The organism is Campylobacter sp. IFREMER_LSEM_CL2194, from assembly GCF_025771685.1.
In the GTDB taxonomy this organism is placed as follows: Bacteria; Campylobacterota; Campylobacteria; order Campylobacterales; family Campylobacteraceae; genus Campylobacter_D.
This window is the reverse complement of sequence record NZ_JAKMQS010000009.1, coordinates 1-87,242: the sequence shown is the minus strand read 5'-3', so window position 1 is coordinate 87,242 and position 87,242 is coordinate 1. Positions and strand designations below refer to the sequence as shown.

Below are 87,242 nucleotides of genomic sequence, written 5' to 3'. Positions count from 1 at the left end.
GTAAAAAACTCCAAAATTTTAGTAAGGCTTTTAATTTTCCATTAAACATATTTAACTATAAAGTTAAAACGCTTGTTTTGCCAAAATAATATATGATTTTAACCAAATAATTCCATAGCGTCTTTGTATGCACTGACCAACGAAGCTAAAGTAACAAAACCACCGATAATTAAAAAAATCATTTCGATTTTTTTTTCTTTTATTCTCTTTTATTTTTTCCTTTTTATCTTCCTCTTGATTTTGTTCAATATGCAAAATATCAACAAGATTTTCTATCTGGATTTTAAGCTCTTGATGTTGTTCTAAAATATCGTAATATTGAAATATAATTTTCCATATTGCATGTTTTTGTTGGTAGTTATAGTGCACTGGATTGCTAAAAAAATACTTTAGATTAAAAACATAAAAATCTTTTTTAATATCAATAACATCATGATAATTTTCTTCATCTATAATACTTGAAGTTAAATTCAAATAATACTCCATTTTCTCACGATAAGCCAAAGAAAGCGCAAACATAGTCATTGTATCGTTAAATTTACTTTCACAATTATTAAATCTAGCCTGAAATAAAAAGCCTTTTTCTGAAAACACAACTTTAATATCTGGATTATCATAACAATTTGATTTATCTATTTTTAATGTAGAACTACCTCTTAATAGTTGCGATATTTTACCATCATTCATATTTTCATCGGTATATACAACTATATGATCTATCACACCTTTTTTAAATTGACAATACTCTTGACTTACCGAGACTCCATCTTTTATACATATAATACATATATCAAAAATTTTATATATTAATATTGTATCTTTGGCATACTTTTGGTCTTCTATATTGGTGTAAATTTCTAAATTTTGAGCCAAAAAGGTATGAAAAAAATCTTTTGTTCTTGTATCTTCTTTAAATTTATCCTTGCAAAAATTTTCGATAATTTTAACTTGATATGTATTTATCATGACATCTTCCTATTTTATAATATTATAAATTTAACTTATTGTTATAAATACGATTAAGATGAATTGTAAAACTTTAAATGCTTAAAAGAATTTTAAAATAGTGGTGCGGATGAAAGGACTTGAACCTTCACGCATTGCTGCACCAGATCCTAAGCCTAATGCGTTTTGTTATCATTTTTTATCAAAGTATTGAAAAATAGGCGTTTTATTATTTAAGTTTATCTTAAAAATAGTATTATTTTATACCATTTTGAGAAAAAAACCGCTACCAAAACCGCTACCACTAAAATCCATTTGAGATACCATTTTTAGTATATTTTTAATTTTATATTATGTAAAAAATAATAAAATTTTCTGCGTAAATTAAAAGCAAAAAAGGAATATCTTGAAAAATCTAGTAAAAATAAAAGAATACAAGGGTATATATTTTATAGACAAAGATAAGAAATTAGAGGATATAAAAGAAATTAGCTTAGTAGAATTACAAAGAAGATTAACTATACCATACGAATTAGCTATAAGATATTATGAAGGAAAAAAATCAAGTTATGAGATATTTCCTATTTTAAATAACACCCAGACCCTTAAAAAGAATTGTGAGTTAATTGCCTTGCAAAGAATTAATGGAAAATTTGCAAAGAAATTTAAAATTAAAGAACCTAAACTAAATGAAGTGTTTGAAGAATGGATTAGTATGCGAAAAAATACTATTTCTAAAAAACATTATGAGGTAACCATATTTTCATATAATGCACATATAAAAGATATTATAGGTAACATCAAAATAAAACAAGTCAAATTAAAAGATATGCAAAGTATTGTCAATAAAATGATTGATCAAGGTAAATCTCCAAGAACAACAAAAACAATAAAAGATATACTTTCTCCAGTATTTGAATTTGCTATTAAAAATGATTATATAGAAAAAAATATAGCAAGAGAAATAGAGATACAAAAATTTGATAACAAAAGATATTTTACTATTGATGATGAGGATAGAAATGCTCTTTATAAAGCTATTATAAATTATGAAAATTTAATGATAAGAGCTATGTTTATATTTCTTTTACATGGAAGAAGAAAAAGTGAAGTTCTTACATTAAAATGGGATAATATTGACTTTGCTAATAAAATTTATTTTTTACCTTCAAGCCAAAACAAATCAAGGAAAAACTTACAATTTCCGTTAAGTTCTTTACAAATAGAAGCTTTAAAAAGCATTGGAGTAAAAAATAAAGGGTATATTTTTATTAAAGAAGATGGAAACCCTTATAAAGATATAAGATGGCATTGGGATAAAATAAATCAAAAATTAAAAACTCCTATTAGATTGCATGACTTAAGACATTTAATAGGATATATAGGTATTAATATGGGTATATCTTTAGAAGCTATTGGAGAAACATTAGGACATTCAAGCATAGGGGTTACAAAAAGATATGCAAATATTAAAAATGAAACTATTAATAATACTCTAAATGCTATTTTTAGTAATTTTAAAACTGAAAAACACTAATTTACAATGGTTTTTTAGGTTTTTCGGTTTTTTGGTTAAGTGTGATTAAAATTTTAAACTATTTTTAGAGCTATTAAGTTTTAAATATTCATCAAGATCATCTTTTTTAAAAACAAGTTTTTTGCCAATTTTACAAAAAGGAACTTTTCCTAAATTACAATCCTTGTAAAGTTTTGAAGTGCTTATTTTTAAATAATTTGAAGCCTGTTGTACATTTAAATTTTCATCAGTTTTATTCTTGATTAATTCATTTTCTTTTAAAATCTTTTTAAAAATATCTTCAAGATCACTAGCTTTGCAAATTACTATATTATCCATATCCATTATTTTTCCTCATTTTTTAAGTAATAATAAATCGAATTGTTATCAAAACGATCTTTGAGCATGCACCATTTTCCTTTTTTTGCATATTCTTGCAAAAGTTTTCTTGCCTTTTCACGACCGACATATCTTTTGCAATTTCTTAAGACTAGGTTGATTAATTCATTTTGCTTAAAACGACCCATCTTTAAAATCTCTAAAACAGTTTTTATAAACTCTATCTCATAAGAACTCATCTCAACACTGTCAAATTCCATTCTTTCTAAATTGCTAAAATTTAAAACTTTGAATGCTATTTTTTCAAGTATAAATCTTCCAAGTTTTTCTGGTCTTAACAAAATAGAATTCATCTCTTCAGTGTATTCACATCTATAGCTAAAATCAGCATAATCAACAATTTGATGACTATCAGAAAAAACTCCGCTTTTATTTAAATGGTGAATAAAAAGCACAGTCCCGCCTTTTTTTCGAATTATTTTCTCTTTTGAAAATAAATAATTTGGATCAATAAATCTTCCTATTTTTCTAGTGACACAATTTAAAGAGTCAACAATTATAAATACATTAAATTTCTCTTGAATTTTTATTATTTCATCGCATATGTTTTCAAAATATATGAATTTTTTATCAGAGCATGTTAAATCTATTACAAAAAAACGGTTGGTAAAATTTTCAAGAAGATTTGCGAAACCATATTTTTTTAAACTCGAAAGTCCCATATCTGCATTTATATAAAACACTCTAATTTCATTATCTTTCTTTAAAATTTCCTTGCAAAAATACAAACAAACACTTGTCTTTCCGCTACCACTACTACCATAAAGCAAACCCAAAGATTCTTTCGGTATCAAATCTTTTAAGAGCCATGATTCTTGACAAGATTGAAAATTTTCCAATTTCAATGAAAATTTTTTTATGTTTTCCATATTATAATCCTTTTTTAGAATTATAAATTCTTTAATTTAAAATAATATAAATTTTTATTTTATTTTTAACAAAAATATTTTAATATTTTAATAATTTTATATAGGATAATTCTATTATGATAAAAGAAAATATTAAGTTTTTAAGAAAACAACGCAAATTAACACAACAAGAGTTGGGCAAAATTTTAAATGTAGGACAAAAAACAGTAAGTATGTGGGAAAAAGGAAATAACAATATTACACTTCCTACAATATTAAAAATATGTGAGCATTTTCAAATTAGTCCAAATGAGCTACTAGCAAATAATTTAGCGGATATGGAATTACATAGAAATCTTAGAAATTACAATAGACTTACACATGAATTACAGCTAAAAAATGGCTTAAATGATTTTTTAAAATCAAACATTGTAAATATGCAACTTCAAAAAATATCTAAACATATTCGTTCTCTCAAAGGTGTAGGATTTATAGAGAAATTAAGTGAAAGCTGGAGTGGAAACGGAGAGAAAATGCTTTTAATTCTTCTTTTGTTTATCAAACACTTAAACAAGATAGAATTAAGCCACACAACAATGAGTAAAAAAGATTTTATAAACATGTTAAAGAAATTCAAAATTTCTTTAAAAAATATCAAATTATACTCTTTAATTTTAAGTGAAAAAGACAAAATAAATACTATAGAGTGGGTAGAAAACAACTTAGACGAGATCGATGTAAATGCTTTATTTATTGATTTAAGAAAAGATGTTGAAAAAATAATTATAAATGAGCTTAATTCGTTTAATTATTTAATTTTTAAGGATTAAAACAGATAATATTTGCTGGTTGTTATTTACCAGCTAAAATTTTGCAACAGAATATGAAGTCATTCTGACAAAGATTTGTTAGTTTTTAAAATAACCGTTTTTGCTATTCTTTAATTCTTTATATTGTATTTTGATTGTTTTATTTATGTAATTTTACATAAATAAAAAGTTTTTCAAATTTACAACAAAATCCTTTATGCTATAATAAAAAAATAAAATTATATAAGAAAGGATATAAATGGCTATAAAAATTGAAATTAGCGGATTTGATAAGGATTTTTTGCCTGTTTTTGAGAGTTTGGCTAAAAGCTTAAGAGCTACTTATTGTTTGTTAGAATATGATATCCCAGATGAGAATAAACAAAGTTCTATGAAAAAATCTTTAGAAGAAATGAAAAATGGAGAATATGAAACTTTTAAAAACTTTGATGAGTATAAAAGGGCTATGCGTGAAATATGAAATTAGAGTTTTAAAAGAATACAAGAAAAATTACAAGAAGCTAACACTAAAAGAAAAAGATTTAGTAGATGAAATAGTTTATCGCTTATCTAACAATGAAACTCTTGAAAGAAAATACAAAGATCATAAACTAAAAGGTGAATTTAAAGATCTTAGAGAGTGTCATGTAAAACCTGATTTGCTCTTAATTTATCAAAAACAAGATGATAAGCTTATTTTAACCTGTATTAATATAGGTTCTCATAGTGAGTTGTTTTAAATAATTGAAGTTAAATTAATCAAGTTAATAAAAATCCATAACTATACATTAAGTCACTTATATCACTATAAAAATAAAAAAAAGGAAAACACTATGGAAAAACTATCCCAAGAAGAAATACAAAAAGCTATGAGAGAATGTGTAGTAAGTTCTTATACTTATGATCCAGCTAATCCTAACGGTTATTCTCAAGATTTATTTGATGTAGAAAATGAAGTTTTTGCTAAAGATTATGAGTTTATAGAAAAATGTGGTTTAGATGATATGGTAAAACACAAAGAAAGCGGTTGTGTTTTTAAAGTTTTTTACAAACAAGATCACAAAGTTAGACTTCTTAGAGTTAGCAATATGCAAGCAATGAATAGTTTTGAAAGCTATAGGGGCATAATGGCAAAAATAATAGGTTTTAAACCAGAAGATCAAGAGTGATAATAAAAGCAAACAGTTTCTAAGAAGTTTAGTGAATTTTTAGAAGAACATCATATTTTTCCTATAAATTCTAATATAAGAAAAGAGATATCTAAAAATTTTATCTCATCTAATGATAATATAATTAATAATATAGCAAATATAGCACTTATTACAAAAGAATCTAATAATAAAATTAATAATAAAAATCCAAGCACATATATAAAAGAGTTGCTAAATAAAAAAATACAAGATAATCAACAAGAACAATTTTTTAAAGATTTAGAAACACATTTTATAACAAAAGATATGGTTGAATATTTATTAAATGATGATTTTGAGAATTTTATTATTAATCGAACAGCTTTAATTTATGATTATATGAAAAACATTTACTTAAATTCATAGGATAACTATGTTATCCTAACTATAAAATATATATCAACAAGATATAGTAAAAACTTTAAATAATTTTTACTTTAAGTTTTCTAGCATAAAATTCATCATAGTCCAAACGCTTGAAAGTATAGTTACTGTAGTTGCTACTGCAGTACCTAAAAGCCAATAAAGTGCTTTTTGCTTAGCGCTAGAAATTTGTTCTGAGAATTCAGTTTTAACTTCAGCTATTTTGGTGTTAATAATTCCTTCTAGTCTTGCAACTTCAGAATAAATTAAACTTTCCAATCTTTTAATCTCTGATTGAAATAAATCTTTACTTACAAGCTCTTGTCTTATTTCTTCTATAGCTTGATTTTTAAGATTTTCAAAATTCAATCTTTGAGTAGTTGCTCTATCATTAACAACCTCTTCAAAAGCTTTAATTAATTTTTGTGATTGTTCAGGATTAGAAAAAATACTTTCTAATAAAGCTTTGAAACTTTCATTAAGTATATACTCTTTTTCCTGAGCCATAATATTTCCTTGCATATTTAATCCTTTGTCATTATAACACAATTTGTTATAGGTTATTTATTCTATATATCAAGCTTTTGTATTTAACTTAATTAAGCTGTTTTATATTTTATACTAGATTGTAGGCATTTCCAATGTTTTTTGCACATATTCACTATATGCAACTTCAACTATAAAAGGCTTATTTGTATCAGTTCTATAAACTTCACAAATTGCAACCAAATCTTGAGCGTATTGCTATTGATTATTCACTAATTTTGGATAGTTTTTAATCTCACTATAAGAACGAATACCACCAAATTTTCCGCTTTTGTGAGCAATAGCTAAAAAGCTCATCTCTACTCACTAAAGGTTCTATTTTTTCAACCCACACATCTTTACCATTTTTTGTAACTTTTGCTCTACGAGGAACAAAAAATACTTGGCGCAAGAAAGAATCTAGATCATATTTAGTTGCAACACCAAGATAATATTTTATTTCTGTTTTATTACTCCCAACTTATAGAGTGTGTTAAAAGCTAAAGACTAACTTTTTCTTTCATTAATGTATTTATCGTTAAATAATGAGCTACTAAAACCAATGTGCCAAAAATAAGAGTGATAGCGCCGATTAAAATAGCTATATTATAACCATCCATTCTCTCTTATTTTCTTTTAAAAAAAGATCAATCTTTAAGAAAGATCGATAATAGTGCAACTATCGCCCATTTGCAAACCATAAAGACTATTTACAAATAATCCTACGCCAATAGATTCCATGAATCTTAAGATTGTTTCGCAGGTATTTTTATAAATAATGCTTTTTAAAATTTTATTTTATATATTATCTAGCAATAAAAAATAAAAGCTAAAAGATATAAACATGCTTCTAATAATAAAATATCAAAATCAATTATTTTTTATTATTATCGGTTTTTTTATCTTTATCAAAGTCATAAAATGTCACAAATATGGCAACTGTTATTGCAAAGGCTAATACAATATATTGTCCCATTTTATTTCCTTTTTTTGTTATAAAAATTATTAAATTAATATATTATCTAATCAATTTTAAAAATACAATATTATTTTTTAATTATAATATTTCCAAAGATCTAGCTTTTATCAACTTTGTATTATATCCATAATTGCTTTGTTGATATTTTTGATATTTGCGAAATCTACAAATTTCTACTAAGAATAGTTTAAATAATATATTTACAAAAAAAATTATTTATAAGTTACAAAGTTAATTTTTGATATATTCTTTATATTATTAGCTTAGGAGTTTTAATGAGTGCAAACGAAACTACTTTTGAAATCATCTTAGAAAAATTAAAAAAAGCAAATTTAAACACTAGATCGAAGGGATCTATGTTTGAAAAACTTTCAAAACATCTTTTAAAAGAAAAAGATACAGCAAATATTTATAAAAATATTTATCTTTGGGATGAATGGGATAAAAAAGATGGGCAAGATTGTGGTATTGATCTAATCATTCAAACAAAAGATGATGATTATATTGCAGTTCAATGTAAATTTTATGAAAATTCAAAAGTAGATTTTAAAGATTTAAGTACTTATTTTAGCAAGTTGCAAAGTGGAATAGGGGAGATTAAATTTAGTAAAGGCATTATTATAAGTACTAGCAATCTTACTCAAAACGCTAAAAAAGAGATGGAGCAAATTTTAAAAAACACACCTATAGAATTGATCACTTTAGAAGATTTTTTAAATTCAAACATAAGTTGGGATAAATTTGATCCAAATAATTCTTTAGAGCTGCCAATTACTGCAAAGAAAAAACCAAGAGAACATCAAATACAAGCCATAAATAACACAAAAGAATATTTTGCAAACAAAAATAATACAAGAGGCAAGCTTATCATGGCTTGTGGTACTGGGAAAACTTTTACTTCTTTAAAAATTATAGAAGAAATTACTCCTAAAAATTCCATTGTTTTATTTTTAGCTCCTAGTATAGCTTTAGTAGGGCAAACATTTAGAGAATATTGCAAAGAGAAAACTGATGATTTTGTTGCTTCTATTGTATGCTCAGATAGTAAATCAGGTAAAAGCATTGAAGATGATATAGATATTTTAGAATTGCCCATTCCTGCTTCTACTGATACACAAAGCATTAAAAAAGCTTACGATATAGCTAAAAAAGACAACAAAAGATTTATCATCTTTTCTACTTATCAAAGTGTTGAAAAAATCATGCAAGCTCAAAAACAAAACGATCTAGATGAGATTGATCTAATCATTTGCGATGAAGCTCACAGAAGTGTAGGAAATTTATATTCAGGTAAGGAAAAAGATAAACTAAATACTTTTACTCTATGCCATAGTGATGAAAACATCAAAGCAAAAAAAAGAATTTACATGAGTGCTACTCCAAAGATTTATTCTAGTTCTCAAAAAAGCAAAGCTTTGGAAAGTGATAATGAAGTATTTTCTATGGATGATGAAGAAATTTTTGGAGATGAAATTTATAGTATTAATTTTAGAGAAGCAGTTGAAAAAGGCTTACTCACCGATTATAAAGTTATTATTTTAGCTATTAAACAAGAAGGTATTGCAAACATAGCAAATACAGCCATAGCAAAATTAAAAGATGAAAAAAATGTAGATGAAAAATATGTAGATATAGACTTTGTATCTAAAATCATAGGTACGCATAAAGGTTTAGCAAGAAATGATTTAGTTGCTCTTGATGAAAACAACCAAATAGATAATGACTTTTTAGAAGAAATGGATAGTAATATTTCAAGAAGAGTTATAAATTTTTGCAAAAGCATAAGAGATTCTAAAAATATAACCAATTCTTTTAAAATTATTATGCAATGCTATGATGAAGCATTAAAAAAAGATTCTTTTAAAAATCTTGATATAAACATAGATCATGTTGATGGAACTATGAACTCCAATATAAGATTAAATAAACTAAATAATCTTAACTCCCCAAAAGAAAATACTTGTAATATACTAAGCAATGCAAGATGTTTAAGTGAAGGTGTGGATGTACCTGCTTTAGATAGTGTAGTATTTTTTGATGGAAGAAATTCTATGGTAGATATAATCCAATCAGTAGGTAGAGTAATGAGAAAAGCTCCAAATAAAAAAACAGGTTATATCATACTGCCTTTAGCATTAAGCGAGAATGAGCTTTCAAATTTAGACGAGGCTATAAAAAATACCAATTTTTTAAATATATGGAATATCTTAAAAGCCTTAAGAAGTCACGATGATACCTTAGTAGATGAGGCTGTATTTAAAGAAAAGATCAAAATAGCTGTGGCTGATTATGTGGCAGATGAAAGCTCAAATAATACAGATAAAAACTATGAGCCAAGCTTGTTTGATAGCTTTACCTTAAGTGAGCTTGCAAACACGATGTATAATGCCATACCAACTAAGCTTGGCGATAAAGGTTATTGGCAAAGCTTTAGTGCAAAAACAGCTAAAATAGTAGAAAAATTAAATATAAGATTAAATGCTATCTTTAAAGATCATCCTGAAATTTTAGAAGAATTTTTAACTTCCTTAAAAGAAAATATTCACCCAAACATCAAAGAAGATGAAGCCATAGATATGATATGCTCTCACATTATAACTAAACCTATATTTGATGTTTTATTTGATAAAAATATGGATGATAATCCTATAGGAAAAGCTCTTGATGAAGTAAATCAAAAGTTAAATACCTTTGGTTTAGATGATGAAGAAACAAGATCTTTAAAAGCTTTATATAAAAACGTAGAAGAAAATGTAAAATTAGCAAAAAGTCAAAAAAGCAAACAAGAACTCATTAAAAACTTATACGATACTTTCTTTAGATCAGCTTTTAAAAAACAAGCTGAAAAATTAGGCATAGTTTATACTCCTATGCAAGTTGTTGATTTTATACTTCATTCTGTTAATGAGCTTTTAAAAAGACATTTTAATACAGATTTTAACGATGAAAATGTAAAAATCTTTGATCCATTCACTGGAACTGGAAGTTTTATCACAAGATTATTAAGCAAAGAAAATGACTTAATTAGCGATGAAAATTTCAAAAACAAATACGAAAAAGCAATTTTTGCTCAAGATATTATTTTACTTGCTTATTATATAGCGCTTATTAATATCACTCAAACGGGTAATGAAAGGATAAATACTTTAGATAAATTTAAAAATATAGCCTTAGCTGATAGTCTTGATTATCTAGATAAAAAAACACAAGATAATGGCTTATTTGCCTTAGAATTTAAAGATTTAGAAGAAAATAAAAAAATAAAAGACTTAATAGCCAATGAAAAAATCAAAGTCATCATAGGTAATCCTCCTTATTCAGCTGGAGCAAGTAGCGAAAATGATAATAATGCAAATATTTCTCATCCAAATTTAGAAAAACGCGTCAAAGACACTTATGGCAAAGAATCAAATGCAAAATTAGCTAAAAATACTAGAGATACACTAATCCAAGCTTTGCGTATGGCAAGCGATAAAATAAAAGATAATGGTATTATAGGTTTTGTGGTAAATGGAGGCTTTATAGATGCAACAAGTGCTGATGGCTTTAGAAAATGCGTAGCTAAAGAATTTAGTGATATTTATATTTTAAATTTAAGAGGAAATCAAAGAACTTCAGGTGAAACTTCAAGAAAAGAAGGTGGAAAAATATTTGATAGTGGCTCAAGAGCAAGTGTAGCCATAGTATTTTTTATAAAAGATACAAATGTTAAAACAAATAAAATTCACTATTATGATATAGGAGATTATCTAGATAGACAAACTAAGCTTGATAAATTAGAAAATTTTAAAAGTGTATTAAATGTGCCTTTTGTAAATATAATCCCAAATGAAAAAGGCGATTGGATCAATCAAAGAAGAGATGATTTTGATAATTTAATGCCTTTAAAATCAAGTAAAGAAGAATATGGAGTCTTTATTATAAATTCTTGTGGTGTAGTAACTGGGCGTGATAGCTGGGTTTATAATTTTTCTAAAGAAAAGCTTGGACATTCTATGCAAAAATGCATAGCTACTTATAATGAAGACTTAGCTAAATTTGATCACAAAGCATTTTTAGAAAAAAATAAAAATATTAAAAAATCAGAACTTTACAAGCAATTAAGCGATAAAGACATAAGCATAGATGAAACTAAAATTTCTTGGACTGGATCGCTTAAAGATAAAATCATCAATAATAAAATAATAGACAAATTTAATGAAGAAAATATAAGAGAAATTTCTCATCGTCCCTTTACTAAAGAATATCTTTACTGGAAAAAAACTTGGAATGAAAGGCAATATCAATTGCCAAAATTATTTCCTAAAAATACAGATGAGAATTTGTTGATTTTAACAAGCTTAATGGCGACTAAAGAATTTTCATCTTTTATAGTAAATTCCATAGCAGATTTCCAAACTTTAGCTAATACTCAAGCTTTTCCGCTTTATTTTTACCAAGAAGATGGAAGCAAAGAATATACTATAAGTGATTTTGCTTTAGATGAATTTAAAAAACAATTAAAAGATGAAACTATAAACAAAGAAGATATATTTTATTATATTTATGCGATTTTAAACCACAAAGGCTATTTAGAAAAATACAAATTTGAACTTTCAAAAGAAGCTCCAAGAGTGCCTATAAGTAAAGATTTTAAAAACTTAAGCATTTTGGGTAAAAAGCTAGCCACTTTACATTTAAACTATGAAAATAATGAAATGTTTAAAGAAGTAGAATTTAAAGATGGAGTTTTGGCTGATACAGACAATGATGAGTTTTATAAAGTCACTAAGATGAAAAAACTAGGAAATGATATTTTTTATAATCACAATGTCACTATAAAAAATATACCAAATATTGCTTATGAGTATAAAATCAATGGCAAAAGTGCGATTGATTGGATTATCGATCGCTATCAAATAAGCATAGATAAAAAAAGTTTGATAGAAAATAATCCAAATGATTATCAAGGCGGTAAATACATTTATGAACTTCTTTTAAAAATAATCAATTTATCTATAAAAAGTGTTGATTTGATAGATGAGATTAGCAAAATGGAGTGTGAGTGAAAATACAAATTAAATATCAAGGTTATTTATTATGATTTTAGAAAATGAAATTTTTTCACACATGAAGATTTTCTTTAAAATATATTTTGAAGAAAATAAAAAAGGAAATTATCTTCCTGATAAGTTTAAAAGTTTTGGCGAAATTGAAAATATCGATAAAAAAATTAAAGAATTAAAAAATAATAAAGACAGAAAAGTCAAAGAAGAAATAGGTGAATATTATAAAGAAAAAAGAAAAATTTTAAATAAATTATTTTGTGAAATACAAAATAAAATAGACAGTGAAAAACTAAATATCCACATAGATATTAAGAGTATAAAAGATAAAGATACTTATATTGTAGATACTAAAAATGAAGCTTTATTTTTTGCGTTGAAATTTGCACAAAAGGATATACAAAGATCTTTTAAGGTTAAACAATCTGATAGAAATGCAATAATTGAACAAATAAAATGTTTAATAGATGATGAAATTCCTAAATTTATTATAAGACTTGATATAAAAAATTTTTATGAAACTATACCTCATGATAAGTTAAAAAAAATAATTAAAGAAAATTATATTTTAGAGCCAACATCAAAAAAAATCATTTTTGCTATATTAAAAGAATATAGCAAATTATCCAACAATCAAAATATAGGAATCCCTAGAGGAATAGGGATTAGTGCTTATTTATCTGAACTTTATATGAGAGATTTTGATAAAAAAGTTGATAGTTTAGAAGAAGTTGTATATTATGCAAGATATGTAGATGATATTATAATAATTAGTACTTCGAACATAGAAAACAAAATTGAAAATTTATTAGAAAAAGAAACACAATTATCTTTTCATAATAGCACAAGCCAAAAAAGAAAAATCATTGATACTTCAAAAAATGGACAGTTACATTTTGATTTTCTCGGATATGCTTTTAAAAAAGAAAAAGAAAAATTATCAATTGGTTTAAGTAAAAATAAAATAAAAAAATATAAAAACAAAATAACCAAGACCATAGAATGTTACAACAAACAAAGCAAGCACAATGAGAAAAATGCTAGAAAAATGCTAGAAAAAAGACTAAAATACTTGACCGGAAACACAGCCTTAAAAGGTGTTAAAAAACATATATATACAGGTGTATTTTACTCAAATAGGTATGTTAACAATATTAGTTGTTTTCAAGGATTAGATGTTTTTTTAAAATACAAAATAAATAAAATAAATCCATATGAAAAATTAAATATTGATTTAGAAAAGTTAAAAAGCAAAATAATACAAAAATATTCTTTTGTAAAAAATTTCGAAAACAAAAAAATTTTTCATTTTAAAAATAATGATGACTTAAAAAATATATCTTTGGCATGGAAAAATTAATATGAAATACAAAAAATACAAAATAAGATACAAAAAAGAAAGAGTTGTTTTATCAGAAATTTTACCTTATGAAGTTCCTTTAATATTTTCAAATAAAAATTTTTATAATTTTTTATTAAAATATAAAATAGAAATAAATAATTATTTTGATAATTCTACAAATATTAAAAAAAGTTGCGAAAAAATACTAAACATACTTTTTATAGATAGAAAATTTGATGATTATACCATACCTTTTCACTTTAAAATTCCACACAAAACAAATGAATATAGAAAATTATCAATCATACATCCAGTACATCAAATCAAAGTTATGAATTTTTATGATACTTACAAACAAGCTATTTTGTATTTTTCAAGTAAAAGTGAATTTTCCATCAGAAAACCCTATAAAGTTGCTAATTTATTTTATAATAAAAATGATTTTACGAATACAAAAAACATAGATGACGAATTAAATAACAGTATAGAAATAAAACATCATAAAGAAAAATATTTTAAAAGTTTTTTTGCTTATAAAAAATATAGTCATATATATATGTTTTATGAATCATATGAGTATCAAAAAAATGAGAAATTATTTAAAAAATTATATAAATTTGACATTAGCAAGTGTTTTGATAGTATATATACACACTCTATCGCTTGGGCTATTTATGACAAAAAAACAATAAAGGATAATTTAAATAAAATTAATAATACATTTGCTGATGAATTTGATAAATTAATGCAAAATATGAATTATAAAGAAACAAATGGTGTCTTAATAGGGCCTGAATTTTCTCGTATCTTTGCAGAATTAATATTACAAAAAATAGATAAATTAGTTCTAAATAAATTAACTAAAAATGAAAATAATATATTACATAAAAAAGACTATGTAATTTTCAGATATGTAGATGATTATTTTCTTTTTTATAATGAAGATGATGTAAAAAATTTGATCATCCAAACTTTTAATAATGAGTTACAAAAATATAAGTTTTATCTAAATGAAACTAAAATGGAAGAATTTGCTAAGCCTTTTGTCACTAATATAACAATAGCTAAGAAAAAAATCAAAGATTCATTAAAAGAATTTGATTTCGATAACAACAATAAACACACAATAAGCTCGAAAGATATGATTGTCAATTTTAAAGCAATTTTAAAAGAAAATGAAATTAAATACAACGATATTTTAAATTACACTTTAGCAATCATTGATAAAAAAATAGATTTTATTAAGAAAGATATAAATAAAAATAAATATATAATTCTTGAAAATATTATGGATAATCCTAGCAAAATTAACACTGAATTAATTTTAGTAAAAATGAAAACAATTTTAAATAACATTAAGAAAAATAAAACAAAAGACATGCAAAAAGATATTAAAAATATAATACAAACTATTGATATTCGTATAAAAAATTTAAAAATGAAAAAAGATCTTGAGTATGATACACTTGAAAAAGACTTTATTGAAAGTATTAATAATTGTGAAAAAACTATCGAAGATTTAAAAGCTAGTGCTCATAAATACAAAGAAATCACTGAATATATCAATAGTAGCTTAGATGAACTTAGCATGTTAAAAGATTTTTATGAAACATATATAAATACAAAAGATAGTTTTAAAGAATCGATTAATGAATCTGATGAACTTTTTTCTTTTAATGGAGATGATGAATTTAATAATACAAAATCTTCAATTAAAAATGACTGCTTAAAAATAAAAGATAAACTTTTTACTCATTTGAAAGAAATGTTAAAATTTGTTTTTTTTATTTATTCAGAATCAGACAAAACTTCTGCTACGGTTAAATTATCTTTAATTCTTGCTAAATTAATTAGCTTTATGAATCATAATTATTTTGATAAATATTTAAAAAACAAACTTTATAAACTTGTTTTTGATGAAATTCATCATTTATTAAAAAGAAATAAAAGCAGAAAATATTCACACAATCAAAATTTATATTTATTAATTAACTTAAAAGAGATAAAAAGTTACAAAAAACTTGATTTTAATATTCTAAAAACAATTTTCTTAAGTGAAGAAATGAATTACTTTGATATTGTAATACTATTGTATTATATAGAGAATGATCCTGAATTTAAAGAGATAAAAGAACAAGTCAAAGAAAAAATTATTAATAAATATAAAGATTTTAATAACAAAAATACAGAATTAACATTATTGAGTATGGATATTCTTGCTTGTCCTTTTCTTGATAAAGATTTTAAAGTAAAAATTTTAGAAAATTACAAAATTGATGAAAGGGGTTTACAAAACTATATTATAAAATTTTCCATGAAACAAAAATTTTGGTTTATAAAATGGAAAAACATTGATATATTAAAGGAGCTTGAAGAAAAGAAATCTTACGAAGTTTACTAATCTTATAGTATAATTCAACATACGCATTCACAGATAAATTTTCAAACACACACATATGCGAAATAAACTAGTCTGTGGTTTATTTTATAAACCTAAGAGATTTACTTTTCTTAGGTTTATTTTGTGATCGATTTGATAAATTATTATTTTTTATAAATTATTGCTATAATGTACTATCGTCACGGCAAGTAATATCCGTTCAAGCTTGCCAAAATTACACAAATAATAACTAAACACCACTTCCTTAACATAACCCAACAAAACAAGCTCATAAATCGATTTTAATTATTTAATGCTAGGTTGGATATTGCTTTATAGTAGATTTTTGATTTTAGGCTTGTTTTTGTTTGTTTTTAGTGGTATTTAATTGCAATAAAATCTTTATAATATTTTCAAAGTCTTCAACATCTTCATTTAATAAAGCGCATTTATTGCTTAATATGGCATATTTATAAGCATTAATAATATCTAAATCAGGATATTTTTCTTGTAAGCTTTTTATTTTGCCTGATTGCTTTACTCTAGCAAGTTTTGATTTATAGAGATTTTTATATTTATCATAAAGTGAAGAGCTAATGCCAATTAAAGCACCTTCATTTTTAGTTTTGTTAAATACTTTTAAGACGAATTTGATACAGCCATTTTTTCTGTTAATGCGTCTTGTATCATAAGGATTTTTTAAAGAATATTTAGTGCAATTTACTACCCAAGTGTGAATTATTTTTTCTAATCTATCACTTTTGTTTTGTGTAGGAGTTTCATCTAGTTTTATCTCATCTTTAGGATTATCAGCAGATACAGTTTTTTTGAAAAATATATTTTTAAACACAGAATAACTTGCCTTTTTTAACAAAAATTTATAATATTTTATCATACAAAAATTACAAAATCATAACATTTTCATTTTTTAAAAAAACACAGCAAATCTCAAAAAAATACTAAAGGTAACGAAAACATATAATCTAATACTTACGAAGTAATGTATTGCAAAAACGATTATTTTTAACAAAAATGACAAATTTTATAAAAATCTATAAAAAATACACCAAAAATTTATCAAAATATACGAAATATATACTTTTTAGGCTAAAGGTAACGAAAACGACATATCTGCTTAGCATGGTGTAGTGATTATTTTAAAAATTAGAGTATTTTATACGAAATATATACTTTTTTACATTAAAGGTAATGAAAATGGTATATCTGCTTAGCATGGAGTAGTGATTGTTTTAAAATGGGCTATTTTTTATAAATTTTAACCTATAAAACTCCAAAAAGAAAGCTTTAAAATACAACTTAAAATTTCCATTTTACTAAACTTTTTATCAAAACAAAAAAAGGTAAGATTTTTTGAAAAAATTAACTTGTATTTTTTTGGATATTTTTTTATAACTTTAATAAAATGAAGATATATTTTAAGAAAAAATGAGAGTATTTTTAAGCTAGTGATCCAACTAAAATAAATTTCATTTTTATAAAAAATAAAAAAGATAAAATCAGATTAATTTTTATTTTAATATCAATCATGATCACCTCTTTATAATTTAATAAAATATAAAAAGGATCATAGCTTAAGCTAATCGCTAGCTTAAAAATACTAAGTGATATAATTTTATAATAATTTTAAATTAAAATAATTTTTTTATATTTTTGATAAAAAGATTAAGATGTATATAAAATAATATTTGCTTAATCCTAAAAGCAAAAAACCGAAAAAGCTGAGAAACCATTATTTTACCAATACTAATAATTATAAAATTTCATATGTTTTAATGGTTTAACTAATTTTTAAGTCTTATGAATAAAACAAATAAATTAATGTATTTAGTTTATACTATCTTCTTTTAATAAAAAAAGAAATAGAGAATGAATTAGCAAATTGAATATAAAAAAGTAAAATGTATTTTTTATTTTATTCTTTTTTTAAATATTTTTATAAAAATGAATTTCTTTTTTAGATTATAGGAGTATTAAAAATTAATTTTTGAGAAAAAAACCGCTACCAAAACCGCTCCCTGAGTTTTTTAAAAATTTTAGAAAGTAGCTTCAAAGCATGGTGGTGCGGATGAAAGGACTTGAACCTTCACGCATTGCTGCACCAGATCCTAAGTCTGGCGTGTCTGCCAATTTCACCACATCCGCAAAAGTGGTACGCTCAAGAGGATTCGAACCTCTGACCTACGGCTTAGAAGGCCGTTGCTCTATCCAGCTGAGCTATGAGCGCATAAAAATAAAAGTAACAATAGGCTTATGGTGCGCCCGATAGGAATCGAACCCATAACCTACAGATCCGAAGTCTGTCGCTCTATCCAGTTGAGCTACGAGCGCTGATGGGGTGAGTGATGGGAATCGAACCCACGACCCTCAGGACCACAATCTGATGCTCTAACCGACTGAGCTACACTCACCATTTATAAAAATGGTCGGGGTGAAAGGATTCGAACCTTCGGCCCCTTGGTCCCAAACCAAGTGCGCTAACCAGACTGCGCTACACCCCGATGTACAAAAATAAAGCGTTATTCTACATAAAAAAATATTAAAAGTCAAGATAAAAAAATATTTAGCATAAAAAATGCTAAATATTTTAAGAATTATTTGTTTGTTTTTTTTGCGAAATGATGTTTAAAATTTCTACTATCAAAGAAAAAGCCATAGCTGTATAAATATATGCTTTATCTATATGGATATCAAAACTTTCACATACTAAAACAAAGCCTATCATTACTAAAAATGCCAAAGCTAAGATTTTAATACTTGGATATTTTTCCACAAAATCTGCAATTGGTTTAGAAGCAAAAAGCATAACTAAAACTGCAACAATAACAGCAATAATCATAATCTCTATATCTTGAGCAATGCCCACAGCAGTAATAACACTATCAAGAGAAAATACTATGTCTATCACGGCTATTTCAGCTACTACAACCCAAAGTTTATTGCTAATTTTTATATTGCTTTGACTTTCCTCTTGGTGCATTATACTTTCTTTAATTTCCTTAATAGACTTAACTATTAAAAACAAACCTCCAAGCAAAAGCACCAAATCTCTACCCGAAATTTCATTACCCAACACACTAAATAAAGGTGTGACAAGTTTCATTACCCAAAACAAAGACAATAACAATAAAATTCTAGTAATCATCGCAAAAGCAAGACCTAAAATTCTACCTTTATCTCTATGTTCTGGTGGTAATTTAGAAACTAAAATCGCTAGAAAAATGATATTATCAATCCCTAGTACAATCTCCAAAGCTGTAAGAGTAAGTAATACCACCCAAGCATCTACACTAAAAATCCATTCAAACATTTACTTTCCTTAAACAAAAAAGCGTAATTATAATGATGAAAAATTAATCATTTTCAAAAATTTTTACAATGGTTTCAGGTAAAAGTATATGTTCGAGCTGGTGAATTTTATCTTCAAACTCTTCAAAGCTTAGTTTGGCTTTTTCAAATGCCTTTTGCGCAATGATTTTACCACCATCAAGCTCTTCATTAACCCAATGCACGCTAATGCCTGCTACTTTCATATCACTTTCATAGCTTTCTTTGATAGCATGAGCACCTTTAAATAAAGGAAGCAAAGAAGGATGAAGATTAATAGCTTTTATATTTTGAGTGAAAACAGGACTTAAAATTCGCATAAATCCTGCTAGGATAGTCAAATCTACTTGACTTTCTTTTATAATTTTTACTAATTCTGCATCAAATTCTTCTCTTGAAGTAAATTTTTCATGTTCTATGATTTTAGTTTCAAGACCATATTTTAAAGCTCTTTGTATGCCATAAGCTTCTTTTTTATTACATACACACAAAACTACTTCAAAGGTATTTTTACCAAAAGTTTTTTTATGTAATTTTTTTAAAATATTTTCCAAATTACTTCCATTACCACTAAATAAAACTGCTAATTTTATAAGCATTTTAACCCCTTTATTAATTTTAAAGCATCAAAACTAATTTTATTTTTCTTATAATTTTTAGCCACCAAAGCATGAGCTAATACTGCATTTTTTGCAGCTTCTAAAGCATTAAATTTAGCCCCAAGTAAAGCTACTATCATACCACTTAGCACATCCCCACTTCCACCTTTTGCCAAAGCCTCATTACCACAATTTACTACAAAAAGTTTTTCTTTTTGAGTGATGATGGGGTTAGCCCCTTTTAACACCAAAGCACATTGGAATTTAGAACTAAATTTTCTTGCATAAAAAAAGCGTTTGTTTTGAATTTCTTCTACACTTACATCCTCATTAAAACAAAGTTTTAAAAGCATAGAAAACTCTTTAGGATGAGGAGTTAAAACAACATCTTCTCTATCAAGGTATGAAAGTAAATTTTCACTTTGGAAGCAATTTGCATCTAAGACTAAAGGAATATTTTTTAATCTTTCATCTTTTAAAATACTTAAATCATCAAGTCCCATACCTATAGCAGCTGCATTTATTTTGCCTTCAATATCATCTTTTAGCATAATCAAAGGCGAAAAGCTTTCTTTGGCCACTAAAGATACAAGCCCCGCTCCAAACTCTAAAGCACCAAGTCCAGCTAAAGTACCTGCACTTTTATTGGCAAAAATACAAACATGACCAAAATCACCTTTATTTGAGTTAGCCTTTTTTGTAATGAGTTTTAAATCTTTTTTTTCTAGTAAAAAACTTGAAGTATTTTGCATATAAGGTTTTAAACCCAAATTTGCAATTTTAATTTTACCTACAAATTCTTTTGCAAAATCTTCTAATAAAATTTCTTTAATTACCCCCATGCAAAGAGTATAATCAGCCTTAAAACATAGCTCTTGTCCAAGCCCGCTAGGAATATCACAAGCTATTTTTAAAGCCTTACTTTTAGCAATTTTTTTAAAAATTCTTTGCAAATTTTCATCTAAAGCTTTATTTAAACCACTTCCAAAAACACAATCAACTATAATGTCAAAATCTTTAAATTTAGGTTCTTTTTTTAAAAAATTAAAACCTATATTTTTTAAAATTTGCTCTTGCTTGGTAAACACTGTACTTTTTTTATATGGTACAGTATAAGCAAAAGCTTTTTTTAAGTGTCTAATGGCCACAAGTCCATCAGCTCCATTTCCACCAGTACCAAGCAAAAATAAAATTTTGGCATTTTTTATGTTTTTACTTTTTTTCTTAATCAAATTTGCAAGCTCTATGCCTGCATTTTCCATCATTAAAAACTCATCCAAACCTTTTTCAATAAGCTCTTTTTCATAAGAAATATTATCTTTAAACACTACTTTCATCGTCCATCTCACATTTTATAAGCTTTTGGGTTTTAGCGCCTAGCTCTTTAAGCTTTATCACTCTTGAAGCAATATTTCCACTTCCATGAGTAAGCTTTGTTTGCATATTATCTACATTTGTGTTTAATCTTTTGATGTTTTCTTTGATTTTTTCAAAATCATCTAAAACACCTGCAAATTTATCATGAAATTTGCCAAGCTCATCAAAAGCTTTTAGGATATTTTCATTACTTTGTATGTTTTTCCATGAAATATTTATCGTATTTAGTGCCATAAAAAGAGTGTTTGGTGTGGTTAAATAAACCTTTTTTTTATAAGCGTATTGATAAATTTCAAGATCTACATTTAAAATCAAATCTAAGATATTTTGATAAGGTATAAAAAGCAAAACAAATTCATAAGTGTGTTTGTCATACTGCATATAAGGCTTTTTGGCTAACTCATCAATTCTTGATTTTAGATTATAAGCTAAATCAAGACAGGTATTTTGACTAATATCTTCAAAAGCAAAATCACTTGGCAAAGAAAATTTTGCATCTATGATTATACTTTTTTGTTTATCTAAAAATACTACCGCATCAGGAATATAGGTTTTACCCTCATCTTGAAATCTCTCTTGCAATTTATACTGCACGCCCTCTACTAAACCACTATTTTCTAAAACTGATTTTAGTTGCAATTCTGCAAAATTACCACGAATTTTTTTATCACCCTTTAAAATTTTAGCTAGCTTATCTGCATTTTCTGTCATATTTTGACTAAATTTAAACATATTATCAATATGAGTTTTAAGACTAACTTCATTTGAATTTAGTCTTTCATTGTATTCTTTAACGCTTTTTTTCACAGGCAAGAAAATTTCTTCTAATATTTTTTTTGTATCTTCATTAAGCATAAGTTTGTTTTGGCTTAAAATATTAGCATTTTGTTTTTGCAAATTTTGTTCTAATTCTTGTTTTAATTCTACTAAGCTTTGCTTGTATTTTTCTTCTAGTTTTATCAAAGTTTGAGTATATTCTTCTTTTAAATTCGCACGCTCTTTTAAATGTATATTTAAAAGTTCTTGCTGGGTTTGTTCTTTTTGAGCTAATTTTGCTTCTAAAGCCTCATTTTTAGATAAATATAATATTTTTTCATCTAAAAGTTTGGAATTTTTTTCTATAAGTGTAGTTTTTTCAAGCTCTAAATTAGTAAGTTGATTTTGTAAGGCTATATTACTTTGGTTTAAAAACTCCAATTTTGCTTTTTCTTTTTGGCTTTTAAACACATACCATATAAAAGCTAAAATTACAACAACTAAAAAGGCTATCAAGATATTTTCCATTTTTAAGCCTTTGTTTTTTCAATAAGAAAATAAATATTTTTTTCATTACCTTCTTTAAATTGTTTCATTTGTGGTAAAAACTCTTTTACTAAAGCTCTAAAATTTTTAAAACCAAAATTTTGAGGGATAAAATTTGCGTGTTTTCTATTCATATTGGTGCGAATTTGAGCATATTCAGCACGGCCTTTTTCTTCTATTAAGGCTTCTGTGATATTGATTAAATCTTTGATATATTCTTTAGTGCTTAATATTTTTTCTTTAGATTCATCTTGATCTAAATAAAAAAATTCACTAAAAGAATTCACATAAGATTTTACAGCTTGTTTTAAACCCATACCTATAACTTGCTTTTTGCCTTCTTTAAGTCTTTGGATTAAACTAGTATAATCGCTATCGCTTGAAACAATGACAAAAATATCAATATCTTTTTCATAAAAAAAACTCATAATCTCAGTGATTAAATACATATCACTTGAGTTTTTATTAGCTATAAAATTAAATTGTTGCATAGCAATGATAGAATATTGTGCGATTTGTTCTTTCCAATTTTGTATATTTTTTTGTGTCCAATCTCCATAAATTCGTTTTATAACAATTTCTCCATAATCAGAAGCGATATCAAAAATAGATTTTGCATATTTTGAAGGAATATTTTCTGCATCAATAAAGATCGCCACGCTTTTGTTATCCATTTTTTCTCCTATGTAGTTCTCATTCTAAAACTTAATGCTTTTAAAATATGAGTTTTTAAAATCAACTCGCTTTGCTCTAAATCTGCAATAGTTCTTGCTACTTTTATGGTTTTATTTACCCCTCTTTGAGAAAGATTATATGAATTTATAGCCTTTTGTAAAATTTCATTCGCAGTAGAATCTAAAATACAAAATTGCTTCAGTTGTTCATCATTTAATTTAGCATTAAATTCTTCTTGTTTTCTTTGCTTTTGAAATAAAAATCCTTTAAAAACCATTTCACTCATTTGTTCAGAGCTTAAACTTGTTTTATCTTCATGTGAAATCTCATCCATAGCTACATAAAGATCAATCCTATCTAAAATAGGAGATGAAATTTTATTTTTATATTTTTTAATTTCTATCTCTTGGCAACGACATACAAGACTTTTAGAAAATAAATTTCCACAAGGACAAGGATTTTGCGCACAAGCAAATAAAAATTTAGTTTCATAAATCACTTTGGTATTAACTCTTGAAATAAGAATTTTAAAATCCTCTAGCGGCTCTCTTAAACTTTCTATGATTTGTTTTGAAAAATGAGGAAACTCATCAAAAAACAAAACCCCTCCATTTGCAAGTGCTATTTCTCCTATCTTGGCATTTTTAGTTCCTCCACCAAAAATACTAGCCCTAGTGCTTGTATGATGAGGACTTCTAAAAACCCTACTAGCACTAAAATCATCATCTAAAGAGTTTAATGACTTATAGGCATTTTGGGCTAAAATTTCTTTCAAACTTTGTGGTGGCATGATGAAAGGAAGTCTTTTAGCACACATACTTTTACCACTACCTGGACTACCTTCAAATAAAATATTATGCATACCCAAAGCTGCTATTATACAAGCAAATTTAGCATTTTCTTGACCCTTAACTTCTTTAAAATCATAAGGATAAATAGAATTTTTTATATATTTTTGATTATTAATTTCTATGGCATTTTCAAACAAAGGATGAGCATTATTTATATGATAATTCTCATAATTTTTTTCTTTAAAAAAATCCATAGCTTGGGCTAAATTTTCCAAAGCATAGATTGTTAAGTTAGGTATCATCGAAGCTTTTTGTGCTATAGCTTTTGGTACTACTACTTTGGCATTTTGTACTTTTGCACTTAAAAAAAGTAAGATAGAAAATAAACTAGCAGTGCTTTTAATACTTCCATCTAAACCAAGTTCTCCAAAAACAAAAAAGTCATCTAAATTTTCTTTTTGAAATAAAATCAAAATCGCAATAGCCAAATCAAAATGAGAGCCATTTTTAGGGATATCTGATGGACTAAGATTGATAGTGATTTTTTGAGCTGGGAAATTGAAATTTTGACTTAGTAAAGTTGCCTTAACTCTTTCTGTGCTTTCTTTGATGGTAGAATTTGCAAGACCCACTATACTAAAACCTGGCAAACCTCTTGTGAAAGTTGATTCTACATCGATAATATCAAGCTCTGTAGAAAAACTTGCACATTTTAGTTTTTTCATTTGGTCTTTTTGGATTTTTTCTTAAAGTCTTTATCAAATTTTTGGCGTTTTAAAAAAGAAAGTTTTTCTATAAATAAATGCCCATCAAGATGATCAACTTCATGTTGAATAGCCACTGCTAAAAAATCATGTGCTTGCAAACTTTGTGGCTTGCCAAATCTATCTTGATAATCAAGTTGTATATTTTTATAGCGCATTACATCTTCATAAAAACCTGGTATGCTTAAACAACCCTCGTTACAAGAAATTTTTTCATCATCTAAAGGTGTTATAATAGGATTAATAATTTCTAAAAGAGTTTGCTTATTTTCTTTTTGCTCACCTTCTTCATCACCAATATCTACAAGCAAAGCTCTAATTGGCACATCAACTTGAATAGCAGCCAAGCCTACGCCCTTATTAGCTATCATTGTTTCATACATATCATCTAGAAGTATATGTAAATCTTTATCAAAATTTTCTACTTTTTTTGACTCTAAAAATAATCTTGGATTAGGATAGGTAATTATCTTTCTTATCATTTTTCTTTTTCCACTATTATAAAGGGTTCTAAATTTTTTCCTGAATCTTTTAAAGCTTCAATACATTTTTCTATTAATTCTTCACCCTTGCTATCTTGATTAACAGCACTTATAGCCACTTCAACATCTACATCTATTTCTTTATCTGCTAGGAAAAAATTTGAATTTTCTAAAGATTCTAAAATTTTATTACATATTTCTTGTGCTTTTTCTAAATTTGTATGAGAAATCATCATAGCAAAAATATTGTTTCCACAATGGGCTACTACATCGCTTGAAGAGACATTTTTACTAAAAATTCTACACACACCTTTTAAAAAAGCATTTTTTTCTTTTTGAGTATAAGTTTGCTCAAGAATTTCTTCTTTTACTCTAAAAAATATTAAGGAAGTATGATAATTATATTTTGCATTACTTTCAATGCTTTTTTCTAAATTTTCTAAAAAATATTTTTTATTATAAACTCCAAATTTAGAGTCAAAATCACTTTGCTCTTCTATATGTTTATAAGTTTGTCTAACCTCATCAAAACTTTCTTTAATCTCATCTGAATATTTATCTAAAATACTAGAAAATCTTGAAAGATCTGCTTCAAGAGCGTGAATTACATTAGAAACAGCTAAATTTCCTGTACTAATAGCAAGTTCTGAATTACGTCTTCTTAACATATCTTTAACTGTTTCAAGATGTCTATAAATCATAGCAATGTATTGCAATAATGCCGAAGTAGAACTAAAACTTTTTTTGATTTCTTGTTCTATATTTGCACGTTTGATACCATCATCGTTTTGCTCAAATTCCATAATCTCGCTAACTTTTTTCTTAAAAGCTACCGGACGTTCTTCAAGCATTTTTTGAAAATAAACTCCATAATTAGTTGGTGTTGGAGGTACATTATCTTTTACAAGCTCAGTCAAAATAGACTTTGCAAATTTTTCAAATTCACCTCCACTAATTTTTTGAATTTTTGGAGCTTCTTTGGCTGGAGTTGGATCGCTACTTAAATTTAAATCAGCAAATAAATCATCATCTAACATTGCTATGCTTTTCCTTATTTAAAACTTTTTTCCAAAACCTTATCGATTAAGCCATATTCCTTAGCTTCTACAGCACTCATAAAAAAGTCTCTATCAGTGTCTTTTTCTATTTTAGAGAGTTTTTGTTTGGTGTTTTTAGCCAAAATATCATTTAAAATCGCTTTTAATCTTAGAATTTCTTTTGCTTGAATTTCTATATCAGTTGCTTGCCCTCTTGCTCCACCTAATGGTTGATGGATCATAATTCTTGAATTTGGCAGAGCAAATCTTTTCCCTGGAGCACCACAACTAAGCAAAAATGCACCCATTGAAGCAGCTTGACCAATACAAATAGTACTTACATCAGCTTTAATATAATTCATCGTATCATAAATACTAAATCCACTGGTTACAACCCCACCTGGTGAGTTAATATAAAGATAAATATCTTTTTGAGGATCTTCAGCCTCTAAAAACAAAAGCTGAGCTACAATAGAAGCAGCAAGATCATCATTGATCTCGCCACTTAACATGATAATTCTATCTTTTAAAAGTCTTGAATAAATATCATAACTTCTTTCGCCCCTGCTTGTTTTTTCAACCACATAAGGTATGTATGAGCTCATTATTTTTCACTTTCTTTTTCAGTTTTCTTTTTGTCATTTTTTTTGAAAATATCAGCAAAAAGTTTTTCTTCGATTAAAGACATTTTAATAGCAGGCAATGCACCTTGTTTTTTGTAATTATCTAAATGTTCTTGCGGGTTAAAACCATATCTATAAGCTTCAAAATAAATCGCTTGGATTAATTCTTGATCGCTTACTGTAACATTTCTAAGTTTTGCTAGCTCGTCTATAATGAAAGTTAATTTTACGCTTTTTTGTGCATCTTCTTTAAAACTTTCTCTTTTTTCTTTATATTTAGCCTCATCTTTAAATTCTTTTAATTCTTCTTCGCTTAAAGTTCTCAAAGAGCTTCTAAATTGCATATCTGTTTCTTGCTCTACTATATTTCTTGGTAAAACAAAGTCAAACTTAGCTACCAAAGCTTCTGCAAATTGATTTTTAAGCTCATCGTTGATAAGTTTAAAGATTTTTTCATTTTTTAGTTGTTCTTTTAATTTTGCATCTAATTTTTCAACACTTGGTTCTTTTTCTTCAGGTAACAAGCTTTTTAAAAGCTCTTCATTTAACTCAGGTAATTTAAGTTCTTGAATTTCGTGAATTTTTACTTTAAATACCGCATCTTTTCCTGCTAAATGCGCTGCGCCATATTCTTTTGGAAAAGTTACATTAATATCTTTTTCCTCACCTGCTTTTAAACCAATCATACCTTCTTCAAATCCTGGTATGAATTGTTTTGAACCAATTTCTAAAACATAATTTTGAGCTTTTCCGCCATCAAATGCTTTACCATCAACAAAACCTTCAAAATCAAATTTAGCAAAATCGCCTTCTTTTAAAGCTCTTGCTTCTTTAATCGCTTCAGGAGTAGCAAATCTTTTTAATAATTCTTCTTTTTTTGCATCAATTTCTTTTTGAGTTACTTTTGGTGTATTATAAGTTGGAATTAGTTCTTCATATCCATCTAATTTTACTTCTGGTCTAAAAGATAATACCATTTGAGCCTCAATAGCACCATCTTTTCTATCAAATTTTTCAAAATATGGCTCACCTACTAAATCTTTAGCCTCTTTTTTAATTTCTTTTAAAGCACCATCTACAGCATTTCTTAAAAGATCTTGCTCCGCATCTCTTGTAAGCTCTTTTTCATATCTTTTAAGTATAGCAGCAACAGGAACTTTTCCTGCTCTAAAACCATCCATTTTCATAGTTTTAGACGCTTTTTTAGCTAATTTTTCAACTTCTGCTTTAATAGCTCCTTGAGCAATTTTCACAGTAGCATTTGCATTTGCAAAATCAATTAGTTTTGCTGTAACTTCCATAATGTTTTCCCTTTTTAAATAAAATTTTTTGATAATATACCAAAATTTTCCTTATCACTTTATATAAAAATAAAAATATGTTAAAATTTTAATTTTTGATGGAGAAAAAATGCAAGAAAAATTTGAACAATCAGTAAAAAATATGTTAGAAATTATCGGGGAAAATCCACAAAGAGAAGGACTTTTAAAAACTCCTACTAGAGTTTTTAAGGCTTTTGAATTTTTAAATAGCGGTTATAAACAAGATCCAAAACAAATACTAAATGATGCTTTATTTGAAAGTTCAAACAATGAAATGGTTTTGGTAAGAGATATAGAATTTTATAGTCTTTGTGAACATCATCTTTTGCCTTTTTTTGGGCGCGTGCATGTTGCGTATATACCAGATAAAAAAGTCGTAGGACTTAGTAAAATTCCACGCCTTGTAGAAGTTTTTGCAAGACGCTTACAAATTCAAGAACAACTCACAGAGCAAATCGCAGAAGCACTAATGGAACATGTAGGTGCAAAAGGCGTTGGGGTAGTTATTGAAGCAAGACATATGTGTGTTGAAATGAGGGGGGTGCAAAAGGCAAATTCTACTACTAGCACTTCAGCATTAAGAGGTAGCTTTTTAAAAAGTGAAAAAACAAGAAAAGAATTTTTTACCTTAATTAACTCAGCAAAACAGGTTAGGTTTTAATGGGTTTAGAAAAACTTCGCAGCAAAATTGCTTCACAAAATCTTGCTAGTGTTTTTGGACAAATTACTAAAATTTCAAGCACTAGTATAGAAATAAATGGTTTAAAAACTAGCATAGGTGATATTATTAAAATAGTTTCTAGTGAAGATGAGAATAAAGAAGCTATGGCTATGGTAGTAGAAGTAGATGAAAATTTAAGCTATTTGAGTCCTTTTGGTTTTGTGGAAGGTTTTAAAATAGGTGATCGTGCTTTTATTAACGATGCGGGTATGCAAATAGGGGTTAGTGATGAACTTTTGGGAAGAGTAGTTGATCCTTTTATGCGACCAAAAGATGGTAAAGGACCTATTGAGGCAAGTAAATTTATGCCTATTATGCGTGCACCTATTGATGCGATGAAGCGAGGTTTGATAGAAGAAGTTTTTCCAGTAGGTGTTAAAACAATAGATGCACTTTTAACTTGTGGGGTAGGACAAAAGCTTGGGATTTTTGCAGGAAGTGGGGTTGGCAAATCAACCCTTATGGGCATGATAGTAAAAAATTCCAAAGCTCCCATTAAAGTCATAGCTTTAATCGGTGAGCGCGGTAGAGAAATTCCTGAATTTATACAAAAAAATCTTGGTGGTAAACTTGATGATACTGTCATCATCGTTGCAACAAGTGATGATAGTGCGCTGATGAGAAAATACGGAGCATTTTGCGCTATGAGTGTGGCTGAGTATTTTAAAGAACAAGGTAAAGATGTATTATTTATCATGGATAGTGTAACGCGTTTTGCTATGGCTCAAAGAGAAATAGGCCTAGCTCTAGGTGAACCACCTACGACAAAAGGCTATCCACCAAGCGTTTTAAGTCTTTTACCTCAGCTTATGGAGCGCGCAGGAAAAGAAGAAGGTAAAGGCACTATAACAGCTTTTTTTACCGTGTTAGTTGATGGAGATGATATGAGTGATCCAATAGCTGATCAAAGCAGATCAATACTTGATGGGCATATAGTGCTTAGTCGCGAACTTACTGACTTTGGAATTTATCCACCTATAAATATACAAAATTCAGCCTCAAGGGTTATGGGTGATATTATTAGTGATGAACACAAACTAGCTGCTAGAAAATTTAAACGTTTAAATTCTTTACTTAAAGAAAATGAGGTTTTACTTAGAATTGGTGCTTATCAAAAAGGCACTGATAAAGAACTTGATCAGGCTATCGCTAAAAAAGACTTTATGCAACAATTTCTTAGTCAAAATCCTGAAGAAAGTTTTGAATTTGAAGATACTATCAATATGCTAAAAATGATTGATACACAATAATTGGAATGATTTTTGCTTTTTCATGATAAAAAGTCATGAAAAAAGGATGGATCATGTCAAATATAGCTTTTTTAGATCATCAACAAAGCTTGGGTTTAAAATACACCGATATTTGTCAAAATATCTTTGAAAGAGAAATTTTTACACATATGTTTTTAGAGTGTATAAGCTATCTTTTATTAGAAAATAAAGCTAAATTAAAATACTTAAAAATTATTAATTCAAAAGAAGAATTTATCGTTGAATTTAAAATCAACAATCAAAAAAAATCATTTATTATCAATGATAAAAAAATACTAAATGCAGAATTTAGTGCAAAAAGAATAACTCAAGATGAGTATGAAAGAGAAATCGCTAGAATTTATCAAATAGAAAGATATTTAAAAACACAAAGCAATCTTCAAAATTTTTCTAGCGAAATTAACACTACCATGAAAAATCTTTTTAAAGATATGGATGAGTTTAAAAACTATATCGATATGCTTGAAGCAAAAGAAAACACTCACAATCACTACTTATCAAAAATTTATAATATAGCTTAATATTAACCAAACTTTGCCGATAATACTACTAATCCAAACAAAAGGAGTATGTTATGGGCGAAGTTACTAACAACCAAGCAAGTTTAATGCTTAACATTGCAACTACTATGATGAAAAAAACCATAGAAGCCAATGAAAATGCAGTAATGCAAGTACTTGAAGGCGTAAATGCAAACCCTGCTCCAACTACTACTCCTAGCACTAGTTCAGGATTGCTTGACATTTACGCTTAATTTTTCTCTTCGATTCAAAAATTTTGGCATAGCTTTTGCTTTTTTAAGGCTAAGCAATATTTTTGAAGAGAAGAGTTATGTTTGTAAATTCTAATGTCAATCCGTATCAGAATTTTGCAAATTATCCTTTTGCAAAGACTGGACACGCGGAAGAAAAAAAAGAAAATACCAATATTAAAAGTGATTTACTCGATATAAAAGGTTCTAATTTAGATTATGAAGTAAGCTATGCAAGCGAGTTTGGTTTTAGAATCAATGAGCAAGGTTTTTTTGAAAAAGATCTTAATAAAACGGCTGCTTTGCCTCTTGATTATGATATTAATATAAAAAGCATAAGAGAAATTTCAAAACAACTTATAAAGCTTGATGAAAATTTAAACTATAACAAAATAGACTTACCAAGACTTTTAAACACTTATCATAATACACTAAAAACCATCAATCATGAATTTCAAAAAAATGATAATAGTTTTTTAAGTAAAGCACAAATTTCAGAATTAAATCAAGGTTATAGCTATACTTATGAAGGAAAAATTTTAAAAGTTTATGAAAATGCCAAAAGTTTACAAAATGCAAAAGAAGCAAATAAAAATCTAAATACCTTAATGCTTGATAACAAAATAGGAGACTTTGCATTCAATGCGAGCATTGAAAACACGGCTAGTAATCCTATCATAAGACCTTATCTAAACCGACAAGGCGAAGTTTCTAAAAGTGGATTATTGCTTAATTATATTTATCATGATTTAAAAGAACAAAATAATCAAAAGGCTAATTTCTTTTTAACTCCTATTGAGTTAGATATGTCTTCTAATGTAAATTTTCAAAAACTCATGAGAGGTCAAATGAGTATGCAAGATTATCTAAGTGAAAGCAATAAAGAAAAAATGAGTTTTGATTTATATTTATATATCAATGGAGTAGATAAAAACAACACCACAGAAGATAAACTTTCAGTTTTCTTTCAACAATACATTAACTATCAACACAGTATCAACATGCAAGAATTTGCTAATTCAAGTTCTATTTATAGTCTTTATAGTGAGCAAATTAGCAAAGATTTTGAAGCTTTAAAAAAAGAGTTTAATCAAAATGATTCTAATATCGATCTTGAAAAAATTAATACTCAAAAAGAACTTTTAGACACTCAATTTTTAGAAAATCGCAAAAGACAAGCAAGCATTAATAAAATTTTACACTCATATTTAAATGCAATGGCTTAACTTGTGCTAAAATAATAAAAAATTTTACACAAGTTAAATCCATTTAGTTTAATGTTAAATTTAACATTTTAGTGTATATTAACAAAAAAGATAAAAATTATCCTAATTAAAGGAGTGTAATTTTGAAAGTATATTTAGATAATAATGCAACAACACAACTTGCACCAGAAGCTTATGAGCTTATGAAACCTTTTTTAAAAGAACATTATGGTAATCCAAACAGCCTTCATCAATGGGGTAGTGCAACTCACCCTGCTTTAAAAGAAGCTATGGATAAACTTTATGCAGGACTTGGGGCAAGCGATTTAGATGACATCATTATCACTTCCTGTGCCACAGAGAGTATCAACTGGGTATTAAAAGGTGTGTATTTTGATAGAATTTTAAATAGCGATAGAAATGAAGTAATTATTTCTAGTGTAGAACATCCTGCAGTAGCAGCTAGCGCTATGTTTTTAAAATCTTTAGGAGTAAAAGTCATAGAACTTGGCGTTGATCATGAGGGTGTTTCTAGTGTAAAAGATTTAAAAGAAGCTATTTCAGATAAAACTGCCCTAGTAAGCATTATGTGGGCAAATAATGAAACTGGTATGATTTTTCCTATAGAAGAAATGGCTCAGATTGCTCATGAATATGGAGCATTATTTCATACTGATGCAACTCAAGCTGTTGGGAAAATCAAGGTTAATTTTGCAAAAGCTGGAGTTGATTTTGCTTCATTTTCTGCACATAAATTCCATGGTCCAAAAGGTGTAGGTGGACTTTATATTAAAAAAGATATAGAATTAACTCCACTTTTACATGGTGGTGAGCATATGGGTGGTAGAAGAAGCGGAACTTTAAATGTACCATATATTATAGCAATGGCAGAAGCTTTAAGAATTGCAAATACTATGCTTGATTTTGAAAACTCACACATTAGAAGATTAAGAGATAAATTAGAAGATTTAATTTTAGCTATGCCTGATACAAGTGTAGTTGGAGATAGATCAAGAAGGGTTCCTAATACCATCTTAGCAAGTATTAAAGGTGTAGAAGGCGAGGCTATGCTTTGGGATTTAAACAAAAATGGTATAGCAGCAAGCACTGGTTCAGCCTGTGCTAGCGAAGCACTTGAGAGCAATCCTATCATGGAAGCAATTGGTGCTGAAAATGATTTAGCTCATACTGCCCTAAGACTTTCTTTATCAAGATTTAACACAGAAGATGAAATTGATTATGCAGCAGAGCAAATAAAAAAAGCAACGCAAAGACTTAGAGCAATCTCAAGTACTTATGCATATAAGCCTGAAAATATTTAAAGGATAAAAAATGGCAAAGAATAATTTAATTGGCGGATCAATTTGGGATGAGTATTCTCAAAAAGTACAAGATAGAATGAATAACCCTCAACATATGGGCGAATTTACACAAGAAGATGCACAAAAAGCAAATGCAAAACTTATTGTTGCAGATTTTGGAGCTGAAAGCTGTGGCGATGCGGTTAGGCTTTATTGGTTAGTGGATGAAAAAACTGATAAAATCATTGATGCTAAATTTAAAAGCTTTGGCTGTGGTACAGCAATAGCAAGTAGTGATACTATGGTTGATCTTTGTATAGGTAAAACTGTAGATGAGGCTGTAAAAATTACAAATTTAGATGTTGAATTTGCTATGAGAGATAACCCTGAAACTCCTGCAGTTCCACCGCAAAAAATGCACTGTTCAGTTATGGCTTATGATGTTATCAAACAAGCTGCGGCGCATTATAAAGGTGTTAATCCTGAGGATTTTGAAGATCAAATCATAGTTTGTGAGTGTGCTAGAGTAAGCCTTGGAACCATTAAAGAAGTAATTAAACTAAATGATTTACATACAGTAGAAGAAATAACGCAATTTACCAAAGCAGGTGCTTTTTGTAAATCTTGTGTTAAGCCTGGAGGACATGAGAAAAAAGATTATTATCTTGTAGATATTTTAGCTGAAACTAGGGCTGAAATGGAAAGAGAAAAGCTAAAAGATCAAAGTAAAACAGATATTGCTTTTGATGATATGACCATGGTTAAACAACTAAAAGCAGTAGAGGCTGTTTTAGATAGCGATGTGCGTCCTATGCTACATGGTGATGGTGGAGATTTAGAAGTAATTGATATCCAAAAAAGTGACAATAAAAATATAGATATATATATACGTTATCTTGGAGCATGTAGCGGCTGTTCAAGTGGGAGTGGTGCAACCTTATATGCTATAGAAAATATCTTACAAGAAGAACTTAGTCCAAATATACGCGTTATACCTGTTTAAGCAGTTTTTCTGCTTAAACTTTAAATTTCAAGCCTTTTTATGTTAAAATAACACGTTAATAAAAATTTAAAAAGGCTATTTATGCAAAGACTTCAAACCTTTGTTAAAAGTGAAACTTTTCCTGGTGTTTTACTAATATTTTTTACCGTACTTGCACTCATTTTACAAAATAGTTCTTTAACGGATCAATATACTAACTTTTTAAATATTCCTTTTGGCTTTCAAGCTGGAAGTTTAGAAATTTTCAAACCTTTACTTTTATGGATTAATGATGGACTTATTGCAATCTTTTTCTTTGCCATAGGACTTGAATTAAAATATGAAGTAACAAGAGGGCAACTCAATAGTATAAAGGCTATGTCTTTACCTGTATTTGCTGCACTTGGCGGTATGATAGTGCCTGCTTTGATTTTTGCGTTTTTTAACTATAAGGATCCTTTTGCTTTGCAAGGTTGGGCTATACCAACGGCTACTGATGTAGCTTTTGCGGTTGGTATTTTAATGCTTTTAGGCAAAAGAGTACCTACTTCTTTAAAATTATTCTTACTTTCTTTAGCTATTTTTGATGATTTAGGCGCGATTATTGTAATTGCTTTATTTTATACAAGCGAACTTTCAGTTTTTGCTATGATTGCTGCTTTGGTGTGTATTCTAGCGCTTTATTTGCTAAATCACTTCCATGTTACCAAAAAATCTTTTTATATCATCATAGCTATAGTATTTTGGATAAGCATGTTAAAAAGTGGGGTGCATGCAACTTTGGCAGGTGTGATTACTGCTTTATTTATACCACTTCAAACAAAAAGTGGTGAGTCTTTTTTAAAAGAAATAGAACACGACTTAGCACCTTGGGTGAGTTATTTCATCTTGCCTATTTTTGCTTTTGCAAATGCGGGAGTTGATTTAAAAGATATGGATCCAAGCTTTATGTTTTCTTCGGTTAGCTTAGGTATTATTTTAGGATTATTTTTGGGAAAACAAATTGGAGTATTTTTATTTTCATATATTAGTATAAAACTAGGACTAGCAAAACTTCCACAAAATGTTAATTTCAAACAACTTTACGGGGTTTGTATACTCACAGGTATAGGTTTTACTATGAGCTTTTTTATAGATGGCCTAGCTTATCAAAATAGTGATATTTTTGCATATTCAGACAAACTTGCAATTTTAGTAGCTTCATTATTAAGCGCTATAGTTGGATATGTTTACTTAAAACTTATTTATAGTTTTAAAAAATGAAATTAAGAAGTTTCCAAAACTTTTTATCACTTGAAATTTTAGGAGGATTGTTGCTTTTATTAGCAACGATCTTTGCCTTGCTACTTAAAAATAGTCCTTATGGACAACACTATATGGATTTTTTAAGTGTAGAAATAGGTGTAAAAGTAGGTGCTTGGGAACTTTTTAAGCCTTCTTTATTGTGGATTAATGATGGTCTTATTGCAATCTTTTTCTTTGCCATAGGACTTGAATTAAAAAAAGAATTTGTTCAAGGAGAGTTTAAAACTCTTAGTAATATTACCCTACCCTTAATGGCTGCTATAGGCGGTATAGTTGTGCCTGCTTTGATATTTTGTGCTATCAATTTTAACGATGCTTATGTTTTAAAAGGTTGGGCTATACCTACTGCAACTGATACTGCATTTGCCCTAGTTATACTCGCAATGCTAAAACAACGCATACCAAGTTCTTTAAAAATATTCTTAGTGTCTTTAGCGATTTTTGATGATGTAGGAGCTATTTTAATCATTGCGATTTTTTATACAGGAGAGCTTTCAACTTTAGCCTTTTTTGTTGCCTTTTGCTGCATTGTAGGTCTATTTTTACTTAATCGCTTAGGTAATGAAAGAAAATCATTTTATTATATACTTGGAGCATTACTTTGGCTTAGTGTATTAAAAAGTGGAGTGCATGCAACTTTAGCAGGCATCATCACAGCTTTATTTATACCTGTATATACAAAAAACAACCATGCTTTATTAGAAGAAATCGAGCATGGTTTAAAATTTTGGATAGCTTTTATAATACTACCACTTTTTGCTTTTGCCAATGCAGGGGTTGATCTTTCAAAAATTGAAGTACATATGCTATTTAGCGGTGTAAGTATAGGGATTTTCTTAGGCTTGTTTGTTGGAAAACAACTAGGTGTATTTGGCTTTGCTTATATGGCAATTAAATTTAAACTTGCAAAACTGCCAAAAGATGCAAATCTTAAACAACTCTATGGAGTTTGCATACTCACAGGTATAGGTTTTACCATGAGCTTTTTTATAGACGCCCTTGCCTATGAAGTAAGTGATATATTTAATTTTGTGGATAATTTTGCTATTTTACTAGCTTCCTTAGCTTCAGGTGTATTTGGCTATTTTTATCTGCGCTTTGTAAAATAATTAAGTTTTTTTTAAATTAAATAAGATATAATTTCATTTCTTATTTAATATTTGGCCCATTCGTCTAGCGGTTAGGACATCGCCCTTTCACGGCGGTAACACGAGTTCGAGTCTCGTATGGGTCACCACTTTTTAAATTCTAATTACAAAAATATCAAAAATAGCAATTTTCCATAACTAAGCTTAATTTACAACCAATACATCAAATAAATATTCTAAAAGTAAAAAATATAAATAAATTTACCTACTAACAAGCTTGTAAGATTTTATGAAAATACTATGGATAATAAGGCTTATCCTTTAAGAATTTATAAGATAGAATTTTAACTTTCTTTATTTTCTCCATCTTTAAAAGAAAATATAGGCAAACTTAAACCATAATATATCGCCAAAAGTCTTGCTATGGTTCCTACAATCAATGAAGCAAGAATTACCCATAACTCATCTACGCCCAAAATATACAATATATAATACAAAGCCCCTGTTAATATAGCAACACCCGCATAAATTTCTTTTTGAAATACAAGTGGTATCCTAGCACACAATATATCTCTTAATATCCCACCAAATACACCAGTAATTACAGCTGAACTCACAGCCACTATAAAACCATACCCCATTTGTATTGCAATTTGTGCACCTAAAACACTAAAAACAACCAAACCTATAGCATCTAAAATCAAAAAAAGTTTTTCAAGCCTTATAACATATTTGGCAATTTTTGTTGTAATCATAGCTGCAACACAAATTAAAATCACATACTCAGGAGTTTTAATCCAAGTTAGCGGATGATGATCAAGCAAAATATCTCTAATAGAACCTCCGCCAATAGCTGTTACCAAAGCTATAAATATCACTCCAAAAAGATCCATTTTATGTCTTCCCGCAGCAATAGCTCCTGTCATTGCATCAACAGTAATTCCGATAATATAAAGTATAGTTAAAAGCATAATGAGTTTTCAAAAAACCCTTGTTAAAACAAGGGTTAATTTTTACTTACGATATCAATGATATTTTGAGCTACTTTTTTAGCAATAGGATCAACAAATTCAGCAGGAGAGGTAAATCCTACACAAGAGCAGTTAATCTCACCTAAAACATATTTATCTTTACCATTTTCATCTGTATCTAAGATAAAATCAGCGGTCCAAATCAAAGGAATATCATAATTTCCAAGTTTTGAACGAATTTCAGGTAAGGTTGCTAAAAACCAATCAACCAATCCTTGCCAATCTTTTGGCTCATCATATCTATATTTTGCACCTGAAAAAAGTGTTGCAGAGAATGCATCAGCACCTTCTGCAGGCTTTTTATGCACAACATAAATTGGAGTATGATAAAGCATTAAAATTCTAATTTCACCTTCTTTAATACGCGGTAAGAAAGTCATATCTACAAGCATACCATTATCACCTATAATGTATTGCTCACAAAAATCCATAAACTCACCAAGCTCTCTTTCTTCTGTGTGATTATCTTTTGCTTCTGTGCATTTGATTTTTGCATTTAATGGCACACTTGTCGTCCCCGCTGGTAGCTCATCTATCAATCTCACACGCCAAATTCCCTCACCCGTTGAACCACGATTTTGTTTTAAAACCCTCTCACCCTTTGCTAAAGTTTTTGGAAAACTTTCTTTAAAAGTTTTGATATCATAATACGCATAAGTATCTTCAGGTACTAAAGCCGTTTTATTAAGCTTGGTAAGCGCATCTTTAGCGCCATATCCTATCATCGCATCAGGATGAGGCATACCTATAACACCATTTGCACAAAGTTTTCTAAGCATATCAAAATACTCGTTTTCTTCTTTTAAATTTCCAGGATTAATTCTAGAAACATAAGCATCGGCATTGTTTTTTACATATTCATAAATTTCATCTTTCTTTTCAACTTCAAAAAAGATAACCTCAGCATTCCAACCTTGTTCTTTTAAGGCATTTACCATAGGCATAGTATCTTTTCTATGGCCATCTTCACCTTTATCGCTACCACCTCTAACTTCAAAAAACACAATATTTTTTTTCATATTTCTCCCTTTTTAAAGATATTTTATCATCATATCTAAATAAGTATTAAATTTTTATTTGTTTTTTCCATAAACTCGTTGTAAATTTTGCAAATTTGAGCTTGCATTTAAAAGCAAAGCATCAGCCATGCAAATTGCTACCATAGCATTTACCACAACACTGCCTCTTATACCCACACAAGGATCATGTCTGCCTTTTAACTCATGTATAACATTTTCTCCTTGAGTATTTTGCGTTTGTTGGGGTAAAAATATAGAAGGAGTTGGCTTAAAATATGTTTTTATATCGATAAAGTCCCCATTAGAAATTCCGCCTAAGATCCCACCGCTATGATTGCTTAAAAACACCCCATCTTTTAGTTCATCATTATTTTGACTTCCATATATATAACTACTTTGAAAACCACTTCCTATTTCTATAGCCTTAACCGCATTTACTCCCATAATTGCATGAGCAAGTTTAGAATCAAGCTTATCATACAAAGGCTCGCCTAAGCCTTTGATAGGGTTTTTCACTCTAGTAAAAACTCTAGCACCTATGCTGTTTTTTGCCTTTTTAGCTTTTAAAATTTCATCTTTAAAACTTTGCTCTAAATTTTTATCTAAAGCATAAACTTCACTATTTTTAGCATAATCAAAATCAAACTCATCATTACTAAGTTTGCTATCAATATTTCCTATTCCAAAAACCCCGCTCATTATCTCTATATCAAATTCTTTTAAAAGCATTTGTGCCACAGCACCTGCTACTGCTCTTGCTACACTTTCTCTAGCACTAGCTCTTCCACCGCCTCTATAATCTCTAATGCCATATTTATGATAATAAGTAAAATCAGCATGTGCAGGACGAAATACATCTTTTTCATAATCTTTTGAGCGTGTATTTTCATTATACACCAAAACACTTATAGGAGTTCCTGTTGTATAACCCTCAAAAACCCCACTTAAAACTTGAGCTTTATCTTCTTCTTTTCTAGGAGTGCTAAATTTATTTTGACCTGGCTTTCTTTTATCTAGCATTTCTTGTAAAAAATCAAAATCAAACTTCACCCCTGCTGGCATACCATCTATCACACAACCTATAGCTTGACCATGAGATTCGCCAAAGCTTGTAAATTTAAATCTTACTCCAAAGCTATTCATAGTTTTCCTAATTTCTCAAGTGCGATTTTAGCACATTGTTGTTGGGCTTCTTTTTTACTACCTGCTATAGATCTTGCTACTTCTATACCTTGAATTTTTACTGCGATTTCAAATTGCTTTTTATGATCAGGCCCAAAAGCCTTTACTACAATATACTCAGGTGTGCCTGCCATATTTGCCTGCGTAATTTCTTGAAGTCTTGTTTTATAGTCTTTAAACAAACTTTGTGTATCAATATGCGGATAAACTTCATTAAGCAAATTTAATGCTATATTTTTAGTTTTTTCAAAACCTATTTCTAAATACAAAGCCCCCATTAGTGCTTCAAAAGCATCAGAAAGTATGGAAGGTTTATTGCGTCCATCGTTATTTTCTTCTGCAATAGACATAAAAACACATGCTCCAAGATCAAGTTTTTGCGCTAAAGTTGCAAAAGATTTTTCATTCACCAAAGCCGCTCTAAGTTTAGAAAGATTTCCTTCTGAGTCTTTTTGAAATTTAAAAAACAAAAACTCCCCTACTACTAAATCCATCACAGCATCGCCTAAAAACTCTAATCTTTCGTTATTATAAGGCTTTTTGTAACTTTTATGCGTCAAAGCTTCGATGAGTAATTGCTCATTTTTAAAATGATAATTTAATCTTTCTTGGAGTTTTTTAAGCATTTATTGACCTTTCTTCTTGGAGCTTTAAGGCTGCATTTCTTGCTAGCTCATCACAACGCTCATTTAATTCATGGCCATTGTGCGCTTTGATCCAAAAAGCAGTTATTTTATGATCTTTAGCTACATTTAAATACTCTTTCCAAAGATCAATATTTTTTTTACCCTTAAAATCTTTTTTTACCCAACCTTCAAGCCATTCATTAATACTTTGTACCATTAAATTTGAATCTGTGTATAACTTTACCTCACATGGTTCTTTTAAAGCTTTTAAAGCCTCTATAATAGCCATTAATTCCATGCGGTTGTTTGTTGTATTCTCACACGCCCCACTTTGTTCTTTTTGATGATTTTTATAAGTTAAAACATAAGCCCACCCTCCAAAGCCAGGGTTGTTTAAACACGAGCCGTCTGTATAAATTTCAATATTTTTCAAGCTTTTACCTCATAATAAATCTCGCATTTTCCAAATTCATAACAAAATGGACAATGATAAAAAAACAAAGGACTTTGATTTTTACAATTATTACACACATAAGTAAAGCTAAGATTTGCACTTAGCTTATTATCGTTTAAAATTTTTAAAATTTTTAGTTTATGATTTTTGATAGGAATAGCTTTTGTGATTAATTTTTTTGCATAAAAAAACTCATGGTATTTTTCATCTTCAAGATTAAGCGGACTTTTGCATTCATTAAGCAAATCAATGACATTTTCAAATTGAGGCATTTGAGTAAGTTTATCTTTATAATGCAAAAAGCAAAGTCTTAAAATATACTCATTATCCTTACTCAAAGCTAAAATTTCTTTTAGTTTTTGTTCTTGCTCTTTAGAACTTGCTTGAATTTTTAAAGCTTTTATCAAGGCTTTTTCTGCATATATATTTTCTCCTAGCTCAAACAAACACTCTAAAACATCTAAAACCTTGTCATAATCTTTGAGTTTTAAATAAACAATTTTTAAAAGTTTTAAGCTTTCTTTATTGCGTGCTTTAATTTTTAAGGCATTTAACAAAGCTTCTACACTACGCTCTAAAAATCCTGCTTTTAGATAAACTTGTGCTAGTGAAAAAAAGATAAATTCTTTTTGGCTTGCTTCATTTGCTTTTTGCAAAGCTATGAGATAAATCCCCACAGCTTTTTCAAATTCACCACTTTTGGTAAAAATTTGAGCTAAGAAATTTAAATTTTCTATGCTTAAATTGGCATTTTTTAAAATTTGTTGGTGTGTGGAATTAATTTCAAATTTTTTTACAAAACGATCAAGTTTGCTTTTTTGGTCTTTACTTGCAAAAATACGCCATATATAATGTGAGCTAGCTATGATAAAAACCAAAGCAGTTAAAACAATAAGACCAAATAAAGGATCGCGGTATTCTACAAAGAAAAAATCCATAACCTTACAACTTAATTTTCAAATTTATAACAATTATAGCTAAATGCTTATATAATTTTCTTTAAGGTTTAAAGATGATAGAACAAGCAAGTATAGAACAACTTTTACAAAAAACAGATATTGTTGATATCATAGCTCATTATGTTGAAGTAAAAAAACAAGGCTCAAACTATGTTTGCGTTTGTCCTTTTCATGATGATAAAAATCCTAGTATGCATATTAATTCTATTAAAGGATTTTATCATTGTTTTGCATGCAAGGCTGGGGGTAATGTTTTTAAATTTGTAATGGATTATGAGAAATTAAACTTTGTTGAAGCTGTGGAAAAAGTTGCTTCATGGAGTAATTTTTCACTTACTTATACCTCGCAAAAACAAGATAATAAAAAATCCATCATTCATATCTTGCCTACTCTTAATGCTTTTTATAAACAAAACCTAGCTAAAAACAAAGAAGCTTTAGCTTATCTTTATAAAAGAGGCTTAAATGATGAGGATATTAGAACCTTTGAACTAGGCTTTGCGCCAAGTTCTAATGAAACACTAAGACTTTTACAAAATGAGCAAATCACTCAAGAAGAAGCTTTAGAGGTAGGTGCGATAAAACAAAATGAAAATGGCGCTTATGCAAGTTTTATCAACCGCATTACTTTTAGTATTTATGATCATAAAAATTTGCTTATAGGCTTTGGTGGTAGAACTTTAGATGAAACAAATATGGCAAAATATGTTAATTCTCCCCAAAGCAAACTTTTTGATAAATCACGCGTTTTTTATGCACTCAATTTAGCAAAAGATGCCATTTATAAACAAAAAGAAATGATAATTTGTGAGGGCTATATGGATGCTATAGCCTTTCATAAAGCAGGATTTAAAAATGCTGTGGCGGTTTTGGGAACTGCTTTAGGAGAACATCATATACCTTTAATCAAACGATTTGAAGCAAGAGTAATTTTGTGTTTTGACAATGATAATGCAGGACTTAATGCAGCTGTGCGTTCAGCACATTTGCTAAGTTTAGCAAAAATTGATGGAAAAGTAGTCTTGATAGAAGGTGGAAAAGATCCGGCTGAACTTGTAGCAAGCCATCAAGAAAAATTACTTTTTAATATTTTAGAAAAAGGTATAGAACTTGGAGAATTTTATATAAGAAGCTTGATTGCAAGTTGTGATTTAAACTCAGCACTTAGCAAACAAAAGGCTTTAGAAGAGGTACAAAAATACACTTTTAACCTTGAGCCTTTAATAGCAAATTCCTACACTACTTTAGTAGCAAATCTTTTGGGTGTAAATATTAATGATATTAAACTTTCTAAAAATACAAGAAAAATAAGCTTCATTAATCCTATAAAACAAAGTAAAATCAACAATATAAGCGAGTTAGAGCTTTTGAAATTTTTATATGAAAATAATGAAACCATAGGGCTTTTTAAGCTTTTAAGCACAAAAGAATATTTTTTACACCAAGATATTACTAAAGCTATTTTAGAGCAAAAAAACTTTGAAGATCCTAGTATAAGAGAGCTTTATGAATTTGAAAATATCAAAAATTTAAGCAATTTAGAAGAATTTTTATATGCTATTTGTAAGATCAACCTTGCATATTTTAATAAATTAAAAAGTTTAAATTTAAAACAAGCCTTTAAAAAACAAATTTATAATTTACTCAATCAAAATTTAGAAAAAATCAAAAAAAGCTATCAAAATGATGAAGTTTTTTTAAACCATTTGATAGAAGTTTTAAAAAGCGTGCATTTTTTAGATGATGAGGAAAGTTTGGAATTATTTTTAAATAGACTACAAAAAAACATCAAAGATAAAAAAGCAATTCATTATAACTTTGAAGAAGAAGTTTTTTAAATAAAAACTTGCATAAAAATTAAAAAATATTCATTACAATATGCCAAAAATTTCGAAAGGAAAAAATGAAAGCATTAGCACTTTTTAGCGGCGGGCTTGATTCTATGCTTGCTATAAAACTCATAAGCTCTCAAGGTATAGAAGTAAAAGCTTTAAATATTAATATAGGCTTTGGTGGCACAAGCGATAAAAGCGAACTCATGGCAAAACGCGCTGCTATGGCAGGGGCTAGTTTTGAAATGATAGATGTAAGAAATGCATATTTGCAAGAAGTTTTATTTAACCCTCAATATGGATATGGAAAGCATTTTAATCCTTGTATAGATTGTCATGCTTTTATGTTTAAAACTGCTCTTTCAATGTTAAAAGATGAAAATGCAAGTTTTATCATCACAGGAGAAGTAGTTGGTCAACGCCCAATGAGCCAAAGAAATGATGCTATGGCCAAGGTTAAAAAACTAGCACTTGATGAAGAAGATTTAATCTTGCGTCCAATGTGTGCTAAAAATTTACCTTTAACCAAACCTGAGCGTGAGGGTTGGGTTGATAGAGAAAAGTTAGAAAACATAAGTGGAAGAAGCAGAAAAAGACAACTTGAACTAGCTGCCAAATTTGGTTTTGAAGATTTTGAAAGTCCAGGCGGTGGATGTTTGCTTACACTTGAGAGCTTTTCTAATAAAATCAAAGATTTCATTAAATTTGATAAAAATATGCAAGTTAATGATGCTCAACTTTTAAAATACGGACGCCACTTAAGACTTCCAAATGGCTCTAAAATGATAGTAGGTAGAAATGAGTTAGAAAATCAATTTTTAAAAGAATTAAAAACTCAAAAATACGAAGAATTAAAACTTTTTGATTTAATAGGTGCTTATTCTTTGGTGGATGAAAACATCAATCCACAAGATCTTGAACTTGCTCTAAGCATAGCACTAACTTATGCTAAAACTCAAAATAATACAAAATACAAAATAGGCTTTAAAGATAAAATTTTCCAAAGTATGGCTTTTGAAGATAAAAATAAAATTCAAGAATATTTTATAAATTAAACTACCCTTTAAAGGGTAGTTTTTTAGAATTTCTTTCTTCTAACCTCTGCTACAATATCAGCTGACATAGAATCAACTTCATTAGCTACAGAATTAGTCGCATGAGCAATTTGTGAGTTTTCTTTAGTTAAACCATCAATTACTGAAACAGATTGATTAATTTGCGAAATTCCTAAAGCTTGCTCTTTAATACTCTCACCCATTTCATTAATAGATTGAACTAAGATATTAGTATTAGCTTCAATCTCACCTAAAGACTTTTGAGTTCTTTCTGCTAGATTTCTAACTTCATCAGCAACAACAGCAAAGCCACGTCCATGTTCACCAGCACGTGCAGCTTCAATAGCTGCATTTAATGCAAGTAGGTTAATTTGATCTGCAATATCTCTAATAACATCGGTTACATCTTTAATATCACTACTTTGCTTAATAACCTCTTCAGTTCTTGCCGCTACTGCATTCATAGAAGCGCTCATCTCTTCAACTGCAGCGGCACTTTCTTGTAAAGAATCGGCTTGTTTTTGCGCACCATCATTAAGTTTTAAAACACTCTCTTTTAAAGCATCAGCTTTAGTTTGAAGCATTTCACCTTGACTTAATGAAGCTTGAAGCATTTTTCTAATCTCTGCGCCTACTGCATTAAGTGATTTTTCTATCTCACCTTCTGCATTTTCAAGCTTATCGGAAAAATCAAGATTTTTAAAACTTGCAAAAACTCTTTCTATTTCATTTAAATCCCTACCTATTTTTAATTCCATATCCTCAAGCATTTTGTTTAATACTTCTTTTAATTCTACAAGTTTTGGATTTACAGGATTTGCCTCTATTCTTTGAGTGAAATATCCTTTTTCTATTTCACAAGAAACTTCTAAAATATTTTGCACAGTAATGTCATCTTTTTCTAAGCAAGTTTGAATATACTGGACATTATCATTAATCACACCAGCCATTTTGCCTATTTCATCATTATATCTAGGTTTTAAAACTTCTACTGTTGCAACCTCATGATTTAGGTATTTAAAAAATTTCATTAAATGACTTTGAAGTCTTTGTACTCTAACAGAAACGATTCTTTTCACAGAAATACTGATTGCAATCACAATAAAAATAACCGCTATAACAGAACTTACCAAGATGATATTTCTAAGATCTACGATTGGTGCATACACAGATTCATTAGGCACAACAGCCAACATAGCCCAATGAATTCCAGTATTTGGCCACACTTCAAACACCCTTATAGCTCCATGGTATTCACTACCATCATCTGCTATATAATCAATAGCTCCTGCGTGGATAGTTTTTTGAGCTTCTATCACATGAGTTGCATTTTTATTAACATCCGTAATTTTCTTCGTAACAAAATCTGCATTTGGATGTGTAGCTATTACACCATTGCTTGCTATTAAAATCCTTCTTGCTCCTTGATAAATTGATCTTGATGGATCATTTAAAAAATCTGCAATAGGTTTAAGATCATAAAGCATGCCAACAACACCTATTGCCTTACCTTCTTTATTTACGATAGGTGCAGCTACATTAAGTCCTAAAAATTTATTACCTTGGATGTTATACCATCTTGGTTCACCAAAATAAAGTTTATCACCACCCATTAAATTTTTAATAGCTTGTGTTGAAGCTATTTCTTCACTCGCTGCTATAGTTTGCATACCGCCAGCATTATTTGCGTCATTATCTTTCATCAAAATCATAAATTCATTATTATTTGTAAAGTATTTTGTATCAACACCTAAATTTTTATATACAGAACCATCTTGCAAATAATAATAACCATAAGCCACATCACGGTTTGCATCAATAGCCTCCCCTAGAATATTTTCTATCCTTTTTGGGTTTATAGCACCTTCTGAAATAAGATTGTTTAATGTTCTTTGAGTACCAATAGCACTTACAAATAAAGACTTGATACTTGCTTCAGCTTGATTTCCATAGCGATGTACAGAAGCTGTAAGTGTATTTTCTATCTGCGTATTTAAAATAGCAGTAGATCTGTTAATAATAAGCAAAGACAAAGCACTCAAAATTAAAATAACAGTAATAATTGCCACGAAGACAATTTTTGCACCAAGACTCCAATTTCGCATTTTCTCTCCTTAGATATTAAGTGGTAAAATATTCTTGTTATTATAAATAATTTTTATTAAAAAAATATAAAAAATTATTTTATTTTTATTTATTTTATAAGAATTATAATTACTTTTATTTTTTATCGCTTAAAATACTATAAAATAAGGGGTGGGGGTAATGGATTTTTAGTTAGTATTTTTTACTATTTATATTTAAAATATATTAAAAGTTACAAAATCACTTTGTCCATTTTCGCTAATAATATTAAAAGTATATTTACCTTTTTTTAAATTTAAGGCCAAAGATTCTTCCTTACCTTCGAAAATTAGCTCTTGATTTAAATACCAAAAAAGCTTTTCTTTTCTAGGATTTGTAAGCTTTATTAATAATTTTTGTGAACCTTTTAAATCTTTTGGTAAAATGATATTAAGATTATTTAATGGATAAATAATTTTTAAATTTTGATTATAATTTTGCAAATTTTGCCTTTCTTTTGCAAAAAACGCTTGTGCATTAGAAGGTAAATTTAATATAATCTTTTTCTTTGCATGGATGAAATTTTCATCTAAAGAACCAACTTCTTTGTTTTTATACATAAAAACTTCTTTTAAAAATGGTGAAGTCCTTAAAACATTTGCACTTTGTGGATAAAGTACCTCTTTAAAATCAAATTTATAATCATATCTATACCCTGTTTGATTTTCAATTTTGATAGTAACCAAATCACTAGGTTTTTCAAATTCTAAATTAACTCCCTCAAGTAAAGCTAAAAGCTCAAAAAACAACTCTCCTGCTATACTCACACCATATAAATTTGCATTTGCTTCGCCATTAAAATTTCCAACCCATACTCCTAAAGTGTATTTTGGAGAAGTTCCTATAGCCCAGGCATCTTTTCTACCATAACTTGTGCCTGTTTTCCAAGAGATGATAGTATTAAAATCATATTGTCTTAAACCTGCTCTATCTAAATCCTTTAAGGTTTGTAAGGTTAAAAAGCTTGCTCCATCACTAATAAGTTTTTTATCTTTTTTAGTAAATGTATTTTCTTCATACAAAAGCTCTTTAAAATTTCCATAATTTCCAAGTCCTAGATAAATTTTTACCATATCTTCTAAACTCAATTCTTTTGTACCTAAAATCAAAGAAAGTCCGTATTTTTTAAAATTTTCATCTTCAAAACCTAAAATATCTTTGAGTTTATAAAAAAACTTCTCATACCCATATTCTGCAAGCAAGCTTACAAAAGGGATATTAAGTGATTTTTGCAAAGATTCTTTTGCGCTAATAAGGCCATGATATTTTTTATTTGCATTTTGTGGAGCAAAATTAGAAAAATATGTAGGCACATCAAGCATTAAAGATTCAGGCACTATAAACCCCTCATCTATAGTAAAAGCAAAAAGTAAAGGTTTTAAAGTTGAACCCACACTACGCTTTGCAATAACCCCATCAACTTGACCAAAACTTGCAAAATCATAAAAATCATTAGATCCTACATAAGCTAAAACTTTATTTGTTTTGGTATCTGCTAATAATATAGCTAAATTTTTTATACCCTTTTGCTCTAATTTATAAGAATATTCTTTGGCTTTTTCTGCAAATTTGATTTGAATTTTTTTATCTATACTAGAAACGATTTTTTCTTTATCCGCTAAAAGTCTACGCGCTAAATGCGGAGCTAAGTTTTTTCTTGCTTTAAAACTAGGAAGTTTTTCAGCCTTTGCAAGAGTTAAAATATCTTTAGAAAAATATCCCTTTTCAAAAAGCCTATCAAGCAAATCATTACGTTTTTTTAAAAGTTTATCTTTGTTTTTTTCAAGATTAATCAAACCTGGATTATTAGGAAGCACAGCAAGCAAGGCTGCTTCACTCCAAGTAAGATCTTTTAAATCTTTTTCAAAATAAAACAACCCCGCACTTGCAACACCTACTAAATTTCCTCCATAAGGGGCATTGTTTAAATAAAGCTTTAGAATTTCATCTTTTTCATAAGCACTTTCTAAAGCAAAAGCTTTGATGATTTCGTTAAATTTATTAAAATATGTACGTTTATTTTGCTCTAGAAGTTTGATTGTTTGCATAGAAATTGTACTTGCACCACTTCTTTTACTTGAAAAAAGATTATTTTTAAAAGCTCTTATAAGCGCTAAAAAATCTACTCCATAATGAGAATAAAAATTTTTATCTTCATATAAAAGAACTGCACTTTTTAATTTTTGCGGTATAAACTCACTCTCTAAATGCCATTGTTCGTTAGAATCTAAAAATACACTAAGAATTTCTTTGTTTTTATCAAGCAAAACCTTGCTATAAGTGCCTTTAAATAAATCCTTGCTATCAAAACTAAAATAAACTAAGCCTATGTAAAAACATAGGCTTAAAAAGCATATTGCAAGGCTTATTTTGATTTTCACTGCACTACTTTGACTCTTTTACTCTCACTTAAAGCTTTATAAGCATTATCATACATTGCTTCAGCATAAGCTCCACTCAAAGTATAAACACCTGGAGTAACAGCACTTAATTTCACAAAAAATTCTCTTGATTCATCAGAATATAAAGGAAAGAAATACATGATTTTATCATCTCTTATATCGACAAAATCATAATAAGAATTTTTCACAAAATCAGGAGTTTCATCATCTAAAAGATCATGCACTATCTCCCATCCACTTGGTAAAATTTGAGTTAAAGCTATATTAGAAGTACCTGGATAATTTTTATTTGATATTTTTAATTTCATATAAAAAATTTGAGAACTTTTTATAGCACTTTCATCTATTTCATTTCCATTTTCATCATAAAAACTTCTTTCTACATACATACGCTGCGCAAAAGGCTCGGAAATACCTTTTTTAATACCCTCTACTCCAAAATGTACATAAGTATCTTCTTTAGCTTCTATCAAAGCGCTGCCTTGATTAAACTCAAATTTAGAAAAAGTTGCATTGAGCTTTTTATCCTCACCATTAATTTTTACTCTTGCATTGATAGTTTTAGAGTTTTCATCACTAAAACTATTTGCCAAAGCATATAAAGCATAACCTGTGCTTTGAGTACTAAGCCAAGCTTGGCTTTCTAAAGTTTTTTTAATATCATCTAATAATTCATCATTATCTTTACCATAGATTATTTTATACGCATTTGCAATAATAGCTTCATCTCTTAGAAAAGATCCATAGGTGTGAGTATAATTAGCTTTTCCATCAGGCTTTGTGCTTAAATTTTTAGCTATATTTAAAGCTACCTCATCAAAACCTGCTAATTTATAAGCTGCACTAAGTTGCCAAAGACTTACATTATTTAGGCTTTGCAAATAAGTACTATCTTCATAAATGGCATTCATTATACTTAAATTTGGCTCTTTAGCTAAAGCTAAAAGATATAAAGAATTTATTCTTATTTCTTTATTTGTTTGAGCTTTTAAAACATAGCGTTTTTGATAATCAAGCCATGCTTTAAACATACCCTCACTCACATAATAGCCTCTTTCTTTAGCCAAAATCATAAACATACCCGCATAATTACTTCCCCAAGCATCAGAATCTTTAAGTCCTTGCCAATAAGCAAAGCCACCATTAGTAGTTTGGAAATTTGCGTATTTACTTAACAATGCATTGATATTGTTAATATTTTTTTGCTCATTTGCTCCTTGATCAAGTTTTTGTAAAAAAAGTTGTGGTAAAACTGCTGAAGTGCTTTGCTCTATACATCCATAAGGATAATTTTGCAGGTATTTTAATCTATGATTTATATTTAAAATAGGCTTAGAACTCACACTTAAAAATGCTACTGGATTAATATAATCTTGTGTGATTTTAAATTCCATAGAAGTATTTGCAGGAATTTTAAAAGATTTACCCTCATAAGTAATGGTATTTAGCGCTTTTATATCAATTTGCGTATTTTGAGTATAGGTGTAATCTTTTGCATTTAAACTTAACTCTATTTCTTCTACTCCAAGCTTGTTTGAATTTACTTTTGCATTAACATAAATATCTTTGCTTTTTTCATTACCAAAGTCAATTAAAATCTCATCATTTTCAAAATTTATGAGTGAATTTTTTGTTTTTAATTTAAGTTTTGCATTTTTTACATCATCATCTACTTTAAATACTTGCACCAAAAGCTTAAACTCATCATCAAGCCTTAAAACCCTTGGCAAAGTTTCAAGCATTACAGCAGGTGCGCTAACTTGGATATCTTTAGAAGCGCTACCAAAACCTGCTAAGCTGTTTGCCACTACCATAACTCTAACCGAACCTAAGTATGATGGCATATTAAATTTTAATTTTGCATAACCATTTTCATCACTTTGTACTGGCTCTTGAAACAACGCAACAGGTTTAAAGCGTCTTGTTTTTTCATCGTTTTTACTTTTATTTGCCCTACTTTCTAAGAAAACATCACCACCCGTAGTTAATACTTTAGAAGCATTAGAAATATTTTTAGCAATGATTTTATCATAGGTATCATATATGCTCATATTAAAGCGAATTTTTTGATAAAAATATTCCCAAATATCTGGGGTTTTAAAAGCATTCACATCAAGCAAGCCCTCATCTACAATAGCTACAGTATAAGTATAACTTTGCTTGTTTTTACTTTGAATTTCTACTTCAAAATCTTGTTTTGGCATGATTTTATCCGGTACTTTTAAATCAAGCTCGATTTTACTTTGCGCATCTACTACATTTAAAGGCACCACACCAAAAAGTCTTAAGGCTCTATCATTAGTGTATTGATCATAATCTTGAAGTAAAATCACGCTCACATAAACATTTGGCATATATTCTTTAAGAATAGGAATTTCAACCTTTGTAATATCTTCATGCGTATCTATCACAAAGCGTTTCAAAACCTTTGCATTATCATTTAAAGTAACAATGGCTTTTGCACCTTTAACGCTTTCAAATTCTATAAAAGCTGTTTCATTTGGCTTGTATTCTTTTTTATCACTTTTTATTTTTAAAGAACTCACTATATCAGCATTACTTGGCGCACCAAAACTACTAATATAAAAAAACTCTCCTGTGCTTGTTTTACTTTGTGTATCTTCAAGCTCTATGAACATTTCACCATGATATTCTTTTGGATCAAATTCTATTTTAACCGGTTTATCCTTACTTAAAATACTTCCTTGAATAATGATTTGTGTGTTTTTATCTTTTTTGAGTGATTTTAAAAAATCATCATAATTATCATAATCCCACCACCAAGAATAATCATTTGCATAAATAGTATATTTAATTTCCCTGTTTGCTATCAAATTCTCATCTAAATCACTCACAATGGCTTCAAAATTGATAATAGAACCTGAGCTTAAATAGTGATTTTTTAAACGCTTAATACCTACAAAATACTCATGCAATATTACTTGTGAACTTACAAGTGCTTCAACCGATCTTGAACCTTTTTCAAAAACCCTAGCCCTTATACTAGCTTCTAAATTATATGGGGTATTTTTTAAAAAATCATTTAAAGCAAACTCTTGCTTTGTAAAGCCATTTTTATCTAACATACCTTTTAAATTATCTTGATATTTTTGTACTAAAACACTAGGATTTGAAAAAATATATTCTGGATATTTTGAATTTTTATATTCTTTTTTACTTACAAATAAATCAGCTTGATATTGTAAATTACTCGCTGGTGTTCCAAAAAGATATTTTGAGCTAATATTAAAATCTAATTTTTCATTTTCTTTTATACTTTTTGGAGCTTGCATGGATACTTTTATACGATTTGGCACTATATTTTGTACTAAAATTTCTTTATCAAAAACCATATTTGCAAATTCAACCCTAGCTAAATACACTCCACTTAAAGCTTGTTGATCAAGTGAAATCTTTTTATAAAAAGTTCCATTACTTAAAGGTTCAAGCTTGATTTTGTCCAAAAGCTTTTTATTGCGTGGGTCAAAAAAACTTAAAAATATTGGATGATTAACAACTCCTTTATCATTTCTTGCAACCATAGTTAAATGGATATCATCACCTGGTCTATAAACCCCTCTTTCTGTGTAAATAAATACTTTATTTTGAGAAGTTAAATCAAAACCATCAACATCAAAACCATCATATAATAAAGGTGAGCTTAAACGTAAAATAGAAGCTTGTTTATCTTTTGAAGCAATGATAAATAAAGCTTTTGATTCATCAATATCATCAAAAACAGCCAAACCATTATCATCACTCATTTTAGAAGCTAAAACTTGATTGCTTTTGCTAATAACATCAACCTTAACCCCACCTAAAGCCTTTTGCGTGGTAAAATCTCTCACATCTACAAAAAGCTTTTTATTTAAATTTTGAGCAATCAAAGCTATATCTGAAAAAATTAAGTTCTTGCTTACTTTTGCTTTTTGGTTAAAAAATCTATATTTTTTCCAACTCTCCATTCCCTCATCAAAAACATAATCAACATCTTCTTCTTTAAAATAAAGCTTGACTATAAACACACCACTTAAATCTTTCAAACCATCTAATACGATCTCATTTTCTTGCCATTGATTTTTGGTATTTTTTATATCAAAGTCTTTTTTTAACACTATTTCACTAGTATAATCACTCTCTGAAAAAATATCACTATCATAATCGCTTAAATTTTTAGCACCTTGAAGATTTTTATATCTTAAATATTCACTTAAGTTATTTGAAAATACTTGATGAACTTCTAAATGAACCTTTTTAACATTCATACTCTTAAAAGCTATTTTTTTACTCGCTTTGCTAGATAAAAATACCCCTTGATTTGTAAAACTTATAGCAGGCTCATAGTCTTTTAAACTTACTTGAGTTTTGTAATTTTCTTTTGTACTAATTCCATCAGCACTTTTAATCCCTTGAGCAAGTTGAATTTCATAAGTTTTATTTGGGGAAAAATTACCTGTAAGCTTGATTTTATTTCCAAAAGCTAATGCCTTAAAATCTACTTCTGGGGTAATAAAAATCAATTCTTTTAAATTCTGATCTTGTGAAATATTTTGAGAAAAAAGCAATTCTATGTTTTTATTAACTATATTTGCATTTTGAAAAACAAATCCGCTCTTTGCAAGCAAAATATACTCTAAATCTATATTTTTCTCTAAACCTAAAATGTCTTTATTAAAAACCACTTTTACATTAGTATTAGTATTTTTGATACTTAGTGCTTTAGAATATATACTTGCTATATCACCTTGAATGATAATTTTATCTATTTGAATTTCTTTTTCTTGTGCAGTAATTTTAATAGCTTTTAACAATTCATCTTTATTAAGAGTATAAAAACTTTGAATATTTAAAAGCAATATGCTCTCATCATTTGAAATATTTTGAAAATATCCTTTGACATCTAGTTTTTCAAAAGGAGTTTGGACTTTTAATTGCACTTTTTCATTTGCTAAAATATCATTTAAGTTTATAAAAATATCATATGCTTGATTTGCTTTTAAAGCTGTAAAAATATTTAATCTTGTGGGTGTTTCAAGCTCATATTTTACTTTTGTCTTTTGATTATTAACAATAATTTCTCTTTCTTTTATAACGCCTATTTCTTGATTAATAATATTAGTATTAAACTCTATAAAAATACTTTGCGTGTTTTCATTAAAACCATAAGCTCTTATAGCAGAGCTTTTATCTTCATTTTTAGAACAAGCAAACAATAAACTTGCAAGCAAAAATGCAAAAAAACAATGCAAAAACCCTCTCATAAATACCTCATTTTAGTAAATTTTTTAAATTATATCTAAATTCACTCTTGCTTCACTCAAAAAATTATATAATTCTTGCATAAAAAATAAAGGAGAAAAAATGAAAAAGAAAATCGCTACATTATTAACAGTTTTAGGTCTTTCAAGTCTTGCTTATGCAGATGGAATTTATGGAGTGATAGTAGATGTAAATGATGGTGCAAAAACCATTTTAATTGACACCACTTACGGTCAAAAAATGAATGTAAAAATTCTACCAAATACTGAAATTGATATGGATGATTGTGGTATTTTTGGTATGGATAAATACGGCACTTTTAGAGATTTAAAAGTAGGAACTTTTATAGAAGCTGAAGTTTTCCATGGCTATGCTCAAACAACACCAAATCCACAAACACCAAATCAAGTTCAAAATATAACTGCTAAAGAAATCAAAATCGAATGCAAAAAAAGAGCTTATTAAGTAAAATAACTCCTAAAAAGGAGTTATTTTAATGCGTTTTTTTCTTATACTAGTTTGCATTAGCACTTTTGCATTTGCTTATAAAGTTCAAGGCATCTTAAAAAATACCACAGCTCACACAATAAGCATTCAAACAAGTTTTGACAATAATTTAATCATCACAATTTTACCCCAAACACGTATTGATGTTTATGGTTGTGGAATTTTTGGAAGCAATAAAAAACAAGCTAATGTACAAGATTTAAAAAAAGGAAGCCTTGTTAAAATTAAAGGCAGTAAAAATGGAAGTATTATCATCGCTGAAAAAATTATAGTTGAATGCGATGATCAAAGACGAGCTTATTAAGATAATAGCTCTTCTTTGTCTTCTTTATTGATTTTTTCTATATAAAGACTTTGCGAAGGAAAAGCAAAGCTGAGTTTATTTCTTTCAACAATTTTCATTAACTCAAGCAAAATACTTTGTCTTGCCTCTCTAAAACCACCTGCATCTACTGCTTTGGTATAAAAATATACTTCTATATCAATAGAACTTGCACCAAAACCACTCACAGCCACATAAGTGTTATTTTTATACCCTTCTAAGTCATTTACTGAAACTAAATTTTGTCTGTATCTAGCACGCGTTCCACCATGATTTAACGCGCTATCATCAACTTGGGCTATCAAAGGACTAGTTGCTAATAAATATCTTATATCTTCTACACATTGTTCAAGTTGCTCAGGTCTTGCATCATAAGTGACACCGATAAATAATTTTACATGGCGTCCTATTTTTCTTTTGCTCCAATTTTTTATATTTGTTCCCATGATAGTTGAGTTTGGTAAAAATACTAAAGAATTATCAAAAGTTCTAATAGTGGTTTTTCTAAGTCCAATTTCTACTATGGTTCCTTCTATACCTGAAATTTCCACCCAATCGCCTTGATTAAAACTATTATCAAAAAGCAAAAGCACGGAAGCAAAGAAATTTGCGATAATATCCTTAGCTGCTAATGCCACAGCTAAACCACCAATACCTAAAGATGCAATTAATGCTGAAATATTAAACCCTAAATGCGCTAAAACAAATAAAACAGCTATCACTATAATGATAAAATATAAAATTTTAATGATTAAATTAACCACTTCACGCTTACCACTTTTTTCAGCAAGCTTTGCAACAATCACCATGCCATAACTATCAAAGATATTTATCACAAGCCAAGCAGTTAAAATAACATAAGCAATAGATAAAATATTGCTAATTCTTATATCTACAGGTGCAGGATAGTAAAAAATGGTAAAACAAATTCCTATAGCATAAGCAAATAAAAACCAACCCACTGGCCCTTGAAGTTTTTCTAGAAAATGAGTTTTTATCTCCATATTAGCTGAATTTTTTCCAAACAAACGTATGAGTATAAAATATAAAATCTTTGCTAGATAAAATTTCAAAGAATAAAAAAAGACAATTACAGCGATAGAAATGACTATTTTTCCAAGATTTACGCTACTAATAGAAGTTTGTTCATTGATATAATTAATCGCATTTTGCAAACCCAAACCTGTAAATAAAAAATTAGTTTCAAGCAAACTAGCATTGTTTCTTAGATAAACTAAAATTTCATTATAAGATTTTATAGCATTTCTTAAATTATTTTCATTGATTTCTAAGGTTCTAAGCTGAGTAATATCATTAATTTTTTCTTTATCTAAGGTAAAATTAAAAACCATATCTTCTTTAAGCACATCAATACTTTTATCAATAATGCTTCTTATAGTCTGACTTTGTGCTCCTTCGATAAAAACTTTTTCTAATTCAAAGATGCATAGGTAAAAATGTTCTGCAGAGGTTAAATTTAAAAGTTTAATTTTATTATCTACATAATCATAATATCTTTTCTTAGCTTGAGCATTTTCAACACTTTTTTGCAAAGCATTTTTAGTTTGTAAAAAGTCTTTCGCCTCTTTATCATCAATTTTTTGAGATACCATTTTTAAAGGTAAAGTAGTTAAAATTGCAGCTTTTTGTTTTTCTATTTCTTTAATATTATCTTGAAATTCACTGCTATTTGTATCGCTATTTTTAAAACTTTCTAAAAGTAAATTTAGCTCTATGTAATTTTGCACTAGGGCAAAAATACTATTTTTATCCTCTAAAGCGTTTTTTTCTTGTGCATATAAAGCATTAACAAATAAAAAAAGCAAAATAATACTAAAAATCTTTTTCATGGTTTTCTCGCTCTCTCTTGAATTAAAACAAAATTTTCAAAATTAAAATCATACTCATAAATTTCACCCGTTTCTATGATGTAATACCAAGCATGGAGTTCAATTTCTTTTTTATTTAAAGCTTCTTCAACGCCTGGATAAGTTAATAAATTTTGCAAAGAATTTACCAAATTCATTTTTTCAGTCATCCAAGAACGCATAGCTAAATCACTACCTGCAATCTTTAAAACCTTATTTTTTATAGGCTCAAGCAAAGTAAGCCATTTTTTGACATTAGGCATATTTTTTAAATCATTTTCATTTGCATATAAAGCCGCGCAGCCTCCGCAATTACTATGACCGCAAACTATAATATTTTTTATATGTAAAGAATTAAAAGCATATTCAATAGCTGAAGTAGTTGCTAAAAAATCATCCCCGACTCTATAAGGTGGAACGATATTGCCTATATTTCTTACAACAAAAAGCTCGCCTGGACCTGTATTAGTGATTAAGTTTGGTATCACTCTTGAATCAGCACAACCTATAAAAAGCGTATGAGGATTTTGCTTGTTTTTTAAACTTTCAAAAAGCTCTGCATGCTCTTTAAAATCTTCTTGCATAAATTTTAAAGCACCATCGATCAAGTCTTTCAAGAATAGTCCTTTTTTGTATTTTAACAAGACATTATACTAAAATTATTTTTACTTAAACCAAATCAATAAATTTATTTTTTGTTATATTTTTATGTAGTTTTAATCTTTCATTTATCTTTTTTTTGTAAATTTTGGTTTTAAAAATTATTGGAGGATTTTAATGAGTCTTTATGATAGAGATTATTCTAACTCTAAAACTCAAGAATTTGAAGGTTATGCTAGAAGTGATTTAAGCATTTTTATAAAACAAACTTATCAGCTTTTTGCTGCTTCATTATTAGCTGCAACAGCGGGCGCTTACATAGGAATTTTTGCCCTAGCGCATTTATTTGCACAATCTCAAGCAACTTTTTGGATTTTATTTATTGTTGAAATTGGTTTATTGTTTGCATTACAATGGAAAAAAAGAGAAGCTCCGCTTAATTTAATTTTACTTTTTGCCTTTACTTTTGTTTCAGGGCTTACTTTAACACCACTTTTATATTCAGTTTTAGCACTTCCTGCAGGAGCTAGCATTATCGCTCAAGCTTTTGCTTTAACAACAGTAGCTTTTGGTGCTTTAAGTGTATTTGCTATGAATACAAAAAGAGATTTTACTATGATGGGAAAAATGCTTTTTATAGCTTTAATCGTTATCGTAGTGGCTTCTTTAATTAATCTATTTTTCCAAAGCTCACTTGTAAGTTTAGCTATTTCTGGTATTGGTGCGATTTTATTTTCTTTTTACATCCTTTATGATACTCAAAACATCATTAGAGGAAACTATGAAACACCAATCGAAGGCGCAGTTGCTCTTTATCTTGATTTTATCAACCTTTTCATCTCTCTTCTTAATATTTTAAGAAGCTTTAATAGCAGATAAAAATTTGCGAGATTTTTTCTCGCAAATTTTCTTTACCTCTTTCAAGTTTTTATCAAACTTTTTAAGTTAAAATACTCATTTTATTTTCAATAAGGAAAATTCATGACTACTCTTTTAATTATTTTGCAATTTGCAATTGTTGTGATTATTTGTATTGCAGTTTTATTACAAAAAAGTTCAAGCATAGGACTTGGAGCTTATAGTGGAAGTAATGAAAGTTTATTTGGAGCAAAAGGTCCTGCGGGATTTTTGGCTAAATTTACTTTTGTAATGGGTGTTTTACTTATTGCTAATACAATTGCCCTTAGCTATATGTATAATAATGCTAACTCTAACTCACTTGCTGAAAAAGCAGAACAAATTTTACCAAAAGCACCTGAGACAAATACAACTAACATTCCAGTTGCACCAAGTGCCCCAATTAGCGAAAGTAACACTAGCAAATAAAAAGGATAAACCATGCTAAATGAAATTTATACCAAGCAAAAACAACAATCAGATAAAAGTTTAGAGGCCTTAAAAAAAGATTTTACCACTATAAGAACTGGTAAAGTAAATATCAACATACTTGATCATATTCATGTTGATTATTATGGTAGTGCAACCCCACTTAATCAAGTAGCAACAGTTTTAGCAACCGATGCTTCAACCATAAGCATTACTCCTTGGGAAAAATCAATGCTAAAAGCCATAGAAAGTGCCATAGCTGCAGCAAATATAGGAGTAAATCCAAACAATGATGGTGAAAGTGTGAAATTATTCTTTCCACCTATGACAAGAGAACAAAGAGAAGAAAATGCTAAAAATGCCAAAGCTATGGGAGAAAAGGCTAAAGTAGCCATTAGAAACATTAGAAAAGACGCAAATGATGTAGTTAAAAAACTAGAAAAAGATAAAGCAATTTCAGAAGATGAAGCCAAAAAAGCCTATGATGAGGTTCAAAAACAAACTGATAATTACACAGCAAAAGTAGATGAATTAGTTAAAAATAAAGAAGCAGAACTTTTAAAGGTTTGATAATGAACTTAGAACAAATTTATAAAGATTGTGGAGCATACCTACAAGGACATTTCTTGCTTAGCTCAGGGAAACACTCTGAGTTTTACCTTCAAAGTGCTAAAGTTTTAGAAAATCCAAAACTAGCAGGTGAGCTTTGTGAAGAGCTTGCAAAAGTTATTGCTAGTTTTAACATCGAATTTGATAGCATTTGTTCTCCTGCCTTGGGTGGAATTTTAGCAGGTTATGAGCTTGCTAGAGCTTGCAATAAACGCTTTATTTTCACTGAGCGCGTAGAAGGAGTGATGAGTCTTAGACGTGGTTTTGAAGTAAAAAAAGGTGAAAAATTTATCGTTTGTGAAGATATTATTACAACAGGTGGTTCTGCACTTGAGAGTGCAAAAATCATCGAAAGCTTAGGTGGGGAAGTAGTAGGCTTTGCAGCTTTAGCAAATCGTGGTTTTTGTGCGGTAAAAAATTTAAACAACCCTAGAAAAGAAAATGCAAAACTGCCTGCAAATTTACCACTTTTTGCACTAGGAAATTTCGAATTTGATATTTATGAAGCAAATGCTTGTCCACTTTGTGAAAAAGGCACCAAAGCTATCAAACCTGGTAGTCGTGGAAACTAATGAAAACTAAAGCAAAAATAGCTACTCGCTTTTTAAGATTTAAAGCTTTTTTGATTGATCTATTTTTGCTTTATGCGCCTGTTTTGTATTTATTTTATTTTACACTTGGCTCTAAAGAAGCCTTTTTAAACAATCAACTTATAATTTTTTTATGTTCTTTGCTTTTTGGGCTTATACAGGCCTTATTTTTAGCAAAAAAAGCTCAAAGTCCTGGACTTAAAGCTTATGATTTATATTTAATTGATCTTAAAAATGGCCAAAAACTTAATTTTTTTAGAATACTCTTACGCTATATAATTTTTATCGTAAGTTTTGGTTTATTGATTGGGTTTTTGGTAAGTTTTTTAAGAAAAGATACTTTGGCTTTGCATGATATTTTAAGCCAAAGTGTTATTGTCACAAAGGTAGAAAAATGAATAGAAAAAGAATTTATAATCCAAAATCAAATGAAACTTTAAATGATAGAAAAGTATTTAATGGTAATCCTCATGGGATTTTAAATTTTACTAAAGCAAAATACACTTGGGCTTTAAAGCTTTGGGATTTAATGGAGGCAAATACTTGGTTTCCAAAAGAAGTAGATACAACCAAAGATGCACTTGATTATCGCTGTAATCTAACCGTAGCAGAAAAAAGAATGTATGATTTAGTTTGGTCTCAACTTATCTCAATGGATAGTTTTCAAACAAACAACCTTGCTGATAATATCAATCCTTACATCACAGCACCTGAAATCAATGCAGTTTTAGCAAGACAAGCTTATGAAGAAGCAAATCACTCAAAATCTTATGCAGTAATGGTTGAAGCAATCTGTGAAAATACGGACTTAATTTATGAAATGGAAAAACATGATGAAACTTTAAGAGAAAAAAATGATTTCATTTCAAGCATTTATGAAGAATTAGCTGGCGAAGTAGATGATAACAAACTCTTACTTGCAATGGTAGCAAATCAAATCTTAGAAGGAGTGTATTTTTATAGTGGTTTTACTGCTATTTATGCTTTAGCGCGCGCAGGGAAAATGCTAGGATCAGCACAAATGATACGCTTTATACAAAGAGATGAGATTACACATTTGCTATTATTTCAAAATATGATTAATTCTGTGCGCAAAGAAAGACCTGATTTATTTAATGATTCCAATGTAAATAAAATCTATGATATGTTTAAAAAAGCAGGTGAACTTGAAATTAAATGGGGCAAATACATCACTCAAAATCAAATCATGGGCTTTACAGATGATATTATAGAAGAATATATTCATTATCTTGTTGATCAAAGACTAATTGCAATTAATCTTGATAAAATCTATAATGCAAAACATCCTATTAAATGGGTAGATGATTTTTCTAAATTTAATGATCAAAAGAGTAATTTCTTTGAAAGCAAGGTTACAAATTACTCCAAAGGAAGCTTAAGTTTTGATGACTTCTAAGTCTCAAAACTACTCATTTTTTTATACTTTTTAAATCAAATCTCTTTTTCAGTTTAATATTTTATTTTTATTTATTCTAATATAGTAAAATCGGCGGTTTTTATTTTATTTCAAAGGGGAAATGATGGAGTTTTTAGAACTTTTGTTAATCTTTATCGCCATAGTCCTCATGATAGTTAAACCAGAAAAAGAAAAATTAGCTTTTTCTATACTTGTAATTTCATGGGCTATTATGGTATTTGACTATTTAGGTCGTAAATCAGGCGCAATCTTAGGCCTAATGAATCTATAAGGTGGCAAATATGTGTGATATTAACAAAACTAAATTCTTTTATTTTTTAATGTGCTTAGCAGGCTTTTTGGTTATTTTATTGCCTGTTGGAATTGCAAATTTAATCTTTGGCTATATGCTAGGTGATAGCCCTTGTACTTCTTGCTGGGGTCAAAGAGAATCAATGATTTTCATCGGCGTAGCGGCTTTATTTGTTGTACGTTATGGTATGAAAGGTAAATTTTTAGCTTTCCTTTTAATCGCAACAGCTTTTGGTTTATGGCAATCATTTAATCATATAAGCGGCCATGCACACCGTGATCTTGATCAAGGTTTTGGTTTACCTATTTTTGGTTTACATACTTATTTTTGGGCTGAAGTGGTATTTTGGGCTGTAGTTTTACTACTTGGTGTTATTTTTGCCTTTGCTCCAAAATTTGGTTCTTTTGAAAAAGAAATGGAAGGATCTAGCTTTAGAAAATTAACTAAATTTAATCTAGCTGCTATGGTTATTGTTGCTTTTATCGTAGCTTCAAATGTATTCCAAGCTTTTGTAAGCACTGGTCCTGTTCCATATAGCGGACAAGGCGATCCGGTTCGTTTTAGTTTAAATCCAAAATATATCATTTGGGATGATTCAGGTTGGAGCAAAAGCTGGAAAAGCATTTCTTTCTTAGGAAAACGCGATGTTAAAGAACCTGACTTTGCTTTTGCGCCTGCTAGTGAAAAACTAGGTATTCAATTTGATAATAATATTAGCAATGCTCCATTTGCAAGTATTGATGAAAATCTAAAAATAACAAATGAAACAAAAATTGATTTTCCTAAAGCTATCAATACACTTGATTATATCAATGGAGAATATGTTGCAAGTTCAAAATGGGAAGTATTTTTCCTAGATAATAATTTTAGCACTAAAGTTGATTTTGTTTTAGATCCATATTTTTCAGCTACAATCAACCCTATCATAGGAATTATCCCTTATCTAGACAATAAATACATCTTAATGGGTTCTAATAAAACTTTCTTAAGATTTGCTCAAAATCCTAATGCAAATGAGGCTTTACAATATGCTGACTTTATGAAAGGGGCAAATAATTTCGAAGGTCAAGGCAAAGATCTTGGTCGTGGTAGAATTGATACAGTTAGAGCTAAATTCCATCACATACTAAGCACAACTACTGATGGAAAATATATGTATACAGCAACTGTTCCAAACAATAAAGACGCTAAAACTTTTGTAATTTCTAAAATTTCTTTAGCAGATAGAGTTCTTTCAGCTGAATTTACTCCTAAAGCTGATCTAAAGGAAGGGAAAACATTAGGTGATCTTTATGTAACTTCAATGGCATTTAAAGACGGTAAAATTTATGCATTAAGCAAAAAGCATAATGTTATTGCTGTAATTGATCTAGATAAAGAAGAAGTTGTAAAAACCATTTCTTATCCAGAAAATATAACTAATGCAAGAAGTTTATTCTTTAAAGATGGCAAAATGCACATCTTATCTTATCAAGATGGATCAAACATCCTTTATGCACTTGATTAATCTTAAGGCGTTTTTACGCCTTAAGGATTTTAAAGCTAGATAAATAAAATTTAAGATAAAATAACACTTTTTATCAAGGGGTGCTTATTGATTCATATATTTGAACAAAAACAATGTCAAACTATGGCAGAAGAAATTCGCAAAAATACTTTCATCAATGAAGAATTATTTGAAGCTTTTTGTTCCACTCCAAGAGAAATTTTTTCACCTTTAAAAATGCATGCTTATAGACTTGATGCGCTTCCTTTAATGGGTAATCAATGGATAAGCTCACCTTTAACCGTAGCTAAAATGACTATGGCACTTGATTTTAAAGATGCTGATAGTGTTTTAGAAATAGGTTGTGGTAGCGGGTATCAAGCTGCGATTTTAAGCAAACTCATTAGAAGAGTTTTTACCATAGAGCGCATTGAAAAACTTGCAATTAGCGCTATAGAAAAATTTAAAAAACTAAACTATGCTAATATCCATGTAAAATTTGATGATGGACAAAATGGTTGGAAAAATTATGCACCTTATGATAGAATTTTACTCTCAGCTTATATAGAACATATCCCAAATGTATTGTTTGATCAACTTGAAAACAATGGAATTTTAGTAGCTCCTTTACTCATAGGAAATCAACAATTTATCACTAAATTTACCAAAAAAGATGGCGAGATTAGTAAAGAAGTTTTAGATGAATGTCTTTTTGTACCCATCAAAGACGGTAAAGAATAATCCTACTAATTTTAGGTAAATATTTAATTTTAATATAATTATTTTTAAACATAAGCTTTTTATAGGGGATATTTTTTTATAATTATATTAAAAAGGAATATTATGAGTTTAAAAAAAATACTTTTTGGTTTATTTACCACTAGCATGCTTTTTGCCTATGAGCAAATGCCTCAAAATGCCTCACATGGAAATTTTATAGAAAAAGATAAATGGAAAAATTTAGATAAAAACTGGATTTACTGTGAAAGTGGTTTAAATCAAGATTTTATCAATATAAATAGTAAAAAGGCTACAAATAAAAATCATTCTTTAGAATTTAACTATTCAAATGATTCTTTTGGCTTAATAAATGATGGTTATACCATAAAAATGCATTTTGCAAGCAATGGAAGCCATATCGTGCTAGATAATACAGCTTATAATTTATCTCATTTCCACTTTCACGCTCCATCAAAAATTTCTATTGATAAAAAATCTTATCCTTTAGAAATTCATTTTAGTCATGTAAGTCAAAAAGGCGATATAGTAGTGGTTGTACTGTTTTTACAAGAAGGTGTGGAAAATCCTTTTATTAAAAAAATCATCCGTGCTTTTCCTAAAAAAGAAGGCGATAAACTTTATGTTCAAGGCTTAAGTGCTAATGAGTTATTGCCAAATGACCTTCAATCTTTTTATATCTTTAAAAATAAACTCAACGAGCCTTGTAATCAAAAAATCACTTGGATAGTTTTAAAAGATATGAATTATGCCTCTAAAGAGCAAATCCAAACTATACAAAATTTAATGGGGAAAAATGAGAATTTAAAAATACAAGAAATTAGCAATCTAGAACAAAATGATTAAGTAAGCTAAACTTAATCATGTATAAAAGCTTGAATTTTTTCTAAATTAGCTCTAAAAAGTTTAAAATTTAACTCACTTGAAATTTTTAAATCAGCGAAAAAAGGATTTTTCAAACTTGCTATGAGCAAATAATCATCTTTTTTCAAAACTCTTTGTGTAGAAAATTCTTTATCCTTTACTTTTTCAAAAATACTTTCATTTGAGTTAATATCTTCTTTTAATTTCTTACTATAAAGCAAAATTCCACAAAAGAAATTCTCAAATTCATCTTTAAATTTCACATCATAAAGAATAAAATCATCAAAAATAAAAGAATTTTGAGAATAATAAGTTTTTAAAGAAAAGTCAAAAGCAATTTTTTCAAAATCTTTTTGGCCAAAGCCTTGTTTGTCAAATTTAGCATTGTTTTGTTTTAAAAATTCCTCGCACATTTTAAACACAAGCTCATTGCGTCCCCACATAAGCTTTCTTCCTAAAATTCTAAAAAACAAAACTCCTGCTAAAACAGCAAAAAACAAAGCTATAATCACATCTTTGCTAAATTGAAAAGCAAGAAAAAATATAACCAAAGCTTCAGCAAATGCTAAAATTTGTAAAGCTTTGAGTCTTTTATTTAAAGCTTGTCTTATGGCTTCAAAATCCATTAAGACTTAGCCTTTTCCATTCTTTTTCTTTGAGTAGGATCAAGATATCTTTTTCTAACTCTAATATTTTGTGGAGTAACCTCTACAAGCTCATCTTCTTCTATCCACTCTAACGCTCTTTCAAGGCTTAATTTTCTAGGTGGCACAAGCTTAATTGCATCATCGCTACCGCTTGCTCTAACATTAGTTAAATTTTTACCTTTAATAGGATTAACATCTAAATCATTTGGGCGTGAATGCTCACCTATAATCATACCTGTATATACTTTTGTTTGAGGATCAATAAATAATACCCCTCTATCTTGTAAGTTAAATAAAGAATATCCTAGTGCAACACCATTTTCCATAGAAATTAACGCACCATTATTTCTTTTTTCAACTGCTCCGCTAAATGGACGAAACTCTAAAAAGCTATGATTCATCACACCCTCGCCTTTAGTATCTGTTAAAAATTGTGATCTAAATCCTATAAGCCCACGCGCAGGAATTTCGAACTCAAGTCTTGTTTGACCATCTCCAGTTGGTGTCATAGTTTTCATTTCAGCTTTTCTTTTACCTAATTTTTCAATCACAACCCCAGTAAAATCATCAGGCACATCAATCACTAAATGCTCAAATGGTTCTGTTTTAACTCCATCTTCTACCTTAACGATAACTTCAGGTCTTCCCATACAAAACTCAAAACCTTCTCTACGCATATTTTCAGCCAAGATAGTTATTTGCAGTTCACCTCTTCCGCTTACTTTAAATTTACCCTCGCCTGTGCTTTCATATTTCATAGCAATATTAGTTTTCATCTCAGCTTCTAGACGTTCTGCGATTTTATTTGAAGTTACATGCTTGCCTTCAGTACCTGCTAAAGGACCATCATTTACCGAAAATACTATGCTTAAAGTTGGTTCTTCTATATGTAAAGGATCAAGAGGCATAGGATTGTTTGGATCTACCACACTATCTCCTACATCTAAAGCTTCAAAACCTGCAATCGCTACAATATCACCTGTTCCTGCTTCCTCGATGTCCATTTTTTCTAGACCCATAAAACCAATAAGTTTTGAAATTCTTCCATTGATTTTAGAACCATCTGCCTTAGCAAGCATTACATTTTGATTTTTCTTTACTTTACCATTAAAAATTCTTGCAATGCCTATTTTACCAACGAAATTATCATAACCTAGAGTAAAAACTTGAAGCTGTAAAGGGTTTTCATCGCTACCGCTTGGAGCAGGTACGCACTCAAGTATAGTCTTAAACAATGGCTCCATATTAGTGCTTTCATCTTCAAGTGCAAGCTTTGCATAACCATTTTTAGCAGCTGCATAAACTACAGCAAAATCAAGTTGTTCATCATTTGCTTCTAAAGCCACAAAAAGATCAAAAATTTCATTAATTACTCTTTCAGGATCAGCAGCTGGTTTGTCGATTTTATTGATAACAACGATAGGTTTAAGTCCTAAAGATAAAGCCTTTTTTACCACAAATTTAGTTTGAGGCATAACACCTTCTTGTGCATCAACTAAAAGCAAAACCCCATCAACCATTTTTAACACACGCTCAACCTCACCGCCAAAATCAGCATGGCCTGGAGTGTCTATGATGTTTATTTTAGTACCTTTATAATTAATAGCAGTATTTTTAGAAAGTATAGTAATACCTCTTTCTTTTTCTATATCATTACTATCCATCACACGCTCTGCTATTTGCTCGCGCTCACTAAAGGTCCCTGATTGTTTTAAAAGCTCATCCACCATTGTTGTTTTTCCATGGTCAACGTGAGCTATAACAGCTATATTTCTAATATTGTCCAAGTTTTTCTCCAAAGTCTTAAATTTAAAATCTAATATTATATAAAAAAATTGCTTAAAAATTAAGATTGCTAAATTGGAACACTTGTTGCTTTTGTTTGGGTAAGAATTATTTTTAAGGAGAAAAATATGTCAAATCTAGGAACTCAAATCTTTAACGCTAACTTAGAAAAACAAGGAACTTCAGTTTTAAATAGTAAGCATTTTATGGAACTTTTAAATTATCTAGAAGTTGTAAATTCAAATGAAGAAAAAGAACTAAACTATGCAAAACTTTCAAGTAAAGTCAGTGAAATTTTAGATGATGCTCATAATGAAAATGCGGTTTTAAATGCTAAAAATATAGAAGAATTACTAGTAATATTTAAAAACTTTAATCTTTCTCATGAAAATTTAAAACTTGATTGTGCAGCACAATTGCAAAATTTATTTCCAAATTTAGCAAAAAATAATTTTTTAGTAGGTTAATTAATGTCAAATATCCAAGCTAGCGATGCTTTAAACTTACTAAGCATCGCTCCACAAAATGAAAATCCTAACAAAGAAAGTGCTAATTCAAATAGTGATGGAGAAGAATTTTTAAATTCACTATTGCAAGCTATAGATGAAAAAGATGGAAGTTTACCAAAAGACTTTAAAGCACCACAAAAAGAAAATAAAAACGAAAGCTTAAAAGAAACCATTGACGATAAAGTTCAATTAGACGAAAAGGATGCTTTAAAGCTTTTTGAAGGTGCAAATTTTATGCAAATTCTTTCTTTACTAGAAGTTTTACAAAGTGATAGCAAGGATATAAAATTAAACAAACTTGTCCAAGATAATACTGCTATTTTAGCTCTTGAAAAAAACCTACACAAGTTAAAAAATATAAAAAATATCAATGAGCTTTTTAATATAGCAAAAGAGCTTGGATTAAATATAAAAAACATAAAATTTGAACAAATTAAAGATTTAAAAGAAGCTTTTCCAAATCTTGATAAAAAAGGTTTTTTTGAAAATGCAAAACAAAACAATACTAATGTTTTTCAAGATTTAATCAATCAAAAAATCACCAAACTTTTAAAAGAAGAACCAAATACAAATAAAAATATAAAAAGCAAAGAAAACGAAGGTATTTCTTTACTTTCTTCTGCTTTAAAAAACATAGAGCTTCCAAAAAAAGATGTAAAAGTAAAAGAAAATATTCAAAATATAGATTTCAAAGAAAAATTTATAGAAAAAATTCAAGATAACAAAGAAATAAAAAATATAAAAAATATTAATAAAAATGATAAATTAAATGATATTGAACTCATTAATCTAACTCAAAATTCAAACTTAAAAAAAGAAATTAAAGATAAAGAAAAAATAGATTTTAAAGAAATATTGAAAAATGAAAAATTAACTACCAGCGAAGATAGTTTTAGTAAAAAAATAAGTTCTGTTTTAGAAAATTCAAAGGACTTAAAAGCTGAATTAATAAATACAAAAAATACTCAAAATTTACAAAATCAAGATTTAAAAATTAATTTAGAGAATTTATTAAATACTCAAGAAAAACAATTAAAAACAGAAAAAAATACTCAAAACACAGATGTTTTTAACGATATTTTCAAAACCACCAAAGAACTTACAAAAGATGATAGTGATCATAATGAAGAAAATTTAAATTCTTACGTGAAAGAAATGAATAGAGTTTCTAATAATTTTGTAAAAAATCAAAATATTCCTATGAAAGAAACTTTCAATGATTTTGCTCAAGAATTTAAAGAAAAACTAGAAAGTTATAAAGCACCTATAACACGCTTTAGTATAACTTTAAATCCACACAATCTTGGGGAAGTAGAAGTAACTTTAGTCCAAAGAGGATCTAATCTAAACATCAGCTTTAATTCTAATCAAAATACCTTAAATCTTTTCATACAACATCAAGCTGAGTTTAAAAATGCTCTTGTAAATATGGGCTTTACAAATTTAGAGATGAATTTTAACAACCAAGAAAGAAAAGAGCAGAATAATCCACAAAAACAAAAAAACAATAATAATAAAGAAGATAAGGTGAATTTTGAAAAAGAAATTCAAGAAAAACCAAGCTTAGAAATGGTTTTGGCAAAATATTTTTAAATGGAATATTTTTTGCTTTAAGCTTTAAAAACATATAAAAAAGGATTTTTATGTCAAATATAAATACACAAACTCTTCAAGGTCCTTTAGCAGCACTTAATACCAAAGATATGCCAAATGCTAAAGGAAATACCAGAGCTGGAGAAAGCGGTGGGGATGATGGATTGATTTACAATCCTGGAGCAGAACTTGACAAGGATGCATTTTTAAAGCTTCTTTTAATCGAACTTCAACATCAAGATCCAACTGATCCTATGGATACTGAAAAAATGCTTACTCAAACGGCCCAACTTTCAGCACTTGAAATGCAAGATAATACTAATAAAACTATGACTCAACTTGTAAATGCAATGACTAAATTACAAAATTCTATCGCAGCAAGTACAGGTATGAGCGCATTAGCTGCGGTTGGTAAGCTTGCAACAGTTAAAGACAATTATCTTGTAGTAGCAGATGATGATATACAATTTCAAATTAATATGTATTTACCGCAAGAACCACAAAAAGGTAAAAAGACTGATATTGGCACTGAAGATTTTGAACTTAAGAAAAATGGTGAAGATAAACTAGATATCACAGGTAAGGTAGATAAAGAAATAGCAGGACCTGGAGAAACTATATATGTAAAATTAGTTGATGATAAGGGTCAAGAAGAAACTGTTAAAGCAGTAGTTGGAGAAGACCAAACATTTAAAGTTATAGGACATACCCCAAGCGTTGATATCAAAACAGCTAAGATTGATTCAGCTTATAAATCAGATAGCGAACCTGTAACATTTACTATTTATAACGAAGCAGGAGATCCTGTAAGAACAATGAAGGTTAAAGATATGACCGCTGGTATGAAGCAAATTGTTTGGGATAGAACAGATGATAGCGGAAATCCTGTGCCATCTGGAAAATACTATGTAAAAGCAAGCTATATAGGAGAAGATGGAAAAACAGTTAATTCAACCTATGGTGCCTATCCTATTACTGGAGTTAAATTTGAAGAAGGTGAAGCCTTAGTTGGTATGGGCGGTAGCTGGGTTAAATGGGAAGATATTAAAGAGATTACAGGATAAAATTATGTTTACGGCATTTTACAATGGAGTAAATGGGGTAAAATCCCAAAGTTATGGTATAGATAATACTGCTCATAATATAAGCAATGTAAATACGGTTGGATTTAAATACTCTGATGTAGCTTTTAAAGATGTATTTTACAGCACCATAACAACACAGTCATACAATAAAGGTCAAACTGGTTATGGTAGTGTAGCAGGAGCTACTAATGATATTTTTGAGCAAGGACCAATAGTTTCTACTGATAATGAATTTGATGTGGCTATTGCTGGAAAAGGCTTTTTTGGTGTAAGTAATGCCAATGGGGTTTATTATACTAGAAATGGCGCTTTTAAACCTGATGCAAACGGTTTTTTAGTAGATTCAAATGGTAATTATGTGCTTGGAACTATGAATCCATCATTAAAAGAAATTCAACTAAGCGATAGGGTTTCAAATATGTTTGGTCAAGTTATGGGACAAAAAGTTACCACAGCTTGGAGCGGAACACCTGGAGAAAATTTCCAAATGGGTGGAGTTAATACCCAAGGACCTATTTCTGTACCTAAAAATCTTTATTTACCACCTCAACCAACGCAAAATATAACTTGGAGTGGTAATTTAGACACAAGTACCAAAACAGAAGCGGTAAATGTAGATGTAGATGCTTCTAAATTTGAATTTAGCAAAAATGAAGATGGTAGTGTAAAAATTTCAGGTAGTGTAAAAGATGAGCAAATTTATGGCTTAAAACCTGGCGATACTATATATTTTAAAATTACTGATGAAAAAGGTGCTAGTCAAACATTACAAGCTACTTTGGATGAGAATTTAGCTTTTAGTATTGATAATCAAAAACTAGATAAAGTAGATTTAGAAACAGCTAAATTAGAATCATCTCATTTAAGCGTAGAAAAAGAGGTAGCTGATAGCTCAGAACTTTCTGCAAAATTAATCAATCCCGATGGTTCTATTAGTTGGGTGAGAGTTAAATTAGATAGAGTTTTACCACAAAATGGTACAGACTTAGAATACAAAGCCGTTGCTCAAGTATATGATAATGATGGCAATAAAATAGGTGGAACAACTGAAGGTTTAATCACCTTTAACGAAGCTGGAGCTTTGGTTTCAAATACCTTAAATTCAGTAGATAATAATGGCACAAGGGTTAATATAAATCTTGGTTCATATTATGATCCAAATATACCAAATTCAGGTTATGATGGACTTCATGCTTTAAAAAATAAACAACCTTCAGTGCATACACAAACAGACGGCAAAGGTGAAGGATTTTTAAATAATTATTCTATCAACACAGATGGTACTATCATCGCCACTTTTACCAACGGCGATCAAATAGCTATGGCTAAACTTGCTTTGTTTAATTTTACCAACGAACAAGGTTTAGAAAAACTAGGAGAAAATCTCTATGGACAAACTGGTAATAGTGGCAACCCAACCTTTTTACTCGATGCCAATGGAAATTTCAGCACAGCTACTTTTGAAGGTGGAAAACTAGAGCAATCAAATGTAGATTTATCGGTAGCTTTTACAAACTTAATCACCTTACAAAAAGCTTATGATTCAAGTAGTAAAAGTATCACAACAGCTGATCAAATGATACAAAAAGCAATCAACATGAAACGCTAATTTTAGCCTTTCATGATGATTCTTTTGAATTTTTTTCTAAAATATATTTTATTTCTTGCTCAAAAAACTCATAAACTCTAAGTTGCACTAAAGCTTCTTCCTCATTTTTATCCATCAAACGCTCAAGCCTATGAAAATTAATCTTTTTTGCATATCTTGGATTTTTCTTTAAAAGCAAAGCAATATTTTTAAGCAAAGCATCCAAACTAAGCTCATTTTTTAAAACTCTATCTACATATTCTTTAGAAGTTTGTACTAAAATAGCCTGCCTACTTTTATCATCTGGATAAACTTCACTTGCAATATCAGCTAAAACTTGCCAAATTTCTGCTTTTATATTTTTATTTGCCACGATAATAGCAGCAAAAGATTTTGCTCTAAATTCTAAAGACAAATGACTAGGAACAAAAAATTCTCTAAATTTAGATAAAAAGTTTGCAAATATACTCAACATACTTCACCTCAATGTTTTTTAAGATATTTTAAGGTATTATTTCAACTGCCTTCTCTTAGACCTGTGCAATGCTATTTTTAAGCACCGCTTCAGGGTGGGAACACAGCAGAGCACTTAGACTTAGTGTGTGCCGCAGTCATCTGGGGGAGGGTTTTTAAAGTTTAAAATACCCTTTAATATCCTCACAAATTCTAAAGAAATTTACCCCATTAATAGTCGGATTTGTTTTAAAATACTCATACATTCCCACAAAACCACTTTCAAGCTCTTTAGACTTTACTCCATAGCTAATTGACAAAGCTGCTTCTATAAAAGCTGCTAATTTATCACAATACTTCAAAGCCTTTCCATCAATAGCCTTAAAACGATCCTCATTAACCGCATCTAAACTACCACTATAAACACTTGGTTTGTTATTAAAAATACGATTTTCAAATTCATTTTTTACAAAGGAACTTTCTTCATTTTGCCCTTCTCTAATACCAAGTATATAGCTAAATTCTTCTCTAAAAGATAGTGGTATAAAAGGTAAAATTTTCTCATTAATAAGTTTCATTTCATACTCATTGATGATTTCATTTAAACCATCTATGCCATATTTTACCGGAGAGATGATATCTCTAGTTAAACTTTCAGGCAAATCATGAAACAAAGCACAATAAAAATTGCTTTCTATTCTGCCATCGCATGCTTTTACTTCTAAAGAATAAAAATAAGACAAAATAGCTACCACAAGCATATGTCCTAAAACCGCAGTTTCAGGAATCCTTGGAGTTTGCGCCCATCTTTTTTGAAAACGCAAGCGTCCGCTTAGATCGATTATTTTAGAAATTTTTTGATTAAGAGCGATTTTTCTTGCACCAATTAACTCATAATAATCTTCTAATTCTTCTTCAACCTTAGCCTTAATCTCATCAATATCGCTTAAAAACGAGCTAGTTTGATAAACTATATTAAACTCCCACCTTGTCGCAAAATACGAAGCAGCTTTTAAAATAAGCCTTTCTTTCGCATAATCTTTACCTTGTAAAAAAAGCTCATAACGTTTTAAAAACTCACCATTTTCTATATCTTGAATCATCGGTGCGATTTTACTTAACACCCAAGCACTTACTTGCTCATTTTTTGCACGTGTTATCTCATGATACACATCAGGGCGTATATCAGTCACTACTACCCTGCTTAAAAACTCAAAAATCCCCGCTTCTATAATAAAGCGCATATTGATATCTTTTTCCATTTTAGCAATGAAATAAGCAATGATAAATTTATGTGCTTGCTTATCAAGCTCGACTAAATTTGTCATTCTAGGATAATCATTCCATCTTGATATAGAAGCTGCTTTAAAAATATGCTCTATTAATTCTACACTAATCATTTATTTCCTTTTTTTGCTGTGATTTTACTTTATTTTATAATCTTTAGCAAATTTTATTTTGATATTATGATTTAATGTTTTATTATTAAATAATCTTTTGCAATAAGAAGAATTTGAGATTAACAAGCTTATGTCAATAAAAATTATAAAACTAGCTTTAAACAATCAAAAAAGCTCTTTTGTTTTATAGAGTGTATATCCTTCATAATAATAGCTTGCATCAATCCCTCTTGCAAAAATATTAAAGCTATGAATGTCATCACTCAAAGCATTTTGAAGTAAAATTTTTATCTCTACATCTTTAATAGGACTTCTTTGCATAGCCATTATATAATCATCTTTATCAATTAAACTCCAATCAACCACTTTTTTCAACTCTTTTTTAAGTATTAAATCAAGCCAAATTCTCATACTTCTGCCATTTCCTTCTCTAAAAGGATGAGCTACATTCATTTCTACATATTTTTCTACAATTTGTTCAAAGCAAGATTGCTCCATGAGTTCTATTTTTTTAATTGCCTCATGTAAATAAACAGCAGGAGCAAATCTAAAATTTCCTTTTGAAATATTTACCTCTCTTATTTTTCCTGCAAAATCATAAATATCTTCAAATAATTTTTGATGAATTACCCTTAAGCTTTCAAAACTTCCTGCTTTTAATGTATCTAAAAAACCACTTCCAAATAAAGCTTTTGCCTTTAGTTTGCTTATTCTTTCTTCTTCTTTGGCCAATTCTAGTTGATTTTTTATACCAAGTTTATTTGTAAGTATCATTTTAAACCTTTAAAGTTTATATTTTATAAGATATTTAATATAAACTTTATTAAATTTATGATTTAAAACTCTTTTATTTGGCTTAACTTAAGATAAATTTCATCATTTTTACTAAGTTCTTTATGATGATAAATACTAAAAATATATCCTTCCAAACTCACACTTAACTCATAAAAGTCCCCATAAAATACGCATTCTAAAACACTAGCTTTTAAAGGAGTTTGTGAAGTTGAAATTTGTATATCATTAGGGCGTAAAATGCCATTTTTACTTTGCAAATATGCTTTGAATTTCTCATCTAAAATTGTATTTGGATCTATAAAAAATGCTTCTCCCAAAAAGCAAGCGCTATCTATATTTTTAGGCTTATAAAAAAGCTCTTTGGCACTTCCATAGTCTAAAATTTTCCCATCCTTAATCAAAGCGATATTATCTGATAAATAAAAAGCATCGTCTTTATCATGTGTGACAAAAATAGCACTAAGCTTATGCTCTTTTAAGATATTTTTGATTTCTTTGCGCATTTTAACGCTTAAAGTGTGATTTAAATTTGAAAAAGGTTCATCAAAAAGTATAATCTTTGGCCTTGCAACTATGGTTCTTGCTAGTGCTACTCTTTGGGCTTGCCCACCGCTTAGCTCATTTGGATAGCGCTTTAAAAGTGTATTTAAATTTAAAATTTCTAAAACTTCATCAAGCCTTTGTTTTTGCTCGTTTTTACTTAAAGAGCTTATACCAAAGCATATATTTTCTTCTACATTTAAATGTGGAAACAAAGCATAGTCTTGAAACAAAACCCCCACATCACGCTCTTGTGGGGCTAAATATACACTCTTAGAAGCAACTAGTTTATCCCCTATACAAATACTGCCATCATTGATTTCAAAAAAACCTGCTATACAACCAAGCAAAGAACTCTTACCACATCCACTTTCTCCCAAAATACTGACAATCTCACCTTCTCTTAAGCTCAAAGAAATTCCTTTTAAAACTTCTGTTTTTCCAAAAGATTTGTAAAGATTATCAATTTTTAAGATTTCCATTATTGTCCTTTTTGGTTGTTTTTATTTTGCAAATAATGCATTAAAAATGTAGGGATAATCCCAAATAACACTATAATCAAAGATGGCAAAGAAACATTATAAATTAATTCATTTTCACTATAAGCAAATACAAGCGATGAAAGCGTTTGAAAACCTGAAGGTGAAAGTATAGTCGAAATAGGCAATTCTTTTAAAATATCCACACAAATAATCACCACAGCCAAAGCTAAATAATGTTTCATCAAAGGAAAATGAATTTGAGTGAAAATTTTAAGTGGTTTTGATTTTAAGGTTAAATTCGCATAGTCTATGTTTTTAGAAATTCGCTCATAGCCTGATTGAGTTGCAAAAATCCCTGAAGCTAAAAACCTCACAAAATACCCAAAAAACAACACCAAAAATCCACCACCTATGGCATATTCAAAAGATAAAAGATCAAAAATATAATTTAACACACCCAAAATCACTAAAATTCCCACAGCTACCACAGCTCCAGGTAAAGAATACCCCAAAGTCGTAAGCCAAAGGATGATTTTAGAAGCTTTTGTATCGTTTAAACGCACCACAAAACACAAATAAAATGCCACCCCCACAATAGTAAAAGAACTCACCAAAGCCACGCTAAGACTATAAAATGCAGGTGTTAAGACATTGCTTAAATTTTGCATAAAATCAAACCCAGCCCAATAAACAAGCCACACAATAGGCACGACAAAGGCTAAAAATGCCACCAAAAAGCACCACAAAAAGGCTAAAAATGCCTTAAAGCCTTTTAACTCATCTTTTGGAGTAGGTAAAAATACATTTTGATTAAAGCCTTTTTTACCTCTTTGAATTTTTTCTAAAAGCATTAAAAGTGCAATAAACACGAGCAAAGCCACGCTTAAAGCCACAGCACTCACTTCATCACCGCCACTTCCCCATGTTCTAAAAATTCCTGCACTAAAAGTATCTACACCAAAATACGCCACCAAGCCATAATCACTCAAAACCTCCATAGCCACTAACAGCAAAGCACCCACTATACCCACACGGCAAAATGGCAAAATCACTTTAAAAAATGTTTTTAAATTAGAAGCCTTAAGTGTTTTAGCACTTAAAATGATATTTCCAAGTCCATAAGCAAAAGTATTTTTAGCAAAAAAATACACATAAGGATAAAGTGCAAAAGATAAAATCACAATCACACCATATGCATTCATGATATCTATACGCCTATCAATGCCTAAAAAAGTAGGGATTAAGCCTTGAAATTCAAACAAATCAATCCAAACAAAACCCATCACATAAGAAGGTATTGCCAAAGGTAAAATCAAAAACCATTCAAAAAATTTCGAGCCAAAAAATTTATAAAAAGCTATCAAATAAGCACTAACTAAACCTATAATCAAACACAATACTAAAGTACCAAACAATATAAAAGCACTACCAAAAATATATCGTGGCAAGACATTTTTACTCAAATGTTTTAAGGTGTTAATATCTATAAAAGGAAGGTGTAAGATAATAGCAAGTATAGGCAGTATGATTAAACTACAGAAAAAAAAGGTGGCAAAAGACCACCTTAGACTTAAAAATTTCAAATTTTATTTTTCCTTAATTATTTCCATTGAACTTCATCAAAAATCATTAAAGCTTCTTTAGCATTACCCCAGTAAGCTTCAAAATTTGGTTTTTCGATTTTAAACTCACCCCATGATTGTAAAATTTTAGCAGGTTTTACCTCTTTGTTTACCGGATACTCATAATTTTGGTTTGTTAAAATTTCTTGTGCTTCTTTTGAAAGCATAAACTCGATAAATTTAACCGCAGCTTCTTTATTTTTAGAAGTTTTTAAAACACCTATACCACTTACGTTAATATGCGTTCCTCTATCATCTTGGTTTGGAAAAATCACTTTTACTGAATTTGCAGCTTCAACATCTTTAGGATTTTTTGAATTTGCTAAGTGTCCTAGATAATAGCTATTTGATATAGCTACATCACCTTCTTTAGCATAAACTGCACGAATTTGATCACGATCTGCGCCTTTTGGAGTGCGCGCAAGATTATTTGCTATGCCTTGAGCCCATTCTTTTGCTTTTTCTTTACCCAAAGTATCAATCATTGCACTTAACAAAGAAATATTATAAACATTATTTGAACTTCTTACTAAAACTTTACCTTTAAATTTAGGGTCAGTTAAATCTTCATAAGTTTTAATCTCTCCATCTTTAACTCTATCTTTAGAAGCAACGATAATTCTTGCTCTTGTTGTAAAAGCATACCATTCGTTGTTTTTACCTCTTAATTCTTTTGGAGAAAGTTTTTCTAACTCAGGTGAGCTAACTGAAACAAAAAGATTATTTGTGCGAACTTGTTCTAAATTTCCCGCATCAGCAGTCATAAATAAATCTGCTTTTGAATTTTTACCTTCAACTTCTAATCTTTTAGCAAGTTCATTAGCCTTAGCTTGCACCACATTTACACTAATGCCTGTTTTTTCTTGAAATAATTTGAAAATTCCTTTATCGCTATCATAATGACGATGAGAATAAATCGTAAGCTCTTGAGCACTTAAACTCATAGCAGCTAGTAAAGATAGTAAAACTACTTTTGCTTTCATTTTATAAATTTCCTTAATTTAAATTTTGAAATTGATAAGGATTATTATATTAATAATTCACTTTATATTTACTTAAATTGATACACATAATCATTTTAAAATAAAATGATACAAAATTAACATAAATCAAGATATTTTTTCTCTCATTTTTATATAATCATCAAAAATACAATATGCAAAGGAGAAAAAATGACACAAGAACAAATTCAAATCATCAAAGATTGTGTGCCGGTTTTACAAAAAAATGGTGAAGTTTTGACAAAAGAATTTTATAAAATCATGTTTGAAGAATATCCTGAAGTAAAACCTATGTTTAATATGGAAAAACAAGCTTCAGGCGAGCAACCAAAAGCTTTAGCAATGGCTATTTTAATGGCAGCAAAAAATGTAGAAAATTTAGAAAATATGAGAAGCTTTGTTAATAAAGTAGCTATCACTCATACAAAATTAAATGTCAAAGAAGAGCATTACCCTATAGTAGGTGCTTGTCTTTTAAAGGCTATCAAAGTAGTGTTAAATGTAGATGAAACTACACTAAAAGCTTGGGAAGAAGCTTACAAAGCTATCGCACAATTTTACATAAACATTGAAAAAGAAATTTATGCAAAACTAAGTGATAATAGGCTTTGATTTTCAAAGCCTATTTTAAAAACGCTATCCCTGCTTTAGCTATTTTTACATCCTCATCTAAGTGTGCTCCACCCACACCTATACCACCAACAACAACTCCATCTATAAAAATCGGTACCCCACCAGGCATAATAGAAAACTTATCATCTAAATAACGAATATCCTCAGGTATTTTACCCTCTTTTACACCTTTAAAAATAACAGCTGTTTCTCTTTTTTGTGAAGTGGCTGTGTAAGCTTTTTTATAACTAGCATTAAGCGTATGCACACCCGCTTTATCATCTCTTAAAACCGCTAAAATTTGACCAGATTTATCTACTATGGTAATACTTACATGAAAGCCATTTTTTCTTGCTTCTTTCTTTGCAAGCTCCAAAATCCCTTCAACCATTTGTGTAGTTAACACAGGCTCTTTTACAAGCTCAAAAGATTTTGCCATTAAACTTACTCCTAAAAATACACATAAAATAAGTAATTTTTTCATTTTTTTCCTTTAAAATTTTTCTACCGCATTTTTTGCTAATTCTTTTATATCGCCTTTTAATTCACAAATTTGACCATTTTGTGCGAGTAAAATTCTATCAGCCATATCAAAATACACATCATCATGAGTTATAGCAAATATAGTAATACCTTTTTGCTTTAAAAGTGGCAAAAGCTTAGTATAAAAAAACTTTCTAAACATAGGATCTTGATCGGCAGCCCACTCATCTAAAATCAAAATATCTCTTTTTTCAAGCAAAGCATTAAGCATAGCTAGGCGCTTTTTTTGTCCAGCTGAAAGTTTTATAGTGCTAAAAGCATTTTCTACAAGCTCTACTTTTTCATTTAGTTCTAAAATTTCAAGCCAGTATGCTAAGTCCTCTTTGCTAAATTTTTCATCTTCTAAAACATGCTCAAACAAATGAAAATCACTAAAAATCGCACTAATTAAACTTCTATACTCATACATATTTTCCGGAGTTATTTTTTCATCATCTAAAAAAATATTTCCTTTAAAGTCTGTAAAAAGCCCTGCTAAAACCATAGAAAAAGTAGATTTACCGCTACCGTTTTTACCTATTAAAAATACACATTCGCCTTTTTTAAGCTCAAAATTTACAGGTTTTAGTGCAAATTTTTCATTGTATGCAAAAGATACATCTTTAAAAGAAAGTTTTTGCCAAGTTTTTTTATTTTGACTGAATTTAAACTCATGAGAATAGTTTTCTAAATTTAAATTTGAAATTTTATCTAAAGCAATTTTTGCCATCATAAGCGTAGGAAAACTTCCTATCATAGCTCCAAGTGGCGCTCTTAAAAAAAGCACACTCAAAGCAATAGTCGTAGCACTTTGCAAACTAGCAAGCTCATAATTTAAAGCTATATAAAACTCCACTCCTACTAAAGCTAGCATAGCACTATTGCTCCAGTTGTTAGATAAAATATGCAAGATATTTCCTATAGTGGAGCTTTTTTTCTTTTTCAGAGCATTTTTTTCAAACTCATTTTCATAATAGTACTTCGCCCTTAAAGGATTTAAGGTTAATTCCTTATGCCCTTGTAAAATATTTTGATAGTTTTTTTGCAAAGCATCATCATTTTCTCTAGCATTTTTAAAATAAAAATACACCCTACTCATCAAAAAATTATCCACCAAAAAAACACACACTATCCACGCTAAACACAAAAAGAAAATTTCTAAAGAAAGATAAGCTATATAAGCACTTACACAAATAATCAAAACACTTGATTGTATAAATTCAGGAAGCCTTAAAAGCCCAAAAGAAATACTACGCACATCATTATTCAAAGAAGCTAAAATCTTTGCTTTAGTAGTGTTTAAAACACTCAAAACACTTGTATCTAAAATTTGCTTTACAACCCTTCTTTGCATTTTAAAAATAAAGCTTTGTCCAAACGAGCTTAGTGCAATTTCTACAAAAGAAGAACTCGCAAAAAATACAAGCAATAAAAGCACAAAATACACGATAATATTTGAGTTTTCAAGGCTAGTTTTTAATAAAAACTCATTAATAAAAACTAAAGTCAATACACCTAGTAAGCTTGTAAAAACACTAAAAAGCAAAAAAAGAATGATTTTTAACTTGCTTTCTTTAAATAAAAAAATTAAAAATTTCATTTAATATAAACCTTAACTCTAAAAGCAAATTATATAACAAAAATATACATAATAAATTATTTATATTGTTTATGTTTATTTGTTTTTATTTAACTATAAATAAATTTTGCTATAATATATTTGAAAATTACATATTGATATTAATAATTATTTAAGGATAGCTGATGTCTAGTTTTTCTAACCATATTCTTTTATCTGGTATTGTTATTTCTATCTTATTTGATCAAAGTCTAGCGCTACCCAGTGGTGGTAAATTTACACATGGAACTAGTGGTTCTATTAGCATAAATGATAATCATATGAATATCCACGGAAATGGGCAAAATTCTGTAATACAATGGGGGGGGGGATTTAGCATAGGTAAAAACGAAAGTGTAAATTTTAATGGCTCTAACAAAAACTACCTAAACATTGCTCATGGTACAAATAAATCCACCATAGAAGGTTTATTAAATGCAAGTGGCAATAATGTCTTTTTAATCAATCCTAATGGAGTAATCATAACTAAAACAGGAACTATCAATGCCAATCGCTTTGTAGCTTCAACCTCATCAATAAGTTCTGATGAAATGCAAAAATTTGCAAATGGAAAAACAAACACCATACAATCACCCATTATAAAATTAGATAAAAACAATGGTAATGTAGTCAATATGGGAAATATTAACGCTGAAGAAGTTGTCTTTATAGGAAATAAAATTTTATTAAATTCAAATATTAAAAATTCAAATGATTTATTAACTAAAATCAACTCAAAAAACATCAAACTTATAGGAAACGAAATAGACATTGATGCATCAAATATAAACGCAAATTCTTTATCAAAATTAGAAGTAAGCGCTAAAGAAAGAGGTTCTATATATTTAAATGCTAGTGGATATTACTACAATCCTAATTCTTTTGCAGTTTTTGATAAACTTAAACAAACTGATTTTCAAAATATAAAACATAATAATAGCTCCTTTAACATATATGATTTTGTAGGAATATCATCAGATGTTGATTGGTGGCATTTTGCCAAAGGTTGGAATGAAAATAAAAAAGATTTTAGAAATACAGCTACTGAATACAGACTAACAAATGATATAGATTTTAAAGGAAAAAACTATGCAAATTACTGTATAGAAGGATATGGTTGCACCAATATGATAGTAGGATATAAAGATCCTATTTACAATGATGATTGGGAAATTATAGAAGATAATAGCTTTTATAATAAAATTTTTGACGGACAAAATTTTGCTTTAAAAAATATATTCATAGATACAAATGTATTATCAGATTCTTTAAGATATGTTGGTATATTTGGAAATGCTAATGGTTCTGAATTTAAAAATATAATAATTGATTATAACGATAATTCTATTCTATCAAACTCAATGTATACTGGAGGCTTTATAGGATATGCAAATGGTGGCAGTAAATTTGAAAATATAGAGTTAAAAAATATCTCTAAAATCTCTACACAAAATAAAAACAACCTCTACGCAGGAGGTTTTATAGGATATGTTAATGGTGCTAACTTTAACAAGATTGATATAAAATCAATAAGAGAAATCAGCGGTATTAGCCTTGAAAATAGATCACATATTGGAGGTTTTGTAGGTGGAATTAACAATGGAAAATTTGAAAATATAAACATATCACAAATAAATAAAATTATTAATGATAAAACAACAAAAGCAACATATACAGGTGGTTTTGCCGGAGAAGTATGGGGAGGAAAATTTAGCAATATCGATATAAGACAAATTGATGAAATTAATGGAGGTTTTGTTACAGGTGGTTTTTCAGGTAATATAGGCTATGCTGATCTTGAAAATATAAATTTAGATATAAACAACATAACCTCCACTTTTACTACTTTACGCCATACTTATGCTGGCGGATTTGTAGGAAGTATTGATTCTGGTGATACTTATTTTAAAAACATCAATGTGCGTGTTAAAAATGTAAAAAGCATTAGTCAAGATAACAAAGATGGCTCGTTGGAAGAAGATTTTTTTGATACAGGAAATGCTTATGCTGGCGGGTTTGTAGGTTTTGCTAATGGAGGTGTTTTTGATAATATTAGCATAGAAGCTGAAAAAATAGAAAGCATTAATAATAACTCCATGGAAGGCACTCGTGCTGCAAGCGGTGGTTTTGCAGGAAAAATAGAAGGATATAGAAGTGATAATTTATCTCTTTCAAATATCACAATAAAAAATATTGACACTATTTCAGGCAAGATTGAAAAAGACAAAAGCGGAATGGTGAATGTTGGAGGTTTTGCAGGATGGATTCAAAAAGAAGGCAAGGGAAGTTTTTCTGACATAAGCATATATGATATAAAAAATATACAAGCTTATGGACAAAAAGACTTTGCCAATGCTGCTGGGTTTATCGGATATATTGAAGGGCGTTCAATGTTTCAAAAATTTAATTTAGATTTTAAAAATATATATTTATTTTTTGAAAATGACGCTCAAATACAATCTTTTGCAAGTGATGGTAAAAATTTAAGTGGAAAATTTATTAGTGCCTATAACGATAAAAATGTAAATTTAGCTTTTAAGAATATACATATTTATCATCATGAAAATGATTTTAATGATGTTTTTAGCGACTTAAAATTATGGAAAGATATGAAAATTAATATTCATACCTATAATGATGATAATAAAAATTTAAAATTTGAAGATTTTTTAAGTAAAGATAATACAATAGCAAGACCTATTATAGAACTACCAAAAAAACCAGATTTTTCAAATAAAATAGAAATTAATTACCCAAATATAGACAATATCATACAAGAAGAAGCTATCCTTGGTAAAGATGATTTATATGAAGATGTCATCAAAAATGAAATTCTAGCAGATCTTATCAATCAGCATTATAAAATATATATTGATGTTTTATTGGATATGCTAGCAGAAAAAGATTATAATCTAATGACAGAAGATGAAAAAGTAGATTTTGTGGCAAAATACTTCATCAAAGATACAGCAAATAATAAATCACAAGCCTTGAAGATAGTTCAAAGTTTAGATTTTATAATGGCTTATCAAAACAACGGATTAAATAATGCAAATGATGATAAATTTGAAGAAGGTGTAAAAGATTTTTATCAAAACAATATAAAATCAAATATAGACAAAACAATTGAGAAAAAAATAAGTATATTAGAAATTCTAAAAGGAGAGTTAAAAGATATAGTTTTAAATTCACAACAACTTCTAAAAGAATTGGAAAATATAAAATTACAACTTCAAATAGCAGAAAAATCTTATAATGACTATATAAAAAACAATTCTTCACTAGATCCTAATAAGCTAGCTCAATTACTTAAAAATATCAATATGCTAGAAAAACAACAAGAAACAATAGCTTCCAAATTAGGATTAGCAGAAATTAAAAATAAAATAGAATATCAACACAATAAAGGTAGTTTTTTAATAATGGGAGATTATCAATATGACTTATATAAACCTATTTTAGAAAGCATTGATCTAACACCTAGTATTCCGGTTGAACCTGATTTGCCTTGGACTGATCTAACACCTAGTATTCGCATTCCTACACTAGAAAACAATCAAGCAAAATCAAGTCTAAACAATAATCAAAACTATCCTGCAATGATTAATGACAATATTGCTAATTTATTTTTATTTAATTCTTTAGGAGATGATTTAGTTAAAGATGAAATAATAATCAAAGAAATCGGGGAACTTGATATAGAAGCTCGTAAAAAAACTTGTATTGTAAGCGATGGGTTTAAAGCTATGAACCCTTGTGCTAATTAAAGAAAGTTAAATGCATAAGATTATTGTTTGCACCTTAATCTTAGCATGCGCTTTACGAGCTACAAATGACAATATAAAAATAATAGAATTATCCCCTGATAGAAATATACCACAAAACAAAGCTTTAAAAGAAAATTTAAAAACTGAACAAAATTATGAAAAATTTCAAGATGCTAGAGAAATCATAAATACACACCAAGAACATTATGAAAAAGAAATACTTACTCACTATAATTTTCACATCACAAACAAAGGAATTGATTTTGAAAATTTAGGAATTGAAGAAGAGGAATTACATAATCTCATATTAAATTATGAACAGAAAAAATTTAATATCCAAGATTTGCAAGATGTATCAAATATTGTTGCTTATTATTTTCAAATTAATGGCTATCCTGCAGCAACAGTGTTTATTCCACAACAAAATTTTGAAGATGGCAATATAGAACTAAACATTGCTTTAGGGGTATTTGGAAAACACATAATAGAAAACAAAACCTCGATCAAAGATCATTTCATAAAAGATAAATTAGATAAAAAACTTAAAGGTAGAATTATCTCCACTAAATTAATAGAAGATAGCGCATATAAAGTCAATGAAATGTATGGGGTACAAACCCTAGCAGGTTTACAAGCAGGAGAGAATGTAGGAGAAACTGATGTAGTTATAGAAGTAATTCCTGATACCAAGGCTAATGTATTATTATATGCTGATAATTATGGTATTGAAAGTTCTGGTAAATATAGAATAGGCATCAGCATGGGATTTAATTCCATACTTAATATGGGAGATTATTATAATTTTTACTTACAATCAAGCAATGAAAATCAAATCAACTATGGAGCAAGTTATACTTTCTTTTTAGGAAATTTAAAAATCACTCCAAGTGTATCAAAAGGAAATTATTCCTTGGGAGAAGATTATGAAAATGCTGGATTTTAGTGGTGCTTCTAGAAATTTTGGTATAGACTTTTCTTATCCTGTATGGATTAATACTAATTCATCATTTTATTTTACTTCTAGTATTTATCATAAAATACTTAGTGATACAAGCTTGGATCTTTTAACTTTTAATAAGCATTCTAATGTAGGTAGTATAGGTTTAGAAGGTTTATTTAGAAATTTTCATAACACTTTTATTTATAGTACCAAAATTAACCTAGGCAAGGTTTATGACGATGGGGTTAATTTTTTAGGCACTAATTATAAAAATAATAGTAATGGCATGGGTTGGTTTAGAAAACTCAATGCTAGTTTGAATAATTATTATAGTATTAATGAATACATTACTCATACTTTAAATATAAACTACCAAAAGGTATTAGGAAATTTTGAATTAGATTCTTCTGAGAGTTCC

At 28.7% G+C, this 87,242-nt stretch carries 74 protein-coding genes, 7 tRNA genes, 1 other RNA gene and 3 pseudogenes; 42 read left to right on the top strand and 43 right to left on the bottom strand.

Going from position 1 to position 87,242, the window contains the following annotated elements; translation table 11 throughout:
• Window positions 1-63: 63 nt before the first annotated feature.
• Both L8V79_RS06080 and L8V79_RS06075 read right to left on the bottom strand, forming a co-directional pair.
• Window positions 64-966, bottom strand: a complete 903-nt coding sequence (locus tag L8V79_RS06080; protein WP_263702881.1) for a hypothetical protein — start codon at window positions 964-966, stop codon at window positions 64-66.
• Window positions 967-1,067: 101 nt separating this feature from the next.
• Window positions 1,068-1,244 (bottom strand) — tRNA-Leu (locus L8V79_RS06075).
• A 107-nt stretch (window positions 1,245-1,351) separates the two neighbouring features.
• Between L8V79_RS06075 and L8V79_RS06070 the strand changes: the two genes are divergently transcribed.
• A complete protein-coding gene (locus tag L8V79_RS06070) occupies window positions 1,352-2,482 on the top strand; it encodes a tyrosine-type recombinase/integrase (RefSeq protein ID WP_263687776.1) in 1,131 nt (376 codons plus the stop codon).
• 45 nt (window positions 2,483-2,527) lie between these two features.
• Here L8V79_RS06070 and L8V79_RS06065 read toward each other — a convergent pair whose 3' ends face one another.
• A complete protein-coding gene (locus L8V79_RS06065; protein ID WP_167333027.1) occupies window positions 2,528-2,806 on the bottom strand; it encodes a helix-turn-helix domain-containing protein in 279 nt (92 codons plus the stop codon).
• Complete coding sequence (locus L8V79_RS06060) at window positions 2,806-3,729, bottom strand: AAA domain protein (RefSeq protein WP_043019841.1); 924 nt, start codon at window positions 3,727-3,729, stop codon at window positions 2,806-2,808. Before L8V79_RS06060 ends, L8V79_RS06065 begins: the two co-directional genes overlap by 1 nt.
• 116 nt (window positions 3,730-3,845) lie before the next feature.
• Between L8V79_RS06060 and L8V79_RS06055 the strand changes: the two genes are divergently transcribed.
• The 5 genes from L8V79_RS06055 to L8V79_RS08190 all read left to right on the top strand — a co-directional run bounded on the left by L8V79_RS06055 (window position 3,846) and on the right by L8V79_RS08190 (window position 6,073).
• Window positions 3,846-4,538: a helix-turn-helix domain-containing protein gene (locus tag L8V79_RS06055; RefSeq protein WP_263657995.1), complete on the top strand. Its 693-nt coding sequence runs from the start codon at window positions 3,846-3,848 to the stop codon at window positions 4,536-4,538.
• A 238-nt stretch (window positions 4,539-4,776) separates the two neighbouring features.
• Entirely contained in the window at window positions 4,777-4,998 is a 222-nt protein-coding gene (locus L8V79_RS06050; RefSeq protein WP_263657996.1) for a hypothetical protein, read from the top strand.
• Entirely contained in the window at window positions 4,988-5,257 is a 270-nt protein-coding gene (locus L8V79_RS06045) for a type II toxin-antitoxin system YafQ family toxin (protein ID WP_144667570.1), read from the top strand. The genes L8V79_RS06050 and L8V79_RS06045 overlap by 11 nt, the downstream gene beginning before the upstream one ends.
• 93 nt (window positions 5,258-5,350) lie before the next feature.
• On the top strand, window positions 5,351-5,686 hold the full coding sequence (locus tag L8V79_RS06040) for a hypothetical protein (protein WP_039628369.1): 336 nt from the start codon (window positions 5,351-5,353) through the stop codon (window positions 5,684-5,686).
• 210 nt (window positions 5,687-5,896) lie between these two features.
• On the top strand, window positions 5,897-6,073 hold the full coding sequence (locus L8V79_RS08190; protein WP_318529922.1) for a hypothetical protein: 177 nt from the start codon (window positions 5,897-5,899) through the stop codon (window positions 6,071-6,073).
• A gap of 66 nt (window positions 6,074-6,139) precedes the next feature.
• Here the strand turns inward: L8V79_RS08190 and L8V79_RS06030 are convergent, their stop codons facing one another.
• The gene (locus L8V79_RS06030; RefSeq protein WP_263657999.1) at window positions 6,140-6,592 is read right to left on the bottom strand and encodes a hypothetical protein; all 453 of its coding nucleotides are present in this window, start codon (window positions 6,590-6,592) and stop codon (window positions 6,140-6,142) included.
• 1,257 nt (window positions 6,593-7,849) lie between these two features.
• Here L8V79_RS06030 and L8V79_RS06025 point away from each other — a divergent pair.
• The 3 genes from L8V79_RS06025 to drt3b are packed head-to-tail and all read left to right on the top strand — an operon-like array spanning window position 7,850 to window position 16,362.
• Window positions 7,850-12,622: a type ISP restriction/modification enzyme gene (locus tag L8V79_RS06025; RefSeq protein ID WP_263702879.1), complete on the top strand. Its 4,773-nt coding sequence runs from the start codon at window positions 7,850-7,852 to the stop codon at window positions 12,620-12,622.
• Window positions 12,623-12,653: 31 nt separating this feature from the next.
• Window positions 12,654-13,979 carry an antiviral reverse transcriptase Drt3a gene (drt3a, locus tag L8V79_RS06020; protein ID WP_263687778.1) on the top strand — a complete coding sequence of 442 codons (1,326 nt, stop codon included), beginning with the start codon at window positions 12,654-12,656 and terminating at the stop codon, window positions 13,977-13,979.
• 1 nt (window position 13,980) lies between these two features.
• The gene (gene drt3b / locus L8V79_RS06015; protein WP_263687779.1) at window positions 13,981-16,362 is read left to right on the top strand and encodes an antiviral reverse transcriptase Drt3b; all 2,382 of its coding nucleotides are present in this window, start codon (window positions 13,981-13,983) and stop codon (window positions 16,360-16,362) included.
• Window positions 16,363-16,693: 331 nt separating this feature from the next.
• On the opposite strand, the gene L8V79_RS06010 is transcribed toward drt3b, so the two are convergent.
• The 16 genes from L8V79_RS06010 to tig all read right to left on the bottom strand — a co-directional run bounded on the left by L8V79_RS06010 (window position 16,694) and on the right by tig (window position 28,637).
• The gene (locus tag L8V79_RS06010) at window positions 16,694-17,191 is read right to left on the bottom strand and encodes a hypothetical protein (protein WP_263687780.1); all 498 of its coding nucleotides are present in this window, start codon (window positions 17,189-17,191) and stop codon (window positions 16,694-16,696) included.
• Between the two features lie 1,228 nt (window positions 17,192-18,419).
• Window positions 18,420-18,504: transfer RNA gene (locus L8V79_RS06005), tRNA-Leu, on the bottom strand.
• 5 nt (window positions 18,505-18,509) lie between these two features.
• Window positions 18,510-18,586 (bottom strand) — tRNA-Arg (locus L8V79_RS06000).
• A gap of 27 nt (window positions 18,587-18,613) precedes the next feature.
• Window positions 18,614-18,690 (bottom strand) — tRNA-Arg (locus L8V79_RS05995).
• 3 nt (window positions 18,691-18,693) lie between these two features.
• Window positions 18,694-18,770 (bottom strand) — tRNA-His (locus tag L8V79_RS05990).
• A gap of 12 nt (window positions 18,771-18,782) precedes the next feature.
• Window positions 18,783-18,860 (bottom strand) — tRNA-Pro (locus tag L8V79_RS05985).
• Between the two features lie 86 nt (window positions 18,861-18,946).
• Window positions 18,947-19,669, bottom strand: a complete 723-nt coding sequence (locus L8V79_RS05980; RefSeq protein WP_074692914.1) for a TerC family protein — start codon at window positions 19,667-19,669, stop codon at window positions 18,947-18,949.
• 43 nt (window positions 19,670-19,712) lie between these two features.
• Window positions 19,713-20,285: a phosphoribosylglycinamide formyltransferase gene (gene purN, locus L8V79_RS05975; RefSeq protein ID WP_263702877.1), complete on the bottom strand. Its 573-nt coding sequence runs from the start codon at window positions 20,283-20,285 to the stop codon at window positions 19,713-19,715.
• On the bottom strand, window positions 20,276-21,622 hold the full coding sequence (locus L8V79_RS05970) for an NAD(P)H-hydrate dehydratase (protein ID WP_263702875.1): 1,347 nt from the start codon (window positions 21,620-21,622) through the stop codon (window positions 20,276-20,278). Before L8V79_RS05970 ends, purN begins: the two co-directional genes overlap by 10 nt.
• Window positions 21,606-22,946, bottom strand: coding sequence for a DNA recombination protein RmuC (gene rmuC, locus L8V79_RS05965; RefSeq protein ID WP_263702873.1), 1,341 nt, complete (start codon window positions 22,944-22,946; stop codon window positions 21,606-21,608). Before rmuC ends, L8V79_RS05970 begins: the two co-directional genes overlap by 17 nt.
• 2 nt (window positions 22,947-22,948) lie before the next feature.
• Window positions 22,949-23,638 carry an NYN domain-containing protein gene (locus L8V79_RS05960; protein ID WP_039619378.1) on the bottom strand — a complete coding sequence of 230 codons (690 nt, stop codon included), beginning with the start codon at window positions 23,636-23,638 and terminating at the stop codon, window positions 22,949-22,951.
• Between the two features lie 8 nt (window positions 23,639-23,646).
• Window positions 23,647-25,155 (bottom strand): YifB family Mg chelatase-like AAA ATPase, encoded by a 1,509-nt coding sequence (locus L8V79_RS05955; RefSeq protein ID WP_263702871.1) that lies wholly within the window; start codon window positions 25,153-25,155, stop codon window positions 23,647-23,649.
• Window positions 25,152-25,676 carry a peptide deformylase gene (gene def, locus L8V79_RS05950; RefSeq protein WP_263702869.1) on the bottom strand — a complete coding sequence of 175 codons (525 nt, stop codon included), beginning with the start codon at window positions 25,674-25,676 and terminating at the stop codon, window positions 25,152-25,154. The genes L8V79_RS05955 and def overlap by 4 nt, the downstream gene beginning before the upstream one ends.
• Window positions 25,673-26,713, bottom strand: coding sequence for a GGDEF domain-containing protein (locus tag L8V79_RS05945; RefSeq protein WP_263702867.1), 1,041 nt, complete (start codon window positions 26,711-26,713; stop codon window positions 25,673-25,675). The genes def and L8V79_RS05945 overlap by 4 nt, the downstream gene beginning before the upstream one ends.
• A 14-nt stretch (window positions 26,714-26,727) precedes the next feature.
• Window positions 26,728-27,318 carry an ATP-dependent Clp endopeptidase proteolytic subunit ClpP gene (clpP, locus tag L8V79_RS05940; RefSeq protein WP_087699173.1) on the bottom strand — a complete coding sequence of 197 codons (591 nt, stop codon included), beginning with the start codon at window positions 27,316-27,318 and terminating at the stop codon, window positions 26,728-26,730.
• Complete coding sequence (gene tig / locus L8V79_RS05935) at window positions 27,318-28,637, bottom strand: trigger factor (protein WP_263702865.1); 1,320 nt, start codon at window positions 28,635-28,637, stop codon at window positions 27,318-27,320. The genes clpP and tig overlap by 1 nt, the downstream gene beginning before the upstream one ends.
• 109 nt (window positions 28,638-28,746) lie before the next feature.
• On the opposite strand from tig, the gene folE reads away from it, so the two are divergent.
• From folE to L8V79_RS05885, 10 genes are all read left to right on the top strand, one after another.
• Window positions 28,747-29,319, top strand: coding sequence for a GTP cyclohydrolase I FolE (gene folE, locus L8V79_RS05930; RefSeq protein WP_012662169.1), 573 nt, complete (start codon window positions 28,747-28,749; stop codon window positions 29,317-29,319).
• A complete protein-coding gene (gene fliI, locus L8V79_RS05925) occupies window positions 29,319-30,629 on the top strand; it encodes a flagellar protein export ATPase FliI (RefSeq protein ID WP_263702863.1) in 1,311 nt (436 codons plus the stop codon). Before folE ends, fliI begins: the two co-directional genes overlap by 1 nt.
• A gap of 53 nt (window positions 30,630-30,682) precedes the next feature.
• Complete coding sequence (locus L8V79_RS05920; protein WP_263664075.1) at window positions 30,683-31,171, top strand: hypothetical protein; 489 nt, start codon at window positions 30,683-30,685, stop codon at window positions 31,169-31,171.
• Window positions 31,172-31,224: 53 nt separating this feature from the next.
• A complete protein-coding gene (locus L8V79_RS05915; RefSeq protein ID WP_039619394.1) occupies window positions 31,225-31,404 on the top strand; it encodes a putative motility protein in 180 nt (59 codons plus the stop codon).
• A gap of 77 nt (window positions 31,405-31,481) precedes the next feature.
• Window positions 31,482-32,627 (top strand): hypothetical protein, encoded by a 1,146-nt coding sequence (locus tag L8V79_RS05910; protein ID WP_263683141.1) that lies wholly within the window; start codon window positions 31,482-31,484, stop codon window positions 32,625-32,627.
• Between the two features lie 122 nt (window positions 32,628-32,749).
• Window positions 32,750-33,928, top strand: a complete 1,179-nt coding sequence (locus tag L8V79_RS05905; protein ID WP_115646283.1) for a NifS family cysteine desulfurase — start codon at window positions 32,750-32,752, stop codon at window positions 33,926-33,928.
• A gap of 10 nt (window positions 33,929-33,938) precedes the next feature.
• The gene (locus tag L8V79_RS05900) at window positions 33,939-34,910 is read left to right on the top strand and encodes an iron-sulfur cluster assembly scaffold protein (protein WP_087685319.1); all 972 of its coding nucleotides are present in this window, start codon (window positions 33,939-33,941) and stop codon (window positions 34,908-34,910) included.
• Window positions 34,911-34,991: 81 nt separating this feature from the next.
• Window positions 34,992-36,152, top strand: a complete 1,161-nt coding sequence (nhaA, locus tag L8V79_RS05895) for a Na+/H+ antiporter NhaA (RefSeq protein ID WP_263679575.1) — start codon at window positions 34,992-34,994, stop codon at window positions 36,150-36,152.
• On the top strand, window positions 36,149-37,303 hold the full coding sequence (gene nhaA, locus L8V79_RS05890; protein ID WP_263702860.1) for a Na+/H+ antiporter NhaA: 1,155 nt from the start codon (window positions 36,149-36,151) through the stop codon (window positions 37,301-37,303). The genes nhaA (L8V79_RS05895) and nhaA (L8V79_RS05890) overlap by 4 nt, the downstream gene beginning before the upstream one ends.
• A gap of 53 nt (window positions 37,304-37,356) precedes the next feature.
• Window positions 37,357-37,431, top strand: a tRNA-Glu gene (locus tag L8V79_RS05885).
• A gap of 195 nt (window positions 37,432-37,626) precedes the next feature.
• Here L8V79_RS05885 and L8V79_RS05880 read toward each other — a convergent pair.
• Genes L8V79_RS05880 through L8V79_RS05855 form a run of 6 tightly spaced genes read right to left on the bottom strand, consistent with a single transcriptional unit; the run spans window position 37,627 to window position 42,532 of the window.
• Complete coding sequence (locus L8V79_RS05880; RefSeq protein WP_039629140.1) at window positions 37,627-38,253, bottom strand: trimeric intracellular cation channel family protein; 627 nt, start codon at window positions 38,251-38,253, stop codon at window positions 37,627-37,629.
• A gap of 35 nt (window positions 38,254-38,288) precedes the next feature.
• A complete protein-coding gene (locus L8V79_RS05875) occupies window positions 38,289-39,332 on the bottom strand; it encodes a Cj0069 family protein (protein ID WP_263702859.1) in 1,044 nt (347 codons plus the stop codon).
• 54 nt (window positions 39,333-39,386) lie between these two features.
• Entirely contained in the window at window positions 39,387-40,475 is a 1,089-nt protein-coding gene (aroC, locus tag L8V79_RS05870; protein ID WP_263702858.1) for a chorismate synthase, read from the bottom strand.
• A complete protein-coding gene (gene rnc / locus L8V79_RS05865; protein ID WP_263702857.1) occupies window positions 40,472-41,140 on the bottom strand; it encodes a ribonuclease III in 669 nt (222 codons plus the stop codon). The genes aroC and rnc overlap by 4 nt, the downstream gene beginning before the upstream one ends.
• Complete coding sequence (rnhA, locus tag L8V79_RS05860; RefSeq protein ID WP_039668930.1) at window positions 41,133-41,573, bottom strand: ribonuclease HI; 441 nt, start codon at window positions 41,571-41,573, stop codon at window positions 41,133-41,135. Before rnhA ends, rnc begins: the two co-directional genes overlap by 8 nt.
• Complete coding sequence (locus L8V79_RS05855; RefSeq protein WP_263702856.1) at window positions 41,570-42,532, bottom strand: hypothetical protein; 963 nt, start codon at window positions 42,530-42,532, stop codon at window positions 41,570-41,572. The genes rnhA and L8V79_RS05855 overlap by 4 nt, the downstream gene beginning before the upstream one ends.
• A gap of 74 nt (window positions 42,533-42,606) precedes the next feature.
• Between L8V79_RS05855 and dnaG the strand changes: the two genes are divergently transcribed.
• Both dnaG and L8V79_RS05845 read left to right on the top strand, forming a co-directional pair.
• The gene (dnaG, locus tag L8V79_RS05850; protein WP_263702854.1) at window positions 42,607-44,391 is read left to right on the top strand and encodes a DNA primase; all 1,785 of its coding nucleotides are present in this window, start codon (window positions 42,607-42,609) and stop codon (window positions 44,389-44,391) included.
• 65 nt (window positions 44,392-44,456) lie between these two features.
• Window positions 44,457-45,440 carry an MnmA/TRMU family protein gene (locus L8V79_RS05845; protein ID WP_214135261.1) on the top strand — a complete coding sequence of 328 codons (984 nt, stop codon included), beginning with the start codon at window positions 44,457-44,459 and terminating at the stop codon, window positions 45,438-45,440.
• A gap of 23 nt (window positions 45,441-45,463) precedes the next feature.
• On the opposite strand, the pseudogene L8V79_RS08250 reads toward L8V79_RS05845, so the two are convergent.
• From L8V79_RS08250 to L8V79_RS05830, 4 genes and pseudogenes are all read right to left on the bottom strand, one after another.
• Window positions 45,464-45,844, bottom strand: a pseudogene (locus L8V79_RS08250) (methyl-accepting chemotaxis protein); the annotation flags it as partial.
• Window positions 45,845-46,912: 1,068 nt separating this feature from the next.
• A pseudogene (locus L8V79_RS08245) lies at window positions 46,913-47,545 on the bottom strand (hypothetical protein); the annotation flags it as partial.
• Between the two features lie 195 nt (window positions 47,546-47,740).
• Entirely contained in the window at window positions 47,741-49,945 is a 2,205-nt protein-coding gene (pbpC, locus tag L8V79_RS05835) for a penicillin-binding protein 1C (RefSeq protein WP_263702851.1), read from the bottom strand.
• The gene (locus tag L8V79_RS05830; RefSeq protein WP_263702850.1) at window positions 49,942-55,227 is read right to left on the bottom strand and encodes an MG2 domain-containing protein; all 5,286 of its coding nucleotides are present in this window, start codon (window positions 55,225-55,227) and stop codon (window positions 49,942-49,944) included. Before L8V79_RS05830 ends, pbpC begins: the two co-directional genes overlap by 4 nt.
• Before the next feature lie 100 nt (window positions 55,228-55,327).
• Here L8V79_RS05830 and L8V79_RS05825 point away from each other — a divergent pair, with 100 nt between their 5' ends.
• Together L8V79_RS05825 and L8V79_RS05820 are read left to right on the top strand one after the other, a co-directional pair.
• Window positions 55,328-55,690 (top strand): hypothetical protein, encoded by a 363-nt coding sequence (locus tag L8V79_RS05825; protein WP_263664050.1) that lies wholly within the window; start codon window positions 55,328-55,330, stop codon window positions 55,688-55,690.
• Between the two features lie 31 nt (window positions 55,691-55,721).
• Window positions 55,722-56,036: a hypothetical protein gene (locus L8V79_RS05820; protein ID WP_263664049.1), complete on the top strand. Its 315-nt coding sequence runs from the start codon at window positions 55,722-55,724 to the stop codon at window positions 56,034-56,036.
• On the opposite strand, the gene L8V79_RS05815 is transcribed toward L8V79_RS05820, so the two are convergent.
• Complete coding sequence (locus L8V79_RS05815; protein WP_263702849.1) at window positions 56,033-57,904, bottom strand: mechanosensitive ion channel family protein; 1,872 nt, start codon at window positions 57,902-57,904, stop codon at window positions 56,033-56,035. The genes L8V79_RS05820 and L8V79_RS05815 overlap by 4 nt on opposite strands.
• A complete protein-coding gene (locus tag L8V79_RS05810; protein WP_263664047.1) occupies window positions 57,901-58,539 on the bottom strand; it encodes a carbonic anhydrase in 639 nt (212 codons plus the stop codon). The genes L8V79_RS05815 and L8V79_RS05810 overlap by 4 nt, the downstream gene beginning before the upstream one ends.
• Before the next feature lie 160 nt (window positions 58,540-58,699).
• On the opposite strand from L8V79_RS05810, the gene L8V79_RS05805 reads away from it, so the two are divergent.
• From L8V79_RS05805 to L8V79_RS05760, 10 genes are all read left to right on the top strand, one after another.
• Window positions 58,700-59,401 (top strand): Bax inhibitor-1/YccA family protein, encoded by a 702-nt coding sequence (locus L8V79_RS05805; RefSeq protein WP_039619421.1) that lies wholly within the window; start codon window positions 58,700-58,702, stop codon window positions 59,399-59,401.
• 102 nt (window positions 59,402-59,503) lie between these two features.
• On the top strand, window positions 59,504-59,848 hold the full coding sequence (gene secG / locus L8V79_RS05800; RefSeq protein WP_012662194.1) for a preprotein translocase subunit SecG: 345 nt from the start codon (window positions 59,504-59,506) through the stop codon (window positions 59,846-59,848).
• A gap of 12 nt (window positions 59,849-59,860) precedes the next feature.
• Window positions 59,861-60,418, top strand: coding sequence for a ribosome recycling factor (gene frr / locus L8V79_RS05795; protein WP_263702848.1), 558 nt, complete (start codon window positions 59,861-59,863; stop codon window positions 60,416-60,418).
• 2 nt (window positions 60,419-60,420) lie between these two features.
• On the top strand, window positions 60,421-61,029 hold the full coding sequence (gene pyrE, locus L8V79_RS05790; protein ID WP_263664045.1) for an orotate phosphoribosyltransferase: 609 nt from the start codon (window positions 60,421-60,423) through the stop codon (window positions 61,027-61,029).
• Window positions 61,029-61,445 (top strand): RDD family protein, encoded by a 417-nt coding sequence (locus L8V79_RS05785; protein ID WP_263702847.1) that lies wholly within the window; start codon window positions 61,029-61,031, stop codon window positions 61,443-61,445. The genes pyrE and L8V79_RS05785 overlap by 1 nt, the downstream gene beginning before the upstream one ends.
• Entirely contained in the window at window positions 61,442-62,464 is a 1,023-nt protein-coding gene (locus tag L8V79_RS05780) for a ribonucleotide-diphosphate reductase subunit beta (RefSeq protein ID WP_263702846.1), read from the top strand. Before L8V79_RS05785 ends, L8V79_RS05780 begins: the two co-directional genes overlap by 4 nt.
• Window positions 62,465-62,588: 124 nt before the next feature.
• Window positions 62,589-62,756 carry a hypothetical protein gene (locus L8V79_RS05775; RefSeq protein ID WP_039619427.1) on the top strand — a complete coding sequence of 56 codons (168 nt, stop codon included), beginning with the start codon at window positions 62,589-62,591 and terminating at the stop codon, window positions 62,754-62,756.
• A 10-nt stretch (window positions 62,757-62,766) separates the two neighbouring features.
• Entirely contained in the window at window positions 62,767-64,284 is a 1,518-nt protein-coding gene (locus L8V79_RS05770) for a disulfide bond formation protein B (protein WP_263702845.1), read from the top strand.
• A 90-nt stretch (window positions 64,285-64,374) separates the two neighbouring features.
• On the top strand, window positions 64,375-65,004 hold the full coding sequence (locus L8V79_RS05765) for a protein-L-isoaspartate(D-aspartate) O-methyltransferase (RefSeq protein WP_263664091.1): 630 nt from the start codon (window positions 64,375-64,377) through the stop codon (window positions 65,002-65,004).
• Between the two features lie 102 nt (window positions 65,005-65,106).
• On the top strand, window positions 65,107-65,847 hold the full coding sequence (locus L8V79_RS05760) for a carbonic anhydrase family protein (RefSeq protein ID WP_263702844.1): 741 nt from the start codon (window positions 65,107-65,109) through the stop codon (window positions 65,845-65,847).
• Between the two features lie 11 nt (window positions 65,848-65,858).
• Here L8V79_RS05760 and L8V79_RS05755 read toward each other — a convergent pair whose 3' ends face one another.
• Both L8V79_RS05755 and typA read right to left on the bottom strand, forming a co-directional pair.
• Entirely contained in the window at window positions 65,859-66,491 is a 633-nt protein-coding gene (locus L8V79_RS05755; RefSeq protein WP_263702843.1) for a poly(A) polymerase, read from the bottom strand.
• A complete protein-coding gene (gene typA / locus L8V79_RS05750; protein ID WP_263702842.1) occupies window positions 66,491-68,299 on the bottom strand; it encodes a translational GTPase TypA in 1,809 nt (602 codons plus the stop codon). Before typA ends, L8V79_RS05755 begins: the two co-directional genes overlap by 1 nt.
• A 126-nt stretch (window positions 68,300-68,425) precedes the next feature.
• Here typA and L8V79_RS05745 point away from each other — a divergent pair, with 126 nt between their 5' ends.
• Genes L8V79_RS05745 through L8V79_RS05725 form a run of 4 tightly spaced genes read left to right on the top strand, consistent with a single transcriptional unit; the run spans window position 68,426 to window position 73,093 of the window.
• Entirely contained in the window at window positions 68,426-68,764 is a 339-nt protein-coding gene (locus L8V79_RS05745; RefSeq protein WP_257404661.1) for a hypothetical protein, read from the top strand.
• Between the two features lie 3 nt (window positions 68,765-68,767).
• Window positions 68,768-70,399, top strand: coding sequence for a flagellar hook-length control protein FliK (locus tag L8V79_RS05740; RefSeq protein ID WP_263702841.1), 1,632 nt, complete (start codon window positions 68,768-68,770; stop codon window positions 70,397-70,399).
• A gap of 50 nt (window positions 70,400-70,449) precedes the next feature.
• Window positions 70,450-71,463, top strand: a complete 1,014-nt coding sequence (locus tag L8V79_RS08240; protein WP_373274386.1) for a flagellar hook capping FlgD N-terminal domain-containing protein — start codon at window positions 70,450-70,452, stop codon at window positions 71,461-71,463.
• Window positions 71,464-71,467: 4 nt separating this feature from the next.
• A complete protein-coding gene (locus tag L8V79_RS05725) occupies window positions 71,468-73,093 on the top strand; it encodes a flagellar hook protein FlgE (RefSeq protein ID WP_039629182.1) in 1,626 nt (541 codons plus the stop codon).
• Window positions 73,094-73,103: 10 nt separating this feature from the next.
• Here L8V79_RS05725 and L8V79_RS05720 read toward each other — a convergent pair whose 3' ends face one another.
• Window positions 73,104-73,547, bottom strand: a complete 444-nt coding sequence (locus L8V79_RS05720; RefSeq protein WP_115646321.1) for a hypothetical protein — start codon at window positions 73,545-73,547, stop codon at window positions 73,104-73,106.
• 52 nt (window positions 73,548-73,599) lie between these two features.
• Between L8V79_RS05720 and ffs the strand changes: the two genes are divergently transcribed.
• An RNA gene (gene ffs, locus L8V79_RS05715) (signal recognition particle sRNA small type) lies at window positions 73,600-73,697 on the top strand.
• Between the two features lie 4 nt (window positions 73,698-73,701).
• On the opposite strand, the gene L8V79_RS05710 is transcribed toward ffs, so the two are convergent.
• From L8V79_RS05710 to L8V79_RS05690, 5 genes are all read right to left on the bottom strand, one after another.
• On the bottom strand, window positions 73,702-74,925 hold the full coding sequence (locus L8V79_RS05710; protein WP_263692820.1) for an HD domain-containing protein: 1,224 nt from the start codon (window positions 74,923-74,925) through the stop codon (window positions 73,702-73,704).
• A 165-nt stretch (window positions 74,926-75,090) separates the two neighbouring features.
• Entirely contained in the window at window positions 75,091-75,699 is a 609-nt protein-coding gene (gene fic, locus L8V79_RS05705) for a protein adenylyltransferase Fic (protein ID WP_263702840.1), read from the bottom strand.
• 62 nt (window positions 75,700-75,761) lie between these two features.
• A complete protein-coding gene (locus L8V79_RS05700; protein ID WP_263702839.1) occupies window positions 75,762-76,742 on the bottom strand; it encodes an ABC transporter ATP-binding protein in 981 nt (326 codons plus the stop codon).
• Entirely contained in the window at window positions 76,742-78,325 is a 1,584-nt protein-coding gene (locus L8V79_RS05695) for an ABC transporter permease (RefSeq protein WP_263702838.1), read from the bottom strand. The genes L8V79_RS05700 and L8V79_RS05695 overlap by 1 nt, the downstream gene beginning before the upstream one ends.
• 17 nt (window positions 78,326-78,342) lie before the next feature.
• Window positions 78,343-79,347, bottom strand: a complete 1,005-nt coding sequence (locus L8V79_RS05690) for a Fe(3+) ABC transporter substrate-binding protein (protein ID WP_039619437.1) — start codon at window positions 79,345-79,347, stop codon at window positions 78,343-78,345.
• Between the two features lie 189 nt (window positions 79,348-79,536).
• On the opposite strand from L8V79_RS05690, the gene cgb reads away from it, so the two are divergent.
• Window positions 79,537-79,977 (top strand): single-domain globin Cgb, encoded by a 441-nt coding sequence (gene cgb / locus L8V79_RS05685; protein ID WP_263691391.1) that lies wholly within the window; start codon window positions 79,537-79,539, stop codon window positions 79,975-79,977.
• Window positions 79,978-79,987: 10 nt separating this feature from the next.
• On the opposite strand, the gene L8V79_RS05680 is transcribed toward cgb, so the two are convergent.
• Both L8V79_RS05680 and L8V79_RS05675 read right to left on the bottom strand, forming a co-directional pair.
• Window positions 79,988-80,461, bottom strand: coding sequence for a GlcG/HbpS family heme-binding protein (locus L8V79_RS05680; protein ID WP_039619439.1), 474 nt, complete (start codon window positions 80,459-80,461; stop codon window positions 79,988-79,990).
• A 9-nt stretch (window positions 80,462-80,470) separates the two neighbouring features.
• Window positions 80,471-82,099 (bottom strand): multidrug ABC transporter permease/ATP-binding protein, encoded by a 1,629-nt coding sequence (locus L8V79_RS05675; protein WP_263702837.1) that lies wholly within the window; start codon window positions 82,097-82,099, stop codon window positions 80,471-80,473.
• A 164-nt stretch (window positions 82,100-82,263) separates the two neighbouring features.
• Here L8V79_RS05675 and L8V79_RS05670 point away from each other — a divergent pair, with 164 nt between their 5' ends.
• The 3 genes and pseudogenes from L8V79_RS05670 to L8V79_RS05660 form a co-directional block, all read left to right on the top strand.
• Window positions 82,264-85,884: a filamentous hemagglutinin N-terminal domain-containing protein gene (locus tag L8V79_RS05670; RefSeq protein WP_263702836.1), complete on the top strand. Its 3,621-nt coding sequence runs from the start codon at window positions 82,264-82,266 to the stop codon at window positions 85,882-85,884.
• Between the two features lie 10 nt (window positions 85,885-85,894).
• On the top strand, window positions 85,895-86,827 hold the full coding sequence (locus tag L8V79_RS05665; RefSeq protein ID WP_263702834.1) for a POTRA domain-containing protein: 933 nt from the start codon (window positions 85,895-85,897) through the stop codon (window positions 86,825-86,827).
• Window positions 86,808-87,242 (top strand): annotated as a pseudogene (locus tag L8V79_RS05660) (ShlB/FhaC/HecB family hemolysin secretion/activation protein); the annotation flags it as partial. The gene L8V79_RS05665 and the pseudogene L8V79_RS05660, both read left to right, overlap by 20 nt.

What these genes read in the sequence shown, in the direction of transcription:
- L8V79_RS06080 (WP_263702881.1), bottom strand. Translation starts at nt 966, where the DNA reads ATGATAAATACATATCAAGTTAAAATTATCGAAAATTTTTGCAAGGAT.
- L8V79_RS06065 (WP_167333027.1), bottom strand. Translation starts at nt 2,806, where the DNA reads ATGGATATGGATAATATAGTAATTTGCAAAGCTAGTGATCTTGAAGAT.
- L8V79_RS06060 (WP_043019841.1), bottom strand. Translation starts at nt 3,729, where the DNA reads ATGGAAAACATAAAAAAATTTTCATTGAAATTGGAAAATTTTCAATCT.
- L8V79_RS06055 (WP_263657995.1), top strand. Translation starts at nt 3,846, where the DNA reads ATGATAAAAGAAAATATTAAGTTTTTAAGAAAACAACGCAAATTAACA.
- L8V79_RS06050 (WP_263657996.1), top strand. Translation starts at nt 4,777, where the DNA reads ATGGCTATAAAAATTGAAATTAGCGGATTTGATAAGGATTTTTTGCCT.
- L8V79_RS06040 (WP_039628369.1), top strand. Translation starts at nt 5,351, where the DNA reads ATGGAAAAACTATCCCAAGAAGAAATACAAAAAGCTATGAGAGAATGT.
- L8V79_RS06030 (WP_263657999.1), bottom strand. Translation starts at nt 6,592, where the DNA reads ATGCAAGGAAATATTATGGCTCAGGAAAAAGAGTATATACTTAATGAA.
- L8V79_RS06025 (WP_263702879.1), top strand. Translation starts at nt 7,850, where the DNA reads ATGAGTGCAAACGAAACTACTTTTGAAATCATCTTAGAAAAATTAAAA.
- drt3a (WP_263687778.1), top strand. Translation starts at nt 12,654, where the DNA reads ATGATTTTAGAAAATGAAATTTTTTCACACATGAAGATTTTCTTTAAA.
- drt3b (WP_263687779.1), top strand. Translation starts at nt 13,981, where the DNA reads ATGAAATACAAAAAATACAAAATAAGATACAAAAAAGAAAGAGTTGTT.
- L8V79_RS05980 (WP_074692914.1), bottom strand. Translation starts at nt 19,669, where the DNA reads ATGTTTGAATGGATTTTTAGTGTAGATGCTTGGGTGGTATTACTTACT.
- purN (WP_263702877.1), bottom strand. Translation starts at nt 20,285, where the DNA reads ATGCTTATAAAATTAGCAGTTTTATTTAGTGGTAATGGAAGTAATTTG.
- L8V79_RS05970 (WP_263702875.1), bottom strand. Translation starts at nt 21,622, where the DNA reads ATGAAAGTAGTGTTTAAAGATAATATTTCTTATGAAAAAGAGCTTATT.
- rmuC (WP_263702873.1), bottom strand. Translation starts at nt 22,946, where the DNA reads ATGGAAAATATCTTGATAGCCTTTTTAGTTGTTGTAATTTTAGCTTTT.
- L8V79_RS05960 (WP_039619378.1), bottom strand. Translation starts at nt 23,638, where the DNA reads ATGGATAACAAAAGCGTGGCGATCTTTATTGATGCAGAAAATATTCCT.
- L8V79_RS05955 (WP_263702871.1), bottom strand. Translation starts at nt 25,155, where the DNA reads ATGAAAAAACTAAAATGTGCAAGTTTTTCTACAGAGCTTGATATTATC.
- def (WP_263702869.1), bottom strand. Translation starts at nt 25,676, where the DNA reads ATGATAAGAAAGATAATTACCTATCCTAATCCAAGATTATTTTTAGAG.
- L8V79_RS05945 (WP_263702867.1), bottom strand. Translation starts at nt 26,713, where the DNA reads ATGTTAGATGATGATTTATTTGCTGATTTAAATTTAAGTAGCGATCCA.
- clpP (WP_087699173.1), bottom strand. Translation starts at nt 27,318, where the DNA reads ATGAGCTCATACATACCTTATGTGGTTGAAAAAACAAGCAGGGGCGAA.
- tig (WP_263702865.1), bottom strand. Translation starts at nt 28,637, where the DNA reads ATGGAAGTTACAGCAAAACTAATTGATTTTGCAAATGCAAATGCTACT.
- folE (WP_012662169.1), top strand. Translation starts at nt 28,747, where the DNA reads ATGCAAGAAAAATTTGAACAATCAGTAAAAAATATGTTAGAAATTATC.
- fliI (WP_263702863.1), top strand. Translation starts at nt 29,319, where the DNA reads ATGGGTTTAGAAAAACTTCGCAGCAAAATTGCTTCACAAAATCTTGCT.
- L8V79_RS05920 (WP_263664075.1), top strand. Translation starts at nt 30,683, where the DNA reads ATGTCAAATATAGCTTTTTTAGATCATCAACAAAGCTTGGGTTTAAAA.
- L8V79_RS05915 (WP_039619394.1), top strand. Translation starts at nt 31,225, where the DNA reads ATGGGCGAAGTTACTAACAACCAAGCAAGTTTAATGCTTAACATTGCA.
- L8V79_RS05910 (WP_263683141.1), top strand. Translation starts at nt 31,482, where the DNA reads ATGTTTGTAAATTCTAATGTCAATCCGTATCAGAATTTTGCAAATTAT.
- L8V79_RS05900 (WP_087685319.1), top strand. Translation starts at nt 33,939, where the DNA reads ATGGCAAAGAATAATTTAATTGGCGGATCAATTTGGGATGAGTATTCT.
- nhaA (WP_263679575.1), top strand. Translation starts at nt 34,992, where the DNA reads ATGCAAAGACTTCAAACCTTTGTTAAAAGTGAAACTTTTCCTGGTGTT.
- nhaA (WP_263702860.1), top strand. Translation starts at nt 36,149, where the DNA reads ATGAAATTAAGAAGTTTCCAAAACTTTTTATCACTTGAAATTTTAGGA.
- L8V79_RS05880 (WP_039629140.1), bottom strand. Translation starts at nt 38,253, where the DNA reads ATGCTTTTAACTATACTTTATATTATCGGAATTACTGTTGATGCAATG.
- L8V79_RS05875 (WP_263702859.1), bottom strand. Translation starts at nt 39,332, where the DNA reads ATGAAAAAAAATATTGTGTTTTTTGAAGTTAGAGGTGGTAGCGATAAA.
- aroC (WP_263702858.1), bottom strand. Translation starts at nt 40,475, where the DNA reads ATGAATAGCTTTGGAGTAAGATTTAAATTTACAAGCTTTGGCGAATCT.
- rnc (WP_263702857.1), bottom strand. Translation starts at nt 41,140, where the DNA reads ATGCTTAAAAAACTCCAAGAAAGATTAAATTATCATTTTAAAAATGAG.
- L8V79_RS05855 (WP_263702856.1), bottom strand. Translation starts at nt 42,532, where the DNA reads ATGGATTTTTTCTTTGTAGAATACCGCGATCCTTTATTTGGTCTTATT.
- dnaG (WP_263702854.1), top strand. Translation starts at nt 42,607, where the DNA reads ATGATAGAACAAGCAAGTATAGAACAACTTTTACAAAAAACAGATATT.
- L8V79_RS05845 (WP_214135261.1), top strand. Translation starts at nt 44,457, where the DNA reads ATGAAAGCATTAGCACTTTTTAGCGGCGGGCTTGATTCTATGCTTGCT.
- L8V79_RS05830 (WP_263702850.1), bottom strand. Translation starts at nt 55,227, where the DNA reads ATGAGAGGGTTTTTGCATTGTTTTTTTGCATTTTTGCTTGCAAGTTTA.
- L8V79_RS05825 (WP_263664050.1), top strand. Translation starts at nt 55,328, where the DNA reads ATGAAAAAGAAAATCGCTACATTATTAACAGTTTTAGGTCTTTCAAGT.
- L8V79_RS05820 (WP_263664049.1), top strand. Translation starts at nt 55,722, where the DNA reads ATGCGTTTTTTTCTTATACTAGTTTGCATTAGCACTTTTGCATTTGCT.
- L8V79_RS05815 (WP_263702849.1), bottom strand. Translation starts at nt 57,904, where the DNA reads ATGAAAAAGATTTTTAGTATTATTTTGCTTTTTTTATTTGTTAATGCT.
- L8V79_RS05805 (WP_039619421.1), top strand. Translation starts at nt 58,700, where the DNA reads ATGAGTCTTTATGATAGAGATTATTCTAACTCTAAAACTCAAGAATTT.
- secG (WP_012662194.1), top strand. Translation starts at nt 59,504, where the DNA reads ATGACTACTCTTTTAATTATTTTGCAATTTGCAATTGTTGTGATTATT.
- frr (WP_263702848.1), top strand. Translation starts at nt 59,861, where the DNA reads ATGCTAAATGAAATTTATACCAAGCAAAAACAACAATCAGATAAAAGT.
- pyrE (WP_263664045.1), top strand. Translation starts at nt 60,421, where the DNA reads ATGAACTTAGAACAAATTTATAAAGATTGTGGAGCATACCTACAAGGA.
- L8V79_RS05785 (WP_263702847.1), top strand. Translation starts at nt 61,029, where the DNA reads ATGAAAACTAAAGCAAAAATAGCTACTCGCTTTTTAAGATTTAAAGCT.
- L8V79_RS05780 (WP_263702846.1), top strand. Translation starts at nt 61,442, where the DNA reads ATGAATAGAAAAAGAATTTATAATCCAAAATCAAATGAAACTTTAAAT.
- L8V79_RS05775 (WP_039619427.1), top strand. Translation starts at nt 62,589, where the DNA reads ATGGAGTTTTTAGAACTTTTGTTAATCTTTATCGCCATAGTCCTCATG.
- L8V79_RS05770 (WP_263702845.1), top strand. Translation starts at nt 62,767, where the DNA reads ATGTGTGATATTAACAAAACTAAATTCTTTTATTTTTTAATGTGCTTA.
- L8V79_RS05760 (WP_263702844.1), top strand. Translation starts at nt 65,107, where the DNA reads ATGAGTTTAAAAAAAATACTTTTTGGTTTATTTACCACTAGCATGCTT.
- L8V79_RS05755 (WP_263702843.1), bottom strand. Translation starts at nt 66,491, where the DNA reads ATGGATTTTGAAGCCATAAGACAAGCTTTAAATAAAAGACTCAAAGCT.
- L8V79_RS05745 (WP_257404661.1), top strand. Translation starts at nt 68,426, where the DNA reads ATGTCAAATCTAGGAACTCAAATCTTTAACGCTAACTTAGAAAAACAA.
- L8V79_RS05740 (WP_263702841.1), top strand. Translation starts at nt 68,768, where the DNA reads ATGTCAAATATCCAAGCTAGCGATGCTTTAAACTTACTAAGCATCGCT.
- L8V79_RS08240 (WP_373274386.1), top strand. Translation starts at nt 70,450, where the DNA reads ATGTCAAATATAAATACACAAACTCTTCAAGGTCCTTTAGCAGCACTT.
- L8V79_RS05725 (WP_039629182.1), top strand. Translation starts at nt 71,468, where the DNA reads ATGTTTACGGCATTTTACAATGGAGTAAATGGGGTAAAATCCCAAAGT.
- L8V79_RS05720 (WP_115646321.1), bottom strand. Translation starts at nt 73,547, where the DNA reads ATGTTGAGTATATTTGCAAACTTTTTATCTAAATTTAGAGAATTTTTT.
- L8V79_RS05710 (WP_263692820.1), bottom strand. Translation starts at nt 74,925, where the DNA reads ATGATTAGTGTAGAATTAATAGAGCATATTTTTAAAGCAGCTTCTATA.
- fic (WP_263702840.1), bottom strand. Translation starts at nt 75,699, where the DNA reads ATGATACTTACAAATAAACTTGGTATAAAAAATCAACTAGAATTGGCC.
- L8V79_RS05700 (WP_263702839.1), bottom strand. Translation starts at nt 76,742, where the DNA reads ATGGAAATCTTAAAAATTGATAATCTTTACAAATCTTTTGGAAAAACA.
- L8V79_RS05690 (WP_039619437.1), bottom strand. Translation starts at nt 79,347, where the DNA reads ATGAAAGCAAAAGTAGTTTTACTATCTTTACTAGCTGCTATGAGTTTA.
- cgb (WP_263691391.1), top strand. Translation starts at nt 79,537, where the DNA reads ATGACACAAGAACAAATTCAAATCATCAAAGATTGTGTGCCGGTTTTA.
- L8V79_RS05680 (WP_039619439.1), bottom strand. Translation starts at nt 80,461, where the DNA reads ATGAAAAAATTACTTATTTTATGTGTATTTTTAGGAGTAAGTTTAATG.
- L8V79_RS05675 (WP_263702837.1), bottom strand. Translation starts at nt 82,099, where the DNA reads ATGAAATTTTTAATTTTTTTATTTAAAGAAAGCAAGTTAAAAATCATT.
- L8V79_RS05670 (WP_263702836.1), top strand. Translation starts at nt 82,264, where the DNA reads ATGTCTAGTTTTTCTAACCATATTCTTTTATCTGGTATTGTTATTTCT.
- L8V79_RS05665 (WP_263702834.1), top strand. Translation starts at nt 85,895, where the DNA reads ATGCATAAGATTATTGTTTGCACCTTAATCTTAGCATGCGCTTTACGA.